The sequence below is a fragment of the Pseudanabaena sp. UWO310 genome (genome assembly GCF_006861605.1).
Taxonomy (GTDB): domain Bacteria; phylum Cyanobacteriota; class Cyanobacteriia; order Pseudanabaenales; family Pseudanabaenaceae; genus Pseudanabaena.
Genome location: NZ_SELU01000005.1, coordinates 1 through 115,343 on the forward strand (window position 1 = coordinate 1; position 115,343 = coordinate 115,343).

A 115,343-nucleotide genomic window follows, 5' to 3' on the forward strand; every position below is an offset into this window, starting at 1 on the left:
AACCTGCGGCGCACGCGCAGCGTGCGCCGCAGGTTTTAGGGTTTTATATTTAATTAAGCCCACTTACTTAGTCAAGCGATTAATACATAAACCCCAAAATAGTGTTGCCGCGCTCCGCGCGGCAACACTATTTTGGGGTTTATGTCCTGATACAGTTGACGACAGTTATAAGAGCTTGCCTAGATTATTTTGCTTGCAAATTACCGAAATATTGCCAGAAATATTGAACTAAAAGAGATTATGCGAGTCTTGTAGAGTATGGTACAATCGCGCCCAATTTCCTTATTCCCGCTACCTTCGGCTAGCAAGTATATGAGACTCCCCACACACACAACCCCTCTTCGTAGCCTTGCCTTTGGGCTAGCCTCGCTCTTGAGTGTTAGCGCGAATCTGCTAATTAACTTTAACAGTGCCAGCAATGCTCAGTCTTTCCCCAATGATTCCGTAACAGTCACACCCGTAAGCGCTGGCGCTCAGTACCTCGTATATTTACCAAATGTAGCCAATGTTAAACAGGCAAAGGTATTAGCTCCCGATGCATTTATCAGCCGCCTAGACACGGGTGAGCAAGTCGTACAGTTAGGACGCTTCAATAACTTAAATCTAGCGCAACGTCGAGCCGCCCAGTTCAGTCAAGCAGGACTCGCCCCCCAAATCAAAACCGTCCAGAGTAAATTGGCGACTGTTCCTAGTAACACCGTTCAGCCTATAACACCTACTTCTTCCGCGCCAATCCCCGTCGAGTCAGTCCCCATTCAGACAACTCGCACCGATGCCCTGCCCAATGTACCAGGATCAGAGCTGCCGAGCAACCAAAGCAACGCGATCGAGATCGTGCGATCGCCACAACCAGTTTCTCAGCAAAGCCAACCGATCCCCATTCAGAATGCCAATCAGCCGATCGCCAGTCAAGGTATCGTCAATACCTCGCAACTTCGCTATTTCGTGATTATTCCCACAGGACAAACCTCAGAATTACAGCGCGTACAAGCGATCGCCCCCAGCGCCCAGCTACGTTCTTCCTATCGCGGTACTTATATCGAAGTTCAAGGCTATCCCGATCGCCCTAGCGCCGAAACCCTCAACCTGACTATTCGTCGTCAAGGATTTGACAGTCGAGTAGTGTTTTTCTAGCGTAAATGGCGAAACAGTGCGGCAATTTCAGACCTCCTCGCTCTGGAATTTACCGAACCGTGTCGATTAGTGACATAATGTATGGGAAAACTTAGGATACAACTGATACTGCTATGTCAGAGGGAAAAGGATTTGGCTTTGGTTTAGGCAAAATGAAAGAAGCCTTCCAAAAAGCCCAGCAAATTCAAGAAGGCGCTAAAAAGCTGCAAGAAGAATTAGATCAACTGCGCCTAACGGGTGAATCGGGTAGTGGTTTGGTGAAGGTAACTCTAAGCGGTAACCAAGAGCCTCAAAGCGTAGAAATTGCTCCTGAAGCTTTGAATGAGGGGGCAGAGGTTTTATCAGACTTGGTACTCGCCGCCCTTAAGGATGCCTATCAACTTTCTACGGGTACGATGAAACAAAAGATGGAAGATCTTACTGGTGGTTTAGGTTTACCCGCAGGCTTCTAACGGTTTAAGAAGCGTGCGAGGCTCGCTTCTTAAATTAGACTAGGAATTTTACTTGATATTTTTATGATTAATAATCCCGCTTTGCGTGTACAGCGCCGAAATCAGCCCGCCGCAATTATTCCTACTCAACAGCAAGCGTCGATTCTTGACTGGCTCGAGTCAACGGGTCGGCTCATCGCTAGAGAAGGCACTGAATCCAGCTTAAAGTTTGATGATGAAGCTGAAGAATTGAGTGAATTAATGTTGGGTGACGATCCTAGTTACATCGATGATGATGACGATCTCGATGATGACGATGTTGATTAAGTTTCTATGGCAAAAAAACAGAAATTTCCCCATCTGATCGGTTCAAAATGGACTGCCGAGCAGGAAACCTTCGGTTGGAGACATTTTGTTGTTGTCAATCGCAAAAATGAAGGAGACTTAGTTTTTGCCGAGATCAAAGCCGCCTGCGATGACTCTGTAAGGTTTTGGCTCAATGCTAAAGCTCTAAATAGGCGATCGCTATGGTCGCCTGGATGGAAAACCTTGCAAGAAATGTAAGAAATGTAAAAAGGCTGCACTTGAGTGCAGCCTTTTTACACCAAGTTAAGAAATGGCGTAGCCATTTTGTGGTTTTAAAACCCTTACTGGGTTTGGGTTTTAATTCTCAAAAGTGTAGCCACACTTTTGAGAATTGGTATTACCTATTAAGTAGCTAGCAAAACCCGTAAAGTTGCGCCCCGTAGGGGCGCAACTTTACGGGTTTTGGTAATTTATTTTACACAAGCACTTAGATAAGTATTTGGGCATAATTAAACCCCCAAAACCTGTAGCGCACGCGCAGCGTGCGCTACAGGTTTTGGGGGTTTATATTTTGCGCTCAGCTACTTAGATCAATAGATGATTAGTATAATTAAACCTTCGCTAAGGCTTTGATATTCATTAGCTTCAGGAAGCGATCAAAATTAAAATGCTTGCCCATCATTTCGCAAATGCTAGTCACCTTTACCCCTTCATGCAATCGCACCTGACCGAGGCAACCTTCGATAATGCTAACGGTGCTGAGGGTATCCTTGCTAACGGCGAGAATCGGTACGCCTAATTCCATTGCCTTGTGAGCGACATCCTCATTTACAAAAGGACGACCCGTTAAAATTAAACAATTTGTGGAGGTCTCAAGCGCCGCAAACTGAAGATCGATCCGACTACTGCCTGTAATTACTGCTTTATTGTAGGACTTACGGAAATAGCTTTGTGCTGAGCTAACATCCATAGCCCCGATTTTGAGTTCTTCGACCATAATTTTGCCAAGATCGATATTTTCGGGCTGGCAGAGAATGCTTGCACCGAGCTGCTCAATGATCTCAGAGACGCTAACGCTTCTTAGGGTACGGTTTTCGGGCATCAGGGCAAATACGGGAATGCCTTGATTTTCGAGGTATGGGTGCAGGATCTCGATCGCCGTTTCGTACTGCTCATCGGGGATATCATTAATTACCACACCCAAGAGGCGATCGCCAAAACGTCGTTTTGCCATGAGGATATGATCGACCACCAACAGAGAGCCAAACCGCATCACTAATAGAATTGGAGCTTCAAGATGGACTGCCATTTGCTCTAAAGAAAGCCCAAAAATCGCCCCTTCCGCAGTATTGGCAGGAGCTTCAAGAAAGACGATATCGCCTTCAATGATTTCTTTATATTCTTCAAGCTTATCGCTGTAATCAGCCGTATCTTCACCAGATAGGCGGCGCTGGAGGGCAGAGCGGTCAAGATTAAGGAGGGTAGGACGCAAAAGTGACTGTGGCAAGCTTAAGGTTTGCTTAATAAATTCCACATCAGCTTCACTGCGCTCGGCTGCTTCGGGTAACTCCTTGGTCGTAAAAGTACCAATTGGTTTTCCGTAGCCAACTTTGTAACCCTTGGCTTGCAAGTTGTATGTTAATCCCAGAATTGTTGCTGATTTTCCACTGCCCGATCTAGTTGAACCAATCAGCAAATGCTTAGCCTGTGGCACGTCTTGCCCTCTAAAAAATGATTACAAACTTTACTGGATTGTATTAAAGCCTACATCCTGTTTGCCTATTGTAACTGATGGACTGTTACGGATACTTTTTGATCTTGGTCGATCTTGACCGATTATGCATCAATTATGCATAGGGATTATGCAATATTTCGATAAGAAACCATAGGGACTAATACCGAAATATTGCGTCGCTCACTCGACAAGCCTCCGCTACTTCCTTAGGATCGTGAACCCGTAAGATATCTGCTCCTCCCGCAATGCCGGCACTACAGGCCGCAATCGTTCCCAAAAGGCGATCGCTAGGATCTGGGCGATCGCATAATTTACCAATAAAACTTTTGCGGGATACTCCCAGCAGCAGGGGCACAGGGATCGACTGGAAGGCTCGCAAATTTCTTAATAGTTCGAGATTATGATCGAGGGTTTTGCCAAAACCGATGCCAGGATCGATCGCAACTAAATGCTTGGGAATGCCGCAGGACTTGGCGACAGAAATTGCGTCGGTGAGAAATTGCTGAATATCCTTGACCACGTCACGATATTGGGGATTAATTTGCATAGTCCTTGGCTCCCCCTGCATATGCATCAAAAAGATGGGGACTTGTAACTTACCCGCCAGAGGCAACATTTCAGGATCGGCTCTACCTGCGGAGACATCATTAAGCATATCGGCTCCTGCGGCGATCGCGGCTTTAGCGACACTTGCCTTCACCGTATCGATGGATATCGGCAGATCAGGATATTCATCTCGAATTGCGGCGACGATCGGCAAAACGCGATCAATCTCCTCGGCGGCGCTAATTGCTGCGGCATTAGGACGGGTCGATTCGCCCCCAATATCGAGCATGTCAATATAGGGAATCATCTGAGCGACCTGTTTAAGTGCGGCATCTCGCGAGTTAAACTGCCCACCATCGCTAAAACTATCGGGGGTAACATTCAAAATACCCATTAGATAGGTGCGATCGCCCCAAATGAACTGGCGATCACGAATTGTCCAATTAGCTTTAGTTAAGTTACTAGTTAAGTTACTAGTTAAGTTGCTAGTTAAATTATTAATTGAGTTATTGGTCGAGCTAGCAGTTTTGCTTTTGCTTAAATTCAAGATTTCCACCTCAGATAATTGTAATATCAACTCACTGAAGTGAGCCAAGACTTCAGTGAACTAAAAAACAAACCCAGTAAGGTTTTGAGAATCCCAAAATGGCAACGCCATTTTGGGATTTGGTATAAATATATGGAGGATGGGGAGATTCCTCCTTTACCTAGCTATCGGCTAAAACTTGAGCGGGGTGAGGCTCAGCTTTGACAGCAAGATAAATTTTCTCGATTTTACCTTCTGCATCGATCACAAAGGTATTGCGGAAGATACCCATATATTCTTTTCCCATCATTTGCTTTTTGCCATAGCTCTCGTAGGCAGTAGCCACCTTAGCATCCACGTCACAGAGCAAAGGAAAAGGTAAGTCAAACTTTTCGGTAAATTTTTGATGAGATTTCGCATCATCGGTGCTAACGCCGAAAACCAGCGTATTTTTCGCTTGAAACTCGGCATAGCGATCGCGAAAACCGCAAGCTTCCTTGGTGCATCCTGGGGTATTGTCGCGGGGATAGAAATATAGAACTACCCGTTTGCCCTTAAGACTGGCAAGAGACACAATATTGCCGTGGGTATCAGCCACACTAAATTCTGGGGCAAGATCGCCAACTTTCAAAGCCATAGATATTTTCTACCATTTGTAATCCAAGACATATTATGAGGCATTCATGCCCCATGAATGCCTCATATAGCTGCCGCCAGTTTTATCAGGACATAAACCCCCAAATAGATTTGCTGCGCTCTGCGCGGCAAATCTATTTGGGGTTACAGTTGGTGGCAGCTATAGTACCAATTCACGAAAATGTGACAACACTTTTGTGAATTAAAAACTAAACCCAGTAAGGTTTTGAGATTCCCAAAATGGCAACGCCATTTTGGGAATTGGTATAACTGGGTGCAATTAAATATAAAGCCAAAGAGCTGTGGCGCAAGCGCAGCTTGCGCCACAGCTCTTTGGTCTGGATTTTAATTATGCCTAGCCACTTAAGTTAGCTACTGAAAAGCTGTGAAAGAGTCAAGATTCCTTCCCTCTGGGTTTGCAAAACTAAGGCTTTATGTAATGATCTTTGGGAGTCGATCGCCAATGCAAATTTTTGCAAAAATCCTGTGAATCCTTGGCTAAGTTTGTTGCAACAGCATCGCATTATTGCCGTTATTCGCGCTGATAATATTAGTATTGCAAGGGAGATGGCGCTTGCCGCCGCCGCAGGGGGTATCAAGCTCATAGAGATTGCTTGGAATACCGATCGCGCTGAGTCGCTCATTCCCAAATTACAACAGGAATTACCTGACTGCAAAATTGGGACGGGTACTGTTCTCGATATTGATAGTGCGGAGAAAGCGATCGCCTGTGGTTGTAGCTTTTTATTTACGCCCCATACCAATCCCGACTTAATTGCCAAGGGAGTCGAAAATAATATTCCTGTGATTGCTGGAGCCTTGACCCCCACAGAAATAATTACCGCATGGCAAGCGGGGGCATCGGCAGTTAAAGTTTTTCCGATTAAAGTGGTGGGTGGGGTTGATTACCTGAAATGCTTACAGCCCGTATTGCGCGATATTCCCCTCATTCCTACAGGGGGAGTTACAATGCAAAATGCGGATCGATTTCTAGCGGCAGGGGCGATCGCCGTGGGTCTATCTAGCCATTTATTTTCGCCAGAAGCGATCGCTGAGGACGACTGGACGACGATTATTGCCCGATCGCAAGCCCTCATCCAAAAAGTCCAACCATTTCAAAATCAGTAGCTTGACATGGCGCGGCAAGCCCAAAATAAGCCTAAAGAAAGCCCAAAACAGTTTATGCATTATGCAGCCTTAGGTTTAGATGTTGGCAGAAAAAGGATCGGTGTCGCTGGATGCGATCGCCTCGGTATAACCGTGCATGGGATTACCACCATTACCCGCCGATCGTGGGATGAAGATATGGCAATTCTGCGATCGCTAATTTTAGAAAGGGCGATCGATACTTTAGTCGTAGGTTTGCCCTACAACATGGATGGCTCCCTCGGTCATCAAGCTAAACATGTTCAAAAATTTGCCAAGGGTGCGGCTAAGCAATTAGGTATCTCAGTGGAATTTGTCGATGAGCGGCTAACTTCCTACGAAGCCGAAGAAATGATGCGATCGCAGGGAATTTCCACAAGGCACAACAAAGAAATGATTGATCGCAAAGCGGCTGCTCTCATTTTGCAGCAATGGCTAGCTTTAAAACGTTCTAAGTAATTATAAGTAATTATTAGCTCCTCAAAAACAGTAGCGCAAGCGCCGCTTGGGCTACTGTTAAGCGATCGCGATATTCCTTCAATTGGCGTGGTAACAAGCTATAAATGCTGTAAATAGATATGCCACCAAGCCACATCTCTGATATTTCCAAATATGTCCCCTTTGCTGTCATAATGCTTAAAAGCGCCAAAAGCCTTATACAAGAGGGTTTCTCTGAGCTAGTAGTGCTATAGGATACAAAACAGCAATCTATGGAAGGATCGACGATCGTACTTACGGATGACGCAGGTAAGAGCTTGCCTTGCACTGTCGAAACCGCGTTTAAAGTGGACAGCACCGAATATTTGTTGCTGCAACCAGTGGATTTTTCCGTGCAAATCTTTGCATGGCAAGAAACCGATGACGAAGAAGAAACTGAATTGGTCGATGTCACAGAAGAGGAAATCGATCTAATTTTTCCAGTCGCTCAGGCCGTTCTTGCAGAACAAAATCTTTCTCTCAAAAGGTCGGCTCATACATTGACCGTTGAGGGTGAATTACCTGAAGCAACTGAAGAAGATATCATTGAGATTGATACTGAAGAAGATGGTAATTGTGGTGAGTTTCAAGAGCTAGCCCATTTCTACTATGAAGAGCAAGCTTTTTCAGTATTTACATCCCTCGACCCTCTGATGTTTATTGCGAAAGTTGGTGATGATGGTCAACCAGAAATCCTTTCTCCAGAAGAGATGGCAGCACTTGAGCCTTATGTGGAGCAATATCTAGACCATGTCCTCAGCACAGAAGATGCCGAAGAAGAGTTCTAATTGGCTGTTTTATGGCATTGCTATCCCCGCAACCATCTTATTTACTGGTTTAGTTAGTAGTTCTTGGTGGATTTGGGCAAGTGCCGCGCCTAGTAGTTTTGGCATAAAAGTTCGATTAACCATATCTGAGGGGATGCCAACTCAAGCGATCGCCCAAGAACTAGAATCAGCGGGTATAATCCGCTCTAGCTTAGCTTTGCGTCTGTGGCTACAGTGGCAATCGTGGCGGGGCAACGATTCAGTCGCATTGAAATCGGGAACCTACGACCTAACGACCAATCAATCTTTGCAAGAGGTGGTGGCTCAAATTCAGACCACGAAATCGGCAGAAGTCCGATTTACGGTTCCTGAAGGTTGGACGATCGCACAGATGGCAGATTTATTTGAGAAGCAAGGATTTTTCAGTGCGAAGGATTTTGTTGCCGCAGCTCAACGGACGAGTCCCAAGCGCCGCAGTTGGCTGCCCGAAGATGTCCCCAGTTTGGAAGGTTTTCTATTTCCCGATACCTACCAAATCTTGCCATCTGAGGCAACTCCCGATCGCATCATTAATTTGATGCTTGATCGGTTTGAGCAGGTTGCTTTGCCCGTTTATCAAGAAAGCCAGTCTGGTAAGCCCAAGGTCAAAGTCAGTCTCAAGGATTGGGTAACGCTCGCTAGTATTGTCGAAAAAGAAGCAGTTATTGACACCGAGCGACGGATCATCGCTGGCGTTTTTTGGAATCGACTCAAACAAAATAAACGACTGGAGTCCGATCCGACCGTTGAATATGGGTTAAACATTCGTCAGACCCCAGAAAATCCTCTGACCTTGGAACAGGTACGAACGGCTTCTCCTTACAATACTTATCTAAATGAAGGGCTTCCCCCAGGAGCGATCGCTTCCGTAGGTTTAGCCAGCCTCAAGGCGACCCTCGATCCTGCGACAACTGACTATCTATTTTTTGTTGCCAAATATGACGGTAGCCATGTGTTTAGTCGGACTTTAGAGGATCACGAAAAAGCCTTGCAGGCGATCGACAAAAAAATTCAACAGAAAGCACCAAAACAATAGCTAGCAATAGTTAGCAATATAAGGGATGAAGTGCCACGCGAAGCGTGGCACTTCATCCCTTATATTGCCGTCGCAGAAACAGGCTGATCGCATTACGAAAGATTGGTTCAAAGCACTGTAAAATATCATTGATTATTTAATTAACATTATCAAAATATTTGTGAAACCTTGGCAACTTATTGCTCCTGACTTAGTTTTGTCAGCCCCAATTTATAAGATCACACCGCAACTAATGGAAAAGCATGGATTGCGGGGCTTAATTTTGGATGTGGACAATACCTTAATAGGTGATGACGAAGCTGATGTGTCAGAGGAAATTCGGTTGTGGGTAGAGCAAATGCGGCAAAATTATCCAATCTGGCTAGCCAGCAACAATTTTAGCGATCGCCGTATTCAGAAGGTTGCTGAGAGTTTAAGCCTTCCCTACCGCAGTCGGGCTGGCAAACCTTCGCGGCGAGTGGTACGTCAGGTTCTTGAAGCGATGGGGTTTCCTCCTTCTCAAGTTGCGATGGTAGGCGATCGCTTATTTACCGATACGATTGTGGGTAATCGCCTCGGTCTATTTACAATTTTGGTACAGCCTCCCTGCGACGAAATGGTATTTAAACCTTCGATCTCCAGCATATTTAAAGCGCGATCGAGTTTTCTGCGCAATTGGGAGATTTGGATCGCCCGTAAATCTGGCGTAAAAATCTAGTTGTCACTCCTTGTATAGCTGCCGCCAACTGTATCAGGACATAAAACCCCAAAGAGAGTTGCTGCGCTCCGCGCAGCAACTCTCTTTGGGCTTTTGATTTTGTCCTAACAAAAATGGCGGCAGCTATATTAAGCCCTCCGATAAGAGAAGGTTGGCATAAATCAAACCCCAAGAATTGACTGGCGGCGCGAAGCGCCGCTAGTCAATTCTTGGGGTTTGATTATCGATCAAACGAACCAAAAGGAAATTTTTGAAAGCGTTGCTTCGCAACGCTTTCAAAAATTTCCTTGGTTTGGGTTTGAGCGCAAAACGCTGTAGGACAGGCGACAGCTATATATTTAGAAGATATTTAGAAGTGAGGTTTATGATAAACGTAAAGGGCTGTAAGTTGATGATAGAGTCATTACAAGTCTTTTCTAACTAACAACAATGGGAAACCTTCAGGGACGAGATCTTCTTAGTTTGGCAGATTTGCAACCAAGTGAAATTCAGGAATTACTGACACTTGCAAAACAGCTTAAATCAGGGGAAATCCAGTATGACTTTCAGCGTAAAACCCTTGGATTGCTCTTTCGTAAAGCATCAACAAGGACAAGAGTTAGCTTTACCGTCGCGATGCATCAACTGGGGGGGCATGTAATCGACCTCGATCCTAATGTAACCCAAGTAAGTCGGGGCGAACCCATAGAAGATACTGCCAGAGTTCTCGATCGCTATTTGGATGTTTTAGCAATCCGCACCTTCGAGCAAGCGGAGCTAGAGACCTTTGCCAAATTCTCCAAGATCCCAATTATCAATGCTCTGAGCGATTTAGAACATCCTTGTCAAGTTTTGGCAGACCTATTGACCGTACTGGAAAATTTTGGTTCGTTAAAAGGACTCACCCTCACCTATCTTGGCGATGGCAATAATATGGCGCATTCCCTGATGATTGGCTGCGCTCTCGTGGGCATGAATGTTCGCATTGCCTCCCCGAAAAATTTTACTCCTAATCCCGAAATCGTCGCTCAAGCGAAGGCTTTAGCCACTAATTCTGAAGTTATTGTGACCAGTGATCCTAAACTTGCTGCCCAAGCAGCCCATGTCCTTTATACGGACGTTTGGGCGAGCATGGGTCAGGAGTCGGAAGCGGAAGATCGCGTTCCCATTTTTCAGCCCTATCAGTTAAATGCCGAACTTATGGCTTTAGCCGATAAATCTGCGATCGCTTTACATTGCCTACCTGCTCATCGTGGTGAAGAAATTACGGATGAAGTTATGGAAGGAGCGCAGTCCCGTATTTGGGATGAAGCGGAAAATCGCCTTCACGCCCAAAAAGCTCTACTAGCAAGCGTTCTCTAATTACAGAACTATAGCTGCCGCCAGTTTTGTTAGGACAAAATCAAAACCCGAAAGAGAGTTGCCGCGCGGAGCGCGGCAACTCTCTTTCGGGTTTGATTTTCAATTTCCAAGAGTGTGGCTACACTTTTGGAAATTGAAAATCAAACCCAGTAAGGGTTTTAAAATCACAAAATGGTTACGCCATTTTGTGATTTGGTATTATGGTCTGATACATTTGGCGGCAGCTATATGTTCCATTCTCAACTTTTGTAATCAATTTGTAATCAATTTGTAATACCAATTCCCAAAATGGCAACGCCATTTTGGGAATCTCAAAACCTTACTGCGTTTGGTGTTTAATTCACAAAAGTGTTATCACACTTTCGTGAATTGCTATAACAAGTAGTTCAGCATAATTAAAAAACAAAAACAGAGAGCGTACCGCCCGTGTAGCGGGCGGTATGCTCTCTGCTTTTTTAAGTTTACTTATGCCTAGCTACTTATCACGTGGTTAAATACAATCATAATTTTGTACGCCTAGCGCAGAAAATTGTAATCGTATCTACTTCAAATTGACATTATGTGTGGAATTGTTGGCTACATCGGACATCGCTCGGCAAATGAAGTTTTAATTTCAGGGCTACGCAAACTGGAATATCGCGGCTATGACTCCGCAGGCGTGGCAACAATTCCCCTAGGCGATCGCAGTTTGCATCGGGTGAGAGCAAAGGGCAAACTGATCCAGCTTGAAGAAAAATTAAACACTGACACTGCCCCATCCGCACCCATTGGCATCGGTCATACTCGCTGGGCAACTCACGGTAAGCCTGAGGAACATAATGCCCACCCCCATACCAATAATCTGGGAAACTTGGCAGTTGTGCAAAACGGCATCGTTGAGAATTATCATCTTCTCCGTACAGAATTAAAAGAACTCGGTCATATTTTTGTCAGTGAAACTGATACCGAGGTGATTCCTCACATGATCGCGGAGTTTTTACTGCAACTAGAAAAGCAGGACAATATTATTCCCGATAACTCGCCTTCGGTTTTGTTTGAGGCAGTGCGCTTGACCGTGGCGAAGCTGCAAGGTGCTTATGCGATCGCCGTTATCCATGCTGATTATCCCGATGAATTAGTAGTGGTGCGCCAACAGGCTCCCCTTGTCATTGGTATCGGTAAAGAAGAAAACTTCTGTGCCTCCGATACCCCTGCCTTGGTTGCCTATACCCGCACCGTCATTCCCCTAGAAAATGGAGAAATCGCCAGACTGACAAGGGAATCGGTGCAAGTATATAACGCTAAAGGCGATCGCCTCCGTCGAACACCCCAGACCCTAAACTGGAACCCGACCATGGTCGAGAAGCAGGGCTTCAAACACTATATGCTCAAGGAAATTTACGAGCAACCAGGAGTGTTTAGGGCAGGGCTTGCCAGCTATATTAGCGAAAACAATCACCTCAAATTGGGGCTGCCTACGGGATTTGTTGAGCGGATTGAACGAGTAGAAATAATTGCCTGTGGAACCAGTTGGCACGCCTCTTTAGTCGGAAAGTATCTGCTTGAGCAGATTGCAGGCGTTCCCACTAGCGTTCAATATGCTTCTGAATATCGCTATTCACCACCACCTTACCTATCAAACACGTTAGTTATTGGCGTGACCCAATCGGGAGAAACTGCCGATACGCTTGCGGCGTTAGAATTGGCAAAATCAAGGGGCGATCGCTGCCTTGGCATTACAAATCGTGTTGAAAGTTCCATTGGGCGCATTGCGGATGCCGTAATCGATACTCAAGCAGGGATTGAAATTGGGGTGGCAGCCACGAAAACCTTTATTGCTCAGCTACTAATGTTCTATGTACTTGCCCTAGAGTTTGGCATCACTAAGGGCAGTCTGTCATCGGAGCGATCGCAGGAATTAATTGACGGACTGCGCCAACTCCCTGCCTATATGGAAAGAATTCTTGAAAGCCAAGAGCGTTATATTGAGGAGCTTTCGCGTCAGTTTACCCATACTAAAGATTTCATCTTCCTCGGTCGTGGTATCAATTTCCCGATCGCCCTTGAAGGTGCGCTTAAACTCAAGGAAATTAGCTACATCCATGCCGAGGGCTATCCCGCAGGGGAAATGAAGCATGGACCGATCGCTCTACTAGACGAAGATGTACCTGTTGTCGCGATCGCCACTCCTGGAGCTGTGTACGAGAAAGTTCTTTCTAATTCTCAAGAAGCGAAAGCGAGGGATGCAAAATTGATTGGTGTGGCTCCTCTTGACGATCCTGCGGCGCATGAGGTATTTGACTATATTTTGCCGATTCCTGTGGTTGATGAGATTTTCTCGCCAATTCTCACCGTGATTCCATTGCAACTGCTCGCCTATCATGTGGCAGCACATCGAGGTTTAGATGTCGATCAACCCCGCAATCTGGCTAAATCTGTCACAGTTGAATAAACAAAAAGGCGGCGTAATACGCCGCCTTTTAGATTTATAAGAGATGGCAACCAAAGTTTCTATGGATAAATATAAACGGCGAAAGTTTTTATTGCAGGCTCGAAACTTGACCTATGCGGGGGCAACAGGTTGGCTTTGGGGATGTGGGCGACAAGCCGATCTCTCCACTAATCTCCAAACTAATCTCCAAACTAATCTCCAAACTAATCAACCTTCCAATGATAGCGAAGAAAAACAGCAGGTTATTGTTGTCGGTGCAGGCATTGCAGGGATTGCAGCGGCTCAAAAATTACATAGTCTAGGATATCGGGTAGTAGTTCTCGAAGGTCGCGATCGCATTGGCGGCAGAATTTGGACAGATAATTCTTTAGGAGTTCCTCTAGATCTAGGTGCAGCATGGATTCATAAAATTGATGGGAATCCGATCTCGACTCTAGTCAAACAATTTGGGATTCAGACGGTCATCTCAGATTATGATTCGCAATGGAATTATCAAGATGTTAATCAACTATTATATGAATCCGATGAAAGACTTGTAAATCAAGCATTTCGAGCTTTTACGGCTAGGGTTACCAAGTTGAAAAACGAAACCTCGCCATCGCAGGTAATTACTTTAGCTGATATCGCGCAGGAAATAATTCAATCAGAAAAACTCTCAGGAGTTGCCCTGAAAGCCTTTCAAGCAAGATTGGCTTCGACAATTGAGAGTGAAATGGGCGAAAGTCTTGCCCATCTTGGGATTAAAGGTTTTAACGAAGACTCAGAATTTACTGGGGCGAATGTAGTTTTTCCGCAAGGCTATACCCAACTTGTGCAGGCTTTATCAAAAGATTTAGATATTCGCATCAAACATCTTGTCCAGCAGATTACCTACGATGAAAATGCTGTTGAGGTGAAAACCGATCGCGGGATTTTTAGAGGTTCGCAGGTAATTGTTACCGTTCCTCTAGGGGTATTGAAACGTGGTTCGATTGAGTTTGTCCCAGCGTTGCCAGAAGCTAAGTTATTAGCGATTAAGCAGTTGGGAATGGGAGCATTAAATAAGTTGGTTTTAAAGTTTTCCAAGCAGTTTTGGCGATCGGAACCTCACTATATGGCATATATCAACGGTAATCGCAATGTTGCCGATCGCTACATTGATTTTTGGAACTGGCAGAAATATGTTCAACAGCCAATTTTAGTCGCTTTAGTGAGTGGTGATTTTTCGCGATCTCTATTCCAGAGGTCTCTAAATGACGTATCTATGGACATTATGTCTGATCTGCAAGCGATGTTTGGTGAAAATATTGAGTTGCCAACTGCCACATTGCTGACCAAATGGCATGATGACCCCTTTGCCTATGGTTCCTACTCCACATTTTCAGTAAATGGCAATATTCAAGATTGCGATCGCTTAGCAGAACCTATCGGCGATCGGATATTTTTTGCGGGTGAGGCAACCTATGGTAAATATTTAGGAACTGTCCATGGTGCTTTTTTGAGCGGAGAAAGAGAAGCCAATAGAATTGCTAAACTTGATCAATGAAGTTATTCCAATTCTCTTAAGCGAGCCAAAACTTCAGCGGGTGAAAAAATAACTAGGACAAATCAAACCCCAAGAATTGACTGGCGGCGCTTCGCGCCGCCAGTCAATTCTTGGGGTTTATGTCCTAGTACATTTGGCAATAGCTATAAAATCCTTATACCAATTCCCAAAATGGCGTAGCCATTTTGGGAATCTCAAAACCTGACTGGGTTTGGTGTTTAATTCATGAAAGTGTGACAACACTTTTGTGAATTGGTATAAGACAATAATTCAAAAACAAATCTAACGATCATGCAATGGTTAACATCTCTTAGCAATCGTTTGAAAATCAATCGACTAGCTAGCACTGTTATAGATTCTCTCTGGCAAGCAAATTGTCCGTTATGCAAGCGTTCTACGGATGGAATCCTATGTAAAGACTGCGATCGCCAAATCTCTGCTTGTCAATCACCAGAATTTTTACAAGCGGATTATCCCATCTCACCCGACCTTCCACTGTATAGTTGGGGAATTTACGATGGAGCCTTGAAAAGAGCGATCGCCGCCTGTAAATATGGCAATCATCCTGCAATTATGGAAGCGATCGCCGAAAAAATTGCCACCACATGGAAGCGATCGCCACATGCAAAAGCGCTTATCCAAAATTATAAAAAGCTATCGGTAATTCCGATCCCTCTCCATGCCAATAAATTAAAGTCTAGAGGCTTTAATCAAGCAGAAATTCTCGCTCAGCGTTTTTGCGATCTGAGCGCGTTGCCCTGCCATCCCCAGCTTTTGCAGAGGGTCAAGGATACAAAAGCCCAGATGCAGACTAAAAGTATCACAGAAAGGAACCAGAACCTGTCTCACGCCTTTGCCGTTCCCTTGCCACACAGATCGCCACAGACAAATCCGCGATCAGTAATTCTAGTTGATGATATTTACACTACTGGCGCAACGATACATGAAGCGATCGCCACCCTCGCCCACAGCAACCTTATTGTAAGAGCTGTAGTTGTAATTTCGCGTCCCCAATTCAAAAAATAACGGCTAAAAGCCAGCAACTAAAAGCCAACGACTAAAAGCTAAAAGCCAACAGCTAACGACTAAAAGCTAAAAGCTAATTATGCAGTTCCAATTCCGATTTCATTCTTTCAAGAGTCATATTCATCTGATCGAACATCTGTTGCGGCGTAATTCCGAAATTACCAAGCTGATTTTCCAACTGCTTGAGAGTCATCTGCGCCATAAAGTCGTCGGACAATTCAAATCGCTTCATGAAAATTTTATAGCGATCCATCATCTCTTCCATTTTTTCGATGAAGAGGATTTTTCCCTCGCGATCGAATTTTCCATAACTACCACCAAGCTGTGTTAGGGCTTGATAGTCTTGAAATAGATTGCGAGCTTCATGTTGAACGATCTCAGAATCAAAAAATGCCATTTTAATGCTCTGCTTTACTTACATCTGTTCTAATTTTACAGGCTAGCTAAGACTTACAGAAATTACCCGAAGTGGGGATATCACTATAAAACCCATCCTACTCCCTTCCCAGTCAAGAAATAGCGGTGCGGGGCAAAGCCCCGCACCGCTATTTCTTGACTTACTCCCTTCCCACCAAAGAAATGGACATACAAAACCAAGAATTAGTGTTGCGGCGCGAAGCGCCGCAACGTCTAATTTTTCACTACCAAGAATTAACGTTGTGGCGCTTCGCGCCGCAATGTCTAACTTTTCACTACCAAGAATTAACGTTGTGGCGCTTCACGCCGCAATGTCTAACTTTTCACTACCAAGAATTAACGTTGTGGCGCTTCGCGCCGCAATGTCTAACTTTTCACTACCAAGAATTAACGTTGTGGCGCTTCGCGCCGCAACGTCTAACTTTTTACTGGTAAGGGAGTAATACCAATTCCCAAAAGTATGGCTACAGTTTTGGGAATTGAAAACCAAATCCAGTAAGGGTTTTAAAAACACAAAATGGCGTAGTCATTTTGTGTTTTGGTATAAGTCAACGTCGGTTTGGGTTAAGCTGGCGAATTTTCAAAGCCCAAAAGTAAAAGCCTTGCGTAGCAAGGCTTTTACTTTTGGGCTTTGAAAAAGGGTTTGCATAGCAAACCCTTTTTCAAAGCCAATTGCAAATTATCCCGAACTCACGTTAAGTCATGATCGGGACAGCACCGCGATCGCGTTTTCTGGGCAAGAATCTGACCGAAACCCGCTTTAAATCAAATTTATGTTCCAGCTCATGTACGTAGTCAACAGCTTCACCGTTATGCTCGCGATTATCCAGAATTTCGAGTAAGCTCATAATTTCCGAATCTAAACCGGGCTTACCGATAAATAAATGCATTAAGGTTTCGCAATTATCATCATCAGGGTAGATGGGAATGTAATAGATGTAAGGGGTTTCCATAAGCTCCATAGTACTGCGTAGATTCAGTCACATTTGAAATTTTGGCAATCTAAACTTTTGTAAACATATTGAATCGTAAGTTAGATGGGAATAACCAGAGCCGATACCCTACGATAAGCGCGAGGCATAGGCTTTTCAGTTTTGCAAAGCTACTTACTATTTAGATTGTAGTTAGAGCGGTTAGCTTAACTGCAACAAACATACAACATTGCAATAAAGCGTAAACTAGGAAACTACAATAGAAATACTAAAACACGCTAATTCAGCAAAGGCAATCGCGATCGCAACCTTAAATTATTGAGTTAGCAGGCTCGATTTGTGAGTTGAGCCGACCTAACAGGTAGTTTTTAACCGTCAAGAGCGATCGCTAACGCAAGCAACGTGCGATTTACTTAATCATGCTCAATCCAGACCCAAATACAATTCAACTCACCCAAGATGACTACGAGCGCTACTCGCGTCACCTAATCTTGCCTGAAGTTGGGGTAGAAGGACAAAAGCGACTCAAGGCTGCTAGCGTACTGTGCATCGGTACGGGTGGATTGGGTGCGCCCTTGTTGTTATACCTCGCGGCCGCAGGCATCGGACGTATTGGCATCGTAGACTTTGACGTGGTGGATACCTCAAACCTCCAGCGTCAAATCATTCATGGCACTAGTACTGTCGGTAAACCAAAGATCGAATCTGCAAAGGCACGAATCTTAGAAATCAACCCCTATTGCCAGATCGATCTCTACAACACACACCTATCTTCAGCTAATGCTCTGGAGATCATGGCTCCCTACGACATCATTGTCGATGGTACGGATAATTTCCCCACGCGCTATCTAGTTAATGATGCTTGTGTATTGCTCAACAAGCCTAACGTCTACGGCTCAATTTTCCGCTTTGAAGGGCAGGCTACGGTCTTCAACTATGAAGGTGGTCCTAACTACCGCGATCTCTACCCAGAGCCACCACCCCCAGGATTAGTTCCCTCCTGTGCTGAAGGTGGCGTTTTAGGGATTCTTCCTGGAATTATTGGGGTGATCCAAGCGACGGAAACTGTCAAAATCATTCTCGGACAGGGAAATACTTTGAGTGGTCGTTTGTTGCTTTACGATGCCTTGAAGATGACTTTCCGCGAACTAAAGCTGCGTCCTAATCCAGTGCGTCCCGTAATCGAGAAATTGATTGATTATCAGATGTTCTGTGGCATTCCTCAACAACAAGAAAACGAAATGGAAGCACAAAAGGCGATCGCCGAAATTAACGTCAATGAACTTAAAGAGATTATTGATGCGGGTGCATCGGATTACCTCATCATCGATGTTCGCAATCCTAATGAGTGGGAAATCGGCAGAATTCCTAACACCGTATTAATACCTTTACCAGAAATCGAAAATGGTAATGGAGTGGACAAGGTCAAGTCTTTGTTAGACGGTAAGAAGCTCATTGCGCATTGCAAAATGGGTGGACGATCGATGAAGGCTTTGGGTATTTTGAAGCAAGCTGGCATTGATGGGATCAATGTACAGGGTGGTATTAATGCATGGAGCGAGCAAATCGATCCTGCAATTCCTAAATACTAATCACTTCCCTAATCCGACAGTAAATTCTTGAAAAAAAGAGAGGTCGCAAAGCGACCTCTCTTTTTTTATAAAACCCAAAAATCTATGGCGCACGCGCAGCGTGCGCCACAGATTTTTGGGTTTTATAAAATTCACAAAAGTGTGACAACACTTTTGTGAATTGGTATTAGTTGTAGCTGTGTGAATTTGTCAAAATCCCAGAAAAATAAGTTGCGGTGCGAAGCACCGCAACTTATTTTTCTGGGATTTTTTATCGATTTAAAGTTAATTCTTTTTTGCTACCTAAAATCCCTTGGGGTCGCCATACCATGAGCAAGATTAAAGTAATCCCGATCAGCATTAGCTGAATTGCTTCAAATCTTCCGCCATCGGCACGAATTTGCTCTGGGAGAAATCGGGGCAGGGCATTATAAGCCTGAAATATGATCGCACCGATAATTACTCCCAGATTATTGCCCGCGCCGCCAATGGTGATAATTGTCCATGCTTGGAAGGTAATCAGCGGGACAAAATTATCGGGATAGACCGTCGTTAATTGCCAAGCATAAAAGGCTCCAGCCATCCCCCCGATCGCTCCACCGATCGCGAAGGCTTGTAGTTTGTACCAAAACACATTTTTCCCCAGAGCCTTGACCACTTCTTCGTCTTCCCGAATTGCTTTGAGTACTCTGCCCCAAGGCGATCGCACTAGCCACTCTAAACGCCAGTACACAACGACGACGATCACGAGTAATAATGCCGCAAGAACAAAGGAATAGTTTTGGCGCGATACGAGATTAACTAGAGGAAGTGGAAAGTCTTGTACTCCCCTCGTCCCTTTGGTCAGCCATTCTTCGTTATTGGCGATGAGTCGCACCAGTTCCGATACGCCGATCGTCACGATCCCTAGGTAGTCTTCACGGAGTTTGAGAGCCGTGCTACCGATCGCGATCCCCAGTAAACCAGCGATCGCCGCCGCAATGAGAAAAGCCCATACCCAAGGTACGCCACTCAGGCTCAACAACACAGTTGTATAGGCTCCAACGGTCATAAAGGCAACATGACCAAAGTTGACTAAACCTGCAAAGCCCCATTGGAGATTTAGCCCCAGACTAAACAGAGCAAAGATGGCTGCATTAATAAAGAGGGTGGTGATGTATTCGAGCATGAATTGTTAATTTAGTTTAAGGGCGCATTGCGGGAGAGATTTTTGCATGAATTATATAGCAACAATCCCAAAGATGAGTGGCGGCGCAAAGCGCCGCCACTCATCTTTGGGCTTGTTGCTAACTTCTCTTCGGGATACAACCAGCAAATTATTGGGCAACATTAGTCAGGATCAGTTAGCCTTTATTACTTCTGCTGGGGAATTTCATGTTTGAGCGATCGTGAGCATTATGGCTGGGGGCATATTTGCAAGTTTTTATTTGATTAGCTATATAGTAAATCCAGACTGGTACATGCGAAAACACCATGCCTTTATGCATTAATCCCGCTTGCCCCATCCCCAATCATCCTGACAATGATAAATCCCTCAATTGTCAGGGATGTGGTTCTGAATTGCTGATTGATGGTTGTTATACGGTCACTAAGCTCTTGAGCGATACTGGGGGGTTTGGGGTGGTATATGAAGTAGTTAATCCCGCAGGTCATGCCAAAATCCTGAAGGTTCTCAAACAGGATTTGAACGCAGATAGTAAAGCTGTCTCTTTGTTTCAGCAGGAAGCTTATGTATTAGGGCAGATCGAACATGCGGGAATACCCAAAATCGAGAACTATATCCATCACGATCTTGCCAATGGAACAATGGTACATGGCATTATTATGCAAAAAATTGAGGGGGTGAATCTCGAACAATGGATCAATCAAAGGGATAGAAAACCGATCGCTCAAAAACGGGCGATCGTCTGGCTACGCCAACTAATGGATATTCTGTCCCTAGTACATCGCAACAAATATCTCCATCGCGATATCAAGCCCGCCAATATTATGTTGTCTCCGTCGGGGCAACTGGTTTTGATCGATTTTGGGACTGCCCGCGAAGCGACCCATACCTATCTCGCCAAAATTGGTGGCGTGCAAGGCGTAACGAGCATTTGCTCGGTAGGCTACACCTCCCCTGAGCAGGAAAAGGGTTTTGCCGTACCACAGTCGGATTTTTATGCCCTCGGCTGTACAATGATCCATCTCGTGACGGGGAAATATCCCCTTGATACTTACAATCCCCATCGCGATGTGTTTGAGTGGCGAGGCTTTGCTCCTGATATTTCCGAAGAGTTTGCCGATCTGCTCGATGCCCTCATTGCGAGAAAGCCCAGCGATCGCCCCATTAATTGCGAATCGATTCTTAAAATTATCAAGGAAATCGAACAACTTGATCGGCTTGCCCCCAATGACAAGAATAAATCGAAACGAAAATTAATTAAAAAAGCGCTTAAAGAATCGACTCGTAAGCCAACTTCTCCCATCCTATTAGCTGCCTCTGTATTGATCGCTTCCATCGTGGGACTGAGCATCGGCACGGTAATTAAGGTTTCGGCGATCGGTAATTTTGAAGAGATCAGCATCCAGCTACCATCGTTTCAGCAAAAACGTTTAACCCCAATCAAGTTTTTGCAAGGACATACTGATACGGTGCAAAGTGTAGCGGTGAGTCCAGATGGCAAGACGATCGCCAGTGCCAGTGATGATGGAACTGTGAAACTTTGGGAATTGGAAGGGGATAATACTAGCCCTATCAAGGAAATTAAGGATCGGGGTGGATGGGTACGTGCGGTAGTCTTTGTCTCGGATTCCCAAATTATCACTGCTGGGCAAGATAAAAATATCAAAATTATTGATATCGCTTCAGGGAAAATTCTCAAAACCCTAAGCGGACATACCAACCTGATTAATAGTTTGGCGATCGCTCCTGCGAGTGACCTGCTAGCAAGTGGTAGCTATGACAATGAAATCAATCTTTGGCAAATCTCAACGGGGAAGCTCTGGCGATCGCTAAAGGGACATACGGATAAAATTTGGGGGTTAGCGATTTCGACGGATGGAAAATTTGTCATCAGTGCCAGTCGCGACAAGACTTTAATAATCTGGGATGTGAAAACGGGTGAGGCTTTACACACCTTGAAGGGGGCTTTGGCGGGGGTAACCTGTGTCTTGATTACCCCTAATGGGAAACAAGTAATTAGTGGGGGCGGGGATAGAGTTATTCGGGTTTGGGATATGGCTTCAGGTAAGCAGCTATATACCCTTAATGGACATGAAGATGCGATCGGTGCGATCGCCATTACTAGCGATGGCAAATATCTCTTGAGCGGTGGCAAGGATAACCCTAACTCCATTCGCTTATGGAATCTGCAAACAAAATCTCAAATTTGGAACTTTATCGGTCATACCGATCTAGTTACATCCCTAGTAATTACTCCAGACAATCTGAAATTAATTAGCAGTAGTCAAGACAAAAATATCGATATTTGGCAAATGCCAAAGCTAAGCGAATAAGTATAGCTATCGCCAAATGTACTAGGACATAAACCCCAAGAATTGACTGGCGGCGCGAAGCGCCGCCAGTCAATTCTTGGGGTTTGATTTGTCCTAATTCAAGTGACTGTAGCTATAATACCAATTCACGAAAGTGTGACAACACTTTCGTGAATTAAAAACCAAATCCAGTAAGGGTTCTCAAAGCCCAAAATGGCGTAGCCATTTTGGGAATTGGTATTAAAACGGGCTTTGAGAAAGGGTTTGCGTAGCAAACCCTTTCTCAAAGTCCCAAAGTAAAAGCCTTGCTTAGCAAGGCTTTTACTTTGGGGCTTTTAAAATTTGTCAGCTTAACCCGAACTGACGTTAAAAATACGCTAGGGTAGAGGGGAGAGCAGTTATTACCAATTACGAACTTCTGTCTTGTTTACCCTGTTAGCTCCTATGTCCCATCCTATTTTTGTCCTCGCTTCCGCATCTCCTACTCGCAAGAGCATTTTAGAAAATGCAGGTATCAAACCAATTATCCGAGTTAGTCACTTTGACGAAGATGCGATTCAGGTGAGCGATCCGATGTCCTTGGTGCTGACCCTAGCACAGTGCAAGGCAAAGGCGATCGCCGCCGAATTTACGGGACAGAATGCGCTAATTATGGGTTGTGACTCGATCATGTATCTTAACGGCATAATTTACGGTAAACCTGACTCCAAAGAAATCGCGATCGCCACATGGCAAAAGATGCGGGGTAACTATTGCGAACTCTATACGGGACATTGTTTGATTGATGCCAAGACTCAACGTTCGGCGATGCGCTATGGCGTGACTAAAGTATATTTTGCGGATGCTACGGATGCAGAAATTGTGAGCTATGCCGAATCTGGCGAACCCCTGTGCTGTGCAGGATGCTTCACGATGGAAAAGATGGGGGGCTTACTTATTGAAAAGATCGAAGGCTGTCATACCAATGTGTTGGGACTGAGCTTGCCAATTTTACGCCAACTTTTAGGGGAACTGGGTTATAGCATTCGGTTTAGTACTAATGGAACTGCGATCCAATGAATAGCGCCAATCGCAATACAGTCTGGGCAAGCATCGTTGCCGAAGAACTCTATCGGTCGGGAGTGCGGACAGTATGTATTTCTCCAGGATCGCGATCTACGCCACTGGTAATCGCTTTCGCCGAAATGCGCGATCGCTTCCCCGACTTGCAGCTTTTGGTACATATTGACGAGCGATCGAGTAGCTTCTTTGCCCTAGGTTTAGCCAAGGTGCAAAGGGCTCCTGTCGCCCTTCTTTGTACTTCGGGAACAGCCGCCGCTAACTATTATCCTGCCATTATTGAGGCTTACTATAGCCGCATTCCCCTCGTCGTCTTAACTGCCGATCGCCCTCCTGAAATGCGTGATTGTGGTTCGGGACAAACGATCGATCAGATTAATATTTACGGGAAATATGTGCGTTACTTCTTTGAAGTAGGCACGCCTGAGATTCTGGGGTTGCGACTGCGTTACCTGCGATCGCTCGTTAGTCGGAGTGTGAGCATGGCGCTCGGTAAAGGTGACGAGCCCGCAGGGGCGGTACATCTTAACTTTCCCTTTCCCGATCCGATGCCACCGATTCCCGTTCCTGAGGATATACCCGACGATCTAGAACTTAGCAGTCCCGAAGCGATATTTGGGAATCCATCGGGCGGAGCCTATAGTCAAGTGATGACAGGAATGCGTTCGTTGGGTATGGATGCGATCGCCACCATTGCCAATCAAATTATCAGCCATCCTCATGGGGTGCTTGTTGTGGGCGTATACGACTCACCACCAGAGTTTTTAGAGGTTGTACGCCGTCTGGCAAGAGCGACGGGCTATCCCTTACTGATTGAAGCCACAGGAGCAAGTCGTCATAATGAGATCGGACATTACGATAGCTTTTTGCGATCGGCAAACTTCTGTAACACCCATGTTCCGCAAATGGTGATTCGCTTTGGCGCAATGCCTACTTCTAAAAGCTATCTCGTCTGGTTACAGAAACATATTAACTGTCAACAAATCGTGGTCGGTAGCACCAATAGCGATCCCACCCATGGCATTACCCAATCGCTCAATGTCTATCCCGTCAACTTTTGCGAACAATTAGCCCATTACTTAGAGAACTATGCCCAGCCCATGTGGCAAGACAAACAATGGCGATTAGATTTTGAACTAGCCGAAAGTATCACTGAAGATGTAATTAGGAAATCTCTCGCCACGATTGACGAATTGTTCGATGGTAAGGTTTATGCGGAACTTGCCGAACTGCTTCCCACGCATACCTATATTTATGTGGCAAGTAGCACCCCCATCCGCGATCTGGATACATTTTTCCATAGCGATCGCCCCATTACGGTCTTAGCGAATCGCGGCGCTAATGGCATCGATGGAACTCTATCGAGTGCCCTCGGTGCGGCATGGGGATGCGATCACCCCATGGTGCTCCTTTGTGGCGATCTTGCCTTCTACCACGATCTCAATGGACTGCTCGCCGCCAAAAAATACCCTATTTCTCTCACAGTAATTCTCTTAAATAACGATGGTGGCGGTATTTTCGATCTATTGCCCATTTCTCAATTCGAGGATACCTTTGAGGAATTCTTCGGTACGAGTCATGCCCTCGATTTTGCGCCGATCGTCTCCGCCTATGATTGCGAACATATTCTCATTAAAGATTGGCAAGATTTTCGCAATTCCGTAACTAATTCTTTAAATAGCCAAGGAACGCAAGTTTTAGAGATAAAAAGCGATCGCAAACGGAATAAAGAACTCCATTTTGCTATTTGGGATCGGGTCATCGAAAGTTGCGATCGCCAATTTAGTCCACCTCACTAAGTAGCTAGGCATAATTAAAAAACAAAAGCTAAAGAGAGTACCGCCCGCTACGTGGGCGTTACTCTCTTTAGGTTTTAACGCTACTTAATACCAATTCACGAAAGTGTGATACCAAAGCTCAAAATGGCTACGCCATTTTGAGCTTTGGTATCACTTGGTATTATTGCAAATAGATAGAATCAGTGATGCCATCAATGATCAATTCGGCAATGAGTTTCGCTGTGATTGGTGCAAAAAGAATTCCATTCCGATAATGTCCCGTGGCTAAAATGAGATTCTCGTAATCGCTAGATCCTAAAATCGGAATTTCATTGGGAGCGTGAGGTCGAAATCCCCACCATGTTTCGGTGATTGGCATATTGGCGATCGCAGGATAAACCGCGATCGCTCGGTTTAATAACTGAGCAATACCTGCGGCATTGTTGCCCTGATCAAAACCCACATCTTCGACCGTTGCCCCAATTACGATCGTTCCATCTTGACGCGGCACGATATAGCAATTGGGTGCATAAATTACGCGTTGCAATTTGCGATCGCGATCAAACACTGAAAGCATCTGCCCCTTAATGGGCTTGATCGGTAAAGGCAATAGCGATCGCGTCCATGCCCCTGTGGCTAGCACATAGCGATCGCTTTGCAATTTACCCGCACTGGTATCGAGGTGCGTGACGCGATGGCTGTCGCGGACGATTTGATAAACCGTCGTGCCTTCAAGGATTTTAATCGAGAGCGATCGCGCCGCTCCTAATAAAGCTGTTGCAAGCTTACGATTATTGACCTGTCCATCTTCAGGCAACCAGAGCGCACCTAAAATCGATTCCCCTAAACCAGATTGACGCTGACGGGATTCTTCAAGACTGATATATTGGGGATGTTTGGCGATGGCTTGGCGATCGCTTTCCGAAAGAACTGGAGCAAGCATCCCACAACACCAATAACCGCAATCTTGTCCTGATAACCGCATCAAGTTCGCAATCCATTGGGGATACATATCACGACTACGGATCCCAAAACTTAAGAGATCTCCTTCTAATTTTTCTGCCTCAGGGGCAAGCATTCCCGCCGCCGCCCAAGTTGCTCCACGTCCGCAGAGTTCGCGCTCAACGATCGTAACATTTGCTCCCTTTTGCGAAAGGGCGATCGCTGTCGCCAGCCCAATAACACCACCACCAATCACTAAAACATCAGTCATTTCATTTTATCCTTCTATTTCACTAGAAATTGACATAAGTTTGACATTTATCTCTAAACCTATTTCATCCTTCAAATTTAGGACTTATACCAATTCACGAAAGTGTGACAACACTTTTGTGAATTAAACACCAAACCCAGTAAGGTTTTGAGATTCCCAAAATGGCAACGCCATTTTGGGAATTGGTATTACGCATTGGATAGATGTGGCGCGGGCTTCGCTCGCGCCACATCTATCCAATACCCAGTAAACTCGTTAGCATTGCGTAAGTCCTAAAATTCATGTTAAGCAAATCATTTAAGCAGCTAGGCATAATTAAAAACCAAAACCAGAGAGCATACCGCCCGCGCAGCGGGCGGTATGCTCTTTTGGGTTTTAAGTTTACTTATGCCTAGCTACTTACTTATCATGAATCTCACTCTCTATTCCATTCTTCTACTTAGCTATAATCCCTTCTCAACTACAAAATTATTTACTCGGAAGCGCGAGTGGCGATTACGGCATAAAAGGGATCGCTGCTAGCCATACCCAGCATTGCTAAGAAAGGAGAGCTAGGTGGAACGTTTGCCACCAACTCTGGGCGAGTAAAACCTTGAGGAACTGAAGCAAAATATTTGAAGACTAACTTTGTGCGATCGCTTTCTTCTCCATCCCGCCATGCTTGAATTGCTTTTTGATAAAACATCCGATTCGAGAAGCTAATAATCGCAATGCCACCGACTTTTAGAATCCGATGAATTTCTGCAAATACGCGCTCTGGATATTGTAAATACTGCACGGAGACTGTGTTTAACACGGCATCAAAAGAGCGATCGGCAAAGGGTAATAACTGCTGTTGATTGAGATTTTGGACAAAATAGTGATCTAAACGCGGGTTGCGAGCCAATTCCGCTGCATTTAGTCCATGCCCTTCTACATGCTCAAACTCCATTTCTGCGGGGAGATGTGACACCCAACTACTCATCAAGTCAAGAATACGCGTATTTACCTGTAGTTTTTGACGGTAGAGATCGGTGAGTTGTTGAATAAAGCGATCGTCTACATGTGTAACAAAACGAGGATGGTCATAGAACAGCGCATCATCGGAGTTATCAAGTTTTGTACGTTGTTCTGAAGCAAGTTGCATAGATAGTTCAAAGGGAAGATACCAATTCCATCATACTCAAAATTTATGATTAAGTTTTGTTAAGATTTTAATGAAACTAATTCTCAATAAAAAATTCTCTTGTAGGATTAGCAAAGAAAAATTATTGCAAGTAATTCCTATTAGCTGTAATAACAAAATCCTATTCTTGATGACTTATTGTCGATCTAATTAACTATGCAAATCACTGAAAATACCGCGAAAAAGACTGCTATTCGCTATGAATGGTGGGCGGGGAATGCCCGTTTTGCTGACTTGTCAGGACTCTTTATTGTTGCCCATGTTGCTCAAGCAGCCCTAGTCACTTTCTGGGCAGGAGCGTTTACTTTGTATGAAATTTCATGGTATAGACCCGATCTACCCATGGGCAATCAAGGGCTAATTTTGCTACCCCATCTTGCCTCTTTAGGTATTGGTGTTGGGGAAGGAGGCGTAATTATTGATACTTATTCCTATTTTGTGATTGGCGCGTTGCACCTAATCTCGTCCGCAGTTTTAGCGGCTGGCGCATTGTTTCACCTGACCAAGACTCCTGCTAGTCTCAAGGGACTCAATGGCTTTGCGAAAAACTTCCACTTTGAATGGAATGACTCGCGCAAATTAGGGATTATTTTGGGACATCATTTACTGTTCTTAGGGGCGGGAGCCTTATTACTGGCTGCCAAGGCTATGTATTTCGGTGGGCTCTATGATGCTACTATTCATGCTGTGAGAGTGGTGACGGAACCAACCCTCAATCCATTGACCATTTATGGTTATCAAACCCATTTTGCTAATGTCAATAGCCTCGAAGATCTTGTGGGCGGACATATTTATGTAGGAATTATGCTTTTAGCTGGCGGAGTATGGCATATCATTGTGCCACCCCTAGCTTGGGCGAAGAAAGTTCTCATCTTCTCTAGTGAAGCTATTCTTTCCTATTCCTTGGGAGGCATTGCACTGGCGGGGTTTGTGGCTTCCTATTTCTGTGCTGTCAATACTCTCGCCTATCCAGTGGAGTTCTATGGTGAAGCTTTGCAAGTGAAGTTAAGCGTAATGCCTTTCTATGCGGATACGGTGAATTTGCCATTGGGCGCACATACCCCTAGATGCTGGCTAGCTAATGCTCACTTTATTTTAGCGTTTTTCTTCTTGCAAGGACATTTATACCATGCGCTCAAAGCTTCTGGTTTTGATTTCAGTCTCATTAGTCGGGCTCTTAACATGACCACTACATCCGCAGAATAGCTTTCAGCTTATCGATCTTGGTTCTTAAATCTCAAGCAATCTTCTAATACCAATTCACTGAAGTGTTGGCTCACTTCAGTGAATTAAAAAACAAACCCAGTAAGGTTTTGAGATTTCCAAAATGGCAACGCCATTTTTACAGTTGGTCTAACTGAGTAGATCTAAAGTCCTGTGCCTTCGGCACAGCGCAAGACACAGGATTTTATTTTCTTTCATTTTATTTGTTAATTCTTCTCAAATTCTAAGAGAACAAAAATATGGCGATGTTTCTGGGGAGCCTATTAGCGATCGCTTCACTCACTTATCTGGTCAACTTTTGGGTGCTGATGGGGCTGATTCAACGATAACCAATGGAGCAACGCGAATAACCATGACGCGAGCTTTAAATCAACTGCGGCTTGAAGAATTGATTAGCTGGCGCAATCATTATCAATCATTATTTAACCTTGCCTAAAGTGTGACCACACTTTTGCGAATTGAAAACTAAACCTAGCAAGGGTTTTTAATTCAAGAAATGGCGTAGCCATTTCTTGAATTGGGATAAAAAAATATTTCAAAAATTAATTAGGAGAAACAGAATGACTATCGGTCTATTTTACGGAACTCAGACGGGGAATACAGAAAGTGCCGCAGCAGAAATTCAAAGAATATTTGGTGCGGGATTGGTTGATCTGCATGATGTTGCGAAGGCGGATATTAGCGATTTTGCAGGTTATGATTGCCTAATCATTGGCTGTCCAACTTGGAATATTGGTGAGTTGCAATCAGATTGGGAAGGACTTTTCCCTGAATTGGATGATGTAGATTTTTCGGGCAAGAAAGTTGCTTATTTCGGTTGTGGCGATCAGGTTGGCTATGCAGATAATTTCTTAGATGCGATCGGTATCCTAGAAGCAAAAATTACGGAACGGGGTGGTAAAACTGTTGGCTATTGGTCTACGGATGGATATGACTTCGATGAGTCTAGGGCTGTACAAGGCAATAAATTTGTCGGCTTGGCACTTGATGATACCAACCAAGCGGATTTGACCGAACAAAGGTTGAGAAAATGGGTAGCACTATTGAGAGTTGAGTTTGGTGTTTAGGGAAGCTTAATACTCGCACAACGAGGGGCTTATTCACTGGTTAATAAGTATAGCTGTCGCCAAATGTACTAGGACATAAAACCCAAGAATTAATTGGCGGCGCGAAGCGCCGCCAATTAATTCTTGGGTTTTGATTTGTCCTGCAATTAATTCTTGGGTTTTGATTTGTCCTACAATTAATTCTTGGGTTTTGATTTGTCCTACAATTAATTCTTGGGTTTTGATTTGTCCTACAATTAATTCTTGGGTTTTGATTTGTCCTACAATTAATTCTTGGGTTTTGATTTGTCCTAATTCAAGTGACTGTAGCTATAGATGGGCATAATTAAAATCTAGATTAAAAAACTGTGGCGATCGCGCAGCGATCGCCACAGTTTTTTGGTTTTAAGCTTATTTGACTAATTATCAATAGATTGCGCTGCAATTAGTTCCGTTGCCGCATTTGCAGACATCGGACGGGAAAAGATAAAACCCTGTCCATAGTCACAGTCAAGCGAAGATAAAATCTCAATATGTAGGGCTGTTTCTAGCCCCTCAGCTATCACCTTTAAGCCTAAACGCTTGGCTAAACCAATAATCGTGGCGGTGATTTCTAGATTAGTTTGATTAGTTTCAATATTCTGTATAAAAGAGCGATCGATTTTTAAGGCGGTTAAGGGTAACGATTGCAGATAGGATAGTGAGGAGTAACCCGTTCCAAAGTCATCAATCGATAACCCAATCTTCCGTTCGCGTAAATTTCGGAGAATATCGATCGCATCTCTGATATTTTCCATTAAAACTGTTTCGGTAATTTCTAAAACTAAATTCTCTCCACTCAAGCCCGCGTCCATCAGATTTTTATCAATATTTTGCAGCAATGTGGGGCTCACTAACTGTAATCCCGAAAGATTAACACTAATATAATCAGGGCAGATATCAGCAAATTCTTTTTGCCATCGCCCCATCTGCTGACAGGCTTCCAGTAATACCCAATTACCAAGTAAGACAATCAGTCCCGTCTCTTCCGCTAGAGGAATGAATTTTAAGGGAGATATCCACCCTTGGGTTGGATGCTGCCATCTTACCAAAGCTTCAAAGCCCACGATCTTGACTGAATTTAAGGCAAAAATAGGTTGGTAATGGACTTGCAATTGCTCGGATTTAATCGCTTCTTGCAAGTTCACCTCTAGATTTAGGCGCTGTATAGCTGTCTGCTGCATACTTGGATGAAAAAAGACTGTTCTTGTCCCAGAGCCGTATCGGGCATAATTATTAGCTGTATCTGCGGCTTGGAGTAGATCTTCAGCCTTCTCATAGACAATATCGCTTAAGGCCACGCCTATATGGATTAGTGAGGATATGCTAATCTCCTCTAGTTCTATGGGATATTCAAACAATTGATGGAGTTCTTTGATATAAATTTCTACAACTTCTAGACTTTCTAGGGGTTGGAAAAAAATAGCAAATTCGTTATTTTCTAGGCGAGCTAATATTTTTGAAGGAGCATTCCATTGTTCTAAGCGACGCGCAACTTCAACTAATAAGCGATCGCTCACAGCGTGACCAAATCCCGATTTAATAATTGCATATCGCTCAATATCAATAATCAAAAGGGCAAAGTCTTTTTGATGAGATTTTTGGAAGTCAAGACCTTGCGTAACCTGTTTGATCAGCCCGTTACGGTTGGGGATTCCTGTCAATTGATCGTAAAAGCTTAAATTATGCAACCGCTCCTGCGCTTCTTGCAGATTTTGTTGTTGCTGCTGCAAATGATGAACGAAGGTCAGCGTTTTATTAATGGTTACCTCCATATCTTCAAAATTAATGGGCTTAGTCAAAAAATCAAAAGCACCGAGATTCATCGCTGTCCGAATGTTTTTCATGTCCCCATAGGCGGAAACCACTACAGCCTTGAGAGGGCGATCGATCTCGGCTAGCTTAGAAAGTAGAGTTAACCCATCCATTTCTGGCATTCTGATATCTGTTAGAACCATATCAATGGCGCTGTTTTGTAATATCTGAAGCGCTTCTACCCCATTTTGAGCAAATTGAAAATTAAGTTCACCCGCTTGGATTCTTTTTCTAAAACGCTGCTGCATGAGACGTTGGATTTCCACCTCATCATCAACTACAAGAACCAAATTTAATTTATTTTTCATGGCTCGATTAATATTAGTTTCGACAGCCCCCATTAACTATAGCGGTTTTCACCTTAGCACAGGCTGATATAAAAATTAAAGCCAATCCCATTAGCTCTCATTTTGCTATGACCAAGTTCCCGTCGCACTTTAATCTGAAATAAAAGCTAAACTCCTGTTGGGAACATTAATTTAAGCAGATTTCTAGCAAATTTTAGCTTGTTGTCTTTGGGAATTTGCTGGAAATTTTAGGTGATCAATTATTGAGGTAAGGTGATCGTAACCTCAGTAAATTCACCTAAATTACTAACGATATCTAAGGAGCCTTGATGTTGCTTAACTATAATGTCATGGGTAAGAGAAAGCCCTAGTCCTGTCCCTGCCCCAGGGGGTTTAGTTGTGAAAAAAGGATCGAGGACTTTAGATAGGATTTCTGGTGCGATACCATATCCATTATCATGTATACGAATTTCTACGCGATCGCTAACCATTCTTGTCGAAACTGTGAGGGTCGGTTTATATTCTGAGTCAATTCGCAAATTATTTCTAGTTAATTCCAAAAGTTTTAAACGAATTGCATCACAGGCATTATCAACTAAATTAATGAAAGCTCGGATGAGATTGGTAGGAATTACCTCCACAATATCGACATCGGGACTGTAGTTAGTATTGAGCGTTACTAAAAAGTCGTCATCGCTGGTAAATTTACTATGAAATGACAAATTGATGGCTTCCTTCAGTAATTCATTGATTTGGGTGAATTGGGTACAGTGATTGTCAATATCAGTGCGAGTATGTTGCATCATACTGGTAATGATCTCCGCAGCGCGTTGGCTATGACGACAGATCGTGCTAGCGTTTTCCTGCAAATCATCAATCAAAGCTTTTATAACTTGAGATGTAGGGTCATCAGATTGCAGCGTCGGTTGCAGCGTGTCGAGAAGATCCTGCGCTAGTTCGATAGAACCTTCAGCGTAATTTTTGACAAAATTGAGAGGGTTGCGTAATTCATGGGCAACACCAGCCGTCAGCGTACCAAGGGAAGCTAGTTTTTCTTGAGCGATGATGCGCTCTTGAGCCGATTTTAGGGCGACGGTTCGCTCCTCTACGCGATTTTCTAAGGTTTGTGAATATTCTGCCAATTGTTGGTTCGCCTGTTTCAATTCACTATTTACCCATGATAGATTTTGTAAAAGTGTTTCTCTTTCGAGATCTGATCGTTTCCGATCGGTGATATCCATCGCGACTCCAATGAGCCGAAAACCTTCGCCATCTTCGGTCTCAACGACTTTTCCACTTACCGCAATCCAACGAATTTCCCTATTAAGATAATTGATGCGATATTCGATTTTGTATGGAGAATGGGTGGTAAAGCTATGGTGCAGGGTCTCAAATACCCGCTCTTGATCCTCAATATAAACTAACTTCAGAAAAGCTTCCCGATCGCCAGGAAATTGGCCAGGAGCAAAGCCAAAAATTTCCTCTGTGCGCTCAGACCAGTAACCCTCGTCCAAGTTTGATTCCCAAGTTCCCATTTCCGCTGCTTCTAGGGCCACTTGCAACCTTAAACTCTCAGATTTCAGTTTTTGTTCTACAATTTTGCGATCGCTAATATCTCTCACCATCAGTAAGACATATTCCTGACTAATAGGTGTAATCCGCACTTCTTCATAATATTGGCGACCATTCTTGATAAATTGTTGCTCGTAGACCTGTAACCTATTGGTAGCGATCGCCTCTTCAATGGCATTTAGTTTATTTTGTTGCAGTTCAAGGGGTAAGTCCTGATAAAGGGGGTGAGCGCTGGGTTCAGTATCTGATTGATCCGCAGAAAACATCGGCATATAGGTTCCATCGCGCCTTACGCGCAGCAATAGATCGGGGATAGCGGAAATCAAGGCGCGATTATGTTCCTCACTGGCTTGGAGGTTTTCTGTCCGCTGCTTTACTTTGGTTTCTAGGGATTGGTTGAGTTCCTGTAGGGCGATTTCGGTACAGACGCGATCGGTAATAATTTCCCCAAATATAATAATTCCGCCAATGGAGTCGGTTTCATCGTACCAAGGACGAACTTCCCAGCGCAGCCATTCTTGAGTTCCATCGGGGCGAACATAAAGATCCTTTTCATTCCTCGTCACAATGCCCTCTAGCCCCGCTTGATAGGCATCTCGCCAATGCCGAGAGATGTTTGGAAAAACATCATAGTGAGAGCGGTTAATGGGCAAAGATTCCAATTGATAATCGCTTAACCATCGCTTACTAGCGACTAAGTAGCGCATCTGTCGGTCTAACATCGCCACGCCCACTGGCGTATGTTCTACAAAAAAGAGCAGTTGTTGTTCGTTACGACGGAGTTGCTGCGTACGCCTTTGGACTTTTTGTTCTAAAGTGTAAGAATATTCGGCAAGTTGTTGGTTTGCCTTTTCCAGCTCGATCGTGCGTTGGTATACTTGCTGCTCTAAGTTTTTTGTTAAGCGTCGTAGTTGTAAATGATTTTTGATACGCGCCAATACCTCAGCTTCCTGAAAAGGTTTGGTAATATAGTCTACAGCTCCTAATTCCAGCCCTCTCGTCTTGCTTTCCGTATCGGATAGCCCCGTCATAAAAATTATGGGGATTTCCTTGCAACTTTCCATGGATTTCAATTTCTGGCAAGTTGCAAATCCGTCCATCGTTGGCATTTCTACATCTAGCAAGATCAGATCGGGGGATTGTCGTTGCAGGAGTTTAAACATGCGCTCGGCACTAAGCGCGATCGCGACTTCAAATTTGGCATTAATCAGGGCATCAGAAATAACTTCTAAATTAACGGGTGTATCATCAACAATCAGAATTAATTCGGGATTAGAGGCGTACATAGATCCAAGATTGAGGCGATCGGTAAATATATTCTAGGCAATTGTTAAGAAATATGTTTTTTAGCCATTCTCAAGGCTCCTAAATACGCCAACCCTATCTATGAGATCTATAAGTAAAATTTCTGAGTAAAGTCGCTCCGCACCAATTATTCACGGGGATTGGGAGAAAGCATCAAAAATTTTATTATTGCCTCAAAATCAAAGTTGCAATCTCGCTCTATTATCGGTAGCATAGAGGATAATAAAAAATGTAATAAAACGCAACAATCAAAAATATTTGATTCATGTAACTTGTAAGCCAATAGCTCTCAGTTCATGGCGCACAGCCGCTTGTTGAAAATAGTTAAAGATAGGAAATTTGAGAAAGGAGTGACACAATGCAGCAGCAGGGCAGAGCCCTAACTGTTCCAATCGGTCTGATGGGCGCAGCACAGGGATTTAATCCAACAATACTACTGCTATTAGGTTCAATTGTTTTAGCAACTGCATCAACGACAGGGTATTGGGTATGGGGCTGGGCACACTGGCTAGTATTTCTTTGTAATTTTTCGGCGCTCTATGTATTGGGAACCGTCATCCACGATGCCTGTCATAATGTCGCTCACCCCAATCGTATTGTGAATGCGGCGATCGGACATATTGCCGCTATCCTACAAGGATTTGTATTTCCCGTATTTACTCGCGTCCATATGCAGCACCATGCCCATGTAAATGATGAAGAGGATGATCCAGATCATTTTGTTTCGACGGGTGGACCTTTGTGGTTGATTGCCGCGCGATTTTTCTATCATGAAGTTTTCTTTTTCCAGCGTCGTCTGTGGCGTAATTACGAATTATTGGAATGGGCGATCAGCCGATCGATCGTGGTAGCAACGATTTTTGTTGGCTATCACTATGGATTTCTGGGCTATATGATGAACTTCTGGTTTGTTCCTGCCGCAGTGATGGGGCTTTTGCTCGGATTGTTTTTTGATTACCTCCCCCATCGTCCTTTTGTAGAGCGATCGCGTTGGAAAAATGCTCGCGTTTATCCCAGTAAGTTTCTCAATATCTTACTTTTAGGTCAGAATTATCATTTGGTTCACCATTTATGGCCAAATGTACCTTGGTACTATTATGAGAGGGCTTACTATCAAATGAAGCCATTGCTTGATGCCAATGGTTCACCGCAGACCCTAGGGATTTTCAAGATGCCCGATCTAGCTGGCTTTTTATACGATGTGTTCTTGGGGATCCGTTTTCACTCGAAGCATAAGTAACGTGAGTTCTGGATAATTTGAAACGGGATTTGATAAAGGGTTTGCTACGCAAACCCTTTATCAAATCCCAAAAGTAAAAGCCTTGCATAGCAAGGCTTTTACTTTTGGGATTTTAAAATTTGCCAGCTTAACTCAAACTGGCGTTAGTTTATTCAGGACTCGACACAGAGGATAGGGAATGATCTAACTGCATTCTGGTTTCCATTTGACGAATGAAATAGCCAGTCATCATCGCTGAGCCAATCAGTCCTGCTAAGTTTTCACGGTCAGTGGTGATACTGACATTGAAATGGGGTGGGGGCAACATACCTAGCAAATTTTGAATATTTTGATTGATAATTTGCTGCGCTTCTGGTGTTACTGACTGAGCGACAGTGGCTAATGTCTCAGGTGATTGTTTCTTGAGGTAATCAAGTAAAAGATTGTTACTGGAGTTAAGTTCGCCAAGGTTAAACATAATTAATGCCTTTGAGCATATCGGTAAAAATATATTTAGATATTTTTACCGATATGCTCAAAGGCTTTTGAGTCGGAAAACCGTATTTAACCGAACTGCTAAATAACGCCATTTCGGGTTTGGCAGGCAAACTTTCCAAGCTAAAAATAAAAGCCTTGCGTAGCAAGGCTTTTATTTTTGGGTTTTGAGAGAGGGTTTGCGTAGCAAACCCTTTATCAAAGCTCGTTTCAAATTATCCCGAACTCACGTTATATAGCAGTAGCCAGTTATGTTAGGACAAAAACAAAACCCAGAAGATTGTTGCGGCGCTTCGCGCCGCAACAATCTTCTGGATCAGCCTAAAAATCATCGTCATAGCTGCCGCTGTTGCTGGCAGCTTCATTGTCTTTGCGCGAGCCTAACAACTCAAGGCGATCGATCAGGATTACCGATTTTTGGCGTTCTTCTCCCGTAGAGCGATCGTTCCAGCGATCGAACTTCAGGGAGCCAACAACGCCTACTAAACTACCTTTCTTGACATAGTTGGAAGCAATTTCGGCGGTTTTGCCCCAAGCTTCTAAGTCAAACCAATCGGGCGGTTCGTCGCGGTTGCTCGTAACTCGGTTGATGGCAACTGTAAATTTGCAAACTACCGAACCAGACTCGAAATATTTAACTTCGGGATCGCGCCCTGCCCGTCCCACGAGATGAACTTTATTTAGGGTCATAAGACAAGTATCGGGAAATCTTATTGGTGAGAGATATTTAATATTTTATCTGTTTTTCAGCGATCGCCAATACATAGTCCCTCCCCATTAAAATTAAAACCCCACAAGCAGTGGCGCACGCCACTGCTTGTGACGCTCTACTTATTTTGAGCTAAAAAGTGGCGCTAAAGGAGATTTGTACGGAAACACGCACCCTTTAGCAATGTAGAACCGATCCTGTTTAAAAGGGAGACACTCTAAAATATTCACAATAGATATTTATCGATCTCTAAAATCATCTCTAAACCCGACCACAGGAGGCAACTCGCGATGCAACCGACAAATCCTAATCAGTTTACCGAAAAAGCTTGGGCAGCGATCGCAAGGACACCCGATGTGGTGAAAGCGTCTCAGCAACAGCAAATTGAACCTGAACATTTGCTCAAAGCCTTACTAGATGAAGAGGGACTAGCGGCTAGTATTTTTAGTAAAGCGGGGCTAAACATTCAACGTTTACGCGATCGCACTGATGAGTTTATCAATCGACAGCCCAAGGTTTCTAGTTCTAACAGCAGTGTGTACCTAGGCAAAAACTTAGATGTGCTACTCGATCGCGCTGAAAAGGAACGCAAAAGTTTTGGGGATGATTTTATCTCTATTGAACATATCCTTTTACCCTATTGCCAAGATGAACGCTTTGGCAAACAGCTCTATCAAGAAATGGGATTGGATGAAACCAAGCTCCGCAATGTTATTCAGCAAGTCCGAGGCAATCAAAAAGTGACCGACCAAACTCCCGAAAATAAATATGAAGCATTGACCAAATATGGTCGCGATCTTACGGAATTAGCCCGTGAGGGTAAACTTGATCCCGTGATTGGTCGCGATGATGAAATTCGCCGCACGATCCAGATTTTGTCGCGCCGCACCAAAAACAATCCCGTTTTAATTGGTGAACCTGGAGTTGGCAAAACGGCGATCGCCGAAGGACTCGCCCAACGGATTTTGAGTGGTGATGTTCCTGAATCTCTCCAAGGTCGCAAGCTGATCGCCCTAGATATGGGTGGACTGATTGCGGGAGCGAAATATCGTGGCGAATTTGAAGAAAGACTGAAGGCGGTTCTGAAGGAAGTTACCGAATCAAGCGGTCAATTTATTCTCTTTATCGATGAGATTCATACCGTTGTGGGTGCAGGTGCGACTCAGGGGGCTATGGATGCTGGTAACTTGTTAAAACCGATGTTGGCAAGGGGGGAACTGCGTTGCATTGGTGCGACTACCCTCGATGAATATCGTAAATATATTGAGAAAGATGCCGCGCTCGAACGACGGTTTCAACAGGTCTATGTCGATCAGCCCAATGTCGAAGATACGATCTCGATCCTTCGCGGTCTGCGCGATCGCTACGAATCCCATCACAATGTCAAAATATCCGATACGGCTTTAGTGGCAGCCGCCACCCTTTCTAATCGCTACATTAGCGATCGCTTTTTGCCTGACAAAGCGATTGACCTCGTTGATGAAGCTGCTGCGAAATTAAAAATGGAAATCACTTCGCAACCCGAAGAGCTTGACGAAATCAATCGCAAAGTAATTCAACTGGAAATGGAATGTCTTTCATTAAAGAAGGAAAATGATCGCGAATCCCTCGATCGGCTCGAAAAGTTGAATAAAGAACTGGGTGGATTGAAAGAAGAACAAACTACTCTCAAAGCGCGATGGGAAGCGGAAAAGCAGGTGATTGACAACCTCGGCAAGATCAAGGAAGACATTGCCCATGTGAATGTGGAAATCCAACAAGCCGAACGTGATTACGATCTGAGCAAGGCGGCTGAATTGAAATATGGCAAACTTACCGACCTCCAACGTCAGTTGGAAATTGCCGAGGTCAATTTAGAGGAAGCGAAAAATTCTGGGCGATCGCTACTGCGTCAGGAAGTTACCGAAGAGGATATTGCCGAAATCATCTCCAAGTGGTCGGGTATCCCCGTGAGCAAGCTCGTAGAATCTGAGAAGGAAAAGCTTCTCCAACTAGAAAATGTGCTTCATGATCGCGTCATCGGTCAAGAAGAAGCAGTTACGGCGATCGCCGATGCTATTCAGCGATCGCGGGCGGGGCTGGCGGATCCCAATCGCCCGATCGCTAGTTTTATTTTCTTAGGACCAACGGGAGTTGGTAAAACTGAACTCGCCAAAGCTCTCGCCGCCTATCTCTTTGATACAGAAGAGTCGATGGTGCGGATCGATATGTCTGAGTATATGGAGAAACACAGCGTTTCTCGCTTGGTGGGCGCACCTCCTGGCTATGTCGGTTATGAGGAAGGTGGTCAATTGACCGAAGCTGTGCGTCGTCGCCCCTATGCTGTCATTCTCTTTGATGAAATTGAGAAAGCACATCCCGATGTCTTTAACATCATGCTGCAAATTCTTGATGATGGAAGGGTTACTGATTCCCAAGGTCGCACCGTAGACTTTAAGAACGCCATTATCATCATGACCAGTAATGTTGGCTCTCAGTATATTCTCGATATTGCTGGCGATGACTCCCGCCATGAAGAAATGCGCGAGCGGGTGATGGAATCAATGCGAGCGAGCTTCCGTCCTGAGTTCCTCAACCGCATTGATGAAATCGTGATCTTCCATGCGCTGCGTCGAGATGAATTGCGACGGATTGTCAAGCTACAGGTTCAGCGCTTAGAAAAACGTTTAAGCGATCGTCGCATGACTCTAAAAATTGCCGATGTTGCCTTGGATTTTCTTGCTGAAGTTGGCTACGATCCTGTCTATGGGGCGCGTCCACTCAAGCGGATCATTCAGCGTCAACTGGAAACGCAAATTGCGAAGGGTATTCTACGAGGCGAATTTACAGATGGAGATACAATTTTTGTCGATATCGAGAATGAACGGCTTGTCTTCAAGCGTCTTTCTGCAAATCTAGTCCCAATTTAAATATGACTAAGTAGTTCGGCATAATTAAAAACCAAAACCAGAGAGCATACCGCCCGCGTAGCGGGCGGTATGCCCTGCCTACCAATTGCCATTTAATCCTGTTCTGATGAAGGTAATCGCCGACGTGCCGAAGCGATCGCTTGTTGGAGTTTTGCTTGAAGTAGTTCTTTGGGTGGTAATACGGTGAGGTATTCGGCGACATGGATACCGCTTGGCTCTTGTATTCGTGGCGAAAGTTGCCGAGTTTGAGGTCGATCGCGACAAGACGTTTGAGTTTGCGGTTATAGAACAGCAGGTCAATATAAAAGTCATCATTATCGATTTGGATACGTTTTTGCCTTGCAATAAAGGTGAATCCTGCGCCAAGTTCTAGTAAAAATTTCTCGATGTCTCGCAAGATGGCATCTTCGAGGTCTTTTTCGAGGTAGCGATCGCTTAGGGACTTGCGAGAAAATAAGATACCAATCCAGATTTACCAGAATCGGTGGCGCGGCGGAGCCGCGCCACCGATTCTGGTTTTATATTTGGTACTTCATTAAATCGCAAGTCCCTTATATCTAAAAAGTCGAGGATGTAGGGATCTTTTAGCAGTAAATCGGGTGAAATTTGCTTGTTTTCGCGTAATTGTTCTAAATCATGGCGAATGGTTTCTTCTGGTTTGCGGGAGATGGCGGTGCGCTCGAATAGCATGGAGTTGATGCGTTCTTGTAGTTGGCGAACGCTCCAATTTTCGAGTTGCGTAATCTCAATATAGAAATTGCGCTTCAGTGGGTCATCTATGCCCATAATTAGTTTGAGATGTGACCAACTCAATTTTGCACACAGTGTATGCAGAATTTCTCGATCGGGAAAAACTTCGGCTATCAGGATGTAATAGCGCAGTTGCCTTTCGCTCCAGCCTTTACCGTAAGTTTGGGTAAGGTGTCGCGAAAGTTCTGTTATAACCTGTTTGCCATATTCGGCGCGTTGACGTTGGAGTATTTCGGTTTGAATGCGATCGCCAACTTGCCAATAGAGCATGGTAATTTCGGCATTGATGGCAACGGCGGCGCGTTGTTTGGCGGCATCAATAAGCTGACGAATTTCGCTAAAGAGTGTTTGCGCTGTCTCTTGGATATCTGGCTTAATCTGTGATGGGTTGCGATCAGATGTGCTCATAATTGGTGAGATATGTCTCTTAATTGCTACTTAGATAAATCTCTACATTTCGGGTATTCCATGTTGCGATGCCAATTCCAAAAAAGTCTTGATCTTCAGTCCAGATTGGGCAATCTAATGCTAGAGCTAGAGCAACTATAGTCCAGTCTTTCAGATCACGATCTTCTATCCTGCGTTTTGCATCATCCTCATAGTCACTATAAATTTCCTGAGCTAATGGTGTGACTATTTTTGCCAGTTGTGCGATCGCATTTAAGAATGGCTCTAGTGCAAGATTCCTTTTTTGTAATATTTTGGGCAAATGGTGATTCAATTCGTCATAGCAACTGACGGGGGTAACGAAACTACAGCTAGAACTATACTTCTCTAGTAAGTTGGGAACTCGTTCTCCTAATATTGCGCGAATGAGAATGTTGGTATCTAGGACAATTAACTTTCTCATCTTTAAGGTGTGTGTTTCCTAACGCTTTGAAAATCAGCAAATAGCTCCTCTTCACTGATACCTTGTGTTTGCAGTAATTGGGTGATTTTTTGCACTGCTTGTTGTAGAACGAGTAAGTCTTGTTTTTGGGGAGTAGGTTGTGTGGGGATGTAGTAGCCTATTGGTACGCCATGAGAGGTAACAGCTATTGGCTCAGATGTTTGCTTGGTGTATTTGTGTAAGTTCGCCCGAAATTCTTTAATTCCGACAGATTGGATTTCCATAGCCACAAATTGTTAAAGTGTACTCAAGTGTACACTTTAACATAAGTTATAAGTTATTGGCGATCGCCGAATGCGAGAGTAATTGTGTAATGCTGATAGTAAGTAATTAAGACCAAAAGGTAAAATATTTTGCTACTCATCAGTCAAAGATTCCTGTAACTGCTGTTGCAATATTTCACACTCTATCGCTAATGGAATGTCCAACTCCTTCGCTAAAAACAACGCTTGCTGACAGCAATCCATCGCTAGATTGAGTTTCTCAAGTTTTTGGTACAGGTCAGCTAAATTCTTGAATAGTAATGCTTCATTTTCTCTGTCGCCAATTTCATGAAAGATTGCCAATGCCGTTTGCATTTTTTCTATTGCGTCTGGATACTTCTCTAGTTTTATAAGTGCAGATGCTAAATTGCTTAGAGCAACACTTTCACCACGACGATCTTTAATTTCTCGTGTAATACTTAAGTGGGTTTGATAGAAACTAATTGACTGAGCGAAGTCTCCTAGAATGTAGTACATAATCCCATACTTACCCAGTGCCGTTCCTTCCCCTTTAGGATCTTTAATCTCCCGTGAAATTACTAGTTGGTGTTGATAACATTCAAAAGCTTTCTCAAATTGTCTTAACATAATATAGGCATTCCCTAAGTTACTGAAGATACTTGCTTCTGCTTGCCTATTTTTTAGGTTTTGCATGATATTTAAAGATTTCAGATGGGGGCAAAAATGAGTCAATACATTCGGTGGTTTACCGATGGAGAAAGGAGATATGCCCAACAACTATGGCAAATGGCAAGTGTGTACCTCAAATCCACCGCAGTAAGTCGTGAGTATGGACATCGGAAGGTATGGCGACATGGATTAGAAGTTGCTATCAAAATCAAAGGTTCACAGGGTAATCGTCGGGTCGAATGGCTCAAACCAGAACATCCCTATACGGCTATTAGTGACAAGAGTGACGTTCATGCTAATCACAATGAAGCAAACAACAGTGCCTTGAGAAGGAGATGTAGCGCTTATCGTCGTAGACAAAACTTGTATGCGAAGAATACGGATGGATTGCAACGAGCAGTTACCGTACAACGATTAGTTCACAACTGGGTGCGACCTCATGTGAGCTTAGGGAAGAACAAGACTCCTGCTATGGTGATCGGGCTATATCATCGACCGCTTTCCATGCTGGAGTTGCTTTCACTACGGGGCTTTCACTCCCTCACGATTTAACTGACCAGTGCCAATTATAACCTTACTTTTTCGTACTTTCTCGTAACGACAACAGCAGAGCCACTTGGCAGAATTAGAACATCAATTTAGTTGAGCCTAAGAGGCAATAAACCAATGACAAATCAAACATCAGCCAACACTAATCAAACCACCGCATCCATAACACCCATCGATACCGCAACGATCACAAAACATGGAGAATCTCCCACATCAATTCTTTTAGCGATCGCTATTCTAATTTCAATGTTGCTCAGTAGCCTCACTGGATTAGTGCGCGTCATCTTAATGAGTAAACCACCCAAGTAAATGTATTTTTGGCGATCGCTATTTGTAGAGATTATTGATGCGATCGCCTATCTCTACCTTGCTTACATTTTGACTTTTGAAGCGATTATTTTTGTCTATAAAGCTCTGTTAGCGATCGCGCTTGATGATGACAAAAGGCGATCGCCCCAAAACAAGTAAAGCTTATAATAATCACAACTCACAGCTAATTCATCAACACTTAAACCTATGCTCCAACTCCAAGAACAATACATTACCAACGCTCAAGGCGATTTAGAAGAACAAGAAATTTTAGAAGCATTTGAAAGCGATCGCCTCACTCGCACAGCAAACTGGCAGGAAGAGCTAGAGCAGCATAAACAAATCGCATCCGCAACCTTTGCTCAAAACAATACAATCAACATTCCTGTTTCTGAGAAAGACCTGCGATCACTCCAAAAACGTGCCTTAGCAGAAGGAATTCCCTATCAATTATTTGTCTCCAGCATTTTACATAAATTTATTGAAGGCAAATTAGTAGAAATTTCTTGATTGCACTTGATGATGACAAAAGGCGATCGCCCCTAAACGAGTAAAGCTTATAATAATGGCAACTCATAGATAATTCATCGACACTTAAACCTATGCTGCAACTCCAAGAACAATACATCACCAACGCTCAAGGCGATCGCATAGCCGTTATCCTCGAAATTACTGCATATCAAAAGTTACTCGAAGAAATGGATGAATTTCTTTGCTGGAAAGGCTATCAACAAGCAGTTGAAGAAACAGAAAAAGAATTTGCTAATGGTGATTTTGTAACCCTAGATCATTAATAACCACATCCCTGTTTGGACGATCATCTCACTCCAATAACAAGGAGCCGATACCCCAGAACTTTTACGCAACTTCCCTTCATTAACCATAGACGACTTGAGCAACGCCCGATTTTATTACACTACACATCAAGAAGAAATCAATCGCGCGATCGCTTCTCACCAATACGAACAAGAGGAAGTGATCGCCTAATTCGCATCCAAAAGCAAACCCAACCCAAGTCCAGTACACCAGTATTTGTCATTCGTGAATACTAAGGGTGTTTTGCGATCGCGATTGATGATGACAAAAGGCGATCTCTATTTGTAGAGATAATTAGGGCGATCGCCTTTACTGCTAGGTTTTGCTAAACTAAAGCTAACTTGAGCGTGAGTCGAGAAAATTAGTATGAACACAATTAAAAGCGAGATCGTACAACGCTTAGAAATTATCCCTGATGATAAGCTGCGCGAAGTTCTTAGCTTCTTAAACTATCTGGTGTGGCAAACTGAAAACTCACGCACTCAAGAAGATACAGACTGGCTAGAGAGTGACTTGTCAGGTTTAGATAACTATGAACCCTACGAATGGCAGGAAGGAGAACTGCAAGAAGGGCTACCAGTAAAATTTGTCTCTGAAACAGGAAAAATTGAGATCGGTTTATGACAGCGCATATTTTACAAATTGGTGACGTTATAACAGCAAAATTTCCTAGCCAAAATCCTAGTGGTAGAGAGCAAGAAGGCTACAGACCTGCAATTGTTGTAGGAATCCCCAGCCGATTAGGAAAACTGCGCTTTCCTCTAGTCTTCGTTGTACCCATGACAACTGATCGTGGGCAAGATTGGGCTGCAAACTCTCCTGATTTATATGTACGCTTTTCGATTGGAATAGCTGGATTAAAATCACCATCAATTGCTCTATTAGATCAAGTTCGTGCAATAGATATTTCTCGCATTGTCGCATATCGTGGCAGCCTCACACCTCAACAGTATGTTGCGATCGCAGAATCCCTTAAAAAAATAATGGAAACTAAGTAAAAACCTCATTGCCTTTTGTAGAGATAATTAGGGCGATCGCTATATTCGTTGAGTTTTGCTAAGCTTAGAATAGTGGGATAGAAACAATAGGTGCATATGCAAATATCTTTAAAAAATTTATTAGAAGAGTTATCTGGAATTGAAGTAATTACAAACCCAGAACAGGTTGCGAAACTATCAGAAGATTTCGCCCACTTTAGTCCTGTCCTTGTTCCACTCCTAACTGGTAAAGTTGGCGATGCTGTAGTTCGTCCTACCAATGAAAACGAGGTACTGAGAATAGCCAAAGCCTGCGTCAAATACAACATTCCCCTCACGGTGCGCGGCAGCGGTACGGGCAACTACGGACAATGCACACCCCTCAAAGGCGGCGTTATATTAGAAACCCTGCGAATGCAAGAAATCAAATGGATTAAAGCGGGACTAGCCTGCGTAGAAACGGGCGTAAAAATGGCAGTCCTCGATAAAAAAGCCCAAGAAATTGGCTGGGAATCGCGAATGATTCCTTCTACCTTTAGAAGCGCGACGGTTGGGGGATTTATCGCGGGAGGTAGTGGCGGTATCGGTTCCGTACTCTACGGACAACTACGCGATCGCGGTAATTTAAGAGCCGTAAGGGTCGTTACCCTCGAAGATGAACCCAGAATTATCGAATTGCGAGGCGATGATGTCCAAAAAGTCGCTCATGCCTACGGAACCAACGGCATTATTACCGAATTAGAAGTTCCCCTCGCTCCAGCCTATGGATGGGATGAATTCGTAGTGAGTTTCCCCGACTTCATGACAGCCGCTCGGTTTGGGCAAGCCCTTGGCAATAGTGACGGCATTATCAAAAAGATGATTAGTGTCCATACATCACCGATTGCTAATTATTTCAATGCTCTCCAGAGCTACATTCCCAAGGATTCCCACTGCGCTCTAGTGCTAGTAGCGGAAAGCGATCGGGAACCATTTCAAAGCCTCGTACGAGACTTTAAGGGCGAAATTTGCTACGAAAAAAGCGCAAGGGATGCGGGTAAAGGAATCAGCCTGATCGAATTTTCTTGGAATCACACCACCTTACATGCTCGCGCCGCCGATCCTTCCCTCACCTATCTTCAGAGCCTATTTTTGAACGATCCACAATTGGAACTAGTCCAACGGATGCATGAGTATTTTGGCGATGAAGTGATGATGCATCTAGAGTTTATTAAGGTGAATGGAGTAGTCATCCCTGCGGCGATTCAGGTGGTGCGTTTTACCACTAGCGATCGCTTAAACGAGATCATTCGATATCATGAGGCGCAGGGCGTATTCATTGCCAATCCCCATACCTATATTCTCGAAGATGGTGGTATGAAAACGGTTGACTATGAGCAACTAAACTTCAAGCGTATGGTCGATCCCTACGGTTTAATGAATCCTGACAAAATGAAAGCATGGCAATAGATTTAAGAAGGGCGTGGCGGCGCGAAGCGCCGCTACGCCCTTCTTGTTTTATGTCCTACCGCAATTATCGATCAAACGAACCACAAGGAAATTTTTGAAAGCGTTGCGAAGCAACGCTTTCAAAAATTTCCTTGGTTTGGGTTTGAGCGCCAAGTGCTGTAAGCAAAAGGGCTTGATGGCGGTTATTAAGTCCCTGCAATTTTGGCGATCGCAAGCTAAACTATACATCTGCTGCCAGTTTTGTTAAGACAAAATCAAAAAAACAAAGAGAGTTGCCGCGCGGAGCGGGGGCAACTCTCTTTGGGGTTTTATGTCCTGATACAGTTGGCGGCAGCTACACATAACTTTACAATGTTAAAATAAGAAGTTAAAAGTTTGGCTGTAACCATGACTGCAAATACCTTACTGATAGACGATCCCCATCCCGTAAGCAATAGCCTGAATAGTAATTCCGCCGAAATATTGCCAGCGGGCGGACGAGATCCAGAGCGCTTTGATTGGCTGGAGGTATGGTATCCCGTTTTTTATCTGGAAGACTTAGATAAAACCAAACCTGCCAAATTTACCTTACTAGAACGGGATCTCGTCATTTGGTGGGATCGCCATAGTAATGCATGGCAAGCCTTCGACGATCGCTGTCCGCATCGCCTCGTACCTCTATCGGAAGGTAGAATTGCCGAAGATGGTTTACTCGAATGTCCCTATCATGGCTGGGCCTTTAAGGGTGATGGCAGTTGCGATCGCATACCGCAGCAACCTGAAGGTGGAACCGCCCATACTTCAAAGCGAGCCTGTGTGTCATCCCTGCCCACAGCGGAACGACAAGGACTGCTATTTATCTACGCTGGTAAACCCGAAAATGCACCTCAAGTCAAAATCCCCATTATCGAACCCCTCGAGACTGAAACTGATAAATGGACTCTTTTCGGAACCTTTCGCGATCTTCCCTACGATGCGATTACCCTTTTAGAGAATGTTCTCGATGCCAGTCATCTTCCCTTTACCCATCATAAGTCCGTTGGCAATCGTGCTAATGCCGCGCCGATGGTTTTAGAAGTTCTCGAAACCGAAAAATATGGATTTAAAGGGACTTGGGAAGAAGGCCCGAGACGAGGAAAGTTAGGAAGGCAAGATACTACTTTTATTGCGCCTTCTCTGATGTGGCACGATCTTACTTCTAAACAATTTGGGAGAACCATTACCGCCGTTTATGCGACACCGACCCGTAAGGGAGAATGTCGGTTATTTGCAAGATTTCCTTTTCAATTTAGTTCGGCTATTCCTCGTTTCTTTATTGGCATTACTCCTCGTTGGTATTCCCATATCGGGCAAAATGGAATCCTTGAGGATGACCAGATCTTCTTACATTACCAAGAGCGCTATCTCGAACAGGCTCTTGCTAAGATGGAAGATCGGGGCAATCATGCAAAAGCTTTTTATCTTGCTACCTCAGCCGATACCTATGTAACTGAATTACGGAAATGGGTCAGCCGCTATCAAGCCGACCCATTTGCTGGTCAGCAACTAACCGCTCCCCTAGTTAAAGAAGTTCTCCTAGATCGCTATCATTCCCATACTTCTAAATGTGCGAGTTGCAGTCAAGCTTTGCGAAATGTCCGCAGGCTCAAAACTGCAAGTATGACGATCGCCGCGATCGTATGGACGATTATTCCCTTACTTAGTTTCTGGTTTGCCCCAGCGAATATAACTGTGATAGGTATTGGGTCGCTTGTCGTGGCGATCGCGATCGCTCTATGGTTCCTTGGCAATAATTTGGAGCGTAAATTTATTTACGGTCAGGAAACTCCATTGCGAAATCTATAAAAATCATGCGATTGGGGGAGAATCCTCCCTAAATCATTTGTAGATTTTGGGGTTTGTGGAAGCGCACCCCGAAGGGGTGCGCTTCCACAAACCATTTAGGATTGCTATATACTGGCGATCGCTTATGATGGCGATCGCTAAAGCCATCTCCATCGGTTTTTTGAGTTTTTATGTGCCCAAGGCATATAAAAACCTCTATACTTCAACGCTTTGGAAATAATTAGGAACAACGATGATTAAACTCTATGGTGGCGCGAGAAGTCGGGCTGCAATTATTAAATGGTATCTAGAAGAATTGGAAACTCCCTTTGAGTTTCAATTACTGGATCTGAAAGGAGGTGAGCATTTACAGCCTGAATTTTTAGCCATTAACCCCTTTGGGAAGGTTCCTGCCATTGATGATGATGGCTTAATCGTTTGGGAGTCGGGTGCGATTTTGCTCTATCTCGCTGACAAGTACGCTCAATTACCCACAATCCAAGATCGAGCGATCGCTGCCCAATGGGTATTATTTGCCAATTCCACCCTTGGCACTGGGCTTTTTAGTGCTGAAACCCGCGAGAAGGAAACACCAAGGTTGCTCGGTGGATTAAACAAAGTTCTCGAAAAACAACTCTATCTTACTGGCGATAGCTTTACGGTATCGGATGTGGCGGTGGGCACAATTCTCGGCTATGCGATTTTGATGCTGCAAATTTCCTACGCCGACTATCCCGCGATCGATGCTTATGTAAAACGCCTGAGCGATCGTCCCGCTTACAAAAACAATATCTTAGCTATCAAATAAATAAGGGACTTGCGAGAAAATAAGATACCAATCCAGATTTGCCAGAATCGTTGGTGCGGCGGAGCCGCACCAACGATTCTGGTTTTATATTTGGTACTTTATTAAATCGCAAGTCCCTAACGTCAGTTCGGGTTAAACTGGCAAATTCTCAAAGTCCAAAAGTAAAAGCCTTGCTACGCAAGGCTTTTACTTTTGGGCTTTGAGAAAGGGTTTACGTAGCAAACCCTTTCTCAAAGCTCGTTTCAAATTATCCCGAACTTGGGAATTGGTATAAGGGGTATTTTGAGCAAAATTTGCATTGTTCTAGGACTCACCTTGATTTGAATCAGCCCCATCAGACCCAAAATTCTTGTTCTTCTAAGTGACAAAAATAAGTATAAATAGTGGCAAAAATAAGTACAAATAGTGGCAAAAATAAGTGCAAATCGTGGCAAAAACAGGTATAAGTACAGTTGGAATGTAGCATAAATCCGAGAAGCTATGATGCAGCATCATTTGGGCATAAATTTGGGACATGAACGTTCCGTAGCGATCGTTCGAGATGGCGAGATCGTGGTGGCAATCGAGCAAGAGCGTCTGGATCGCCAAAAATACAGTATTGGGTATATGCTTCAGTCGGCTGGAGTAGCTTCTCAGATGCAATTGCCTTGGGAATCAATACGTTACTGTCTTGACAGTTGTGGCATAGCGATCGCTGATATTGCATCGATTACCGCAAATATGCCTGGCGTTGACTTTGCCCCTGATATCGCTCGCAGGGTATTCCCTAAAGATGTGGCTGACAAAGTTATTGCCCTACCCAGTCATCACCTCGCCCACGCTTACTCGGCGTTTTGGCCATCGGGATTTGACGAAGCGGTAGTACTAGCGGTAGATGCTACAGGTAGTACAGGTGCAGACCATCGTACGGAGTCCTACACCCTATACGAAGGTCGTGGTCATACTTTAACCACCCTACATAGTGAAACCGTAGCATCCCATCTGGCAGGGATCTCTACCCTTGGCTTTATTTATGAATACATTACCCGCAAAGCTGGGTTTGTGACCAAGATGGGGAATACACAGATTAGCCATGCCGAAGCAGGGAAACTGATGGGGCTAGCTCCCTTTGGCGGACAACAATCCCAATGGAATCGATGGATTCATCCTGTGGAAGGTTCCTATGGTTTATCCATCTCTCCCTACGATATCTTTTTGGAAGTAGCGGCTTTAGAGAAGCGTTACGACACGGGTACAGGTAAACCCTACCTCCGTCCGTATTTGGTTGATTTGGCATACAAGGTACAGCAGGAATTGGAACAAGCATTGCTGCATATTGTCGATTTGGCCTTGAAGCAAACGGGATTGCGGAAGCTTTGTATTGCTGGTGGTGTCGGCTTGAACTCCGTTGCCAACTATCAGCTTTTACATCACCTCCAACTAGAGGATATCTTCATCTTTCCTGCGGCTGGGGACAGTGGTATTGCCGCAGGGGCTGCACTTTGGGCTTACGCTACGAATGGAGGCAATAAACGTCCAAAATTAACTAAAGCCACTTTGGGTCATGCCTATAGCGATCGCCAAATCCATCGGGCTCTGCAAAAGTTTGAGGCAGATGTTACAGTTGTCGAACTCGCCGATGACGCAATGGTTGAGCGCACCGCGCAAGCCCTAGCCCAAGGGTATATCGTCGCCCGCTTTGAAGGTGGTTCGGAATATGGACCACGTGCTTTAGGACATCGCTCGATCCTAGCCGATCCATCCTTTGAGCGAATGCAGGATATCTTGAATGTGCGCGTCAAATTTCGGGAAGCATTTCGACCTTTTGCACCAGTCATTCCCTTAGAGGATGTATCGCAGGTATTTGAGATGTCAGTAGGCGCTCCATTTATGCTGGTTGTGCCTCCGATCAGACCAGAGATGCGCGACAAAATTCCCGCAGTCACCCATGTGGATGGTACTGGTCGAGTCCAAACTGTTACGGAAGCGGATAACTCTTACTTCTATAGGATTTGTCGGAAATTAGTTGAATTGCGTCAAGGGCTTCCCGTATTACTTAATACGAGCTTTAATATGGCGGGGCAACCCATAGTAGAGACTCCGTTAGAAGCAATTCAAACTTTTTTGGAAACAGATATTGACTATTTAGCCCTCGAAAATTTTTGGATTGCTAAGCGTCATGTCAAGGTGCAAAATTATGCGGAACATCTGGAAAAAGTCAAGCCTAGCCCTATTCCCCATGGGTTACCCGCCGAACAGCCCTCTGTTTTAGACTTGATGGCTCAGCTCGATCGCGCTATGTTCTGGGGCGACATGACCGATTGTCCTTGGACTGAGGCAGAGTTGCAGACCCTATCTAGTCTGGGCGCACGTTATAAAGAAACCAGTATTTTGTTCCCCGACTCGCCCTTCGATCGCCCATTAAAAACGCAGCTTTCCGAGCATGTGGTGTTGATATTAGATCCGCTCGGACAGTCTTTCCTTGCCGATCTATCTAAGTTGTCACAGGCGAAAAAATCTAATTTATCGACTTATACATTGCCACAAACTAAATTGCTACTAGCATTGCTAGGTCAGTCTGAAGGATGGCAGGAAAGACTGCGGATTGCTCAGCGCTTGACGCATCGAGAGTTAGAAGGGCAATTGCATTGGGCGATGGAGCAGCTTAGTCAGTATAACTTGCAACCCGAACTTGGCGATCGCCCAAGGCTTCCCACGGAGTCTCCATCGGACTCAAATCTATTACCTCTTTTACCATCCGAGACTGATCGCATCTTTGCCCCCTTTGCTGATGCAAATTTCTCATTGCGGAATTCTCTTAGCCAATTCCACAAGTTATTGCAAAAATCCGATTATAGAGTGGAATCAATCTGCGATCGCTTAGGCATTGATGCACTCCAAGCGCTAGAGATCACCCATTTCCACTACTACGATCGCTACAAACTAGCCCATACCGATCTCGATAATTTAATCCGACTTTTCTTGCTGCGAGTTGCCTTGCCTGAAAGATCTTTACAGGAACTTTTTGGCATTAATTTGTTTACAATTTTAAAGGAGCTAGGGCTGCTAATTCCTCGCAATGATCAGTGGGCTTCTCGAATCGATCTATTCTGCATTGAAGGGATCTATCTGGCAACTGACCATCGCTATATGCTCTTGGATGAGGATAAAATTAGTGAGAACCCTGTAATGTATATCGGTTCGGACAGTGCAGGGCTAGTCTATACAGCCCCCCAATATGCGGTGGAGCAGGTACTCGATCTTTGCAGTGGTAGTGGTATTCAAGGACTCGTGGCAAGTCGTTACGCTCGACAGGTTACAGCGATCGATATCAATCCTCGCGCTATTCGATTTGCAAGGTTCAATGCTCAGCTCAATGGTATCGATAATATCAGTTTTCATGAGGGTAACCTGTACGAACCCGTGAGAGGTCGTCGCTTCGATACAATTCTTGCCAATCCACCGTTCGTTCCCAGTCCGAATAAAAATCTCGGCTTCCGTGATGGGGGCGAGACAGGGGAAGAAATTTTGGTGCAGATCGTTAACGGCAGTGCCGCCCATCTTACCGAGAGCGGTCGATTATTTATCGTCTCAGATTTGGTGAATGCCAAGGACTATCAATCCAAGCTTGCCGATTGGTGGCAGGGTGGAGCCACTCATCAGCTCGTTCTTTGTACTGCCGATCGCGATGAGATCCTATTCTCAATTCCCCACAGTCATGCTCCCTTCGGTCAGACATTGAATCATTACAATCAAGAACTGGAGAAATGGTTGCAGAATTTTCAGCAAGCAAATTTAACGGCTGTAAATTTCGGTTATATCTTCATCAGTTGTCTGCCTGCATCGCAAACTAGTTCTTACTATTGCCGTACAATCCATAACCCAACCATTGTAATCCACCAGCAAGTGTTGGCGTATTTCCAACAACAAACATGGTTGCAGTCGTCAGAGCGTGGTCATTATTTTCTATCACTTGCTCCTGATTTGCGTTTCCGAGTAGAGGAAGATTTAGATGGTAGAGATCGTAAAATCGAGCTATTTTCCCCTGTAAATCCCTACTTTACTACCTATCAAATTAATGAAGAGGTTTGGCATCTATTACAAACAATTCATCGCATCCAGCCCCAGTGGAACGCTTTTGTTATTCCATTTAATGCAGGATTAATCGAAGATTTAATTGGCAAAGGTATTCTTCATTTAAGCCCCGAACGCTTGACTGTAAAACCTGATCGGAAATCTGAAACCCCATTACCCAAAACTCAAAATATGACAATTACGGAGCTAAGTACGAAAACCACACCAACTTGTCTTTCTTCCTATCTATAATACCAAAACACAAAATGGCGTAGCCATTTTGTGTTTTGGTATAAAGCCCAAGAGATGAGTGGCGGCGCGAAGCGCCGCCACTCATCTCTTGGGCTTTATAAACCAACCAAATTATCGCGATGGATTACGGTCTCTTCCCCATCAAACCCTAGTAACTTGGGAATATCTTCCGATTGGGAACCAAGAATGCGCAGAATATCATGACTACTGTAATTAGAAATGCCTCTAGCGATTTCCTTGCCTTCGCGATCGCATAGACTTACCGAATCGTTTGCTTCAAACTTGCCTTCCACTCGAATAATGCCCGCAGGCAAAAGCGATCGCCCTTTGAGGATCACCGCCTTGACTGCGCCATCATCTAGGAATAACTTGCCTAAAGGAACCATCCCATAGGCAATCCAGCGCTTACGGGCATTGACGGTCTTGGGTTGAGCCGCAAATTGCGTGCCAAAGTTCTCCCCATGCAAAATTGCCGACAAGCGATCGGGAAAAGCTCCTCTGGTAATGACTGTACGTACTCCCGCTGCCGAGGCAATTCTTGCCGCATCCAGTTTCGTCGTCATGCCACCCGTTCCCCATTGTGTCCCGCCTCCTTGAGCCCCTAAAGCCTGCTTCTCGCCGATCGCTTGTCTGAGGTCTTGTAGTTCGGAATGCTCGACAAACTCAATGGGCTGAGCATCGGGATTTTGGCGGGGGTCGTCGGAATAAAGGCGATCGACATCGGTGAGGAGAAATAGCCAATCAGCCTCAACCAAACTCGCCACCAGCGCTGAGAGTGTATCGTTATCGCCAAACTTTAATTCATCCACCGCAACCGTATCATTCTCATTGACGATCGGTACTACACCCATGGCTAGCAACTCATGGAAAGTAGCATGGACATTCATGTAATGCTGGCGCTGGATCAAATTTCCCCTTGTTAATAGCACCTGTGCGACGGGTTGCTGCAATGAGCCAAAAAAGTCATCATAAATCCTCATTAAGCGCCCCTGTCCTACCGCCGCCACCGCTTGCTTTTTCGAGATTTTGCGGGGACGTTGCTTAAGCCCTAGCCGGCCGCAGCCAATCCCCACCGCTCCCGAAGATACTAAAATCACACTATGTCCTTCCCGTCGCAGATGGACGATCGCTTCCACTAATTTCGCGATCGTTGCGAGCTGTAAATCCCCCGATTCTGGATGGCTGAGACTAGATGTACCAATTTTGATCACGACGATCTGTGGTTGGATTTGTGACTGGATTTGTGACTGAAGCGGCGGTTGCATTTACTTTGAATCGCTATAGAAAAGATTGGTTCTGTAAACCAATCCTTTATCATATCACTCAGATCACCACTCATAAGTCACTTGAAACCCCAAGAATTGATGGGCGGCGCGAAGCGCCGCCCGCCAATTCTTGGGGTTTATGTCCTACGGCAATTATCGATCAAACGAACCACAAGGAAATTCTGGAAAGCGTTGCGAAGCAACGCTTTCCAGAATTTCCTTGGTTTGGGTTTGAGCGCGAAGCGCTGTAATGCGACAGCTATAGGCTCTTAATAACCGATCGCGGCAAGATCGGGATGGAAACTGCCGACTTTAAGGCGATAAACTTCCGTTTCCATGGCTCCGTTGGGATATAGCCGTAAATGACGAAAACCGGGAGGTTGACTATCGATTTGAAACTTGTGATTTTTGGGCTCAAACTGGATGCAGGTCGAAGGTGTGACCAGACATCTGACTGAATTGTGGGGAGTTTCGTAAATTTCGTCAAACTCCTGATGGGCATGACCATTGATAACAACTTCTATTTGGGGATAACGATCGCAGATTTCCCAAAACTGATCTTGATTTTCTAGGCAGATACCATCGATCCATCGTGAGCCTAGGGTTATCGCAGGATGATGAAAAGCGATTAATGTTGGACGTTCGGGATAGGCTTTGAGATTGTCTTCCAGCCATTCTAGCTCTGAATCTGCCAGATAGCCATGTACCGCCCCAACGACCACGGAGCTAAGCAATAAAATTCGCCACTTGCCAACATCGAGCGATCGGCTCAGATGGACGTAATCGCTAGGCAAATGCCTTTTCATGAGGATGCCATCATCGTGATTGCCTGGCAAGCAATAGGCATGAATGCCAAACCGATCGAGCGATCGACGTAAGCGATCGTAGGATGCGGTACTGCCATCCTGAGTTAAGTCTCCAGTCAAAAGCAATAGGTCAATTTGCGGTAGGTTTCTTTTAATGGCAGTCAAAACCTCCTGAAAAGAAGCTTCAGTTTGAATACCTAACAAAGAACTCTCGATATCTCCAAATAAATGAATATCGGTTAACTGTGCAATTGAAACAAAACTACCGTAACTGATTTTGCCTTTCATACTACCTATGCCTGTACAAATAAGCTGTAAGTAGCAACTATTTATTTCTCTATATTCCAATTTCCGAGATGAATTAAATTCACCTTAAAAACCAGCAATTGCTCGGCCCATTGAGCAATCATATAATTCCCGTTTTGCTTATCAGAAATAACAATTCGGATTGTTTTTTCTGGCAAACTATTTTGTGTTGCTATAACTATACTTTGTTATTTGCTTGCCTATTTTTAGAAAATGCGGTCAAAACTCATATAAAAGCATAGGCTTGCCTATTAACTTATGGTATTTATAGTCATTACATTGTGATTTGGGTCACAGCCCTCTATACAAAATCTGAATTAAGTAGCCAAGCATAAGTAAACTTAAAACCTAGAAGAGCGTACCGCCCGCTACGCGGGCGGTACGCTCTCTGGTTTTGGGTTGTAATTATGCTTAACTACTTACGGAGCTGTTACTGAACGATGCAGACTCTAGAATTTTTAAAAGTTGAAATCCTATGATCCTTGGCAAGTCTCGCACTTATAACGATCCGATTCATGGGGCAATTACTCTTGACAGCAACGATCGCACGGAAGCTTTACTGATTCAATTAATTGATACGCCTGAGTTTCAGCGTTTGCGGCGCATCCGCCAACTCGATATCGCTTACTTTACTTTTCATGGGGCTGAGGGGTCGCGTTTTACCCATTCTCTGGGGGTGATGGCGCTGACTCGTCGAGCTTTTGATGCGATCGCGACTAAATATCCTTACCTGACAACCCATCGGACGGTGGTGTTGGTGGCAGCCCTGCTCCACGATCTTGGTCATGGTCCCTATAGCCATGCATCGGAAGAAGTTTTTGGTAGTAATCACGAAATATGGACTTTACGATTATTAAAGTTCGGCAAAATTGCTGAGGTTCTCAATCACTTTTCCATGAATTTAATAACTGAATTGGAAAGTATTTTTACAAAACAATATCCAGTCCCGCTGATCTATCAGTTAATTTCCAGTCAGATCGATTGCGATCGCCTTGATTATTTGGAAAGGGATAGCTATTTTACGGGGGCAAAATATGGGCAATTGGATCTGGATCGGATTTTATTGGCGCTACGGTTCGATCCGATTTCCCAAAATTTAGTGATCGGTCGCAAAGGGATAGTGGCGATCGAACATTATTTGACAGTACGCTATTTTATGTATCTACAGGTTTATAACCATCATAAAAATATTGCGGCAAGATTTTTGCTGGAGAAAATCTTTCGCCGCGCCAAGTTTTTGATTGCGACGGAGCGCCATGCCCAAGACGAGCTTTTATTTAGCGATCGCACGATGATGGCTTGGCTGACCCAAGACCCACAAATGCTTACCTGCGAGCAGTACTTTGCTTCTGATGATACGGTTTTTAACTATCACCTCCATCGATGGTGCGATAGCAGCGATCGCATTCTTGCCGATCTCAGCCGTCGCTTTTTAGATCGAGCCCTATTCCGTGCTACGGATATTTCGCATTTGGATGATATTCAACAGCAGGAACAGCTCGATAGTTGGCGAGAGAAATTAAACGCTCAAGGAATGGAATCGAAATACTACTGTGGAATTCGGGTTGCGCGAACTAAGGGCTATAGCATTTACAAGCAAGGGATCCATGTCCAGACTGAGCATGGCTTACAGGACATTGCACGACTGTCCCCACTGGTACAGGCGATCGTGCAGCCAATTCAAAGAGCATGGCTAGTTCATCCATAATTTATTCCATGAACGCGATCGCCTTTGCTTCTTAAAAGTAATGCTATAAATTGGCGATCGCTATATTAGGCGATCGTTTAACTACATCTGCTTTTGAAGCTTTATCCCATAGTTTTTAGAGAACCAACTATAATCTTAATAAGATTTCAGGAAGTCATTATGATTGTTGAAACTAGCTATGCACTGACAACGCCAAATTTGAATGTATTGCTCGATCGCGTTGTTAATGATCGTGAAATCATTTACATCAAAAGTCAAAATGGTGAAAATGTTGCTCTGATTGCTGCCGATGAGTTACAAAGCTTGTTAGAAACTATGCATCTTTTGCGATCTCCTAAGAATGCAGAACGTTTGTTAAATGCTATTAGTCGTGCTAGAGCGAATGTAGAAGATTCCCAAACACCTGATGATTTACGCAAGGAGTTAGGACTTGTCAAAGAGTAATTCTCCATTGAATAGAGAATCTATTTTTGATCAGGATTTTCGTACAGATTTAACCCATTGGATTTCTGTTGATCGCAAGGTTGCTTTGAGGGTAATGGATTTAGTTGATGCAGTCATGCGCGATCCTTTTAATGGAATTGGAAAGCCTGAACCTCTGAAATATCTTGGTTCTGGTATTTGGTCTCGCCGTATCACTCAAGAGCATCGATTGGTTTATCTAGTTGAACAAAATTACATTAAGTTTTTACAATGTCGATATCACTATTGAACAATAAGCGATCGCCTCATTATGCTTCTTGAAAGTAATGGTATAAATTGGCGATCGCTATATCAGGCGATCGTTTAACTACATCTGCTTTTAAAGCTTTAGTCCAAAATAAAGGTATAATTTCAGTAAACAATCTTATTATTCATAAATGGCTGTACCCACATATCAAGATTTTCTTTTACCATTATTACAGATTTCTGGTGATGAACAAGAACATTTACTTAGTCAAACAGTTGAGTTCTTGGCAAATCAGTTTAACTTAAATGAGGAAGATCGAAAGGAACTTTTACCTAGTGGTAGACAAACAAAACTAGCCAATAGAATTGGTTGGGCTGTTACATATTTAAAAAAAGCAAAATTACTAGAAAGTGGAAAGAGAGGAACATTCTACATTTCTTCGCGAGGGAAAGAAGTGTTGGAGTCTCAGCCTAGTTCAATTAATCGAAGCTTTCTAGAAAGGTTTACAGAGTTTCAAGAATTTCAAAATCTTAGGTCAAGTTATGATGTAAAGCTTGATGGTTCAATAATAGAAGATACAGATCAAACGCCTGAAGAAAACTTTGAGATTAGCTATCAAAAATTGAAAAAAGAATTAGGTGAAAAATTACTTGAACAAATTAAGAATTGCTCTCCAAAATTCTTTGAAAAGCTTGTGGTTGATTTGTTGCTTGCTATGGGTTACGGAGGTTCAAGAAAAGATGCTGGTGAAGCAGTTGGAAAAAGTGGCGATGGTGGAATTGATGGAATTATTAAAGAAGATAATTTAGGACTAGACTTAATTTATATTCAAGCAAAAAGGTGGGAAGCTTCTGTAGGTAGACCAGCAGTGCAAGCTTTTGCTGGAAGCTTAGAGGGTATGAAAGCTCGAAAAGGTGTAATGATTACTACATCTCAATTTACGAAAGAAGCAAAAGAATATGTAAAGATTATCGAAAAAAGAATAATTCTTATTGATGGCGATAAATTAACTCAATTAATGATTGACTTTGGTGTAGGTGTAAGCGAGATTCAAACATATACACTACAAAAAGTTGATTCTGATTACTTTGATGAAGATATTTAACATATATTAAGTTCAACTTGTTTAGCTCTAGGTTGGAGCCTCATAGAAATATTTGTCATATCATGTTCTGCCATAATTCCAATTGAATCTACTTCTTCTATCGTCAAATATCTATAGCTTTGTGGAGGATGAAATCCATCCCATTCTTGTTGTAATCTTGCAAGCTTTATTGGTTGATTAAATTTCTGGACATTTTGAATAAAAATTGCGTAACCAGTGGACGCGCCATCAAAATATTCAAGAAATTCGGCTTTTTTAAGACCTGAATCTTTATTAACATAAGTCCAGAGATTATTTGGACTACTTTGCGTAACTTTTTGTACTTCGCAAGAACCCAATAATATTTTCTCGGGTGAAGAAACATAGATAAAAAGAAAGTCACCACGATCAACTCTAGGGCGAATTCTCCTCAGTTCCGCTTTTTTTGTTCCATTAAATATTAATTCAGCATATCTTGGCTGAAGCGATAAAAGTAAAACATATCCATCACTAGAAACTTTTATTGATTTGCTATTCATATTGCATTCCCAAGAGAATAAATTTTAAAAAATGCTTCATTCGTAACTAGGCGCGGTGATTGTATATTGGCTTTAGTTTCTAAAAGTTCATATATTTTATCTAGGGAAATAGGACTTTTAAATATCTCTGTGTTACTAAACCTAATAGCCATGATTTCACTTTTTGAGATTGATTTTATATCTTCCCACTTAAAAATACCAAGCCTCCGGAATTTTAGATAAAGTTCTTCAGGATTTCCAATAGCTACCTCATCTAGTGTCGAGCAAGCACAAATTTTAGATTTTTTACTTGTATAAGCACCATCTTTATCACTAGATACATACCACAAAATACGTGCAGGATATGCAAAATTTACAGGCTTTGGTTTTGAGCTTCTATAATACACAGATTCCCAATTCAATGCTAGTTCAGATCTTGATACATCAAATAAACTTTCTCTGGCTAGTTCTTCATCAAATAATTCTTTTGCCCAGTTTGGTTTGATAGGAATTACAAAATTTGGGATATTTGCATCAACAATCTTAGTTGGATATAATAGCTTCTCTAAATCAAACATAAATTCAGGATCATCTCTTTCGTTTGATACCAGATTGTCGGAAAAACGTCTACAGATACTCTTATATTCATCTGTAAGCTTTAAACTAATATTGATTAGATGTTCTGATGCATCGATTGTTGATTTAGTGATTTTTGAGTTAATTTTAATCCAGTTCCCATCTATACTATAGAAACCAGCATCTTGGATAACTCTAACAATAAAATCGTCAATTTGGCTTTCAGTTATTCTAGTAAAGTCTCTTCTCTCGGAAACTGCCAAATTAATCGTACGCCATACAATATGTCTAGTAAGCGTTTCTGATAAAGATTTATAGTTAACTCTTAGTATTGGAACAGATAGTTCGTGTTGATTTTCTCTACTATATACTATCAAAGCGACAGGAATATTACTGTCCCAAACGGCAATACATTCGTACTTGTTGTTCTCAACAAGTAATTGAGAGAACTTAGCATTGAAGTCAACTTCTCCGTCTAGAGTAAAAGATTCTATAAGAATTTGCTTTTCTTTGGCGGCAACTCTTTTTTTCGATAGTTGAGTCCCTGCTAACTTCTCAGGTTGATATTCTGATTCTCTTCTAAGCTCATCTAATTTAACTACTAACTCAGTAGGGCTAACAATTAGAATACCTTGCTCTGTTCGAGCTTGACTTGAAAATGACAGAAGATTTACATCTGTAGTTACAATAAAGGTGGATTTTCCAGAAGCTATTGTTCGAGCAATCTGGCGAATATTAATATCTGCAATCGTAAGATCTTTATTGTTTAATAGTAAGTCTTTCAATGATTGATAAACGTTATCAAATTGCTCGGATATACAAGTTATTTTAAAGAAACCGTCTGCAAATAATCGCATCTTACTTCTTTCTTCTATTGAGGGCAGCTTATTAATTTCATTGTATATTTCATCTGTAGTGCATAACTCTAATTCATCTTGAATCCAATCTGCCAATAAATAACCTGATTCTCCATCAACTATGGCTTTTCGTAAATTCATTCGATAAAAGTCAAAAAATACACAAGAGTCAAGAACTACAAAAGTTTTTGTACTTACAATAGTTGAAAAGAGGTCTGGATGTCCGTGATTGTAAACCCAAGTTGTTACAAGTTTTCCCAACTTATTATTTCCAGATTTCTCATGCATGGGGATAAACCCAAACTTTTCCCACATACCATCAATACCGTAATCTTGACGACAATTAAGATGGATATCAATAAATTCTCTTGTTATGCTTTTTAAATAATCTATGAGTTTTCTCGCTATACCTTTACGTTCTGACTCTTTTTTTAGACATAGATGATATATCTTAATCTGTCTTTCCTTTTTCTTAACTGTATATAGAAGATATCCAAGAAAAGTATCATTTTCATCTAAAGCCACTAACACATTCCCTTTCCATATGTATTGATCGAAAGCTCCTTCAGGAAAGAGAGATAAAGTACTTGAATTAGCTTTTCCCAAAGCTTTTACTTGATCGGCATATTCCGAGTTTCCCTTAATAGCCTTTATGTAAACACCATTATTTGTCATAAATATATCGTGTATTTTTTGCTTTTAGTTTTTAATTTAGATTTTACAACCTAATTCCAGCTATTTTAGCTTAGCATCATGGCTTATTATTGTACATTTATCAAATGCCTTTGGATGTACCCTTCAGTCATATGTTGTACGATAAACAAAACACACTGATATGCTTAAGTCTTCAGTGTCATAGAACTTGAGGATAGGAATCAACCCTCAGAAGGCGATTGCCTATGTTCTTTAATATCTAGCAAAAAATAAGAATTTGAACAATCTCTCACGGTCTAGCCTTACCCCATCATCTCTGAGATTACATATAATTGACTCAATCCCAATAATAGGAGTTACCAATGCAAACAATTAGCGAACAATACATTGTTGATGCTCAAGGTCAACGTTTGAGCGTGGTTGTAGAATTTGACTATTATCAAAAACTACTTGCCCGTCTAGTAGACGGTCAAGTACTTATTGACGGGCAGACCGTTGCAATAAATCTTGAGTATAACTTTGAGTTAACCGCCAAATTATCTTTGACCATCTACTAGAAGAACTCGAAGAAATTTATGCCTTTGACCTAGCCGAAGAATCACAGGACGAAGCTATCCCATTTGATCAAGTGAGCATCGCTTAGAACTTGAGAAAGCGAAATAACGGTTAGAAGGCGATCGCTTACTTTCTCTAATCTAAGAGCAAAAAAAGAAGTGGAAAACATCTTAAGGAGATAAACAACCATGCTCAAAAGTTATGAAGCAACCTATGAAAACGGACAAATTAAATGGCTTTCCGAACAGCCAGAAATCACCTCGGCACGAATCATCGTCACTATCCTCGAAGAAACCAAACCTCAAATAAAACGCCGTTTTCCCATCCCCGACATGGCTGGCAAAGTGACAATCTTAGGCGATATCGTCAGCCCCATTGTCGATGAAGAGGATTGGGAATGTCTGAAATAATCGTTCTCGATACCCATATTTGGCTATGGCTAATTAACTCAGACTTCGAGCGATTTCCTTCATCTTGGCTTGAGCGCTTTGAGTTAGCCGAGATATTAGCGGTATCCCCTCTATCTTGCTATGAGGTTGCCTTAGCCCAAAGTCGAGGCAGATTAGAGCTAACATGTTCACCAGAAGAGTGGTTTAGCAGAGCATTAGCGCCTGCCAAAATTGAATTATTTCCACTAACTCCAGAAATTACAGTCAGAGCCGTAAATCTATCTCCCATTCACAAAGATCCCTTCGATCGCCTAATTATTGCCACAGCCTTAGAACATGGCGCAAAGCTTGCCAGTATTGACAGCTTATTTTCTAAATATCCTGAATTAGAAAGTTATCTGATGTAAATTAGGGAAATAAGTAGCTAGGCATAATTAAAAACCAAAATCAGAGAGTGTACCGCCCGCTACGCGGGCGGTACGCTCTTCTAGGTTTTAAGTTTACTTATGCCTAGCTACTTAGCAGAAAACTTGAGATCTGCAACTACGGACAAAAATAAGAGAATGAAACCCATAGGAAATTACGATGACTGCTACAACACTAAGCAAACCCATCCCTTCATCTTCGATCGCTGAGCAAATCAGACCAATAGCAGAAGATCGCGTGATCTTACATAACGTCAGTTGGCATACTTTTGAAAATTTACTTGCCGATGTAGGCGATCGCCGCAATGCTCTATTTCATTACCTAAATGGCACTCTAGAAATTATGTCCCCCCTCTCGCTCCACGAAGGCAGTAATCGATTTATTGATGATTTGATTCGAGCGTTTTCTGATGAACTAGAAGTTGATTTGCGAAAGCTGGGATCTTTACTGATGAAGATTCCCGAATTAAAGTTAGGAGCAGAGCCAGACTCTTGTTACTACATCCAAAATGAACCAATAATTCGGGATAAAGAAGTAATTGTTGTCGGGCAAGATCCACCGCCTGACTTGGTTTTAGAAGTGGATATTACCAATCCTAGCGATCGCCGTTTGCCGATATATGCCTTACTCGGTGTGCCTGAAGTCTGGCGCTATGATAGCTATAGTTTAGAATTTCTAGCCTTAGAGAATGGAGAATATAAACCGATTGAAAAAAGCTTAGCTTTTCCTGATTTACCTGCGGCGATCATCGTGGAATATGTGCAACAACGTTTAACTTTAGGAGAGAGTGCAACCTTAAGGGAATTTCGGAAATGGGTAAGGGCTAATGTTTTAGTCACATAATATGTGAGAGGCGGCGCAATGCACCGCCTCTCACATATTAAAAAGAAAGCACCCATTGGGTGCTTTCTTTTTAATATGCGTCTTGTAACTCGTAGAAGTCTGGCGTGACGTAATCCTTGCGCATGGGATAGCCAATCCAGTCTTCGGGCATGAGAATGCGTTTGAGATTGGGATGTCCTTCGTAGATGATGCCGTACATATCGAAGGTTTCGCGCTCTTGCCAATCGGCGGTTTTCCAGATCCAGTAGACCGACGGACAGCGCGGATCGGTGCGAGGGAGAAATACCTTGACGCGGACTTCTTCAAGGCGATCGCTTTTATTAATCCCCTCATCGCTGAGCTTACCTAAATGGTAAACACTTACGAGGCTATCGCCTGCCCCAGCATCATAACCACATTGCATCATCAAGTAGTTAAAGCCATAGGCATAGAGAGCCGTCGAGAAAGGAAGTAAAAATTGGCGATCAATTTTGAGGATGGGTACGCCTTGCTTATCTAATCCCAAAAATTCATGCTCAAAGCCATTATTAGTCAGCCATTCCGAAACGGGAGCGGTTACTTCCGTTGTGACTAATGCTGCTTGCTCTGAACTATTAGTTTCATTATCTGCCAACGGTTTCTACCTCCTTCTGAGCCATTTGTAATGCAGGTAAAGGAATGCCAGATTCGACCAATTCCTTGGGTGGAGCAATCCGACTGGGCATTTCTAAGTATTGTCCTGTGAGGATTGGGTTAACAACCTTCATTTCATGCTTGACAGCATAGTAACGATGGGTGCGATTGAGGTTAGCTCTTTCTTGAAAACCTTCTGTACCAATCTTCTTACGAAGCTTGATGATGGCATCCATGATTGCTTCAGGACGAGGAGGGCAACCAGGAATATATACATCCACGGGAATTAACTTATCAACGCCACGTACTGTGGTGTAAGAGTCCGTACTAAACATGCCACCTGTAATCGTGCAAGCGCCCATGGCAATTACATACTTGGGTTCTTGCATTTGTTCATAGAGTCTTACCAATGCAGGAGCCATCTTCATGGTGACTGTGCCTGCGGTGATAATCAAGTCAGCTTGACGAGGGCTCGAACGGGGAAGTAGTCCAAAGCGATCGAAGTCAAATCTAGAGCCAATCATCGCCGCAAACTCAATGAAGCAACAGCTCGTGCCATAGAGCATTGGCCAAAGGCTAGACATTCTCGACCAGTTATAGAGGTCATTGAGAGTGGTCAAGACGACATTATTAGATAAGTCTTGGGTGACTTGTGGCGTTGAGGCTGGATTGATGAGGCGTTGGGTCTGCTCTTCAATGGTAAAGTCCAGACCAACGTTTTCGGATTTCATGACCATTCTAAGGCTCCTTTTCTCCAAGCGTAGACTAGACCTAATACGAGAATGCTAATAAAAATTAATGCTTCAACAAAGGCAAGTAAACCTAGTTTGCTAAAGGCGATCGCCCAAGGGTATAAAAATACCGTTTCTACGTCAAAGATAACGAAGGCAAGCGCGAACATATAATAACGAATATTAAACTGTATCCATGCTCCCCCAATGGGTTCGCATCCAGATTCGTAAGTGGTACGACCTGCTGCTCCTGACTGTTTTGGGCTTAACAGAGCTGATAATGCTAGTCCCGATAACGGCACTAATGTACAAACGATGATGAATACCAGTAGGTATTCGTATCCGCTTAAAACCAAAATTTATTACCTCTTCAAGCTAGCTTGACTAAATTCTAATTTAAAGCGATCGGCTTTAATACCCGATCCAAATTAGGAGATGCTGACTACATTATATGGGCGTGATGGTAGATGAAAATTTGTTACAGACTAGAAATTTTTCTATGGTTTGACTTATATAATTGAAACTTATGTCAAATGCTGACGATTTAAGCCTACAGCCGCGATCGCTGCTTTTGACTACATATAATTATCTTGATTAACTTAACTAGCCTATCCCAGCATATAGTTCGATAATTTCTTTTATTGCTGTTTTTACTACTAATTTTAAATTTGGGCTAGGAGGTGTAAAGCCTTGTCTAGCCATAATGACGATCCCATTTTTAATTAATAAAGTTTAGGAGAACCCATGAGTCAAGGTTTAGCAACACTTTTGCGTGTCGGCACACAAAAATCTCATTCTGCGGCTGAGAGTACGGATTTTATTAAATGCTTTTTGAAGGGTGTAGTTAACAAGACCGCCTATAGCAGACTCGTCGGCAACCTTTACTTCGTTTATAAGGCGATCGAAGAAGAGTTTGAAACCCACAAAAACGATCCCGTACTCAGCAAACTTTACTACCGCGAATTGTGGCGCGAAAAGAGCCTCGAACTTGACATGCTATTTTACTTCGGCTCCAACTGGCGCGAAGAGTTCAAGCCTACACCTGCTTGTGAAAAGTACCTTGCGCGTATTCGCGAGATTTCGGCTAATGATCCCGTGTTGCTAGTCGCTCATGCCTATACCCGCTATATGGGCGATCTGTCTGGTGGTCAGATTCTCAAGAAAATCGCGAAGGAGTCCATGGGTTTACAAGATGGCAATGGGACTGCTTTCTATGAGTTCAATGATATTCGCAATCATGGTGAATTCAAAAAACGCTACCGTGAAGCCCTCGATACTTTGCCCGTAGATGCCGCCACTGCCGAGCGCATTGTTGATGAAGCTAATGCTTCATTCCATATGAATATGGCGATGTTCCGCGAGCTAGAGGGTAACTGGTTGGTTGCTTTGACCAAGTTTGGCTGGAATTCCGTAGTTTCCAAAATCAAAGGCGAACCCAAAGCGAATGTCTCTGTCCGTCGTGAATCTAATGCTGCGAGCTAATTAATACCAAAACTAAAAATGGCTACGCCATTTTTAGTTTTTCAAACCCTTATACCAATTTCCAAAATGGCAACGCCATTTTGGAAATCTCAAAACCTTACTGGGTTTGGTGTTTAATTCACAAAAGTGTAGTCACACTTTCGTGAATTGGTATAAGTAGCTAACCAGAGAGATTACCGCTCGCGTAGCGAGCGGTAATCTCTTCTAGGTTGGTTCTTAAGCAATAAAAAAAGGGCGCATAGCGCCCTTTTTTTATTGCAGAATTTGTGCCCGCCCTAGCCATAGCTCTAGGAGCAAGATCAAGAAGCCGAGCATCGCTAAACGACCATTCCATACTTCGGCAGACTGGGTCATTCCCCATTCCCACCGCTCTTGAGGATAAAGTTTGGTGTTTTTTTGCGGTTGGATGGTTTCGGAGAAGAGTTTGGGGCGATCGCTTAGAGCCTTTACCACTACATCGGCGAGGGCTTGAATGAAAGTGGGATCGGTATCGGGGGCGGGAACTCGGGCAAAGGTTTCAATGCCAGCATGTTCGGCGATTTCCCGATATTCCATATCGATTTCTTCGAGGGTCTCAATATGCTCGGAGACAAAGCTAATTGGAACGACGACTAGTTCTTTTACCCCCTGTTGGGCGAGTTCTTCGATCGCGACATCGGTATAGGGCTGTAGCCACTCGACAGGACCAACTCGACTTTGGTAGGCGAGGGTATAGGGATTGCTCCGATTGAGCTTTTGCATGATCAGGGCGGCACAGGCTTCAATTTCCTTTTGGTAAGGATCGCCTGCTTCTTCGATATAGCTAACAGGCACACCGTGAGCACTGAAAAATATATGAGCGGCGCTAGGATTCTTAACGCGATCTAGTTCGGTGGCGATCAGATTTGCCATCGCTTGTAAATAACCTGAATTGTCATACCAAGAAGGTACAACGGTATATTTAATTTTTTGGAGATCGGGATCGACTTTCCAAATGCGATCTAAGAGGCGAAAGCTAGATCCCGTCGTGCTGATCGAAAACTGGGGATATAAAGGTAAAACTACTAATTCTTCGATATTATCTCGCTTAATTTGGGCGATCGCCTCTTCGGTGAAGGGATGCCAGTAGCGCATTCCGATATATACATTAACATCCAGTCCGTTTTGCTGAAGTTGCGATCGCAAAGCTTGTCCTTGAGCTTCAGTAATACGCCTTAGGGGTGAACCGCCACCAATCTTTTTGTAGTTTTCCTGAGATTTTTTAGCCCTTAGGGTTGAGATTAACCAAGCTAGGGGCGCTTGCAATAATGGTGAAGGCAAGCGAATAATTTCTGGGTCAGAGAATAAGTTATACAAAAAAGGGCGGACATCCTCTAGTTTGTCTGGTCCACCAAGGTTCAGCAGTAAAACGCCTAATCGCCCCATATCAATCGCTATATCCTTTTATAAATGGATTTATTATTTAGATCAAATTTCATTAATTATAGCTAGCGCTAGGATCTTTAATACCAATTCACGAAAGTGTGACAACACTTTTGTGAAATAAAAATTTGTGAAATAAAAACTAAACCCAGTAGCCAGTTATGTTAGGACAAAAATAAAACCCAGAAGAGTGTGGCGGCGCGAAGCGCCGCCACACTCTTCTGGGTTTTATGTCTTAACTTATTTGGCTATAGCTATAAAATCACAAAATGGCTATGCCATTTTGTGATTTGGTATAACTCAACTTTGCGATCGCTTTAACCTTAGATTTTTAGAACTGGCGTAACCACGCGATCACTTCGGCGATCGATGTAACCTTGTTACCTTCAGGCATGACGGGACGTTGCACCATAATGATCGGTAGCCCTAGCTCCCTTGCCGCAATGACCTTGGCATAGGTTGCTTCGCCGCCACTATTCTTGCTGACGATCGCCTGAATCCGCAGATCCTGTAGTAATTGTCGTTCTCGATCTAAACTAAAGGGACCGCGATCGAGCAGGACTTGACTATTGGGTAACTGGAGATCGGGCGGATCGATCGACCGAATCAAATACCACATCTCTGGGTAAATAAGCGATCGCTGTAAAAATGGCTCTAGCTGCTGTCTGCCCGATGTAATAAATACACGATGCAAGGATGCGGGAATCGCTTTGGCAGCAGCTTCAATGCTTTCTACCTCGATCCAGCGATCGCCCATTGTTTTTTCCCATTGTGGGCGCACTAGCATGAGGTGCGGAATATTGACCTTCCGAGCGGCGATCGCGGCATTACAGGTTATTTGCCCCGCACAGGGATGCGTGGCATCAATGAGAAAATCAATCGCATTGTCCTGTAAATAATTGGCTAGCCCTTCGACACCCCCAAATCCACCAATACGGACTTGACCGACTAAAGCCGCTGGTTTGTTTGTACGACCTGCCAGCGAACTAATTACTTCGATTTCAGCGATATTGTCCAGTTTAGCGGCGAGTTTAACCGCATCACCCGTGCCGCCCAAAATGAGAACCTTTTTCATGATTGGCAATATCAAAAATTATAAAAATTATAATGATGGGAATATACAATCTTGATGTTTATGGATTCAGAAATTAATTCTACAAAAGAGCATCTTAACTTGATCGAAGTTCCAGCACATTTAGAAAAGTCCCAGCGGATCGATCTCTTTTTATCGCAACACCTGAATGAGCTATCGCGATCGCGTATTCAATCCTTAATTGATGAGGGCTATGTCACCATTAATGATATTCTCTGCGATAACAAAAAGAATTTAATCAAAGCAGGCGATCGTATTCAGTTAATTACTCCCGCCTCAGTCGCCCTTGATATTGTGGCGCAAGAGATTCCCTTAGAGGTTCTCTACGAAGACGAACATTTACTCGTGATTAATAAACCTGCGGGACTGGTAGTACATCCTGCGGCGGGGCATAGTGATGGAACGTTAGTTAATGCTCTCTTAGCGCATTGTCAAGAGCTTTCGGGGATAAATGGAACTCAACGACCAGGAATCGTTCACCGCTTAGATAAGGATACTAGTGGCGCGATGGTAGTGGCAAAAAACGATCGCGCCCATCAGGATTTACAAGCCCAGATTCAAGCGAAAACGGCAAGGCGCGAGTATTTAGGCATTGTGCGCGGTGTTCCTAAAAGCGAATCGGGAATAGTTGATGCGGCGATCGCTCGGCATAAAAGCGATCGCAAAAAAATGGCAGTGGTTGAAGATGGTCGTAAAGCGATTACCCATTGGCAAATTAGCGAACGTTTAGGAAATTACACCCTCGTAAAATTCGACCTAGAGACAGGGCGTACCCATCAAATTCGGGTGCATTCCGCCTATATGGGTTGGGCGATCGCAGGCGATCCTATATATGGATATCCCAATAAAGAAACCTCACAGTATCTATCAGGGCAAGCACTTCATGCATGGAAGCTTACTTTTACGCATCCCGTTTCAGGTGACATAATTACCAATATTGCCCCATTACCCATAGGTTTTGAGAAGCTTTTAACATTTTTGCGTCGTAGGAAATAATATAACTGTAAAGCCCAAAAGATGAATGGCGGCGCTTTGCGCCGCCATTCATCTTTTGGGCTTTACAGCAATTATCGATCAAACCCAAACCAAGAAAACTTTTGAAAGTTTTCTTGGTTTGGGTTTGATCGCAAAGCGCTGTATGTCCTAAGCAAAACTTATTGAACTTGTCCGAGAATTCTTTGCAAGCGACTACTCACAATGGATAAAAGAGTGCTCGACAACAAAGGATTGCGTTTTAACAAATAGTCAAGATTGCGATCGCTGAGCGTCAACACACTAGCCTTACCACTTTCCGCAATAACTGTAGCCGAACGATTAGTTTGGGTTAAAACGCCCAATTCGCCGATCGTTTCTCCGTGGGAACAGCGATTGACCACCTTGTTCGATCCATCTTCCTGCTGCATGATTACATCGACTTGACCATCGATAATAATCAGTAACTCATTGCTAACATCTCCAGCCCGACAGAGCACTTCGCCCTGCATAAAACTTTTTTCCTCACAATATCGAGCAATTTCAATTAATGTGTTGATATTAATGTGATGGAAAAATCTAGTTTCAAATAAATAAAGGGTTTTTTCGAGGGTGGTTAAGATTTTGCGATCAGATGAGTTGTTGGCAATAGCTTCCGCTGTTTCTGCCAAAATTGAAGTGGCATCTATACCTTTTTGCCGTATTTCCGCCGCGGCTCGCTGAGCTTTTTCCTCATCCAGTTTACGCAGAGCCTCTAAACTTAGAGCCTGCACCAATGGCTCGATATCCTCATGCAAAAATCTTTCCAAAACACTGATTAGGCTTGCAGTTATATCTTCAGGTAAGGTTTTTGTGGCAGAAATTTCGTCATCATGGGGCTGGGCGAGCCAACTAATCACATTGTCATTAAAACGATCCGACCATAACCGTTCGTTGCGCTTTTGGTCTAAAACCTGCCTAAAGCAAGTAGGGGTAAGTAAATCGATCTCTCTGACAATCTGGGCAACCATTGGGCGATCGCCTAATACTTCAATAATAGACATCAACTTATGGATGACAATTTTTTCGCGATCGAGCAGAATATTACGGAGCAATTGATAGACCGAACTTTGAGGATCGTTAGGCAAATCCTCTAGGTGCGTTACCTGAGAATGGATGTCCCGCAAGCTTTCTAGTAACTGCTGGGCATTATTAAATAAACTTCCTGCCTCACCCAAGATTTCAGCCGCAATTAGTTCTTCTTCTTCTTCACTAATCCGATATTCCTGCTTTAACGAATCAATTCGAGATTTTTTACGCTCTAAGGCTTCGCTGATAGGAACCCCACTATCAACTAAATCGAAAATCAAAAACTCTAAGTTATTACGATAGGCATCTAAACGCAAACGTTTTTCTAGGTTAAATTGTTTGTCTGGATTAAAGAGAGTGGGATCCTCAATACCCAAACTCGCCAGCATTGAATAATGCTGGTCGATATCGATTTCTAGTTCTTTGCGAAGTTCTTTTAGGAGGTTTTCTTCGGTCGCACTGATGATTCCATCTTCCAAAGCTTCGATCAATACACCACGATATACCTTATCCCGTTGGTCACGAGTTACTTCAGGCAGCACTTTCGCCAAAATATACACTTCATCAGGTTTAAGTTCATCCGTACCACGTTGGACAAACTTGGACATATCGATGCCGAGTTTTTCTAACTGGCGGCGTAGTTTATTGGCTAATCCTTCCCTTTCATACTGCTCAGAAGTACGCCAAAAAGTTTGAGCAAACCACAATCCACTAACTAAGACCGTAAAACCAGTCAGCAGGCGTTCGAGCGGGGCGGGGCGACTGATAAATATCCAAAATACGTTCCAAGCAATGACCGTAAAAACTGTAAAGATTTGATGGAGGATTTGGTCGTTGGTGAGTTTTTTGCCTTTCTTTTGTAAGTATTGACGATAAATATTTTCGGATATCCCTCCCAATATATAGGTACCAAAACCAAATGTTGCTAAGGTCAGGGGCGCGGCAATAATCTTAGGAATGGGGATGGCTTGATTGAAAATATAAAAACCTGCCCCAAAAACTTTACTGATTTGTCCTTCTTCATGGCTCCAAATACCAGAGTACAGATAATCCCAGTTACCAGCATAGAGAAAGTAATAGAAGAAAAAGCCAAATACTAGCCCCAGATATCCATAATAGAGGAGCCTGCGATCTGGACGTTCAATTTGTTCCCAATAAGCTCGCTCAGAGTCAATATCAATACAAGGGTTTTGACAAGCAACACAAGCACTTTTTTCTTTGCCTGTGGATTTATCAAATTCGCGGCACATGGACTGGGTAACGCCCAATTTTTGACCTAAGTGCGACTGACTGTCTAATAGCCCTCGGGTTCCTGTAAATACGACCTGAACTGGAGCCATTGGGCAAAAATATTGACACCAACTCTTACCCGCAAAGAGATAGCCGACGGAGATTGCTGCCAAAATCGTCAAAATAAAGAAGATCCCTAGGGCTAGGCGATCGGAATTCACAAAAAGAATGCGAATATTGATCCCTAAAAAAAACAAACCAAATTGGAGGTATAAATGATTTTTCCCTAACCAAGAATTTTTATCGACGCTAAACAACTGATAACGGGTTTTGCCATTAGCAGAAGTGATTTTTTGTTTGCGCTGAATCCCCAAAGCACGGGGTATTTGCGAGAAGAACGATAATGGACAAATGCGTCGCCATACCTCATGTCCAAATACAAAAATCGTCAGTAATCCCGCAGGGATAATGATCGACCAAAATATTCTTGCCCCCATGCCATAGGGATTTTCTGGTTGACAAATACCTTGGAGCTTCACGCATTGGGAGGGATCTAAATATCTATTGGGATCGATCCTAAAAGGACTATGGAGATTGTTAGGATCGGTGAGGTAAAAAGAGAGCGGATCGTAAAAAAGAGTCAATATCAATAGCAGCCAACCAACCGCAAGAACTACCTTAATGACATGCATTTTCTGTTCTGATAATCTGCTCAGCATAGAACCTCTAGATTAACCTGACTATTCCTCAACAGATAGCATAAATCTAGAGCTAAAAGTTATTTCTGCTGTGCAATAAAAGTTTAGACCTATTGCTATAGCTACAGTCACTTGAATGAGGACAAATCAAACCCCAAGAATTGAGTGGCGGCGCTTCGCGCCGCCACTCAATTCTTGGGGTTTCCTCGTACATTTGGCGATAGCGATAGCGGTAGAGCTATGGCAGGGTCAATGCTAATTGATAAATTTGCCGACGCGGTAATTCTGCGAGTTCCGCCAGTTGACGGCTAGCTTCCGATCGCGAAACACCTGAGTCGATCAGATTCTGTAATTCTTTGATAATTATTTCTTCTGTCCAAGATTTTTTAAAGCTGGGCTCTGCTCCCTCGATCACTAGGGTAAATTCTCCCTTCGGAGCGCGATCGGTAAAATAAGCGATCGCCCCTTCGATCGAGCCCCGCCAAAACTCTTCATGGAGCTTTGTTAGTTCCCGCGCAATCGCGATCCGTCTGTTTTTGCCAAAACTCTCTGCTAAATCCTCAAGGGTGCGTAATAACCGATGGGGGGCTTCGTAGAGAATCATCGTACGGGTTTCTAAACGCAAAATTTCTAAGCGATCGCGCCGTTCCTTTTTGTCAATTGGTAAAAATCCATCAAAGCCAAAATGCTGCGTGGCAAAGCCAGAAACGGTTAGGGCAGCGATACCTGCGGTAACGACGGGAATCGGGATCACCTTTACCCCTGAAGCGATACAGCCTTGGACGAGTTCTACTCCAGGATCGGAAATCGCAGGCATCCCTGCATCGGTGACCAAAGCGATCGTCATTCCTTGTAATAATTTTTCCACCAATTCGGGGACGCGCTTATGGGCATTATGCTCGTGATAGCTAGTTTGCGGCGTATCAATGCCAAAGTGATGTAGTAGCTTGCCCGTATGTCTAGTATCCTCGGCAGCGATTAAATCAACCTGTTTTAATGTGGCGATCGCCCGAAAAGTCATATCCTCTAGATTACCGATCGGTGTTCCCACCAAATACAGAATTCCCGCATCATTCATTAATTAGCGCCACTGTTTATTTTCTAATTCCCGTACCTGACGCTCTAGGCGATCGATCCGCCCGCGCAGTTCATCCATCTCATTTTGACGCGGCACTCCCAAATCTTGCATGACATTGCGAATCTGGCGCTGAATTAAAGTTTCCAAATTTCCCTGTTCTGATTTGAGACGGCTGGCAATATCGTTGAGAATTTCGGAGGCTTGATCGGGATCGATTTTGCCATCTTTGACCCAATCTTCACTGGCTTCTTTGATTTTTTCTAAAACAAGGGAAGTTGTGCCGACACCAAGCATGAGTAATTGCTTGAGCAAATTATTGCTATCCATAATCCGTACGATCCTCAAAGCCGATCTATAAACTCCATCATACTAAACAAAAGTCTGAGCAATTCATGAATTGCCCTTACTTTGCCCAGACTTTAAGCATATCGATATATTTGAAACACCTTGACGATTGCTATACTTTAAGCTGCTTTTAAATTGTCAAAAACTTTCTGGTAAGCGTACTTATGATTCGTGCAGTAATAGAGACCGATAAAGGAACAATTCGTGCTGAGTTAGACGATCTGCACGCTCCGATCACTGTCAAAAATTTCGTAGATCTATCTAAGCACGGCTTTTATGATGGGCTAACTTTTCATCGTGTCGAACCAGGATTTGTGATCCAAGGTGGCGATCCGCTTGGTAATGGGACTGGCGGTTCGGGCGATCGCATCAAATTGGAAATTTTTGCCGAAGGTGACAGCGAAGCAACCATTGGCAAAATTTTAACTGGTGGAAAAAAGCCAGTGATTAAGCACAATAAGGCGGGCGTATTCTCCATGGCACGCACTAACGATCCGAATAGTGCCACTAGCCAATTTTTCATTACCCTTGGTGATGCATCTTTCTTAGATGGACAATATGCAGCTTTTGGTTATACCGAAGATACGGAAGTAGCTCAAGCTATCCGTCGTGGCGATAAAATTATCTCGATTAAAATCGAAGATTAAATCAAGCCGCCCTGTATTATAGCTGTCGCCAAGTGTATTAGGACATAAACCCCAAGAATTGGCTGGCGGCGCTTCGCGCCGCCAGCCAATTCTTGGAGTTTGATTTGTTCTCATTCAAGTGACTGTAGCTATAAAACCCAAGAAGGGAATGGCGGCGCGAAGCGCCGCCATTCCCTTCTTGGGTTTTGAAAACCAAGTTAAGAAATGGCTACGCCATTTCTTAACTTGGTATAAAAGAGAGGCAAACCGCAAAAGGCAAGTGGCGGCGCAAAGCGCCGCCACTTGCCTTTTGCGGTTATGTCCTAATTAGTTTTTTCAGGAAGCAACTAAACTCTGAATAATCGATTGTAAATCGGTTAATACCTGTGCAGAGTTATTCCCATTGGACATATTTCCTAAGTCTTGGATTGCCCCTTCTAACTGAGGTCGCAATGTATCGACAATATCCTGCACAGGACGCAAAAGCTTTTCTTGAGCGCTAATTTGCCCCAGCAGCTCAGCAACAAGTCTAATCCGATCCTGCTGCTGGGCTTCCGAAGCCCGAATCGCTTGCTCTTGCTGTAGATGATCCTGAGTTTGCTTGCCAAGGACTTCTTGCTGTTGCTGCGTATAATTTCTCACCGCCTCAATTTGACTTTCCATCTTCATCAATTCTTGCTCTTGGCGATTTTTTTGCGCCTCAATTTGGGAAAGCAAAGGCAATAAGCTTTGAACGGGACTCTCTTCAACGGTAATCCCTTTACGACGATCTAGAATCGCCTTCTGTTGATTTAATACGGACAAACGTTCCTGCATACCGCGTCTCATTCCTGAAACGCTTTCCTCAAGAAGGTTATATTGTTCCTCCACAAATTCTTTATTACTTTCTAGCTCTATTCTGGCGAACTGATCGGCTGTTTCCACCTGACTTTGGATGTCGGCAATTTCACCCTCGAGTCCAGCTAGCTCATCTTCTTGGGCGCTAACATAATTTACTAAGCGATCGAAATCTGCTTGCAGAGCCTTAATAGTTGATTCCAACTCTTCGATCGTCATTGACTGTAAACGACTTTCTTCTTCGGGACTCAATACTTCTATGCTTCCTGGCCCCCCCAAAGACTCGATCGCATTAGAAGTTTGCTCGTATAGATCGATTTGGGCATCTAACTGCAACCTAGACATCGCTATATTATTCTCTTGCAGCTTGAGAATGCCACGCTGCGCTTTTAACTCCGCTTGAGCATCAGCTAAGGCAATTTGAGTTTGTTGCCATTGATTTTTACGATTGTTAAGCTCCTCCGTTGATTTGGCTAGAATTCCCTTTTGTTTCTCAGCCTCATTTTTGAGCCCATCTAAACCTTGCCAAAATTCCGTGAGTACCTCTTGGCGTTTATTTATTAAATCAAGAGCACTATGAACCCTATTTCTTAGGGAATCTGGATTTGTAAAATTTGTCGATAATTGAGAGATTAGAGTTTTGATATTTTCGGCTTGATCGACCGTTAAGGCTGCCGCCTTAGCTTCAAACTGACCCCGTTCGGTTTCAATGCCTGCTCTTACATTTTCGATTTCGCTACGTTCTTTAGCCAGCTTGGCTTCTAACTCTTCGATTTCTTGCTTTCTCGTATCGAGATGTTCTAGTTCTAATTCCTTTTGCTCTAATTCTTGCTCGCGGCGATGTAGTACTTGACTTTGAAAATTAAGAGATTGCTTCCACTGTTCAACTTCTTCTTCAGCAGCTTTATACTTATCCTGCGATCGCGAAAAGGCTTGCAGAATATTGACAATCTTTCTAGAAGCGTCTTGCACGCTTTGCACTTGGTTACTGCCCGTAACTTCGGCAATTACCATCTGACCATCTTTAAAATCTTTGGCTTGGCTTGAATCTTGAATTGGTAAAACTTGCTCGTTCGTAATCGGCTGCCAAACATTTTCGCCCGTATTACGTGCTAACAAACGGATTGAAGAATTACCACCTAATCCAAAAGCTGCTTGAGTTTTTTGAAGTTCCGCTAAGTACTGCACGCTGAATATACTCCTATTTTGCTGATGCTGACTTTCAGATTGACATGACGAAAGAGCAAAAACCCGTCACAAACAATACAAAATAGCCTAAATCCTAGTCTCATACTACCTAATTGCCTAAGCATTTTGGCGATATATTTTTTAAGACTATCAGGACGTTTTTGTGAAAAGTCTATTGCCTAATGTTTTTTGGGTCAAGGGCATCGCGTAAACTATCACCCAAGAGATTAAATGATAGCACCGTCAATACGATTGCTAATGCTGGAGCCCACACTAGCCAAGGTTGAAGAATGACAATCGAGGCATTGGTGGACAAAGACAGCATATTACCCCATGAGGGATCGGGTGGCTGAATCCCGAGTCCCACAAGGCTTAAGACTGCCTCTACGACTATAAATCGGGGGATATCGAGGGTTGCCGAAATGATGATAAATGTGATGGTCTGGGGTAAAACATGCTTGATAATAATTCGTAATGGGCTGGCTCCCGACGCACGAGCCGCCAAAATGAAAGTTTGTTCTTTGATAGACAACACTTGTCCACGAATTATTCTTGCTAAACCTGACCATGACACAAACGAAATTATGGCGATAATTAATGCGAATCTTTGAGTATTACTGATTTGAGGCGGCAAAATTGCAGCTAATGCTACTAACAGATAAATCGAAGGCACTGACATCAGAACTTCAACAAAGCGCATTAAAACTACATCAAGCCATCCGCCAATATATCCAGAAATACCCCCGACAAGGCAACCAATGGTATAGGAAATAATTGTACCGATAAAGCCAATTAATAGGCTAATTCTACCGCCATGCAGAAGTCGCGTTAATTGGTCGCGTCCCTGTTCGTCGGTTCCCAGTAGATTAAGGGGCGCGTTGCTCGTCTTGAATAAATGCCCCGCTTGAAAGAGCTGGATCTGGGAGGGCTGGGTGTAATCAACGATCAAGGCGCGATCGCCTGTTTCCATATCGACCTTACCCTGAGTCGTGGGATAGACGTGAGCGCCAATATACTGACCTTGGCGATCGTGCCAATATATTTGTGTTGGTGGGAGTAAAGCACCATTTTTAACGGATTCATTGACACCGTAAGGGGTCATGAAATCAGCAAATAAAGACGCAGCGTAAAAAAACGTCAAAATGATAATGCCAATCCAAGCAAGAGGATTGGCTCGGAGTCGTTTCCACCAAGTCATTAGGAGCCTTTAAGCGCTTTGAAAAAATTTTTACGGTAATTGCCATTCATGACAAAGAGAACTGGCCAAAGTAATGCTAGTCCAATTTGATTGCCAGAAAAGTCGGTACGTCGAAAACCTTGTAAAAATTTTACAACTCCAAATACATAAGCGACTGTTACCAAAATTCCAATGAGTGTTGGCATATGTAGATCTCCCTTGATTAACTATCTAATTTAGCACCAACAAATAGGTTATACCAAAGCTCAAAATGGCTACGCCATTTTGAGCTTTGAAAACCCTTACTGGGTTTGGTTTTTAATTCACGAAAGTGTGACAACACTTTCGTGAATTGGTATTATGTGGATAGATGGTTCTCGGCACATAGAATTTAGGGGGTGCCTTGCGCCACCGCGCTCTTCTTGTGATTACCAAAGAAATAGACATACAAAACCAAGAATTAGACGTTGCGGCGCTTCGCGCCGCAACGTCTAATTCTATGAATTTTTGAGGCTTAGAACAAACCTACCCATGCCGACCATAGACGATCTCCCAATATTATGGCTTTGGCAGATAGTTTGGAGAAATTTGCGTGATCTTGAGCAGTAGGACTGCTAACTTCCCCCAGATAGGCGGCGGCGATCGCTCCTGATTGGATGGTAACTTGGAGCTGATTAGATTGTGGATGTCTTTGGGCGCGGGTAGTCACTATGCGCCAACTATGATGGGTACTCAAAAAGTAGTACAAACTACTGGCGATCGCATCCGATAGCCCCTTTTCCCGATGGGATGCGATCGTACTTGCGCCATGCTCCACAAATTGCTGCGCGAGTTGTAGCTGAGCTAAACATTGCTGTTGCGCTTGAGGGGTACGGCTTAACGCGATCCTTTGTTGAAAATCATCACAGATATGGTTAATAAGCAATCGGGGGTGCAATTCACCCAGACAGGCTAAGGCGATGACGTAGGCTAATACTAATTCTTGAATATTGGCTTTGCTATGGGATTGTAATGCTAGTAGACGCGATCGCATTTCCTGTAGATCCTGATGCCAATAGGCTCCGATGCCGATCGCAGCTATAGTTAAATCTATCTGAGTTAAATCTATTTTTTCGTTTTTTTCATTTTTTTCGGTCGATTTGAGCGCATTGAGGTTGTCATTAATTATTAGTTCAACTATGGGTTCTAGGCGATCGGGCAAATTGGGTGGGGCAGTAAGCAAAATACTTGTAAAAATAGCTCGAAATCGACTTTTTACAGATATCGGTGTTAGCAACATAAGCTCCATAGATGTTTGTTGCCAGTATAAAACCTCCCAATAAAACCTCCCAATAAAACCTCCCCAAAATATTGCTTTCTATAGCAACGCCAGATAAAACCCTAAAGAGGAGTGGCGGCGCTTCGCGCCGCCACTCCTCTTTAGGGTTTTATGTCCTAAGCAAATCTTACATTGCTACATTCTTTATCTAGTTTCCCCATCTCGCAAGATTTTGAAATAGGCTTTGAGAAAGGGTTTGCTACGCAAACCCTTTCTCAAAGCCCAAAATTAAAAGTTACTTAGCTCATCTACAGAAAATAAATTAGGGTCGCGATCGCCAGTAAAAGCAACAAAACATAAATTGCCAATCTTCCCCACACAGCTATAAACAAACATAGTAAATTCCAAAAAGTCACCCTTGCCGTCCCATTCCACTTGGGACGAAATCGACTAATTTCGGACTTTTCATACGCATCAATCCGATCCATCTCTAAAACCTTGTAATGTAGTCTGCCAAAGGGATGCAAAATCCTAAACTGCTGATAACGATGGTGGTCATTTTTCCATCGATTGCGGAGATTTTTAGTTTTGCCAACATACAAAACAATCCACAGAGCGGTGATGTAATAAACTCCTGCATGTTTGGGTAACTCCTTAAGCTTTTTGATGGACTTAGATGGCAACCAAAAAATGCGCAGCCAGTCAGACATAGGTGATTTACTATCCTAAAGTGCTTATTCCTAGATATTTTGCTACTTTTATGCGATCGCTATCGAAGTTGAGCTATAAATAAACTGTTTTGGTTAAGTAATCTAAATTATCTAGTTAGGTTTTGCTTATATGTCAGATTTTAATCGCGGCATCATGAAGTTTGAAAATGCCGACAGCCCCCTATCAATCATGCTATCTAGCATTGTCGTTTTGAGCGCGATCGGGTTCCTCCTCTGGTGGGGATTTCAGACCGCTTACGTCTAAACTTACGTTTAACGAAGAAAAAGCGGTGCAGTGCGCCGCTTTTTCTTTGCGATTATTTTTTGTGATTATTTATGGTTTTGCTTGGTAAGTGGGCTTAATTAAATATAAAACCCTAAAACCTGCGGCGCACGCGCAGCGTGCGCCGCAGGTTTTAGCTCTGGATTTTAATTATGTTGGGGTACTTATAGCAACGTAAGGTTTGATTAAGGCATAAAACCCAAAAGATGAGTGGCGGCGCGAAGCGCCGCCACTCATCTTTTGGGTTTTGATTTGTGCAATTCACGAAAGTGTTGTCACACTTTTGTGAATTAAAAACCAAACCCAGTAAGGGTTTCCAAAGCTAAAAATGGCGTAGCCATTTTTAGCTTTACTTGGTGGGTTAAGCTAAAACAAGTTTTTAAAAATTTATCAATCATTTAACTTACATTTAACTCAAATAATGACTATTACCATTTCTCAAGACGAACAACTTGGAGCGGCGATCGGTGCAATTCCCAGTGGTTTGTTTATTGTCACCTCTCAACAAAATGGCAAAACGGCAACCATGCTAGCTTCATGGGTTCAACAAGCTGGGTTTGCGCCTCCTTCGGTAACAATTATTGTTTCTAAAGGCAGACCCATTGAATCTTTCTTGACCATCGGCAGTCCTCTGGTTGTCAATATCGCGGAAAAAGGACAAGGTAAAATTATTGGACATTTTGCTAAGGGCTTTGCGCCAGATGTCGATCCCTTTGAGGGGATTGAGACAGCAATAGCTCCTAGCGGACAACCCTATCTAACTGATGCGATCGCCTATCTTGATGCGACGGTGACAGGTAGCCTTGATGCGGGAGATCACAACGTCATTCTGGCGACCATCACCGCAGGTGAACGGCTTCGTGAAGGGGAGCCCGCCATCCATACGCGTAAAAATGGCTTCAAGTACTAATACCAAGTTAAGAAATGGCTACGCCATTTCTTAACTTAAAAACCCTTACTATGTTTAGTTTTTAATTTACAAAAGTGTTGTCACACTTTCGTGAATTGACATAAATCCCCAAAAGAGATGAATGGCGGCGCGAAGCGCCGCCATTCATCTCTAGGACTTTGAGCTTTGCGTTGCAAAGATCGAAGAAATTTTCAAAAAGTAGTTGACATTGTTGGCAATGTTTGGCATATTAATAAAGCGCTAAACGCAGTGGCGCACAAAACGCGGGTGTGGCTCAGTGGTAGAGCATCTCCTTGCCAAGGAGAATGTCGTGGGTTCGAATCCCATCACCCGCTTACTAAAAGCAGGGGTTTGTATAGCAAACCTCTGCTTCTTTGTTTTTTGTGGTCATTTTGTGGTCATTTTTGTGATCATTTTTTTGTGGTCATCATTGTTAAAGAGAATAGCTTTTTCGAGAGAATAATTGAGAAATTAGATCCATGCAGCCTAATCTTAAGTTTGATGTCAAAGTTGCCCTATCTCACATCGAGCTACCATCTGCGGAATGGATTGGCTTGCGTGAAGTTAGAGAAATTAATACGACTCGTTATGTGCGCGATCGCCAGCCCCAGTCTAACGGGCGCAGTCAATCCCACGGCGTAATGATTGAAGTATTAGTGGACGGGCAGTTTGGCTATGCCAGTACCAACAATCTCGATCTGACCAATATTCAACGTATGGCTCAGCAAGCCTACGATCGCGCTAAAACTGCGGCAAAATGGGCTGTGCATCGTTTTACGATCGCCCAAAGACCAAAAGCGATCGGACAATATTTTTCCCCATTTGTCAAACCATCGGAGGCGATCGATGCGAAAGAACTCAACTCACTCCTCATCGAGATCTGTGACACCTTAAAGGTTTCCGAGCAGATCGTGAAAACAAGTGCCTATGCCGTAATTACCGAGGTCGAAAGCAAATTTGTCAGTAGCAATGGCTCGGATATTTATCAAAAATTTCTCGTTATTGCCACTGATTATGCGGCAACCGCTCAAGATGGGGCAATTATTCAAAGACGGGGAGACAAAGGACAACTTGCCCGATGCAATCAAATCGGAGTGGAGGTATTCGATCGAGATACCCTTTTACAAAGAGCAAGAGTCATTGGCGAACAGGCAATTGAACTCCTCTCCGCGATCGAATGTCCCACTGAAACCACATCCCTAGTCCTTGCTCCCGACCAAATGTTGTTACAAATTCATGAGAGCATCGGTCATCCCTTAGAAATAGATCGGATTTTAGGCGATGAGCGCAACTATGCAGGCGGAAGCTTTGTCAAGCTAGAAGACTTTGGCAAGATGCAGTACGGATCTTCAATCATGAATGTATCCTTTGACCCGACTATGGCTGGAGAATTTGCCAGCTATGCCTTTGATGATGTGGGAATATCTGCAACCAAGGAATATTTAATCAAAGAGGGAAAGCTCCTCCGTGGCTTAGGGAGTTCTGAAAGTCAATTGCGATCGGGGATCAAGGGGGTTGCTAATGCGAGAGCCACCTCATGGAATCGTCCTGCGATCGATCGCATGGCAAATATCAATCTAGAAGCTGGCGAACATTCCTTTGAGACGATAATTAGCAATATTGAGCGGGGCGTATACATGCAATCGAATCGATCTTGGTCGATCGATGATTATCGTAATAAGTTCCAGTTTGGCTGTGAATACGCCCAACTAATCGAAAATGGCAAACTTACCAAAACCCTACGCAATCCCAACTATCGGGGCGTTACCAACCAATTTTGGCGCAGTCTCGCCAAAGTAGGCGATCGCGATACCGTTGAAGCCTATGGCTCTCCTTTTTGTGGCAAGGGAGAACCAAATCAAGTTATTCGAGTCGGTCATGCTTCCCCCACCTGCCTATTTGAGAACATAGAAGTTTTTGGCGGTGCGTCCTAAATCAAAAAAACAAAAACTAAAAAAATCAAAAAGAGACATAAAATGTCTCTTTTTGATTTTTTTAGTTTTTTTTGATTTTTTTAACTTAAGCCTAGTTGCTTCATTTCTTGTTCGAGGATATTTAGCAATCCAGCATCATTATTAGCGCGAGCAACTTCCATACGACGTTTAACCGAAGCAGAGAGATTTGCTTTGTGGTTAGCGGCAGCTTCGGCTTTTCTTTGAACTACGTTCATTACTAATATCCTTATAAATTACATATTGTTTACATATACTAACCATAACATATAATTATCAAAACGGTAGCATATGTTACTGATATTTTCTTAAATAAATGTAAAGAAAATTGTGCTTATTGCAATGTCTCGGAGAAATTTACGACACTAAGCAATGCGATAGGCAAGTAAAAAGCCAAGCCCCAAAAGTATGAGGGAACACAATGGGTTCCCTCATGCTTTTGGGGCTTGGCTTTGATAAATTCAGCAAGCCCAAGAGGCGAATGGCGGCGCTTTGCGCCGCCATTCGCCTCTTGGGCTTAGCTATAAAAACATACAGATCGCGCTTAGCCAGCCGTTAGAGGACGGTAAGTTCTGTAATTGATATCAGGAAAGATATTGTCAATATATTCAATCTTCTCCAACCATCCAGAGTCAATCTTGCCAGCCTCAATATCATCAAATAATTTCTCCAATCGCATTAAGTGCGATCGCGTCCTTCTTACTGCATAGGGAACCATAGTGCCCGTACGCATGATAAATGCCCAGTCAGAGGATTGAGCTAAAAGTAGCTCCCTTGCGGCTTGATTGAGGGCTCGCCATTCTAAATCATCGGCAGGTTCGCGATAGGACAAATGAATCATCCGCTCCGCACCTTTATGCAAATGTTGATAGACCCAAGCATTAGTCTCATTTAGCCAATATTCGTGGAAACCTTTGTACCCCCAACTAGATTGGGCAGGACGCGATACCTGCTGGGTCGGATTATTGCGCAGATAATCTGCCAAATGGGTCATTTCATAGGTGGTTTGGTCGTAATAGGATTTACGAATCAAGAAATCGATAAACCAAGGACCTTCATACCACCAATGTCCAAATAACTCTGCGTCATAGGGAGATACTACCAACGGAGGGCGACCCATCATTTCATGGAGATAGCCAACCTGCCGCTCGCGATTTTGCATAAAGTTAGCCGCATGTTCGGCTGCTTTCTCCTTCGCCCAGTAAGGATCGTAAAGTTGTTTTGCATCTAAGCCAAAATCACTACCTGTAATGCGGTGATACTTGACCCCTGTATTTTTTCGCTGACCGTTAGGCATGATGAACGGCTTGATATATTCATAGTCAGCTTCCCACCCTAAATCCTTATAAAATTCACGATAAACGGGATTACCTGGGTAGCCAACCTTCGATGACCATACTTGCTGCGAGGACTCATGGTCACGCGCAAAGGCGGCAACTCCTGTTTCCGTAAAAACAGGGGCGTAGGTTCCAAACCTAGGGCGGGGTTGACCATATAAAATTCCATGCCCATCGGTAAGGAAATAGCGTAAGCCCACATCGGCAAGCATTCGCTCTAATCCGTCGTAATAGGCGCATTCTGGCAACCAAATTCCATTCGGAGCCCGCCCAAATTCGTTGGTGTAATGTTCAACAGCAACCTCTAGCTGTGCCCAAACTGCCTCTGGATACATTTTCATTAGTGGCAGATAGCCGTGAGTCGCCCCACAGGTAATAATCTCCAGATTATTGGTGTCTTGAAATTGCTTAAACGCAGTTATGAGATCGCCACTATATTTTTCCCAAATTTCGCGAGTTTCCGCAAATTCTTTGACATAGTACTCCGCCAGATACTTAACATGACCATTATGTTCGTTATGAATGACCTCAAGTTCTACCAATTGCTGTAAAAGGGCGAGGTGTTTGTCATAGCGTTCTTGCAGAAGAGGATCGCGGAGCATAGATACCAACGGTGGTGTCATACTCATGGTCATTTTGAAATCAATGCCATCTCGCCTGAGTCCCTCATAGACTTTGATTAGGGGAATATAGGTCTCAGTAATCGCCTCATACAACCATTCTTCTTCAAGCACATAGTCACTTTCGGGGTGACGAACGTAGGGTAGGTGAGCGTGTAAGACCAGCGCGAGATATCCAATGCTCATAGATCTTCTTTTCCTAAAAAGTCTTTAAATTAGCCGATATTGCTAAAAAGTAGACTTTCAGAATCAGGATATCCAACATTTAGGGTTGACTATCCTGATTCTGAAAGTTTACCTATTAGCCAGATCACATTTTCGGGCATATTTCGGGCATATCAAGTACATTAAAGTTGTTCTAGCCTATTAATACAGGCAAGTTCCCTATGACTTAGCTATGCTGCTGAAAGCTGCTATCTCCAAATGTGATTTCCTTCTTTGAGGCATTTTTAAAGTAATTTTAAGCTATTCCTGTACCCAATGTAATTATCCATACATCCTGCCGATCGCGATCGTTAAGTAGCTAAGAGGGCATACTGCCCGCGTAGCAGGCGGTATGCCCTTCTAGGTTTTAAGGTTACTTATGCTTAGCTAATTACAAGTAAATGGCAAGCTAAGCCTTTAGCTTGCAGATTAGCCTTTAGCTTGCAATTTAAGCCTTTAGGGACTTGCGATTTAATAAAGTACCAAATATAAAACCAGAATCGTTGGTGCGGCGGAGCCGCACCAACGATTCTGGCAAATCTGGATTGGCATCTTATTTTCTCGCAAGTCCCTTAGGGGGCAATTTAAGTCTTCAGCAATTTAGGTGTTGTCTCTTACTCGGAAATTATTCGGTAAAGTTTTTTGGCGTAGATTGTTAAAAAAAGGTTACACAAAAGAAAAATCAATTTAAATCAATAAACGTAGTAAATAAGCGTAAGAATGAGATATTAAAAGATAACCTGAATGAAAAACTCTAATAACTGCTCTTGCTATCTATCGAGATGAGAGATACCTTAAGATTCTTGATTAAGTAAAATCATCTTGTAGACTCAAAAAAGTAGCTCTGGGGGGAGCGAAGGTTTAGCCAAAAACTATCTTTAGGCATAGTTAAGCACAAACTATTTTTTTATAGATTTTGCAAGATTACTTTACCAAACTGGTGCTTGACAAACTAACTTAGAACATGCGTTTGTCTATCCAAGGAGTTTTGATGCACAAAATTGATTTTTTAACTGTTCGTGGTGAACTTGTTTTAAGGAAAAGATCAAGGTAACTTATGATGTGTAATCGCTCCTTGCTGAGTTAATGATTTTGCTAATTTAAAAAAGCTTAGTTATTTAGCTCGCTTTATTCTCACACTTGATTTATCAGGGGCAAAGCTAGATTTAGAGGAGGCAGTTTTTTGAAAAAGATATCTTCCAAAGACGAGGATCTGACGACTAATGTTTCCCTGACATTGGGCGAAAAGATATCCTCTTTGAAAGTTCGTCGTTCGCTAGCAGTTTTAGGGCTTGCCTTATCTGCGGGAACCGTGGGGGTGTTGATCAACCAACAAACAGCGAATAATAATCTTAAGGTAACGCCAGTTGCGACTTCATCACGAACCTTGACGGATGTGATGGCGCAAAACCAAGATCGTAAGTATGAGATGGCGCGAAGCGCGATCGCTTCAGGCACATGGGATAACTCTCAAGGCGTAATTGTCCACGAGGTGCGTGAAGATGAAACCCTCTGGAAATTGACGCAGGTTTATCAAGTTGATGCAGCAGCGATCGCAGCATCCAATAACATAAGTGCCAATACCGAGTTACAGCCTGGAACAAAGTTATTGATTCCGCCTGTGAACGGTTTAGTTCACAAGGTTAAGCCAGGCGATACCCTCGAAGCTATTTCCAACTATTACAACGTTCCTAAGAGCGAAATTGTTAAGTTTACCTCCCTCGCTTCTGGTGACTTTTTAGCGATCGATCAGCCTCTAGTGATCCCTGGTAATGTCGCTACTTTAATGCAAGTTAAGGAAGGTCATGTTAAGCGGCAGTTATTAGCCGAGAAAGAACGCTTAATGCAGCGTTTGCAAGCTTTAGAAGGCAAAAAAGCGACTGCGACCTTAGCTAGCACCAGCACTAAGGCTAATGTTGCGGAAAATGAGATTTCCAAGCAACCTAAGTACGTTGCCTACAAGGTTCAAAACGGCGATACGATTGAAACCATTGCTCGTCGGTATGGGATCAACCAAAAGGCAATTATTGAGGCTAACAAGCTAGAAAATCCTCAATGGTTAGAATTAAATCAAGAGTTAAAGCTCCCTCAAGAGCGGAACCTGCCTCCTGTGCAAACAGTGGCTGCTTCTATTAATGAAAAGCCAAGCAAGCAAGTGCCGCCCCCTGTAGCGACCCTGTCTGAAACAACTAGAAACCTAGATACGCCATCTTCTCCTAGCTTGCCAAGAGAAGTCGATCAGCTCAGGGTTTCTGCGGCTACTCCCATGGTGCTACCGAAATCAACAACCAAAATTGCCGCTGCTAATCGCGGGCTGACTTGGGATGGCTTAATGCAATTAACGGGGACAGAAGCATCAGCAAACCTCCCTAGCGCTCCCGTACAGGAGCAATCATCTAACTTGCAGCTCAAGCCTACGGCTGTTAATCCCAATTTACCGATTGCCAGTGAGCCAGTTACCAAGGTAGCTGTAGCGCTATTCCCATTTGCTCCTGATCGGCTATTGGGTGAGTTAGGTGCTCCTAATAACAATAAAAACCCTAATTTATCGCCAACGGCGCTTAATTTACCCGCAAGATCGATTTCTACACCATCGATTCCTACGGCAAGTGCTGCCGAACAGTACAGCGCCAATCGCTCGATCCCCCTCGAAGCTAATTCGTCTCAGCCAGTAGCTGAGCCTAAAGTACAGCTTCCTGCCAGAATTGCCGCAGCTTTGTCGGTTCCCCAAATACCAACATCCTTGCTCACCGAGCAAAAGACTAGTCTGCGTAATACTCCTGCGGAATCGCCCAACCAGCCTGTAGCCGAACCGAGTGTAAAGACTGCTCCCGTAGCCGCAGTATCGGCTCCCAGCATTCCGACAAGTCGAGCGATCGAGCAAAGTGTTAACAACTCTGCCGAGCCTATTGCCCCATCATCTCAGCCTGCATCTGAGCCAAATGTGCAAATTCCGACAAGGGTAGCCGCATCTAGCCTTGCCCCCAAAGTGCCTGCATCGGCATCGGTCGATCAGCAGACTGCCACAACGGCTCAGCCCAATCAAGTTGCTTTGTTACCCGATCCCGAAGCCAGAATGACTTCCCTTGAAGTTAAAAGGCTGGAATCGGAAGTAGATCAGCTAAATGCTAAAGTTCGCGACGCTGAAATTAAAGAAGCGGCACGTAAAGCTGAAGAAGCTCGTAAGATTGAAGCCGCAAGAATTGCTTCGGCAAACCTCAACGCATCTCCAAATCCCGATCGCAACTTTGACAGTAGCCGTGCGGCGATCGCCAATCCAAGCGATCGTTCGGGTGTTACTCCCCAGTTACCGCAACTAACTGCTAGCGCTTACCTCCCCGATGTACAGGATTACGGCTTGTCCAGTGGCTTTATTTGGCCTGCCGATGGCGTGATTACATCTGGTTTTGGCTGGCGCTGGGGTCGAGTTCACCAAGGTATCGATATTGCTGCTCCCATTGGTACACCAGTTTTAGCTGCTTCTACAGGTGTGGTAGATTACGCGGGCTGGAGTGATGGCGGTTACGGCAATATGATTGATATTCGTCATCCCGATGGCACGATCACCAGATACGGTCACCTCAACGAAATTCATGTCAAAGAAGGACAGAGCGTTAGCCAAGGTCAGTTAATTGCTGCTATGGGTAGCACTGGATTTAGTACTGGTCCCCACCTCCACTTTGAGATCCGTCCTAACGGTGGTAGTGCGGTCGATCCGATGGCATTCTTAGCTTCAGTCAGCAGATAGAAATTAAGATTTCATCTTAAAAAGATAAGGAGTTGGGGATTTCGTACCCAACTCCTTATCTTTTTTAAGCCTTGTATAGCTGCCGCCAACTGTATCAGGACATCAAACCCCAAAGAGAGTTGCCGCGCGGAGCGCGGCAACTCTCTTTGGGGTTTGATTTTTGTCCTAAATTTCTGGGTTCGAGTTGCTGCGCCAAGCACTATATAGCTACAGTAATCAAACCCCAAGAATTGAGCGGTGGCGCGAAGCGCCGCCACTCAATTCTTGGGGTTTATGTCCTAATACACTTGGCGACAGCTATAAATAGAAAAAACGCCAGAACTCTTTTAATGTTTGGCGAAAGAGAACTATCAATCTCAAAATAGCCGTAGAGTTTGTATGTTTTCTGCTAAAGTGATGAGAGAAAAATCTTCATAAATATATAAGGAAACGTTGATGGCAACGGATTTAGAGGGCTTAACTGCTCAATTGCAATCTCTGGCAGAAATCGCCACAAAGTCAGTTGGGGATGTGCAAACTCCTGAAGAGTTGGAACAGTTAAGGGTGGAGTACTTAGGAAAAAAAGGCACTCTCTCTCAGATTCTCGGAGCAATGGGCAAACTATCAGCAGAAGAACGTCCTCAGGTAGGTGCGATCGCTAATCAAGTTAAACAAACATTACAAACTCAGTTAGAAGAACGTAAGGTTAGCATTCAAAAACTAGTAATAGCCAAGCAACTTGAAGCTGAAACCCTTGATGTAACTATGCCTGGAATTTTACGTTCCTATCAAGGCAGACAGCATCCCATCCAAAGTACGATTGATCGGATGTTAGATATCTTAGTTGGCTTAGGTTTTACCGTCGCTCAAGGACCTGAGATTGAAACCGATTATTATAACTTTGAGGCTTTGAATACGCCTGCCGACCATCCTGCCCGCGACATGGCGGATACTCTCTATTTAAGTGATGGCAAGCTGCTGCGATCGCAGACTTCCTCGGTACAAATCCGTTATATGGAAGAAAACGAGCCACCTCTGAGAATTGCTTGCCCTGGACGAGTTTATCGTAAGGATGATATTGACGCGACCCACTCACCAATTTTCCACCAAATTGAGCTTTTAGCAGTCGAAGAGGGATTAACCTTTGGCGATCTTAAAGGTACTGTTAAAACCTTCGTCGAGGAACTACTGGGTGAATGCCCAATCCGCTTCCGTCCCAGTTATTTCCCTTTCACCGAACCATCTGCTGAAGTTGATGTTATGTGGAATGGCCGTTGGCTAGAATTAGGAGGATGTGGTATGGTCGACCCCAATGTTTTCAAAGCTGTTGGCTACGATCCCGAAGTAGTTACGGGATTTGCTTGGGGATTTGGCGTAGATCGCGTGGCAATGGTTTTGCATAAAATTGACGATATTCGTCGTTTATTTACAAGCGACTTACGTTTCTTGCGCCAGTTCTAAACTAGTGCTAGGTAAACTAGTATTGAGTAAACTAGTGCTAGGTAAACTAGTGCTAAATTATCTAGACAACTTGCACTTCGATTTCTTCGATATTTTTACAACGTACTGAGTTAAATCAACATTATGAACGACCAAAATATCGCTGCCACCAAGGAACTCGTGATTGAAGCTGGTCGTACTGAAAAGCAGTATTGGAAAGACCTCTGGCGATATCGTGAACTGTTTTATTTTCTTGCTTGGCGTGATATTTTAGTTCGTTACAAACAAACTGCGATCGGCATTGCATGGGCTTTAATTAGACCTTTTCTAACAATGGTCGTATTTACGGTAGTGTTTGGGCAGCTTGCGAAATTACCATCTCAAGGAGTACCTTATCCGATCCTAGTATTCGCTGGAATGTTACCTTGGCAGTTTTTCTCCAATGCCCTCAGTGAATGCAGTAATAGCCTAGTTGGGAATGCCAACCTAATTTCTAAAGTTTATTTCCCCCGCCTAATCGTTCCCACCAGTGCGATCATTGTCAGCTTTGTAGACTTCATGATCTCTGGCATGATCCTACTTGGATTAATGGCATGGTATAACTTTGTTCCAGACTGGCGTATCCTAACATTGCCCTTCTTCATTCTAATTGCGACCGCAGCATCCATGGGAGCAGGACTATGGCTTGCATCTTTAACCGTTCAATATCGTGACTTTCGCTTTGTAGTTCCTTTTATCGTCCAGTTTGGTTTGTACATTTCCCCAGTGGGTTTTAGTAGTAGCATTGTGCCAGAGCAGTGGAGATTGTTATATTCGATTAATCCCATGGTTGGCGTAATAGATGGCTTTCGGTGGGCTATTTTAGGAGGAGATTCCAAGATCTACTTACCAGGTTTTAGTTTGTCAATGGCCTTCGTGTTTTTATTGCTTTGGAGTGGGATTTGGTATTTTCGTAGGATGGAACGAACCTTTGCCGATGTGATTTAAGGAGCCTGCATATTTAAATAGAAAGATTAGATGGAGTGAAATATATGTCTGAAACTGCTGTCAAAGTAGAGAATCTATCCAAGGCTTACACAATTAATCACCAAGGAGATGGATCTGCAAGCTATTCAAAATCTCTACGAGAAACAATAAGTTATGGCATAAAGTCTTTCAGTCAAAAGCTCCTAAAGTCTTCTAGTGAAAGTATAAATAATCCCAGTCGCGAGCAATTTTTGGCTCTTCAAAATGTTTCTTTTGAAATTAAGCAAGGAGATAGAATTGGTGTAATTGGTCGTAATGGCGCAGGCAAATCGACATTACTAAAAATATTAAGTAGAATTACAGAGCCAACAAGCGGTCGGATCTCTATTAGGGGTCGAGTAGCAAGTTTATTAGAAGTAGGAACTGGCTTTCATCCAGAGCTGACAGGAAGAGAAAACATTTATCTTAATGGAGCCATCCTCGGGATGGGGAAAATAGAAATTCAAAAAAAATTCCATGAAATCGTTGAGTTTGCAGGAGTTTCTAAGTTTATTGATACCCCCGTCAAAAAATATTCATCGGGTATGTATACGCGACTTGCTTTTTCAGTAGCTGCGCACCTAGAACCAGAAATTTTGATTGTAGATGAGGTGCTAGCAGTCGGGGATGTCCAATTTCAAAAAAAATGCCTTGGTAAAATGCAAAGCATATCAAAGGATGAAGGGCGCACAGTTTTGTTTGTCAGTCATAATATGGATGCGATCCAACGGCTATGTTCCAAATGTTTAATGTTAGAGAAAGGCAAATTAATTGCTAATGATATAACCAGTAATGTTATGACAATTTATTTGGCTAACAATTCACAGGAATCTTCCCCTAATGAATGGATTGATTTATCTAACGTAAATAGATCTGGAACTGGTGAAGCTCGATTTACAAAATTTCAGTACAGTAGTTTTAACGATATTACCTATTCGCATCCTTATCCCAACGGCGTTCTAGAATTCACTTTAAGTATTGAATCGGATGAAGAGAGATTAATTGGGAGTCTAGCTGTTACAATTTACAATAGTCTAGGCGTAAAGCTAGTCAATGCGGATATTGCTTCTCTCGGTCAAATAGTAACTTTAAAAGCAGGACAGAATATATTTAAGTTAAGAATCGAGGAACTGCATCTAAATCCTGGTATATATGTTGTCGGATTTTGGCTTGCTGATACTAGAAGTAATAATGTCTTGGACTTCATTGAGCCTACCTTTGATATTGAGGTTGTTGATTCCGCTAAGGAAGGATACGGCGCAAAACGAACTTTTGACGGTGCGGTAACTTGTAAATTTACGCTTCTGAACGGCGAATAAGTATTGCGAAGTTGTTTATTGAGACACCTATGAACGATCGCGTAACATGGCTAATTCCAATTCTCAATGGTATGCCATATTTACCAGAAACACTTGCCTCGATAGAAGCTCAGACTTATAAAGACTGGGAAGTTTTGGTATGGGACAATGGATCGACGGATGGAACTTTGGAAGAGTTGGATAAGTGGATTCCTAGTCGTCTACCAGGTAAAGTATTTACTGGCGAACCCTATGGAGTAGGAGGATCTTTAAAAAGATTAGTCGAGGAATGTAATACGGAATTTTGTGCTCGAATTGATGCGGATGATGTTAACTTTCCCGATCGCTTAGAGAAACAGATCGCTTTTTTAAAAGAGAATCCTGAAGTTGCCTTCGTCGGCAGCCAACAACAATATATTGACGACAAAAATAATTTTCAGGAGTATGATTATTTAATACCTGAAAGCCATGATGACATTGTCCATATCATGCTCAGCTCCAATTGTATTTGTCATCCCAGTGTTCTTTTTAGAAAATCTGCGGTACTTGAGGTTGGGAACTACCGAGATCTAAAAAATGTAGAAGATTACGATTTATGGTTGCGCTTAGCATCTCACTTCAAACTTGCAAATCTCAATCAAAAACTGATCTATTATCGAGTACATCCCCTTAGTACTACTCAAGCGGCAATAAGGGAAAATCGCATCTTCGATCTTGCTCACAAGTGCTTGGTTGAGAACGCTCCTACTCTATATGGTTGTACTACCGATGAAGCCCAATTGCTTTGTAGCCATTCCCATCCTTTAGCAATTCAAACACTCTTAAAGATTTCCAAATATCTAGAAAAAGAGCAGGGTGGCAATTTTTTAACTCGACTGGGTTCTGAATCTTTCATAAAATCTAGCAAGCGTCTTGTAAGTTCGGACGATGTAGTTACTCGTTTCGTTTTAGTATTACTTGCTTTACATAAAATAGATTCCTATTACGAGATGATCGGTATTATAAAAACAATATTAAAAAAAGGGTACAAAAAAATCAATAAATATATAAATTCTCATTCACCAAAAATTATGTGATGCTATAGAACATGAAAATAGCGATCGTTAGTAAGTCAGGTAGATATAGCGGTGGTGCAAGTAGAGTAGCTGAGGATTTGGCAGTATGGCTAAATGAAGCTGGGTATCCAACTGACCACTTTATCGCCTTTGCAGATATCAAAGCCTATCCTTTTCAAAAGAACTTATATGGCGAAGGACGATCTCAAAAGCTATGTAAGTCAGTTCATTCTGCGACAGGTCGTTTTGGGCTTAGAGAGTTTTTTCCAATCGAATATTGGCTGAACTTGGCAAATATAATCAACGATTATGATGTCATTCATTTTCACGATCTCTATAGTGCAATTTCACCTTTAACTTTAGCTTTGACCGCTAGAAAGAAACCTACTTTTTTTACTGTACATGATTGCTCGGTTTTTACTGGCGGTTGCCTTTATCCTTCTGGCTGCGAAAAATTTATTAGTCATTGTCACAACTGTCCGCAATTACCACAAAATAGATGGCAAGACAGAATACGCGATCGGACAAAAGAAGTTCAATCTATCAAGAGATGGCTTTCTAAAAACAATATGATTCGCTATATTTTTCCTAGTCAATGGATTGCCAATCAAGCAGAATTATCTTTGTCATATAAAGTACTCCCTGTAATTATCCCTAATGGCATAGACCCAGAATCTTGCCCAATTCTTAATAGAAATGAAGCTAAAAGAATTCTTTCTATTGCAGAACATAGAAAAGTAGTGACTATATCGGCAAACTATTTGGCAGCCCCACATAAAGGCGTAAAATACGCTATTGAAGCTCTACAAAGCTGTCGAGATTTGGCTCCTGTTGTGTTGGCGGTTGGACATTGTAATGATGAGATCAGATCAGCGCTGCAAGGTTTAGAGGTTTTAGAAATGGGATTCATTAGTAATCCTGAATCCATGTCCAAGATCTATGCTGCTTCTGACATTATGTTGTTTTGTTCTCTTGCTGACAATCTGCCTCTGACAGTTTTAGAAGCAATGCTTTCATTCACTGTGATTGTGGGATTTTCTACTGGTGGAGTATCTGAGATGATCCAGTCTGGTCAAAACGGCTTTTTGGTTGAACCTACTAATCAAGAAGCTTTAAACAATGCTCTCCGTCAAGCTTTACTGTCTCCTATTCTAGATCGAATCGCCCAGCAAGCTCGCCAAGATGTTGAACATAAATTTTCTAAGCAGCTTTTTTTAGAAAGACATATAGCACTCTATCAAGCCACTTAAATCTCCTATATTAAAAAAGGCAAAACCCCAAAGATGAGTGGCGACGCGAAGCGTCGCCACTCATCTTTGGGTTTAATCAAACCTTGCTATATAGGTCAGGATGGACGGCGCTTTGCGCCGCCCATCCTGAATGATGTAAATCCTTTCCTTTTTAGAACTACCTATAAAGCGTTTAGAATTGATTGAGTTGTTTTCACCTTAGAGCCTGTAAGATTATGCAATTTTCAAACTCTTTGAAAGCCGATATGAACCGTTATGAAAACCTGATAGCAGGTAATATTAGTCTACCTCTTGGATTTCGCACGCTTCTCGCTGAAACGAGTCGATTATGTCGGTTACAGGGGACTGAAACGGAAGCAAGCAAACAGACTATTTGGAATACTGGGTCTAATGTCATTTCTCCGCTAATTTTTGGTTTTGTTTATTGGGTCTTAACGGAGGCGGAGTTACAGGGGATTAAAAGACTTTATTTTATGGCGAGAGATGGTCAAATTCTATACAAGGTCGCGCAAGTAATATGTAGTCAGTGGAATTATCCAATTGATTGCCGCTATTTTTATGGGTCAAGACAAGCCTTTCACTTCCCTGCCATTGAATCATTGGGCGAACAAGAATTTAATTGGCTTTTTGATAATCCTGGCTTTCTTTCAATTCGTATTATTTGTCAGAGAGTTAATTTGCAGCCTGAGACGATTTCAGATATTTTAACTAATTATGGATTGTTATCGAATAGTTGGGATAAAGATCTAACGGATAGTGAAAAAAACACTTTGAAAAAAGTCTTTCAAGAAGAATCGGTTTCAGAACTAATTCTATCTATGGCTGCCAACTATCGGGAGAAAGCTATTGGATACTTTAAACAGGAAGGGATGGCAGATGGAGTCCCTTTTGCAACGGTTGATATTGGCTGGTCTGGAAAATCTCAGCGATCGCTAAGTAATCTATTAGCGGCTGGGAAAATCTACCCTGATACGGGATTAAAAGGATTTTTCTTTGGGTTACTTAGTAGTACTCAGGCTTTTCCTAGCGATCTATTAATGCCCTATTTTCTAAAGGTTAGCGATCGCTCCGAACGTTATTTTCTATGCGACCCCCAGATCCTAGAGCTATTTATGGCGGGGGATCACGGCAGTACGGTGAGATACGAAAGGCAGAATGAAAGTTACGTCCCCATTCTTCGTTCTGAGAAAAATGAAAGCGGGATTGCTTGGGGAGTCTTAGTTCAGCATCAGGCGGTTACTGATTTTGCAAAGATGCTCACAAAACATTTACAACCTCAAGAATGTAAGCCTGAATATTTTCAGCGAGTTACGGAAGATTTGCTTAAGAAATTTATTAACAGCCCCAGCAAGGATGAGTCAGAAGTATTTGGTAAGCAACCTTTTTCAAGGCATCAGACGGAAAGTAAATTTTACGATCTAGCTCCATCCTATGAATTGCAGGATGCATTTAAAATAATATTAGATCCTAATTACGTTCATGCTTTTGCTTGGCTACCTGCATCAATTCAAATCAGCCATCCCATGACTATAATGCAGTTAAGCTATATCAGAGGACGACGTGAAAGTTCCTCTTATGCCAACTTGGCATGGCAAGAATTTCATAAGGGTAACAAGCAAACGGCTCAAATCCTTGCGACTAAAGCTTTGCAATCCAGTCTAACTATATTGCTATCAAAGCGATTTATCTATCTTATTTTTTTGTTAACTCTTGGTCTGTAATACCAAAGCTCAAAATGGCGTAGCCATTTTGTGATTTGGTATTACTGGGTTTGGTTTTAAATGCAGACCATCTGCTAACTCAATCAATTGTTGGACTTTTGGCAATTTACGAGAAATCTCGATAATAGATGGCGCTGTGCGCCGAAATGGAGGTGATTGTAAGAGGCATGAACTTGATATTTTTGCCATCCTTCCGTCGGATATTGTAAATGGGAATCGTAACCTTGGAGAGAATATAGGGGACGATCGCTTATTTCTGTTAAAGATGAGCGATGAAATTCATGTCCCCAAACTCGATCGCCTTTTTTAACTAACGGGCTATCTAGTAAGGCGATCGCCTGTCGATAGCCCAAAGTGAGCAGCTTACCCATTTTGGCTGTCGTCGGGAAAATATTTACCATCGCAAAAGACTGTTCTTCAAAATCGACAAGGCGATCGCATAGGTACATCAAACCGCCACATTCCGCATAGGTGGGAATTCCTGCGGCGATCGCCTTGTGAACGGATTCTCTTGCGGTTTTATTTTCAGTTAACTCGGTAGCAAATACTTCTGGGAATCCGCCGCCAAAGTATAACCCTTGGATATTTTCAGGTAAGGTGCGATCGCTAATGGGACTCCAAGGAACTAATTCGGCTCCCATTTCTCGAAATAAATCGAGATTATCGGCATAGTAGAAACTAAAGGCTTTATCTTGGGCGAGCGCAATCCGAAGCCTCCCACCCCCCGGCCCAATCTCCCGCAGGAGAGGGGGCGCAACTATTACGCCTCTCTCCCCATGGGAGAGGGGGTGAGGGCTTTCCATTAATGGTAATAATTTCTCCCAATCAAAACAAGTTTCGCCTAGATGCGCCAAGCGATCGATAATGCCATCGAGATCGGACATTTCGGCGGTGGGAATGAGTCCTAAATGGCGATCGGGGATAGCAATATTATCTTGACGACGGAGAACGCCGAGAATTGGTAGATTTAATGCTTCAAGAGCTTGAGTTAGAAGTTCTAAATGGCGATCGCTACCGACGCGATTGAGAACTACACCTGCAATCTGAATACGCGGATCAAAGGTACGATATCCGTGGGCGATCGCCGCAATAGAACGAGATGTGCTGGCACAATTGAGAATTAAAACTACTGGTACGTTTAATAATCTGGCGATATGGGCAGTACTGGCAGTGTCATCCTTTCCCGTCGCCCCATCGAATAGTCCCATTACTCCCTCAATCAGAGAATAATCGGCAGGTCGAGAATGCTTAGCAAAGCAGGAGCGTACGTAGTCTTCAGATGTTAAAACGGGATCGAGATTGCGGCAGGGTAGTCCCGTGATATAGGAATGGAACATCGGGTCGATGTAATCGGGACCAACCTTAAAGGATTGCACTGAGGTTTGATTAGATAGCGATCGCGCTTTCATTGCCGCTAATAGCGCCAAAGTTACTGTGGTTTTCCCCACACCACTGCGTTCACCTGCGATAATAATTGCCATTGCCTAATTTTCCTAGCTGAACCTAATGCACCGTATTGCTACTATATCAGGGGGCTGGAACCAGTCCACCGACAGCGTTGTTTTTGTCGATCAGCAACCCGCACCAATGGTCATCATCACGGCTGCCGATACGGATATCCAAACCCTTGCGGCGGCTACTGCCCAGTTACCTGAGGATTTTCCGCAGATTCGGGTAGTAAATATATTGCAGTTGCAGCAACAAATAGCGATCGATACCTATGCCGAAGAGGTTTTAGCAAGCGCCAAGGTAATTATTCTCAGATTAATTGGGGGACAGTCCTACTGGAGCTATGGATTAGAAGTTGTTAAGGAAACTGTGTCAAGAACTGGTGCAGTCCTGATCGTATTGCCAGGGGATGAGCGTCCCGATCCGAATCTAACTAGCCATTCCACGACGACGCTTACAATCGTGAATCAGGCTTGGCAATATTTCATTGAAGCAGGAATATCTAATTATCAGAATTTATTGAAGTTTATTGCGAAAGAATTTTTAGATATTGCATCAGAATACGAACTTCCGCAATCAGTGCCTAGAATAGGGATTTATTATTCCATAACTCTGCCTAATGTTCAGAATATAGATCCCCCCCAGCCCCCCTTGAGAAAGGGGGGAGAATTTTCTTCTTCCCCCTTGTTAAGGGGGATTGAGGGGGATCTGGGATTGGTGGCGATTCTTTTTTATCGCGCTCATTATTTGTCGGGAAATACGACAGCGATCGCTGCTTTATGTGAAGCCTTACGCGATCGCAATTTAGAACCTTTACCCATCTATGTTTCATCACTCAAAGAACCCGATGTCCAAGCCGAGTTAATTCGCTATTGCCTGCCTGAATCCGATCCTGAATCTGGTCGGAAAGTAGATTTGATTTTAAATACGACCAGCTTCTCTTTAGCCAGTTTAAAAACGGATACGCCGCAAGTGGATCTTTGGGAAGCATTGAATGTGCCTGTGTTTCAGGTGATTTTTAGTGGTGGGCTGAAGAAAACTTGGGCAAATGGTACGCAGGGACTAAATCCTCGCGATATGGCGATGAATGTGGTGTTGCCAGAAGTCGATGGCAGAATTATCACGAGGGCAGTCTCTTTTAAAGCGATGCAGGGACAGAATCTCTCCTTGCAAACGGAAGTATTGACCTATGAACCTGTGCGATCGCGGATTAATTTTGTGGCGGATCTGGCGGCTAAATGGGTCGATTTAAAGCATACGGAGGTGAGCGATCGCAAAATTGCGCTGATTCTTGCCAATTATCCTAATCGTGATGGCAGATTAGCCAATGGAGTCGGTTTAGATACGCCAGCCAGTTGTTTGGAGATTCTTAAAGCTTTGCGAAGTTCGGGCTATAGCGTTGGTGAAATTCCTGAAACTAGCGATGAATTGATGAAGTTGTTAACGACAGGCGTGACTAACGATCGCGAATCCTTTGGATTGCGGCAGGTTAATCAATCTTTAGCCTTAGAAGATTATCAAAGCTATTTCCAGAATTTGCCTGAACCTGTCCAAAATGGAATTCAGTCAAGATGGAATGAGCCGAAGTGTGAGAAAGAATTTGCGATCGCAGGAATGCAATTTGGCAATATTTTTGTCGGGATTCAACCATCACGGGGCTACGATCTCGATCCTACGCTCAATTACCATGCGCCAGATTTAGAGCCAACCCACGACTATATGGCTTTCTATCATTGGGTGCGCGATAAGTTTTACGCCCATGCGATCGCCCATATTGGCAAGCATGGTAACCTCGAATGGCTGCCCGGAAAAAGTATAGCGCTTTCAGAAAATTGCTATCCTGAAGCCGCTTTTGGCGCGATGCCCCATTTCTATCCCTTTATTGTCAATGATCCAGGGGAAGGCTCTCAGGCAAAAAGGCGATCGCAAGCGGTAATTCTCGATCATCTCACGCCGCCGATGACTCGTGCTGAGCTATACGGCGGCTTGCAACAATTAGAAGGCTTGATCGATGAATATTATGAAGCAGAAACCCTCGATCCCTCTCGATTGGGCATGATTCGCGATCGCTTGATAGACACGATCAAACAGGAAAATCTCCACCAAGATTTGGGGATTTCTCTAGATCGCTTAGAGGATTCGCTGAATACAATTCTCACCACTGCCGATGGCTATCTCTGCGAAATCAAAGAAGCGCAAATCCGCGATGGGTTGCATATTTTCGGGCAATGTCCAGAGGGGAGACAGTTAAGGGATTTGGTCGTAGCGATCGCTCGCAATCCTACGGCTAATCGTTTGGGGCTAACTAGAGCGATCGCGCAGGATTGGGGTTTAGACTTCGATCCTCTGACTGCGAATTTAGGCGAGTTACTTCCCTCAAGTTCTCATCCACGCTTAGCAAATTGTCGGATTATTGGCGATGCGGTGGAAGTTATCGAGGAATATGCGGCGGAGTTGATGGATGCCCTCATCTCTTCTCGATCCCCCTCAATCCCCCTTAAAAAGGGGGAAGAAGAAAGAGAAAATTCTCCCCCCTTTTTAAGGGGGGCTGGGGGGGATCTAAACCTTGAAACGAAGACAGAACTAACATGGATTTGCGATCGCCTCCTCCCCTCTCTCTACAAAACCACGCAAGAAATTACGAATCTCCTGCGTGGACTCAATGGCGAATATATTCCCAGTGGTGCATCAGGTGCGCCGACAAGGGGTAGACCCGAAGTGCTGCCCACTGGACGCAATTTCTATTCTGTAGATATTAGGGCAGTACCGACGGAAACCGCTTGGGATATCGGGCGCAAGGCTGCGGATGTGCTGATCGAAACCTACACGCAAGAACATGGCGAATATCCACAAACCCTAGGGCTATCGATTTGGGGAACTTCGACCATGCGAACGGGAGGCGATGACTTAGCCGAAGCTCTTGCTCTGCTGGGTGTGCAACCCGTTTGGGATGGCGTATCGCGTCGCGTGATTGATTTTGAGATCCTGCCTTTATCGATTCTGGGTCGTCCCCGTGTCGATGTCACCTTGAGGATTTCGGGATTCTTTCGAGATGCGTTTCCCAACTTGATCGATTTATTTGATAGTGCGGTGAATGCGGTGGCAAATCTTGACGAACCCGCCGATCAGAATCCCTTAGCGGCAAAAGTTCAAGAAGAATCGACCCATTGGCAAGCATCAGGATTGACTTTAGCACAGGCGCAAGAGCGATCGCGTTATCGCGTATTTGGCTCAAAACCAAGCGCCTATGGTGCGGGTTTACAGGGCTTGATCGAGTCGCAAAACTGGGAGAGCGAGCAGGATCTAGCCCGTGCCTATATCAATTGGAGCGCCTATGCCTATACCAGCAAATCTGAAGGTAAATCGGCTCCTGAAGCCTTTAATCAACGCCTTGGCAATATGCAAATTGTGCTGCAAAATCAGGATAATCGCGAACATGACATTCTCGATTCCGATGATTACTATCAGTTTCAGGGTGGCATGACCGCCGCCATCAAATCCATATCTGGTAACGCTCCAGAGGTGTATTTTGGCGATAATTCACGGATGACCCAGCCCAAGGTTCGCCAACTTCGTGAAGAGATTGCGCGAGTTTATCGATCGCGGGTCGTTAATCCCAAATGGATATCGGGAGCAATGCGTCACGGCTATAAGGGAGCTTTTGAGATGTCGGCAACCCTTGATTATCTATTTGCCTATGATGCTACGACTAATTGTGTTTCTGATTTTATGTATGAGGGTATTGCGGAGGCATATATCTTTAATCCTGAAGTCCAGAATTTCATTAAATCTAGCAATCCTTGGGCTTTGCGAGACATGTCGGAACGCTTATTAGAAGCGCATCAGCGTGGGATGTGGCAGGAAGTGAATGCGGATACATTAGATCGCCTAAAGGCGATCGCGAATGATGCCGAAGGGGCGATCGAATCACAAACAGGGCTTGCTGACTGAATACTTGCTGACTGAATAATTTACCATTTACTAATTGCGTCAGTGAGATGCAGCGCCGCCGCCTGTACGGAAGCGATCGCCCTTGTATAACCCAATCGCGTTGGGCCCAATACACCCACCGTTCCCACAGGCTTATCATCACAGAGATAGGTACTAGAAATAAAAGTACAGTTCTGAATTGGCTCAATGGAGATTTCGGAACCGATTCTAATGCTCACAGAATTAGCAGAAGGACTCGGTTGATCGACAATCAGCGCCATCAACGAAGCGCGATCGGCTTCAAGTAACTGCACGATATTTTGCACCTGTCGCAAATTAGAAAACTCGGGCTGACGCAATAACTCGGTTAAGCCACTAATAAACATTTGCCCCAATGCTGTGCGATCGCATAATTTCATCAACTGCTGTAAAGACTGTTGCAACAACACGGCATATTGCTGAAACTGGCGATCGAGATCGTCCCATTGCAAAGCGCTATTCAACTCCGACCAATTTTTATCGCGCAGATGTTCGTTTAAAAAATTATTGAGAATATTTAACTCGCCTTCCAAAATTTCAGGCTTAGTCTCACTAGGCAAATCCATCGTTACCGAAGCGGTGTGATAGGTGTCGCTTACGGCGATCGCCATCACCTTACACCGATCCACCATCACCAACTGCAAATGCCTGATACGCATTGTTTGCATATTCGGCGCAGTAATCACCGCAATACAACCGCTTAAGGTCGCCAAAATCTGCGCGACATCGCGCATCACCCCATCGAGACTAGACTTGCCGAGGCGATCGCTTTTACTAGCAAGAAATTGGTGAGTACTGTAGGTAAGCTCACTAGCGGGATCGATCAATTCATCAACATAAACCCGATAGCCTGAATCCGAAGGGACACGCCCCGCCGATGTGTGGGGCTGAAATAACAAACCACTGCGATCGAGCATATTCATGACATTACGAATTGTCGCAGGGCTAATATCAAAGTCGTACTCTGACACCAAAGCCTTAGAACCAACTGGTTCCGCTGTGTGAATGTAGTGATCGATAGTTGCCCAAAGAACTTTTTGTTCGCGATGGGTAAGGTGATGCTTCATGGGTTAGGGCAGTGCAATGAAAAAATAAAGTGAAAAATTAAATGAAAAAATAAGTGAAAATAAAATATTAAAACGGAAAAAATAAAGTATTAAATTTTTATTGCTAAATTTAGCTTCTATAAATCAAAAGCTTACCTAATACAATACCCAGATTGTGAATAGATCTGGTAGCAACTCGTACATCTAAACAAATTCTGTCAGGCTAAAAAGCGTTTTTAAACCAATAAGCCCCAAGTTAGCTGCCACCTACAGCAATTATCGATCAAATATCGATCAAACGAACCATAAGGGAATTTTTGAAAGCGTTGCTTCGCAACGCTTTCAAAAATTCCCTTGGTTTGGGTTTGAGCGCAAAGCGCTGTAAGTTAGCTACAATAACCAAATGTAATTTGAATGCCCAGATTTGAATGCCCAGATCGGATCTCTTAATTTATCGATAGAATATCGCTCGAAGCAGTCTATTCTGACCTTAAATTTGATAATGTAAACACTTCTAAGACATCTGCAACTTTTCCCGTCCTCATCCCATAATTTTGGTAAGCGATTAACAACCTTCATGGAAAAACAAGAGCAAGCTACGGCAGTTGAGCAGCAATATCTTTGGGCAGTCGGTCTGGATACCGATACCTTTCCGCCCGACTCGCTGGTTGCCGATCGCTACCATGTCCTCTCTTCACAAATTGTTGTGGATACGGATGCTTACTCCCTGCCAGAGTTACCCCTTGAATTTCAAACCTATGTGGTTTCTTACCTCAAGCTATCGAGATTGAGTCTGCACCTGCCCCGACCTTACGGACTATTGTTGCTGGGCGAAGAACTCAATCTTTCCGAAGTATTCTTGTTAGAAAATGTCCCCATCGATCGCCAAGGCAAGCTATGTCCTACCCTAGCTGAAGCATGGGCTGAAGCCTCCGCACTAAGACAGATTAATTTGCTCTGGCAAGTCCTCAACCTCTGGCAGCCTTTAGCTGAGCAGAATATGACGCGGACTTTAATCGATCCCCGATTGGTAAGGGTCGATGGGATGTGGGTGCGTCTGCTGGAATTGCAAGCTGATGTTGCTGCCGTACATATTTCCCAATTAGGCGACATCTGGGTACAGTGGCTCGATCTGGCTAAACCAGAGATTGCCGAACCGATCGCTGAATTTTTCTATAGTTTGGGACGCGGCGAATACGACATTAACGGTGCGATCGCCCATCTGGATCGGATGACCCTCAATGTAATGGAGAATCAGCCCCTCAACGTTAGGATTGCCACTGCTACTGATGTGGGGATTCAACGAGCCGATAAGGGCAATGAAGATGCCTGTTATCCAGATGCCAAGCGCCAAAAGCGTACCGAACAACCTGAAGCCCTCCGCGATCGCTTAGCGATCGTTTGCGATGGTCTGGGTGGGCATGATGGGGGCGAAGTGGCTAGCTCTCTGGCAATCAAGACCCTAGAGCAACAACTAAAAACCCTATTGCAACAGGCGGAAACCGATCCCGATTTTTCGGCCCAAGGTTTTATTGCCCAGCTAGAAATGGTTGCCCGTGTCGTTAACAATCAGATCGTAGCAATTAACGACCAGCAACAGCGTCAAGCCCAAAAAAGGATGGGAACGACGCTGGTTATGGCAGTGATGCCCCGTCCTAATGGCAAGATGAGTAATGAGGTATATGTCATGCATATTGGCGATAGTCGCCTCTACTGCATCACCAAGGATAGCCTGCGTCAAGTTACCCTTGACGATGATGTGGCAACCCGTGAAACTACCCTAGGCTACAATTTTTATGCCTATTCATCCCAAAGGATCGATGGTGGTGCCTTAATTCAGGCTTTGGGCACTAGAGGCTCAGATATGCTCGTGCCCCGCGTCCAAAGGTTTTTTATCGATGAAGACTGTTTATTGCTGCTCTGTTCCGATGGGTTAAGTGATTTCGATCGGGTCGAGCAGATTCGCGATCGCTATCTCTTCCCGATCCTCAGTGAAAATCAGTCCCTTGATCGCGGTTGCCAGAATTTGATCGATCAAGCTAACCAACTCAATGGGCATGATAATATTACGGTCGCTCTGATGCGCTGTCGATTTGCCCCTGAGGATGTAGAGCAAGATCTTGTTAATGAAAATCAGATCACCACAGAAGTTATCAATCCCTCCCCAGAAGCTGATACAGAGGATATTCAAACTGAATCTGAGGAGGCGGCAGGCGCATTAGTCTTGACATCATCATCGAAATCGGAATCTGAGGAAGATCCAGATTTCGATCTCGACGAGTTTGAGTCGGCAAAGACGGAATTAGCCGTTCCCAAACAGACCAATAGCGCATTTATTATCATTTTGATTTTAGTGGCGTTAATTCTCGGTAGCGGCTTGGCGGCAATGCAGTTCCCCCAAGTGAAAAACTGGGTACGCCAACACCTACCCACCAGTCTCCAGAAATTTGTGCCTTAAGCTTTATGCCTTAAAATTTGTGCCCTAAACTTTATGCTCTAAACAATGAATCTCGCATCACAGGCAATCGTCACGGCAAGTCAAATGCAAGCGATCGAAGCTTTGATTTTCCAAGCAGGAATGCCCGTGGCATCACTGATGGAAAAAGTTGCCCTCAAAATTACGCAGCGCTTAACCGAACTATATCCCACTGAACCTTACAAAAGGATCGGGATCTTGGCTGGTGCGGGACATAATGGCGGTGATGCGTTAGTGGTAGCGAGAGAATTGCATCATCAAGGGCGACAGGTCAAGATCTATCCCCCCTTTACCAAGTCCAAACCCTTAACGCGAGTGCATGGCTGCTATGCCAAAAGTCTGGGTATTCCTTTTGTGACTTTAGCCGATCTGGGCGATTGCGATCTCCTCGTTGATGGTCTATTTGGGTTTGGTTTAGATCGAGATGTGATCGGTGCTGGGGCGATCGCCATTGACACCATTAATAGCTGGCAAATTCCAGTTCTCAGCATCGATTTACCTTCAGGTATCCATAGCGATCGCGGTAACGTCATGGGAACAGCCATCCGCGCGACCCATACCCTTTGCTTGGGTTTGTGGAAAAGGGGGCTATTGTCCGAAGCCGCCTCTCCCTACATTGGCAATCTTGAAAGAATAGGGTTCGACATCCCCGAAAAATCGATCCAAGAAATTCTTGGCGATCGCCATCCCCTATGGCGCATCGATCCGCTCGCAGTGATCAGCGATCGCTTACCGATCGCCCGATCAGCGATCGCCCATAAGTACGATATCGGGCATTTACTCTTAGTCGTCGGATCGGAGCAATATGGTGGCGCGGCTGTACTAGCAGCTTTAGGCGCAAAGGCAACGGGTGTGGGCATGTTATCGATCGCCGTTCCCCATTCTCTCAAACCATTGATGCTAGCCCAAGTTCCCGACGCGCTGGTTATCGGCTGTAGGGAAACCCCATCGGGCGCGATCGCCGCGCTCCCCGATTTAGATTGGCAAAAGTACCAAGCGATCGCTTGTGGTTGTGGGCTTTCACTCGATGCAGGGTCTATTGTGGAGCAGGTAATTAATAGCGATCGACCACTCGTACTTGATGCAGATGGATTAAATAGGCTAGCTGCTATGGGGAAAGTTCGCATCAATCAACAATTATCTAATCGTAACCGTGCCACGGTTTTGACCCCCCATTGGGGAGAGTTTTGCCGACTATTTCCAGACTTGCGCGAGGTTGAGCGCTTAGAAGCCCTGCAAATTGCGGTAAGTCAAACCCAATCGACTATTTTGCTAAAGGGTGCAAGAACGGCGATCGCCAGTCCGTTCGATCCTGATCATCTTGCCCGATCGAATTCCCAAGCTGATTCTCAAGTCTGGATCAATCCAGAAAGTACGGCAGCCCTAGCCAGAGGTGGTAGTGGTGATGTATTAGCAGGAATGATCGGTGGTTTGTTAGCGCAGGGAATGACCGCCAAGGATGCCGCGATCGTCGCGACCCTGTGGCATTCTCAGGCGGCAAGATGGCTAGTAAGACAAAGGACAGAAATGGGAGTCGATCCCGTAACTCTTGCTCAAAATTTATTGCCATTCTTACAGGATTATCCTAGCAAGACATTAAAAACCTAGGTATTTCAAGTATCTAGGCATACAATCTTAAAAGCTGTAGCGCACGCTGCGCGTGCGCTACAGCTTTTGAATCTGGATTTTAATTATGCCCAGCTACTTATACCAATTCCCAAAATCTTACTGAGTTTGGTATTTAATTCACAAAAGTGTTGTCGTACTTTCGTGAATTGATATTAGATAGGTATTTCTAATTGAAGTGAATCAATCCTTGTAGCCCCAAAGATATAGCTTTCGCTGCTTGCGTTACACCAAAATCAAAAATCAAGAAGAGAAGTGGCGCTTTTAGAGAATAATCACTAATAATAAAAACACCACCACCGCAGCATAAGACTGGAATATAAAACCGCCAATGTTAATTTCAGTCATTGTCTTGCTCCTGCATTTGTGAACTCTTGATGTGTTTAGTATCGGTGCTTTACAGGCTGGAGTAAGTGATTTTGGCTGTACCAATTCGCGATCGTGAGTACGGAGAATTAGCGATCGCTGATTTGATTGCTTGTGATATGTACGTGAAGCTAATGCGATCGCGATCACAACAAGTTTTGCTTGCCGCAAAGATGAATGGCGGCGCTTTGCGCCGCCATTCATGCGGTTTTGATGCGCTCGCTATCTCTTACGTTGCCTATATATCTGCCGTCAACTGAATCAGAACATAAAACCCAAAATAGGGTTGCCGCGCGGAGCACGGCAGCCCTATTTTGGGGTTTTATTGTGACAACATTTCAGTGAATTAAAAAACAAACCCAGTAAGATTTTGAGATTTCCAAAATGGCAACGCCATTTTGGAAATTGGTATAACAAGACTGGCGGCAGCCAACTGTATCAGGACATAAAACCCCAAAGAGAGTTGCCGCGCTCCGCGCGGCAACTCTCTTTGGGGTTTTGATTTTGTCCTGTACTAAGAAAAAAGATATAAAAAAGCAATTTCACCACAACGGTAAAATTGCTGCTTGATGTGAGGAAAATAGTCTATGGTTTAGACAATATTCCCATAAAAAAGTTCATTAGCTGATTATTTGATAACCCATGAGCTATCTCGAAACTACCGCTGAATTTTATAAAGAGGCTGCGAAGACTCCCCAAGTTGGGCTATGTTGCATCAGTACGCCACCGCTGCAATTTCCCAATCTCAAGATCCCTGAAATCATGCAGCAAATGAACTATGGCTGTGGAACGACTATCCATCCGACGGAATTACGCGGTAATCCGAAGGTTCTCTATATTGGGGTTGGCGGTGGTTTGGAAGCCCTCCAATTTGCCTATTTTTGTCGTCGGAAAGGAAGCGTCATCGCGATCGATCCCGTAGCGGAGATGCGCGAAGTCGCGCAGCAAAACCTGCAACTAGCCGCAAAAGATAATGATTGGTTCGACCCAGAATTTGTAGAAATATTGGCAGGAGATGCTTTCGCTCTCCCTGTGCCCGATGCCTCGATCGATGTGATTGCCCAGAATTGTCTGTTCAATATTTTTGAGCCTCAGGATTTACAGAGGGCTTTACAGGAAGTTTATCGCGTTCTCAAGCCCAAGGGTAAATTAATTATGAGCGATCCGATCGCCACTCGTCCGATTCCTGCCTCTTTACAATCGGATGAACGGTTACGAGCGATGTGTCTGTCAGGGGCAATGACCTACGATGAGTATATCTATTCTCTCATCAATGCAGGCTTTGGACAGATAGAAGTTCGCGCTCGTCGCCCCTATCGGCTCCTCGATACCCACAGCTTCGCTCTCGATACACCTTTGATGTTGGAGAGCTTAGATTCAGTATCTTTTAAAGTTCCCATTCCTAGCGATGGAGCCTGCGTTTTTACTGGAAAAACCGCAGTCTATCATGGTATTGATTCCTATTTAAACGATCGTGCGGGGCATCTCTTGCAAAGGGGGAATCCTCTTTCAGTGTGCAACAAAACCGCGAAAAAACTTGCGGAAAAGTTTCCCGAAGAGATAATTATTAGCGATTCCACTTGGCATTATAACGGCGGAGGTTGTTGTTAATGTTAGAAATATTTCACTGGATTGAAAATCTGGGCTATTGGGGCGGACTTGCCTTTCTGTTTGTCTACATTATTGCCACGATCGCCTTCATTCCTGGTTCTGTCTTAACCTTAGGAGGAGGAGCGGTATTTGGCGTGCTTTGGGGATCGATCTATGTGTTTATCGGTGCAACTTTGGGCGCGATCGCAGCTTTTTTAATCGGACGTTATTTTGCGCGAGATTGGATTGGCAAAAAGATTGAAGGTAACCAGAAATTTATGGCGATCGATCAAGCCGTCGCCCAATCGGGCTTCAAAATTGTGCTTTTAACGCGGTTATCCCCGATATTTCCATTTAGTTTGTTAAATTACGTCTTTGGCATTACCAATGTGGGTCTAAAGGACTATGCGATCGCTTCTATCGGGATGCTTCCTGCCACAGTGATGTATGTCTATATCGGTTCTCTTGCGGGGGACCTTGCGCGTATCGGTAGCGAAACTCCATCCTTAGATCCCGCATGGCAATGGACAATGCGGATTGTTGGTTTGGTAGCTACAGTTGTCGTAACTATATATGTCACAAGACTTGCCAGTAAAGCGATCGCCGAACTAAACATCAAATAAAAAACGGCTAAAAAACGGCAGCGCCCTAAATCATAAACCCCCAATGGTGGCGCAAAGCGTCACCATTGGGGGTTTATCAGACATAGCAATTACGAGAAATTACTTAATGAAAAGCATTTCTTGGTATGTAGGCAATGGCCATAGGTCATCGGCAACTTCACCTTCCAAGGCATCGACGTAACCGCGAATTCCATCCATCAGAGGACGAACAGTTTGAGAAAGGAACTGCATATGCTCTTCTGTAGAAGCAAAATCATGCTTAGATAGGGCATCACTGAGCTTGCTCACTCCATCGATCGCTAACTTAGTCAAGGATGCAACTTTCTCAATGGTTTCTTTGTCAAAGTCTACACCGATTTCCTTCAAGCTGAGGGAAGCATTACCGAGATCGGCGAGATAACGGGTCGCTGCGGGATAAATCAGGGTTTTCACCATGCTGACGACCAATTTCGCTTCCACCTCGATCGAGAGAATGTATTGCTCAGCATAGGTCTCGAAGCGGCTTGCTAGCTCAACGGGAGACAGCACTCCCAATTTGCTGAACAGTTCCTCAATGTAGGATTCCTTAAGCACTGGCAGAGCATCGGCAGTTGTGCGTAGGTTAGCTAGACCGCGCTCTACGGCAAGCTTGTGCCATTCTTCAGAGTAGCCATTGCCATTGAAAACTACTGCTCCATGAAGCTCCATCACTTCCTTGAGAACAGTCGTAATCGCAGAACTCAAACTCAATCCCTTTCCTAGTTCGGCTTCGAGTTTTTCTGCCATCCAGTTTAAGGAATCAGCCAAGATGCTATTCATGGCAACGAGAGGACCAGCCACGGATTGCCCAGAACCCACAGCACGGAATTCAAAACGGTTGCCAGTGAAAGCAAAGGGTGAAGTACGGTTGCGATCGCCAGGATCGGTAGGCAGGATGGGCAGAGTATCTACGCCAATATTCATCAAGCCCTTGCCCGTCGAACTCTTCAGTTCACCTTGACGAATCTGCTCGAATACATCTTCAAGTTGAGAACCGAGATAAACGGAGATAATTGCAGGAGGAGCTTCGTTAGCACCCAAGCGGTGGTCGTTACCCGCAGTGGCAACAACCGAGCGCAACAGAGGACCATACTTGTGAATCCCACGAATGACCGCACCACAGAATACGAGGAACTGGGCATTGGAGTGGGGGGTATCACCAGGATCGAGAAGATTACCTTGAGTTGCATTACCAACCGACCAGTTAACGTGCTTACCAGAACCATTAATACCTGCGAAGGGTTTTTCATGGAGCAAGCAAACAAAGCCATGCTTTTTAGCGGTGAATCGTAGCATGGTCATGATCATTTGTTGGTGATCGGTTGCTACGTTCGCAGCTTCAAATACGGGAGCAATTTCAAATTGTCCAGGAGCTACTTCATTGTGACGAGTTTTAGCAGGAATGCCAAGGCGATAGAGACGCTCTTCCACATCTTGCATGAACATCTGTACACGTTCGGGAATTGCTCCGAAGTAATGGTCATCAAATTGCTGTCCTTTAGCCGAAGGCTTACCAAATAGAGTTCTTCCTGCAAGCAGTAGATCGGGACGAGCATTGGCGAAGTTCAAGTCCACCAAGAAATATTCTTGTTCTGCACCACAGCTAGAGTTAACGGGAGCAATTTCCTTCTCGCCCAAAATTTTCAAAACCTTGGTTGCAGCTTTGTTCATTGCTGCATTGGAACGTAATAGTGGGGTTTTCTTGTCTAGAGCTTCGCCAGTCCAAGATACAAAAACTGTGGGGATACAAAGGGTGGAACCATTATCGGTTTCCATGATGTATGCAGGACTGGTTACATCCCATGCCGTGTAACCGCGTGCTTCAAAGGTGGAGCGAATACCGCCATTGGGGAACGAAGATCCATCGGGTTCGCCTTGGACGAGTAATTTGCCTGCAAATTCTGAAATTGCCGAACCGTCGCTCTGGACGGAGATAAAGCCATCATGCTTTTCGGCTGTTGCGTTGGTTAGAGGATAAAAGACGTGGGCGTAATATAATGCACCTTTAGAGATTGCCCAATCTTTCATTGCTAAGGCGATCGCGTCGGCTACTGAGACATCAAGAGGTTCGCCAGTTTGAATTGTCTTCTTGATCGATTTAAAAACTGTCTTGGGTAGACATTCTTGCATCTTGCTCAGAGTAAACACATCGGTTGCCCACAGTTCTTCCAAGCGCTTCGGTGCTTTTTTGGGCATTGGTTCGCGATTGGTGATCTGATAAATAGCTTGAATGCGTGACTCGTTTCCGCTCATGATTATTTTAGGGAGTATTGTCAGGTTTTTATAATCATACGCAAGATATATTTATCAAATGGCTAAAAAAGATACCGAATTGATCGCGTTTGATTGGTATAAACGCGCACAAAATTTCTGATGATATAAATTGTCCTTTAATTTTTAGGTAATATTCGTGAATTGGCGGCGCTTTTGGCTGTTCCTATACCAAAACACAAAATGGTGTAGCCATTTTGTGTTTTTAAAAACCTTACTGGGTTTGGTTTTCAATTTCCGAAAGTGTAGCCACACTTTTGGAAATTGGTATTACTCCCTTCCCAGTGAAGAATCAGCGTTGCGGCGTTTTGCGCCGCAACACTGATTCTTGGTTTTGTATGTCTATTTCTTTGGTGGGAAGGAAGTATCAATATACGGGTAAAAAATACGGGTAAAAATAGCGATAGACCAAATGGTAAAAGAGCTGGCTATCGGCTCACAAAAATTTAGGAATCACGGGCTTTTCCATTTCTCAACCCTTCGATAAATAAGGCGATCGCAATTATCATCATTAATCCTAATCCTGTCTAATACCAATTCACGAAAGTGTGACAATACTTTTGTGAATTAAACACCAAACCCCGTAAGGTTTTGAGATTCCCAAAATGGCGTTGCCATTTTGGGAATTGGTATAATAGATGATTGGGAGGTAAAAGAGGAGGAGGGCGATCAACTATATAGATGATGCTATACTCAAAACATATTTAATCATTGGACTATGGTTTAGATATGACTAAAGTAGTTATTGCTGATTTAGATCCTATTGTAATCAAGAAACTGGAAAGGCAAGCGTTTCTCCGTGGGCGATCTCTTCAGGCTGAATTAAAATATATACTTGAATTAGCCGTTTTAAGTCCTTCTCAAGTTGCAGCTAATTTACCGATTCTTCCATTAGAAGATTTACAGCAGTCAGTTCAAAAATCATTAAGAGATTCTGGTTATAATTCCAAAGACAAAATTATTGAACTAGTTCGCGAAGTTAAAAGGGAAATAGTGGAGGAAAGAGAGAATTTTAAAATGCCATGAAGGATCTTCCTAAGCGCATCTTTTTTGATACAAATGTTTATATTATTGGTGTTGCAGATTCGAGTAGTGCTGAACGTGAGATTTTGGTATGGGCTGGCTTTAAGGGAAGAAAAGACAACTCGGTTGAGGTTATTGTCTCTGAAGAGTTATTCGATCAAATTTTACGCGTTGCTAAACGGTTACAGAATAAGGATTGGGGAGGTCAAATCGTAGCGAGTATATGGCAAAATTTCAACATTTATAATGTTTATCTCGAAGCTGAGGATTTAGCCAATATAGAATCATTGGGAGTTATTCCCCGTGAAGATGTTGGAGTTTATTTGACAGCAAGTAAAGGGGAAGCAGAGTGTTTTGTTTCTGCTAACCATAAATTGATTCGGAGTTTGGTCAGTGAGACTAAGGAGTTTGAATGTTTAACTCCAGAAGATTTTGTGAAAAAATATTTGCAGAATTGAAAATTTAGAGGTTATTTTTTTTCGCTTTTTAAGCCTTCGATAAACAAGGCGATCGCTGTCAGCATCATTAATCCTAACCCTGTGCGCCAAAGGATTTGCCAGATGAGGGGGAGATAGGTGCAGAGTAAGCTATCTAATTTGTTATTCTGAAGATTAACTGTTGTCATAGAAACTATGAAAGCTTACGAATTTTCTACTACGATTACACCTGACGGGAAACTTGAGTTACCTAAGCATCTAAAAAATTTGCCGAAACAGCCAAAAGTTAGGGTAATTGTTTTGATTGAAGAGTTTTTAGATATTGATTTAGAAGATCAGGATGAAGTATTCGAGCCAAGTCCAGAACAAGTTGCGGCTAGTCTTCATAGAGCACTACATGAGGTAAAGACAGGACAAACAAAGCCAATTTCTCAACTTTGGGATAGTCTTGATGGCATCTAATCAGCCAGTTATTCAAGTTGAAACTTCGGGAACCTTTGAACGACAATTTCGGAGCCTGTTTAAACGCTATCGCAAAATTCGCTCAGATGTGCAACCTGTGATCGAACAGTTACAGTCTGGAGAAGTTTTAGGCGATCGCCTATCGGGATTGAATATTGTTGTTTTTAAAGTGCGGGTCAAGAATAGCGATATCCCAAAGGGCAAAAGTGCTGGTTATCGGCTCATTTATCAAATTGAAACGCCTACTAGGATTATTTTGCTATCTATTTATGCTAAATCCGATCAGTCAAGTATCTCGACTACGGAGATTGAGGAAATTGTGGAGGCTTTCAAGCGACAGCAAGAACAATCAGAAATTTAGGAATTACGTTTTGTGCCATTGTGTAACGCTTCGAGAAACAAGGCGATCGCTGTCAGCATCAATAGTCCTAAACCTGTGCGCC

Annotated in this window: 103 protein-coding genes, 1 tRNA gene and 2 pseudogenes (1 of these 106 running past the window's edge); 65 read left to right on the forward strand and 41 right to left on the reverse strand. The window is 43.6% G+C overall.

The window, feature by feature from the left end; genetic code table 11:
• Nucleotides 1-312 precede the first annotated feature (312 nt).
• The 4 genes from PseudUWO310_RS02875 to PseudUWO310_RS02890 all read left to right on the forward strand — a co-directional run bounded on the left by PseudUWO310_RS02875 (nt 313) and on the right by PseudUWO310_RS02890 (nt 2,129).
• Nucleotides 313-1,134: a hypothetical protein gene (locus PseudUWO310_RS02875; protein WP_142598855.1), complete on the forward strand. Its 822-nt coding sequence runs from the start codon at nt 313-315 to the stop codon at nt 1,132-1,134.
• 113 nt (nt 1,135-1,247) lie between these two features.
• A complete protein-coding gene (locus PseudUWO310_RS02880) occupies nt 1,248-1,586 on the forward strand; it encodes a YbaB/EbfC family nucleoid-associated protein (protein ID WP_009626251.1) in 339 nt (112 codons plus the stop codon).
• 63 nt (nt 1,587-1,649) lie between these two features.
• A complete protein-coding gene (locus tag PseudUWO310_RS02885; RefSeq protein WP_009626250.1) occupies nt 1,650-1,892 on the forward strand; it encodes a DUF3134 domain-containing protein in 243 nt (80 codons plus the stop codon).
• Between the two features lie 6 nt (nt 1,893-1,898).
• Nucleotides 1,899-2,129: a TIGR02450 family Trp-rich protein gene (locus tag PseudUWO310_RS02890; protein WP_009626249.1), complete on the forward strand. Its 231-nt coding sequence runs from the start codon at nt 1,899-1,901 to the stop codon at nt 2,127-2,129.
• Nucleotides 2,130-2,481: 352 nt separating this feature from the next.
• Here PseudUWO310_RS02890 and PseudUWO310_RS02895 read toward each other — a convergent pair whose 3' ends face one another.
• The 3 genes from PseudUWO310_RS02895 to bcp form a co-directional block, all read right to left on the reverse strand.
• Nucleotides 2,482-3,585 carry a phosphotransacetylase family protein gene (locus PseudUWO310_RS02895; protein ID WP_142598857.1) on the reverse strand — a complete coding sequence of 368 codons (1,104 nt, stop codon included), beginning with the start codon at nt 3,583-3,585 and terminating at the stop codon, nt 2,482-2,484.
• 178 nt (nt 3,586-3,763) lie between these two features.
• Nucleotides 3,764-4,699, reverse strand: a complete 936-nt coding sequence (gene folP, locus PseudUWO310_RS02900; RefSeq protein WP_142598859.1) for a dihydropteroate synthase — start codon at nt 4,697-4,699, stop codon at nt 3,764-3,766.
• A gap of 160 nt (nt 4,700-4,859) precedes the next feature.
• A complete protein-coding gene (gene bcp / locus PseudUWO310_RS02905; RefSeq protein ID WP_142598861.1) occupies nt 4,860-5,315 on the reverse strand; it encodes a thioredoxin-dependent thiol peroxidase in 456 nt (151 codons plus the stop codon).
• 485 nt (nt 5,316-5,800) lie between these two features.
• Between bcp and PseudUWO310_RS02910 the strand changes: the two genes are divergently transcribed.
• From PseudUWO310_RS02910 to PseudUWO310_RS02950, 9 genes are all read left to right on the forward strand, one after another.
• Nucleotides 5,801-6,442, forward strand: a complete 642-nt coding sequence (locus tag PseudUWO310_RS02910) for a bifunctional 4-hydroxy-2-oxoglutarate aldolase/2-dehydro-3-deoxy-phosphogluconate aldolase (RefSeq protein ID WP_142598863.1) — start codon at nt 5,801-5,803, stop codon at nt 6,440-6,442.
• 54 nt (nt 6,443-6,496) lie between these two features.
• A complete protein-coding gene (gene ruvX / locus PseudUWO310_RS02915) occupies nt 6,497-6,919 on the forward strand; it encodes a Holliday junction resolvase RuvX (protein WP_142599026.1) in 423 nt (140 codons plus the stop codon).
• A 251-nt stretch (nt 6,920-7,170) separates the two neighbouring features.
• Nucleotides 7,171-7,725, forward strand: coding sequence for a DUF3727 domain-containing protein (locus PseudUWO310_RS02920; protein WP_009626243.1), 555 nt, complete (start codon nt 7,171-7,173; stop codon nt 7,723-7,725).
• Entirely contained in the window at nt 7,688-8,779 is a 1,092-nt protein-coding gene (mltG, locus tag PseudUWO310_RS02925) for an endolytic transglycosylase MltG (protein WP_223805506.1), read from the forward strand. The genes PseudUWO310_RS02920 and mltG overlap by 38 nt, the downstream gene beginning before the upstream one ends.
• Before the next feature lie 148 nt (nt 8,780-8,927).
• Nucleotides 8,928-9,476, forward strand: a complete 549-nt coding sequence (locus PseudUWO310_RS02930; RefSeq protein ID WP_411729013.1) for a YqeG family HAD IIIA-type phosphatase — start codon at nt 8,928-8,930, stop codon at nt 9,474-9,476.
• A gap of 429 nt (nt 9,477-9,905) precedes the next feature.
• On the forward strand, nt 9,906-10,817 hold the full coding sequence (gene argF / locus PseudUWO310_RS02935; protein WP_142598867.1) for an ornithine carbamoyltransferase: 912 nt from the start codon (nt 9,906-9,908) through the stop codon (nt 10,815-10,817).
• 559 nt (nt 10,818-11,376) lie between these two features.
• Entirely contained in the window at nt 11,377-13,248 is a 1,872-nt protein-coding gene (gene glmS / locus PseudUWO310_RS02940; RefSeq protein WP_142598869.1) for a glutamine--fructose-6-phosphate transaminase (isomerizing), read from the forward strand.
• Between the two features lie 43 nt (nt 13,249-13,291).
• Nucleotides 13,292-14,773, forward strand: a complete 1,482-nt coding sequence (locus PseudUWO310_RS02945) for a flavin monoamine oxidase family protein (RefSeq protein WP_142598871.1) — start codon at nt 13,292-13,294, stop codon at nt 14,771-14,773.
• A 291-nt stretch (nt 14,774-15,064) separates the two neighbouring features.
• Nucleotides 15,065-15,799 carry a ComF family protein gene (locus PseudUWO310_RS02950; RefSeq protein WP_142598873.1) on the forward strand — a complete coding sequence of 245 codons (735 nt, stop codon included), beginning with the start codon at nt 15,065-15,067 and terminating at the stop codon, nt 15,797-15,799.
• A 73-nt stretch (nt 15,800-15,872) separates the two neighbouring features.
• On the opposite strand, the gene PseudUWO310_RS02955 is transcribed toward PseudUWO310_RS02950, so the two are convergent.
• Both PseudUWO310_RS02955 and PseudUWO310_RS02960 read right to left on the reverse strand, forming a co-directional pair.
• A complete protein-coding gene (locus PseudUWO310_RS02955; RefSeq protein ID WP_009626703.1) occupies nt 15,873-16,196 on the reverse strand; it encodes a DUF1825 family protein in 324 nt (107 codons plus the stop codon).
• A gap of 715 nt (nt 16,197-16,911) precedes the next feature.
• On the reverse strand, nt 16,912-17,169 hold the full coding sequence (locus tag PseudUWO310_RS02960; protein WP_190315886.1) for a hypothetical protein: 258 nt from the start codon (nt 17,167-17,169) through the stop codon (nt 16,912-16,914).
• Between the two features lie 398 nt (nt 17,170-17,567).
• Here PseudUWO310_RS02960 and moeB point away from each other — a divergent pair, with 398 nt between their 5' ends.
• Nucleotides 17,568-18,740, forward strand: coding sequence for a molybdopterin-synthase adenylyltransferase MoeB (moeB, locus tag PseudUWO310_RS02965; protein WP_142598877.1), 1,173 nt, complete (start codon nt 17,568-17,570; stop codon nt 18,738-18,740).
• 250 nt (nt 18,741-18,990) lie between these two features.
• On the opposite strand, the gene PseudUWO310_RS02970 is transcribed toward moeB, so the two are convergent.
• Entirely contained in the window at nt 18,991-19,887 is an 897-nt protein-coding gene (locus PseudUWO310_RS02970; RefSeq protein WP_009629620.1) for a branched-chain amino acid ABC transporter permease, read from the reverse strand.
• Between the two features lie 305 nt (nt 19,888-20,192).
• On the opposite strand from PseudUWO310_RS02970, the gene PseudUWO310_RS02975 reads away from it, so the two are divergent.
• The 3 genes from PseudUWO310_RS02975 (at nt 20,193) to menD (ending at nt 25,054) form a co-directional block, all read left to right on the forward strand.
• Nucleotides 20,193-22,217 (forward strand): serine/threonine-protein kinase, encoded by a 2,025-nt coding sequence (locus tag PseudUWO310_RS02975; RefSeq protein WP_142598879.1) that lies wholly within the window; start codon nt 20,193-20,195, stop codon nt 22,215-22,217.
• Nucleotides 22,218-22,640: 423 nt separating this feature from the next.
• The gene (locus PseudUWO310_RS02980) at nt 22,641-23,255 is read left to right on the forward strand and encodes a nucleoside triphosphate pyrophosphatase (protein WP_142598881.1); all 615 of its coding nucleotides are present in this window, start codon (nt 22,641-22,643) and stop codon (nt 23,253-23,255) included.
• A complete protein-coding gene (gene menD, locus PseudUWO310_RS02985; RefSeq protein ID WP_142598883.1) occupies nt 23,252-25,054 on the forward strand; it encodes a 2-succinyl-5-enolpyruvyl-6-hydroxy-3-cyclohexene-1-carboxylic-acid synthase in 1,803 nt (600 codons plus the stop codon). Before PseudUWO310_RS02980 ends, menD begins: the two co-directional genes overlap by 4 nt.
• Before the next feature lie 160 nt (nt 25,055-25,214).
• On the opposite strand, the gene thiO is transcribed toward menD, so the two are convergent.
• Both thiO and PseudUWO310_RS02995 read right to left on the reverse strand, forming a co-directional pair.
• A complete protein-coding gene (gene thiO / locus PseudUWO310_RS02990; RefSeq protein WP_142598885.1) occupies nt 25,215-26,246 on the reverse strand; it encodes a glycine oxidase ThiO in 1,032 nt (343 codons plus the stop codon).
• 472 nt (nt 26,247-26,718) lie between these two features.
• Nucleotides 26,719-27,372 carry a class I SAM-dependent methyltransferase gene (locus PseudUWO310_RS02995; RefSeq protein WP_142598887.1) on the reverse strand — a complete coding sequence of 218 codons (654 nt, stop codon included), beginning with the start codon at nt 27,370-27,372 and terminating at the stop codon, nt 26,719-26,721.
• Nucleotides 27,373-27,567: 195 nt separating this feature from the next.
• On the opposite strand from PseudUWO310_RS02995, the gene PseudUWO310_RS03000 reads away from it, so the two are divergent.
• Nucleotides 27,568-28,617, forward strand: coding sequence for a chlorophyll a/b binding light-harvesting protein (locus PseudUWO310_RS03000; RefSeq protein WP_142598889.1), 1,050 nt, complete (start codon nt 27,568-27,570; stop codon nt 28,615-28,617).
• Nucleotides 28,618-29,195: 578 nt separating this feature from the next.
• Entirely contained in the window at nt 29,196-29,702 is a 507-nt protein-coding gene (gene fldA, locus PseudUWO310_RS03005; RefSeq protein ID WP_142598891.1) for a flavodoxin FldA, read from the forward strand.
• A gap of 398 nt (nt 29,703-30,100) precedes the next feature.
• Here the strand turns inward: fldA and PseudUWO310_RS03010 are convergent, their stop codons facing one another.
• Both PseudUWO310_RS03010 and PseudUWO310_RS03015 read right to left on the reverse strand, forming a co-directional pair.
• Complete coding sequence (locus PseudUWO310_RS03010) at nt 30,101-31,843, reverse strand: putative bifunctional diguanylate cyclase/phosphodiesterase (protein ID WP_142598893.1); 1,743 nt, start codon at nt 31,841-31,843, stop codon at nt 30,101-30,103.
• 239 nt (nt 31,844-32,082) lie between these two features.
• Nucleotides 32,083-34,680 carry a response regulator gene (locus tag PseudUWO310_RS03015; protein ID WP_142598895.1) on the reverse strand — a complete coding sequence of 866 codons (2,598 nt, stop codon included), beginning with the start codon at nt 34,678-34,680 and terminating at the stop codon, nt 32,083-32,085.
• Nucleotides 34,681-35,057: 377 nt separating this feature from the next.
• Here PseudUWO310_RS03015 and crtR point away from each other — a divergent pair, with 377 nt between their 5' ends.
• Entirely contained in the window at nt 35,058-35,939 is an 882-nt protein-coding gene (gene crtR / locus PseudUWO310_RS03020; RefSeq protein WP_142598897.1) for a beta-carotene hydroxylase, read from the forward strand.
• A 148-nt stretch (nt 35,940-36,087) separates the two neighbouring features.
• Here the strand turns inward: crtR and PseudUWO310_RS03025 are convergent, their stop codons facing one another.
• Entirely contained in the window at nt 36,088-36,396 is a 309-nt protein-coding gene (locus PseudUWO310_RS03025) for a DUF760 domain-containing protein (protein WP_055074606.1), read from the reverse strand.
• A gap of 338 nt (nt 36,397-36,734) precedes the next feature.
• Nucleotides 36,735-37,103, reverse strand: coding sequence for a single-stranded DNA-binding protein (locus PseudUWO310_RS03030; protein WP_055074603.1), 369 nt, complete (start codon nt 37,101-37,103; stop codon nt 36,735-36,737).
• Between the two features lie 309 nt (nt 37,104-37,412).
• Between PseudUWO310_RS03030 and clpB the strand changes: the two genes are divergently transcribed.
• Complete coding sequence (gene clpB / locus PseudUWO310_RS03035) at nt 37,413-40,031, forward strand: ATP-dependent chaperone ClpB (protein WP_142598899.1); 2,619 nt, start codon at nt 37,413-37,415, stop codon at nt 40,029-40,031.
• A gap of 92 nt (nt 40,032-40,123) precedes the next feature.
• Here clpB and PseudUWO310_RS03040 read toward each other — a convergent pair.
• From PseudUWO310_RS03040 to PseudUWO310_RS03060, 5 genes and pseudogenes are all read right to left on the reverse strand, one after another.
• Nucleotides 40,124-40,470 (reverse strand): annotated as a pseudogene (locus tag PseudUWO310_RS03040) (PDDEXK nuclease domain-containing protein); the annotation flags it as partial.
• Nucleotides 40,467-41,189, reverse strand: coding sequence for a DUF1016 N-terminal domain-containing protein (locus PseudUWO310_RS03045; RefSeq protein ID WP_223805507.1), 723 nt, complete (start codon nt 41,187-41,189; stop codon nt 40,467-40,469). The pseudogene PseudUWO310_RS03040 and the gene PseudUWO310_RS03045, both read right to left, overlap by 4 nt.
• Before the next feature lie 19 nt (nt 41,190-41,208).
• Nucleotides 41,209-41,631: a PIN domain-containing protein gene (locus PseudUWO310_RS03050; protein ID WP_072143688.1), complete on the reverse strand. Its 423-nt coding sequence runs from the start codon at nt 41,629-41,631 to the stop codon at nt 41,209-41,211.
• Between the two features lie 2 nt (nt 41,632-41,633).
• The gene (locus PseudUWO310_RS03055) at nt 41,634-41,894 is read right to left on the reverse strand and encodes a prevent-host-death family protein (RefSeq protein ID WP_142598901.1); all 261 of its coding nucleotides are present in this window, start codon (nt 41,892-41,894) and stop codon (nt 41,634-41,636) included.
• A 132-nt stretch (nt 41,895-42,026) separates the two neighbouring features.
• Nucleotides 42,027-42,587 (reverse strand): tetratricopeptide repeat protein, encoded by a 561-nt coding sequence (locus PseudUWO310_RS03060; RefSeq protein ID WP_142598903.1) that lies wholly within the window; start codon nt 42,585-42,587, stop codon nt 42,027-42,029.
• Between the two features lie 42 nt (nt 42,588-42,629).
• Between PseudUWO310_RS03060 and PseudUWO310_RS03065 the strand changes: the two are divergent.
• From PseudUWO310_RS03065 to PseudUWO310_RS03115, 11 genes and pseudogenes are all read left to right on the forward strand, one after another.
• Nucleotides 42,630-43,115 (forward strand): annotated as a pseudogene (locus PseudUWO310_RS03065) (IS1 family transposase); the annotation flags it as partial.
• A gap of 114 nt (nt 43,116-43,229) precedes the next feature.
• On the forward strand, nt 43,230-43,421 hold the full coding sequence (locus tag PseudUWO310_RS03070; RefSeq protein ID WP_142598905.1) for a hypothetical protein: 192 nt from the start codon (nt 43,230-43,232) through the stop codon (nt 43,419-43,421).
• On the forward strand, nt 43,422-43,580 hold the full coding sequence (locus PseudUWO310_RS22710) for a hypothetical protein (protein WP_190315887.1): 159 nt from the start codon (nt 43,422-43,424) through the stop codon (nt 43,578-43,580).
• A 48-nt stretch (nt 43,581-43,628) separates the two neighbouring features.
• On the forward strand, nt 43,629-43,931 hold the full coding sequence (locus PseudUWO310_RS03075; RefSeq protein ID WP_142598907.1) for an antitoxin: 303 nt from the start codon (nt 43,629-43,631) through the stop codon (nt 43,929-43,931).
• Nucleotides 43,932-44,023: 92 nt separating this feature from the next.
• On the forward strand, nt 44,024-44,215 hold the full coding sequence (locus PseudUWO310_RS03080) for a hypothetical protein (RefSeq protein WP_055076945.1): 192 nt from the start codon (nt 44,024-44,026) through the stop codon (nt 44,213-44,215).
• Nucleotides 44,216-44,603: 388 nt separating this feature from the next.
• Complete coding sequence (locus tag PseudUWO310_RS03090) at nt 44,604-44,861, forward strand: hypothetical protein (protein ID WP_142598909.1); 258 nt, start codon at nt 44,604-44,606, stop codon at nt 44,859-44,861.
• Entirely contained in the window at nt 44,858-45,235 is a 378-nt protein-coding gene (locus PseudUWO310_RS03095; RefSeq protein WP_142598911.1) for a type II toxin-antitoxin system PemK/MazF family toxin, read from the forward strand. The genes PseudUWO310_RS03090 and PseudUWO310_RS03095 overlap by 4 nt, the downstream gene beginning before the upstream one ends.
• A gap of 96 nt (nt 45,236-45,331) precedes the next feature.
• Nucleotides 45,332-46,663, forward strand: coding sequence for an FAD-binding oxidoreductase (locus PseudUWO310_RS03100; protein WP_142598913.1), 1,332 nt, complete (start codon nt 45,332-45,334; stop codon nt 46,661-46,663).
• A gap of 387 nt (nt 46,664-47,050) precedes the next feature.
• Nucleotides 47,051-48,487 carry a Rieske 2Fe-2S domain-containing protein gene (locus PseudUWO310_RS03105; protein ID WP_142598915.1) on the forward strand — a complete coding sequence of 479 codons (1,437 nt, stop codon included), beginning with the start codon at nt 47,051-47,053 and terminating at the stop codon, nt 48,485-48,487.
• A gap of 232 nt (nt 48,488-48,719) precedes the next feature.
• Nucleotides 48,720-49,274: a glutathione S-transferase family protein gene (locus PseudUWO310_RS03110; protein ID WP_142598917.1), complete on the forward strand. Its 555-nt coding sequence runs from the start codon at nt 48,720-48,722 to the stop codon at nt 49,272-49,274.
• Between the two features lie 480 nt (nt 49,275-49,754).
• Nucleotides 49,755-53,579, forward strand: coding sequence for a carbamoyltransferase C-terminal domain-containing protein (locus tag PseudUWO310_RS03115; RefSeq protein WP_142598919.1), 3,825 nt, complete (start codon nt 49,755-49,757; stop codon nt 53,577-53,579).
• Nucleotides 53,580-53,674: 95 nt separating this feature from the next.
• Here PseudUWO310_RS03115 and proB read toward each other — a convergent pair whose 3' ends face one another.
• Nucleotides 53,675-54,844 (reverse strand): glutamate 5-kinase, encoded by a 1,170-nt coding sequence (proB, locus tag PseudUWO310_RS03120; protein WP_142598921.1) that lies wholly within the window; start codon nt 54,842-54,844, stop codon nt 53,675-53,677.
• On the opposite strand from proB, the gene PseudUWO310_RS03125 reads away from it, so the two are divergent.
• Nucleotides 54,799-55,095: a hypothetical protein gene (locus PseudUWO310_RS03125; RefSeq protein WP_223805511.1), complete on the forward strand. Its 297-nt coding sequence runs from the start codon at nt 54,799-54,801 to the stop codon at nt 55,093-55,095. The two genes, proB and PseudUWO310_RS03125, sit on opposite strands and share 46 nt — an antisense overlap.
• Before the next feature lie 18 nt (nt 55,096-55,113).
• On the opposite strand, the gene cpdA is transcribed toward PseudUWO310_RS03125, so the two are convergent.
• On the reverse strand, nt 55,114-55,938 hold the full coding sequence (gene cpdA, locus PseudUWO310_RS03130) for a 3',5'-cyclic-AMP phosphodiesterase (RefSeq protein ID WP_142598925.1): 825 nt from the start codon (nt 55,936-55,938) through the stop codon (nt 55,114-55,116).
• A 493-nt stretch (nt 55,939-56,431) separates the two neighbouring features.
• Here cpdA and PseudUWO310_RS03135 point away from each other — a divergent pair, with 493 nt between their 5' ends.
• The 4 genes from PseudUWO310_RS03135 (at nt 56,432) to PseudUWO310_RS03150 (ending at nt 59,439) form a co-directional block, all read left to right on the forward strand.
• A complete protein-coding gene (locus PseudUWO310_RS03135) occupies nt 56,432-57,664 on the forward strand; it encodes an HD domain-containing protein (RefSeq protein WP_142598927.1) in 1,233 nt (410 codons plus the stop codon).
• 159 nt (nt 57,665-57,823) lie between these two features.
• The gene (locus tag PseudUWO310_RS03140; protein WP_142598930.1) at nt 57,824-58,108 is read left to right on the forward strand and encodes a type II toxin-antitoxin system Phd/YefM family antitoxin; all 285 of its coding nucleotides are present in this window, start codon (nt 57,824-57,826) and stop codon (nt 58,106-58,108) included.
• A gap of 7 nt (nt 58,109-58,115) precedes the next feature.
• Nucleotides 58,116-58,376 carry a Txe/YoeB family addiction module toxin gene (locus tag PseudUWO310_RS03145; protein ID WP_199310591.1) on the forward strand — a complete coding sequence of 87 codons (261 nt, stop codon included), beginning with the start codon at nt 58,116-58,118 and terminating at the stop codon, nt 58,374-58,376.
• A gap of 148 nt (nt 58,377-58,524) precedes the next feature.
• On the forward strand, nt 58,525-59,439 hold the full coding sequence (locus PseudUWO310_RS03150; protein ID WP_142598934.1) for a restriction endonuclease: 915 nt from the start codon (nt 58,525-58,527) through the stop codon (nt 59,437-59,439).
• Here PseudUWO310_RS03150 and PseudUWO310_RS03155 read toward each other — a convergent pair.
• Nucleotides 59,436-59,957: an ASCH domain-containing protein gene (locus PseudUWO310_RS03155; protein ID WP_142598936.1), complete on the reverse strand. Its 522-nt coding sequence runs from the start codon at nt 59,955-59,957 to the stop codon at nt 59,436-59,438. The genes PseudUWO310_RS03150 and PseudUWO310_RS03155 overlap by 4 nt on opposite strands.
• Nucleotides 59,954-62,044, reverse strand: a complete 2,091-nt coding sequence (locus PseudUWO310_RS03160) for a GNAT family N-acetyltransferase (protein ID WP_142598938.1) — start codon at nt 62,042-62,044, stop codon at nt 59,954-59,956. The genes PseudUWO310_RS03155 and PseudUWO310_RS03160 overlap by 4 nt, the downstream gene beginning before the upstream one ends.
• A gap of 341 nt (nt 62,045-62,385) precedes the next feature.
• Here PseudUWO310_RS03160 and PseudUWO310_RS22715 point away from each other — a divergent pair, with 341 nt between their 5' ends.
• The 4 genes from PseudUWO310_RS22715 to PseudUWO310_RS03175 all read left to right on the forward strand — a co-directional run bounded on the left by PseudUWO310_RS22715 (nt 62,386) and on the right by PseudUWO310_RS03175 (nt 64,236).
• Nucleotides 62,386-62,580 carry a hypothetical protein gene (locus PseudUWO310_RS22715; RefSeq protein ID WP_190315892.1) on the forward strand — a complete coding sequence of 65 codons (195 nt, stop codon included), beginning with the start codon at nt 62,386-62,388 and terminating at the stop codon, nt 62,578-62,580.
• 186 nt (nt 62,581-62,766) lie between these two features.
• Nucleotides 62,767-62,988: a hypothetical protein gene (locus PseudUWO310_RS03165; RefSeq protein WP_055073858.1), complete on the forward strand. Its 222-nt coding sequence runs from the start codon at nt 62,767-62,769 to the stop codon at nt 62,986-62,988.
• Nucleotides 62,976-63,374 carry a type II toxin-antitoxin system VapC family toxin gene (locus PseudUWO310_RS03170; RefSeq protein WP_142598940.1) on the forward strand — a complete coding sequence of 133 codons (399 nt, stop codon included), beginning with the start codon at nt 62,976-62,978 and terminating at the stop codon, nt 63,372-63,374. Before PseudUWO310_RS03165 ends, PseudUWO310_RS03170 begins: the two co-directional genes overlap by 13 nt.
• A gap of 178 nt (nt 63,375-63,552) precedes the next feature.
• Nucleotides 63,553-64,236: a Uma2 family endonuclease gene (locus PseudUWO310_RS03175; RefSeq protein WP_142598942.1), complete on the forward strand. Its 684-nt coding sequence runs from the start codon at nt 63,553-63,555 to the stop codon at nt 64,234-64,236.
• A 70-nt stretch (nt 64,237-64,306) separates the two neighbouring features.
• Here the strand turns inward: PseudUWO310_RS03175 and PseudUWO310_RS03180 are convergent, their stop codons facing one another.
• Genes PseudUWO310_RS03180 through ndhC form a run of 3 tightly spaced genes read right to left on the reverse strand, consistent with a single transcriptional unit; the run spans nt 64,307 to nt 65,938 of the window.
• Nucleotides 64,307-64,849, reverse strand: coding sequence for an NAD(P)H-quinone oxidoreductase subunit J (locus tag PseudUWO310_RS03180; RefSeq protein WP_142598943.1), 543 nt, complete (start codon nt 64,847-64,849; stop codon nt 64,307-64,309).
• Entirely contained in the window at nt 64,839-65,579 is a 741-nt protein-coding gene (locus PseudUWO310_RS03185) for an NADH dehydrogenase subunit K (RefSeq protein WP_190315889.1), read from the reverse strand. Before PseudUWO310_RS03185 ends, PseudUWO310_RS03180 begins: the two co-directional genes overlap by 11 nt.
• On the reverse strand, nt 65,576-65,938 hold the full coding sequence (gene ndhC, locus PseudUWO310_RS03190; protein ID WP_040687825.1) for an NADH-quinone oxidoreductase subunit A: 363 nt from the start codon (nt 65,936-65,938) through the stop codon (nt 65,576-65,578). The genes PseudUWO310_RS03185 and ndhC overlap by 4 nt, the downstream gene beginning before the upstream one ends.
• Before the next feature lie 385 nt (nt 65,939-66,323).
• On the opposite strand from ndhC, the gene PseudUWO310_RS03195 reads away from it, so the two are divergent.
• The gene (locus PseudUWO310_RS03195) at nt 66,324-67,061 is read left to right on the forward strand and encodes a heme oxygenase (biliverdin-producing) (RefSeq protein ID WP_142598945.1); all 738 of its coding nucleotides are present in this window, start codon (nt 66,324-66,326) and stop codon (nt 67,059-67,061) included.
• Between the two features lie 252 nt (nt 67,062-67,313).
• Here the strand turns inward: PseudUWO310_RS03195 and hemH are convergent, their stop codons facing one another.
• The gene (gene hemH, locus PseudUWO310_RS03200; RefSeq protein WP_142598947.1) at nt 67,314-68,465 is read right to left on the reverse strand and encodes a ferrochelatase; all 1,152 of its coding nucleotides are present in this window, start codon (nt 68,463-68,465) and stop codon (nt 67,314-67,316) included.
• 328 nt (nt 68,466-68,793) lie between these two features.
• Complete coding sequence (locus PseudUWO310_RS03205) at nt 68,794-69,537, reverse strand: cobalt-precorrin-6A reductase (RefSeq protein ID WP_142598949.1); 744 nt, start codon at nt 69,535-69,537, stop codon at nt 68,794-68,796.
• 60 nt (nt 69,538-69,597) lie between these two features.
• On the opposite strand from PseudUWO310_RS03205, the gene PseudUWO310_RS03210 reads away from it, so the two are divergent.
• Nucleotides 69,598-70,551: an RluA family pseudouridine synthase gene (locus tag PseudUWO310_RS03210; RefSeq protein WP_223805508.1), complete on the forward strand. Its 954-nt coding sequence runs from the start codon at nt 69,598-69,600 to the stop codon at nt 70,549-70,551.
• Between the two features lie 158 nt (nt 70,552-70,709).
• Here PseudUWO310_RS03210 and PseudUWO310_RS03215 read toward each other — a convergent pair whose 3' ends face one another.
• From PseudUWO310_RS03215 to PseudUWO310_RS03225, 3 genes are all read right to left on the reverse strand, one after another.
• Nucleotides 70,710-73,544: a cyclic nucleotide-binding domain-containing protein gene (locus PseudUWO310_RS03215; protein WP_142598951.1), complete on the reverse strand. Its 2,835-nt coding sequence runs from the start codon at nt 73,542-73,544 to the stop codon at nt 70,710-70,712.
• 217 nt (nt 73,545-73,761) lie between these two features.
• On the reverse strand, nt 73,762-74,601 hold the full coding sequence (gene rsmI / locus PseudUWO310_RS03220; protein WP_142598953.1) for a 16S rRNA (cytidine(1402)-2'-O)-methyltransferase: 840 nt from the start codon (nt 74,599-74,601) through the stop codon (nt 73,762-73,764).
• 3 nt (nt 74,602-74,604) lie between these two features.
• Nucleotides 74,605-74,928: a phasin family protein gene (locus PseudUWO310_RS03225; RefSeq protein ID WP_009626722.1), complete on the reverse strand. Its 324-nt coding sequence runs from the start codon at nt 74,926-74,928 to the stop codon at nt 74,605-74,607.
• Between the two features lie 182 nt (nt 74,929-75,110).
• On the opposite strand from PseudUWO310_RS03225, the gene PseudUWO310_RS03230 reads away from it, so the two are divergent.
• Complete coding sequence (locus PseudUWO310_RS03230; protein ID WP_009626723.1) at nt 75,111-75,593, forward strand: peptidylprolyl isomerase; 483 nt, start codon at nt 75,111-75,113, stop codon at nt 75,591-75,593.
• Between the two features lie 315 nt (nt 75,594-75,908).
• Here PseudUWO310_RS03230 and hmpF read toward each other — a convergent pair whose 3' ends face one another.
• The 5 genes from hmpF to PseudUWO310_RS03255 form a co-directional block, all read right to left on the reverse strand.
• Entirely contained in the window at nt 75,909-77,597 is a 1,689-nt protein-coding gene (hmpF, locus tag PseudUWO310_RS03235) for a pilus motility taxis protein HmpF (protein WP_142598955.1), read from the reverse strand.
• Between the two features lie 172 nt (nt 77,598-77,769).
• A complete protein-coding gene (locus tag PseudUWO310_RS03240) occupies nt 77,770-78,795 on the reverse strand; it encodes an ABC transporter permease (RefSeq protein ID WP_142598957.1) in 1,026 nt (341 codons plus the stop codon).
• A complete protein-coding gene (locus PseudUWO310_RS03245; RefSeq protein WP_142598959.1) occupies nt 78,795-78,980 on the reverse strand; it encodes a hypothetical protein in 186 nt (61 codons plus the stop codon). Before PseudUWO310_RS03245 ends, PseudUWO310_RS03240 begins: the two co-directional genes overlap by 1 nt.
• 308 nt (nt 78,981-79,288) lie before the next feature.
• Nucleotides 79,289-80,053, reverse strand: a complete 765-nt coding sequence (locus PseudUWO310_RS03250) for a hypothetical protein (RefSeq protein ID WP_142598961.1) — start codon at nt 80,051-80,053, stop codon at nt 79,289-79,291.
• Nucleotides 80,054-80,340: 287 nt separating this feature from the next.
• Nucleotides 80,341-80,742: an excinuclease ABC C subunit domain protein gene (locus PseudUWO310_RS03255; protein WP_009627328.1), complete on the reverse strand. Its 402-nt coding sequence runs from the start codon at nt 80,740-80,742 to the stop codon at nt 80,341-80,343.
• A 130-nt stretch (nt 80,743-80,872) separates the two neighbouring features.
• Here PseudUWO310_RS03255 and PseudUWO310_RS23505 point away from each other — a divergent pair, with 130 nt between their 5' ends.
• The 4 genes from PseudUWO310_RS23505 to PseudUWO310_RS03270 all read left to right on the forward strand — a co-directional run bounded on the left by PseudUWO310_RS23505 (nt 80,873) and on the right by PseudUWO310_RS03270 (nt 83,869).
• The gene (locus tag PseudUWO310_RS23505; RefSeq protein ID WP_009627327.1) at nt 80,873-81,007 is read left to right on the forward strand and encodes a hypothetical protein; all 135 of its coding nucleotides are present in this window, start codon (nt 80,873-80,875) and stop codon (nt 81,005-81,007) included.
• 439 nt (nt 81,008-81,446) lie between these two features.
• Nucleotides 81,447-81,935 carry a flavin reductase family protein gene (locus PseudUWO310_RS03260; protein WP_142598963.1) on the forward strand — a complete coding sequence of 163 codons (489 nt, stop codon included), beginning with the start codon at nt 81,447-81,449 and terminating at the stop codon, nt 81,933-81,935.
• A 263-nt stretch (nt 81,936-82,198) separates the two neighbouring features.
• A tRNA-Gly gene (locus tag PseudUWO310_RS03265) sits at nt 82,199-82,270 on the forward strand.
• Between the two features lie 144 nt (nt 82,271-82,414).
• On the forward strand, nt 82,415-83,869 hold the full coding sequence (locus PseudUWO310_RS03270) for a TldD/PmbA family protein (protein WP_142598965.1): 1,455 nt from the start codon (nt 82,415-82,417) through the stop codon (nt 83,867-83,869).
• Nucleotides 83,870-83,949: 80 nt separating this feature from the next.
• Here the strand turns inward: PseudUWO310_RS03270 and PseudUWO310_RS22720 are convergent, their stop codons facing one another.
• Nucleotides 83,950-84,105: a hypothetical protein gene (locus PseudUWO310_RS22720; RefSeq protein WP_009629275.1), complete on the reverse strand. Its 156-nt coding sequence runs from the start codon at nt 84,103-84,105 to the stop codon at nt 83,950-83,952.
• Nucleotides 84,106-84,431: 326 nt separating this feature from the next.
• The gene (locus tag PseudUWO310_RS03275; RefSeq protein WP_055076228.1) at nt 84,432-86,030 is read right to left on the reverse strand and encodes a glycoside hydrolase family 57 protein; all 1,599 of its coding nucleotides are present in this window, start codon (nt 86,028-86,030) and stop codon (nt 84,432-84,434) included.
• Between the two features lie 1,201 nt (nt 86,031-87,231).
• Between PseudUWO310_RS03275 and PseudUWO310_RS03280 the strand changes: the two genes are divergently transcribed.
• The 7 genes from PseudUWO310_RS03280 (at nt 87,232) to PseudUWO310_RS03315 (ending at nt 97,544) form a co-directional block, all read left to right on the forward strand.
• Entirely contained in the window at nt 87,232-89,796 is a 2,565-nt protein-coding gene (locus PseudUWO310_RS03280) for a LysM peptidoglycan-binding domain-containing M23 family metallopeptidase (RefSeq protein ID WP_142598967.1), read from the forward strand.
• Nucleotides 89,797-90,231: 435 nt separating this feature from the next.
• Entirely contained in the window at nt 90,232-91,236 is a 1,005-nt protein-coding gene (gene pheS / locus PseudUWO310_RS03290; RefSeq protein ID WP_055073992.1) for a phenylalanine--tRNA ligase subunit alpha, read from the forward strand.
• Between the two features lie 123 nt (nt 91,237-91,359).
• On the forward strand, nt 91,360-92,202 hold the full coding sequence (locus tag PseudUWO310_RS03295; protein WP_055073993.1) for an ABC transporter permease: 843 nt from the start codon (nt 91,360-91,362) through the stop codon (nt 92,200-92,202).
• 44 nt (nt 92,203-92,246) lie between these two features.
• On the forward strand, nt 92,247-93,539 hold the full coding sequence (locus PseudUWO310_RS03300) for a polysaccharide ABC transporter ATP-binding protein (RefSeq protein WP_142598971.1): 1,293 nt from the start codon (nt 92,247-92,249) through the stop codon (nt 93,537-93,539).
• A 29-nt stretch (nt 93,540-93,568) separates the two neighbouring features.
• Nucleotides 93,569-94,594, forward strand: a complete 1,026-nt coding sequence (locus PseudUWO310_RS03305; protein ID WP_142598973.1) for a glycosyltransferase — start codon at nt 93,569-93,571, stop codon at nt 94,592-94,594.
• Nucleotides 94,595-94,605: 11 nt separating this feature from the next.
• The gene (locus tag PseudUWO310_RS03310; protein WP_142598975.1) at nt 94,606-95,823 is read left to right on the forward strand and encodes a glycosyltransferase; all 1,218 of its coding nucleotides are present in this window, start codon (nt 94,606-94,608) and stop codon (nt 95,821-95,823) included.
• 215 nt (nt 95,824-96,038) lie between these two features.
• Nucleotides 96,039-97,544, forward strand: a complete 1,506-nt coding sequence (locus PseudUWO310_RS03315; RefSeq protein WP_142598977.1) for a hypothetical protein — start codon at nt 96,039-96,041, stop codon at nt 97,542-97,544.
• 83 nt (nt 97,545-97,627) lie between these two features.
• Here PseudUWO310_RS03315 and PseudUWO310_RS03320 read toward each other — a convergent pair whose 3' ends face one another.
• On the reverse strand, nt 97,628-99,025 hold the full coding sequence (locus tag PseudUWO310_RS03320) for a cobyrinate a,c-diamide synthase (RefSeq protein ID WP_142598979.1): 1,398 nt from the start codon (nt 99,023-99,025) through the stop codon (nt 97,628-97,630).
• Between the two features lie 25 nt (nt 99,026-99,050).
• Here PseudUWO310_RS03320 and cobN point away from each other — a divergent pair, with 25 nt between their 5' ends.
• Entirely contained in the window at nt 99,051-102,944 is a 3,894-nt protein-coding gene (gene cobN / locus PseudUWO310_RS03325; protein ID WP_142598981.1) for a cobaltochelatase subunit CobN, read from the forward strand.
• 20 nt (nt 102,945-102,964) lie between these two features.
• Here cobN and hrcA read toward each other — a convergent pair whose 3' ends face one another.
• Entirely contained in the window at nt 102,965-104,029 is a 1,065-nt protein-coding gene (hrcA, locus tag PseudUWO310_RS03330; RefSeq protein WP_009626463.1) for a heat-inducible transcriptional repressor HrcA, read from the reverse strand.
• A 556-nt stretch (nt 104,030-104,585) separates the two neighbouring features.
• On the opposite strand from hrcA, the gene PseudUWO310_RS03335 reads away from it, so the two are divergent.
• The 5 genes from PseudUWO310_RS03335 to PseudUWO310_RS03355 all read left to right on the forward strand — a co-directional run bounded on the left by PseudUWO310_RS03335 (nt 104,586) and on the right by PseudUWO310_RS03355 (nt 110,689).
• Nucleotides 104,586-106,466 carry a protein phosphatase 2C domain-containing protein gene (locus tag PseudUWO310_RS03335; RefSeq protein WP_142598983.1) on the forward strand — a complete coding sequence of 627 codons (1,881 nt, stop codon included), beginning with the start codon at nt 104,586-104,588 and terminating at the stop codon, nt 106,464-106,466.
• A gap of 45 nt (nt 106,467-106,511) precedes the next feature.
• The gene (locus PseudUWO310_RS03340) at nt 106,512-108,092 is read left to right on the forward strand and encodes an NAD(P)H-hydrate dehydratase (RefSeq protein WP_142598985.1); all 1,581 of its coding nucleotides are present in this window, start codon (nt 106,512-106,514) and stop codon (nt 108,090-108,092) included.
• Between the two features lie 437 nt (nt 108,093-108,529).
• Entirely contained in the window at nt 108,530-108,736 is a 207-nt protein-coding gene (locus PseudUWO310_RS03345) for a hypothetical protein (protein ID WP_142598988.1), read from the forward strand.
• 382 nt (nt 108,737-109,118) lie between these two features.
• Nucleotides 109,119-110,087, forward strand: a complete 969-nt coding sequence (arsM, locus tag PseudUWO310_RS03350) for an arsenosugar biosynthesis arsenite methyltransferase ArsM (RefSeq protein ID WP_142598990.1) — start codon at nt 109,119-109,121, stop codon at nt 110,085-110,087.
• Nucleotides 110,087-110,689, forward strand: a complete 603-nt coding sequence (locus tag PseudUWO310_RS03355; protein ID WP_142598991.1) for a TVP38/TMEM64 family protein — start codon at nt 110,087-110,089, stop codon at nt 110,687-110,689. The genes arsM and PseudUWO310_RS03355 overlap by 1 nt, the downstream gene beginning before the upstream one ends.
• Before the next feature lie 99 nt (nt 110,690-110,788).
• On the opposite strand, the gene PseudUWO310_RS03360 is transcribed toward PseudUWO310_RS03355, so the two are convergent.
• A complete protein-coding gene (locus PseudUWO310_RS03360) occupies nt 110,789-112,960 on the reverse strand; it encodes a glutamine synthetase III (protein ID WP_142598993.1) in 2,172 nt (723 codons plus the stop codon).
• A 747-nt stretch (nt 112,961-113,707) separates the two neighbouring features.
• Between PseudUWO310_RS03360 and PseudUWO310_RS03365 the strand changes: the two genes are divergently transcribed.
• Both PseudUWO310_RS03365 and PseudUWO310_RS03370 read left to right on the forward strand, forming a co-directional pair.
• Nucleotides 113,708-114,004 (forward strand): hypothetical protein, encoded by a 297-nt coding sequence (locus PseudUWO310_RS03365; protein WP_142598995.1) that lies wholly within the window; start codon nt 113,708-113,710, stop codon nt 114,002-114,004.
• The gene (locus PseudUWO310_RS03370) at nt 114,001-114,459 is read left to right on the forward strand and encodes a hypothetical protein (protein ID WP_142598997.1); all 459 of its coding nucleotides are present in this window, start codon (nt 114,001-114,003) and stop codon (nt 114,457-114,459) included. Before PseudUWO310_RS03365 ends, PseudUWO310_RS03370 begins: the two co-directional genes overlap by 4 nt.
• 11 nt (nt 114,460-114,470) lie before the next feature.
• Here the strand turns inward: PseudUWO310_RS03370 and PseudUWO310_RS22725 are convergent, their stop codons facing one another.
• Entirely contained in the window at nt 114,471-114,626 is a 156-nt protein-coding gene (locus PseudUWO310_RS22725) for a hypothetical protein (protein ID WP_190315890.1), read from the reverse strand.
• 7 nt (nt 114,627-114,633) lie between these two features.
• Between PseudUWO310_RS22725 and PseudUWO310_RS03375 the strand changes: the two genes are divergently transcribed.
• Together PseudUWO310_RS03375 and PseudUWO310_RS03380 are read left to right on the forward strand one after the other, a co-directional pair.
• A complete protein-coding gene (locus tag PseudUWO310_RS03375; protein ID WP_142598999.1) occupies nt 114,634-114,900 on the forward strand; it encodes a hypothetical protein in 267 nt (88 codons plus the stop codon).
• Nucleotides 114,890-115,261 carry a type II toxin-antitoxin system RelE/ParE family toxin gene (locus PseudUWO310_RS03380; protein WP_142599001.1) on the forward strand — a complete coding sequence of 124 codons (372 nt, stop codon included), beginning with the start codon at nt 114,890-114,892 and terminating at the stop codon, nt 115,259-115,261. The genes PseudUWO310_RS03375 and PseudUWO310_RS03380 overlap by 11 nt, the downstream gene beginning before the upstream one ends.
• Here PseudUWO310_RS03380 and PseudUWO310_RS03385 read toward each other — a convergent pair.
• Nucleotides 115,258-115,343, reverse strand: the end of a protein-coding gene (locus PseudUWO310_RS03385) for a hypothetical protein (protein ID WP_142599003.1). It continues 148 nt past the right edge of the window; the window shows 86 of its 234 coding nt (coding positions 149-234); its start codon lies beyond the right edge, outside the window; its stop codon occupies nt 115,258-115,260. The two genes, PseudUWO310_RS03380 and PseudUWO310_RS03385, sit on opposite strands and share 4 nt — an antisense overlap.

Excerpts from the sequence above, each read along its gene's own strand:
- PseudUWO310_RS03070 (WP_142598905.1), top strand. The coding sequence starts at position 43,230 with ATGACAAATCAAACATCAGCCAACACTAATCAAACCACCGCATCCATA.
- PseudUWO310_RS03140 (WP_142598930.1), top strand. The coding sequence starts at position 57,824 with ATGATTGTTGAAACTAGCTATGCACTGACAACGCCAAATTTGAATGTA.
- PseudUWO310_RS03195 (WP_142598945.1), top strand. The coding sequence starts at position 66,324 with ATGAGTCAAGGTTTAGCAACACTTTTGCGTGTCGGCACACAAAAATCT.
- PseudUWO310_RS03295 (WP_055073993.1), top strand. The coding sequence starts at position 91,360 with ATGAACGACCAAAATATCGCTGCCACCAAGGAACTCGTGATTGAAGCT.
- PseudUWO310_RS03080 (WP_055076945.1), top strand. The coding sequence starts at position 44,024 with ATGCTGCAACTCCAAGAACAATACATCACCAACGCTCAAGGCGATCGC.
- PseudUWO310_RS03380 (WP_142599001.1), top strand. The coding sequence starts at position 114,890 with ATGGCATCTAATCAGCCAGTTATTCAAGTTGAAACTTCGGGAACCTTT.
- PseudUWO310_RS03300 (WP_142598971.1), top strand. The coding sequence starts at position 92,247 with ATGTCTGAAACTGCTGTCAAAGTAGAGAATCTATCCAAGGCTTACACA.
- rsmI (WP_142598953.1), bottom strand. The coding sequence starts at position 74,601 with ATGAATGATGCGGGAATTCTGTATTTGGTGGGAACACCGATCGGTAAT.
- PseudUWO310_RS02945 (WP_142598871.1), top strand. The coding sequence starts at position 13,292 with ATGGCAACCAAAGTTTCTATGGATAAATATAAACGGCGAAAGTTTTTA.
- PseudUWO310_RS02995 (WP_142598887.1), bottom strand. The coding sequence starts at position 27,372 with ATGCAACTTGCTTCAGAACAACGTACAAAACTTGATAACTCCGATGAT.
- hrcA (WP_009626463.1), bottom strand. The coding sequence starts at position 104,029 with ATGAAGCATCACCTTACCCATCGCGAACAAAAAGTTCTTTGGGCAACT.
- PseudUWO310_RS03010 (WP_142598893.1), bottom strand. The coding sequence starts at position 31,843 with ATGAAAAATAAATTAAATTTGGTTCTTGTAGTTGATGATGAGGTGGAA.
- proB (WP_142598921.1), bottom strand. The coding sequence starts at position 54,844 with ATGCAACCGCCGCTTCAGTCACAAATCCAGTCACAAATCCAACCACAG.
- PseudUWO310_RS03135 (WP_142598927.1), top strand. The coding sequence starts at position 56,432 with ATGATCCTTGGCAAGTCTCGCACTTATAACGATCCGATTCATGGGGCA.
- PseudUWO310_RS03000 (WP_142598889.1), top strand. The coding sequence starts at position 27,568 with ATGCAAATCACTGAAAATACCGCGAAAAAGACTGCTATTCGCTATGAA.
- crtR (WP_142598897.1), top strand. The coding sequence starts at position 35,058 with ATGCAGCAGCAGGGCAGAGCCCTAACTGTTCCAATCGGTCTGATGGGC.
- PseudUWO310_RS02980 (WP_142598881.1), top strand. The coding sequence starts at position 22,641 with ATGTCCCATCCTATTTTTGTCCTCGCTTCCGCATCTCCTACTCGCAAG.
- PseudUWO310_RS02885 (WP_009626250.1), top strand. The coding sequence starts at position 1,650 with ATGATTAATAATCCCGCTTTGCGTGTACAGCGCCGAAATCAGCCCGCC.
- PseudUWO310_RS03320 (WP_142598979.1), bottom strand. The coding sequence starts at position 99,025 with ATGGCAATTATTATCGCAGGTGAACGCAGTGGTGTGGGGAAAACCACA.
- PseudUWO310_RS02920 (WP_009626243.1), top strand. The coding sequence starts at position 7,171 with ATGGAAGGATCGACGATCGTACTTACGGATGACGCAGGTAAGAGCTTG.
- PseudUWO310_RS03375 (WP_142598999.1), top strand. The coding sequence starts at position 114,634 with ATGAAAGCTTACGAATTTTCTACTACGATTACACCTGACGGGAAACTT.
- PseudUWO310_RS03215 (WP_142598951.1), bottom strand. The coding sequence starts at position 73,544 with ATGCTGAGCAGATTATCAGAACAGAAAATGCATGTCATTAAGGTAGTT.
- PseudUWO310_RS03275 (WP_055076228.1), bottom strand. The coding sequence starts at position 86,030 with ATGAGCATTGGATATCTCGCGCTGGTCTTACACGCTCACCTACCCTAC.
- PseudUWO310_RS03255 (WP_009627328.1), bottom strand. The coding sequence starts at position 80,742 with ATGTCTGACTGGCTGCGCATTTTTTGGTTGCCATCTAAGTCCATCAAA.
- PseudUWO310_RS22725 (WP_190315890.1), bottom strand. The coding sequence starts at position 114,626 with ATGACAACAGTTAATCTTCAGAATAACAAATTAGATAGCTTACTCTGC.
- PseudUWO310_RS02960 (WP_190315886.1), bottom strand. The coding sequence starts at position 17,169 with ATGGAAACCCCTTACATCTATTACATTCCCATCTACCCTGATGATGAT.
- menD (WP_142598883.1), top strand. The coding sequence starts at position 23,252 with ATGAATAGCGCCAATCGCAATACAGTCTGGGCAAGCATCGTTGCCGAA.
- PseudUWO310_RS03340 (WP_142598985.1), top strand. The coding sequence starts at position 106,512 with ATGAATCTCGCATCACAGGCAATCGTCACGGCAAGTCAAATGCAAGCG.
- PseudUWO310_RS03170 (WP_142598940.1), top strand. The coding sequence starts at position 62,976 with ATGTCTGAAATAATCGTTCTCGATACCCATATTTGGCTATGGCTAATT.
- pheS (WP_055073992.1), top strand. The coding sequence starts at position 90,232 with ATGGCAACGGATTTAGAGGGCTTAACTGCTCAATTGCAATCTCTGGCA.
- PseudUWO310_RS03240 (WP_142598957.1), bottom strand. The coding sequence starts at position 78,795 with ATGACTTGGTGGAAACGACTCCGAGCCAATCCTCTTGCTTGGATTGGC.
- PseudUWO310_RS03115 (WP_142598919.1), top strand. The coding sequence starts at position 49,755 with ATGATGCAGCATCATTTGGGCATAAATTTGGGACATGAACGTTCCGTA.
- PseudUWO310_RS03110 (WP_142598917.1), top strand. The coding sequence starts at position 48,720 with ATGATTAAACTCTATGGTGGCGCGAGAAGTCGGGCTGCAATTATTAAA.
- cpdA (WP_142598925.1), bottom strand. The coding sequence starts at position 55,938 with ATGAAAGGCAAAATCAGTTACGGTAGTTTTGTTTCAATTGCACAGTTA.
- arsM (WP_142598990.1), top strand. The coding sequence starts at position 109,119 with ATGAGCTATCTCGAAACTACCGCTGAATTTTATAAAGAGGCTGCGAAG.
- PseudUWO310_RS03365 (WP_142598995.1), top strand. The coding sequence starts at position 113,708 with ATGACTAAAGTAGTTATTGCTGATTTAGATCCTATTGTAATCAAGAAA.
- fldA (WP_142598891.1), top strand. The coding sequence starts at position 29,196 with ATGACTATCGGTCTATTTTACGGAACTCAGACGGGGAATACAGAAAGT.
- PseudUWO310_RS03055 (WP_142598901.1), bottom strand. The coding sequence starts at position 41,894 with ATGGAAATCCAATCTGTCGGAATTAAAGAATTTCGGGCGAACTTACAC.
- PseudUWO310_RS03270 (WP_142598965.1), top strand. The coding sequence starts at position 82,415 with ATGCAGCCTAATCTTAAGTTTGATGTCAAAGTTGCCCTATCTCACATC.
- moeB (WP_142598877.1), top strand. The coding sequence starts at position 17,568 with ATGCTCAATCCAGACCCAAATACAATTCAACTCACCCAAGATGACTAC.
- PseudUWO310_RS03050 (WP_072143688.1), bottom strand. The coding sequence starts at position 41,631 with ATGAGAAAGTTAATTGTCCTAGATACCAACATTCTCATTCGCGCAATA.
- PseudUWO310_RS03075 (WP_142598907.1), top strand. The coding sequence starts at position 43,629 with ATGCTCCAACTCCAAGAACAATACATTACCAACGCTCAAGGCGATTTA.
- PseudUWO310_RS02950 (WP_142598873.1), top strand. The coding sequence starts at position 15,065 with ATGCAATGGTTAACATCTCTTAGCAATCGTTTGAAAATCAATCGACTA.
- PseudUWO310_RS03105 (WP_142598915.1), top strand. The coding sequence starts at position 47,051 with ATGACTGCAAATACCTTACTGATAGACGATCCCCATCCCGTAAGCAAT.
- PseudUWO310_RS02955 (WP_009626703.1), bottom strand. The coding sequence starts at position 16,196 with ATGGCATTTTTTGATTCTGAGATCGTTCAACATGAAGCTCGCAATCTA.
- PseudUWO310_RS03310 (WP_142598975.1), top strand. The coding sequence starts at position 94,606 with ATGAAAATAGCGATCGTTAGTAAGTCAGGTAGATATAGCGGTGGTGCA.
- PseudUWO310_RS03260 (WP_142598963.1), top strand. The coding sequence starts at position 81,447 with ATGACTATTACCATTTCTCAAGACGAACAACTTGGAGCGGCGATCGGT.
- mltG (WP_223805506.1), top strand. The coding sequence starts at position 7,688 with ATGTCCTCAGCACAGAAGATGCCGAAGAAGAGTTCTAATTGGCTGTTT.
- PseudUWO310_RS03360 (WP_142598993.1), bottom strand. The coding sequence starts at position 112,960 with ATGAGCGGAAACGAGTCACGCATTCAAGCTATTTATCAGATCACCAAT.
- PseudUWO310_RS03100 (WP_142598913.1), top strand. The coding sequence starts at position 45,332 with ATGCAAATATCTTTAAAAAATTTATTAGAAGAGTTATCTGGAATTGAA.
- PseudUWO310_RS03205 (WP_142598949.1), bottom strand. The coding sequence starts at position 69,537 with ATGAAAAAGGTTCTCATTTTGGGCGGCACGGGTGATGCGGTTAAACTC.
- PseudUWO310_RS03165 (WP_055073858.1), top strand. The coding sequence starts at position 62,767 with ATGCTCAAAAGTTATGAAGCAACCTATGAAAACGGACAAATTAAATGG.
- PseudUWO310_RS03315 (WP_142598977.1), top strand. The coding sequence starts at position 96,039 with ATGCAATTTTCAAACTCTTTGAAAGCCGATATGAACCGTTATGAAAAC.
- PseudUWO310_RS03210 (WP_223805508.1), top strand. The coding sequence starts at position 69,598 with ATGGATTCAGAAATTAATTCTACAAAAGAGCATCTTAACTTGATCGAA.
- PseudUWO310_RS03230 (WP_009626723.1), top strand. The coding sequence starts at position 75,111 with ATGATTCGTGCAGTAATAGAGACCGATAAAGGAACAATTCGTGCTGAG.
- cobN (WP_142598981.1), top strand. The coding sequence starts at position 99,051 with ATGCACCGTATTGCTACTATATCAGGGGGCTGGAACCAGTCCACCGAC.
- PseudUWO310_RS22715 (WP_190315892.1), top strand. The coding sequence starts at position 62,386 with ATGCAAACAATTAGCGAACAATACATTGTTGATGCTCAAGGTCAACGT.
- PseudUWO310_RS02970 (WP_009629620.1), bottom strand. The coding sequence starts at position 19,887 with ATGCTCGAATACATCACCACCCTCTTTATTAATGCAGCCATCTTTGCT.
- PseudUWO310_RS03045 (WP_223805507.1), bottom strand. The coding sequence starts at position 41,189 with ATGAGCACATCTGATCGCAACCCATCACAGATTAAGCCAGATATCCAA.
- PseudUWO310_RS03090 (WP_142598909.1), top strand. The coding sequence starts at position 44,604 with ATGAACACAATTAAAAGCGAGATCGTACAACGCTTAGAAATTATCCCT.
- PseudUWO310_RS03225 (WP_009626722.1), bottom strand. The coding sequence starts at position 74,928 with ATGGATAGCAATAATTTGCTCAAGCAATTACTCATGCTTGGTGTCGGC.
- PseudUWO310_RS03015 (WP_142598895.1), bottom strand. The coding sequence starts at position 34,680 with ATGTACGCCTCTAATCCCGAATTAATTCTGATTGTTGATGATACACCC.
- PseudUWO310_RS03355 (WP_142598991.1), top strand. The coding sequence starts at position 110,087 with ATGTTAGAAATATTTCACTGGATTGAAAATCTGGGCTATTGGGGCGGA.
- bcp (WP_142598861.1), bottom strand. The coding sequence starts at position 5,315 with ATGGCTTTGAAAGTTGGCGATCTTGCCCCAGAATTTAGTGTGGCTGAT.
- PseudUWO310_RS03305 (WP_142598973.1), top strand. The coding sequence starts at position 93,569 with ATGAACGATCGCGTAACATGGCTAATTCCAATTCTCAATGGTATGCCA.
- glmS (WP_142598869.1), top strand. The coding sequence starts at position 11,377 with ATGTGTGGAATTGTTGGCTACATCGGACATCGCTCGGCAAATGAAGTT.
- PseudUWO310_RS03250 (WP_142598961.1), bottom strand. The coding sequence starts at position 80,053 with ATGTTGCTAACACCGATATCTGTAAAAAGTCGATTTCGAGCTATTTTT.
- clpB (WP_142598899.1), top strand. The coding sequence starts at position 37,413 with ATGCAACCGACAAATCCTAATCAGTTTACCGAAAAAGCTTGGGCAGCG.
- PseudUWO310_RS02975 (WP_142598879.1), top strand. The coding sequence starts at position 20,193 with ATGCCTTTATGCATTAATCCCGCTTGCCCCATCCCCAATCATCCTGAC.
- PseudUWO310_RS03335 (WP_142598983.1), top strand. The coding sequence starts at position 104,586 with ATGGAAAAACAAGAGCAAGCTACGGCAGTTGAGCAGCAATATCTTTGG.
- PseudUWO310_RS03150 (WP_142598934.1), top strand. The coding sequence starts at position 58,525 with ATGGCTGTACCCACATATCAAGATTTTCTTTTACCATTATTACAGATT.
- argF (WP_142598867.1), top strand. The coding sequence starts at position 9,906 with ATGGGAAACCTTCAGGGACGAGATCTTCTTAGTTTGGCAGATTTGCAA.
- PseudUWO310_RS03160 (WP_142598938.1), bottom strand. The coding sequence starts at position 62,044 with ATGACAAATAATGGTGTTTACATAAAGGCTATTAAGGGAAACTCGGAA.
- PseudUWO310_RS02890 (WP_009626249.1), top strand. The coding sequence starts at position 1,899 with ATGGCAAAAAAACAGAAATTTCCCCATCTGATCGGTTCAAAATGGACT.
- PseudUWO310_RS03155 (WP_142598936.1), bottom strand. The coding sequence starts at position 59,957 with ATGAATAGCAAATCAATAAAAGTTTCTAGTGATGGATATGTTTTACTT.
- PseudUWO310_RS03025 (WP_055074606.1), bottom strand. The coding sequence starts at position 36,396 with ATGTTTAACCTTGGCGAACTTAACTCCAGTAACAATCTTTTACTTGAT.
- PseudUWO310_RS03245 (WP_142598959.1), bottom strand. The coding sequence starts at position 78,980 with ATGCCAACACTCATTGGAATTTTGGTAACAGTCGCTTATGTATTTGGA.
- ruvX (WP_142599026.1), top strand. The coding sequence starts at position 6,497 with ATGCATTATGCAGCCTTAGGTTTAGATGTTGGCAGAAAAAGGATCGGT.
- PseudUWO310_RS22720 (WP_009629275.1), bottom strand. The coding sequence starts at position 84,105 with ATGAACGTAGTTCAAAGAAAAGCCGAAGCTGCCGCTAACCACAAAGCA.
- PseudUWO310_RS03030 (WP_055074603.1), bottom strand. The coding sequence starts at position 37,103 with ATGACCCTAAATAAAGTTCATCTCGTGGGACGGGCAGGGCGCGATCCC.
- PseudUWO310_RS02880 (WP_009626251.1), top strand. The coding sequence starts at position 1,248 with ATGTCAGAGGGAAAAGGATTTGGCTTTGGTTTAGGCAAAATGAAAGAA.
- PseudUWO310_RS02875 (WP_142598855.1), top strand. The coding sequence starts at position 313 with ATGAGACTCCCCACACACACAACCCCTCTTCGTAGCCTTGCCTTTGGG.
- PseudUWO310_RS03175 (WP_142598942.1), top strand. The coding sequence starts at position 63,553 with ATGACTGCTACAACACTAAGCAAACCCATCCCTTCATCTTCGATCGCT.
- PseudUWO310_RS03185 (WP_190315889.1), bottom strand. The coding sequence starts at position 65,579 with ATGAAATCCGAAAACGTTGGTCTGGACTTTACCATTGAAGAGCAGACC.
- thiO (WP_142598885.1), bottom strand. The coding sequence starts at position 26,246 with ATGACTGATGTTTTAGTGATTGGTGGTGGTGTTATTGGGCTGGCGACA.
- hemH (WP_142598947.1), bottom strand. The coding sequence starts at position 68,465 with ATGGGGCGATTAGGCGTTTTACTGCTGAACCTTGGTGGACCAGACAAA.
- PseudUWO310_RS03060 (WP_142598903.1), bottom strand. The coding sequence starts at position 42,587 with ATGCAAAACCTAAAAAATAGGCAAGCAGAAGCAAGTATCTTCAGTAAC.
- PseudUWO310_RS03370 (WP_142598997.1), top strand. The coding sequence starts at position 114,001 with ATGAAGGATCTTCCTAAGCGCATCTTTTTTGATACAAATGTTTATATT.
- PseudUWO310_RS22710 (WP_190315887.1), top strand. The coding sequence starts at position 43,422 with ATGTATTTTTGGCGATCGCTATTTGTAGAGATTATTGATGCGATCGCC.
- PseudUWO310_RS23505 (WP_009627327.1), top strand. The coding sequence starts at position 80,873 with ATGTCAGATTTTAATCGCGGCATCATGAAGTTTGAAAATGCCGACAGC.
- PseudUWO310_RS03095 (WP_142598911.1), top strand. The coding sequence starts at position 44,858 with ATGACAGCGCATATTTTACAAATTGGTGACGTTATAACAGCAAAATTT.